Source organism: Legionella longbeachae (assembly GCF_004283175.1).
Lineage (GTDB): Bacteria > Pseudomonadota > Gammaproteobacteria > Legionellales > Legionellaceae > Legionella > Legionella longbeachae.
In genome coordinates this window covers 1-115,343 of record NZ_RXNW01000014.1, presented here as the reverse complement: position 1 = coordinate 115,343, position 115,343 = coordinate 1, and the positions used below count along the sequence as shown (strand labels likewise).

The window sequence follows — 115,343 nt, the reverse complement described above, 5'->3', positions numbered from 1 at the left end:
CGAGCTTAAGCCAAAATGTATTGTCTTTAAACCACATTCATGAGGTATGTAGGCACTGGGATTCACAAAATATAATCATATAGGCATTGAGCAATAGAATTAGGATGATAAATGAACGTTGATAAGCTATATCAAGATAAATTACGGTCTGCAGATGATGCAGTTAACCTAATTCCGCAAACAGCAGTCATTTCCATGGGCATGCGCGTTGCTACACCACCCGCGTTATGCCGTGCTTTAGCTGCTCGAGCAAAAGCAGGTGATCTTAAGGAGGTGAAAGTTTATTATCTTCGCTGTGGTGAGATTGCCTTGCGCACAATTTTTCAAGAAGATTTACTACATTTAATTAAGCCCTACTCCTCAATGATGTCCAAAGGAGAAGTTGCCTTGGCGGAACGAGGATATGCTCTGGGCAAGAAATACATTAACTTCGTGCCTATCAGTTTCAGTCGCTATCCTAGCACCATTAAGGCAATCACTAAGCTCGACACGTTCATTGTCACTGTCTCTCCCATGGATAAATTTGGTTTTTTTAATCTAGGTACTAATGGTGATTATGCTATTGAATTGGCACGCTATGCGGACAAATTAATTGTTGAGGTTAATGAGAACATGCCAAGAACTGCAGGTTCTACTTTAATCCACGTAAGTGAAGTAGACGCCATTGTAGAAAATACTGCAGATTTATTAGAAGAGCCTTCAAAGCCCTCAAGTGAATTAGATCGCCAAATTGGTCAACATATTACTTCTTTAATTCCAGATGGAGCAACCATCCAAATGGGAATAGGGGGTGTACCCAATGCAGTTTGTGAACAATTAATTCATCATAAAAATCTTGGGATCCATACCGAGGTAATTACTTCCGGAATGATTGAATTGATTCAAAGAGGTGTAGTCACTAATACGCACAAAACGTTACATCCTTGTGTTAACGTATTTACTTTTGCAATTGGCGACAAGCATCTTTATGATTTTATTAATAATAATCCCTCCATGGTTTGTCTTCCTGTTTCTTATGTTAATGAGCCAAATATTATCGGGAAAAATAATTATATGACTTCCGTCAATGCGTTCATTGAGATCGACTTCAGCGGCCAAGTAAATGCAGAGTTTATTGGTCACCAATTCTCAGGTGTAGGCGGACAATTAGATTTTATTCGCGGAGTTCATTATTCTGAAGGAGGTAAAACAATTATTGCCAGCACTTCAACTGCTAAAAATGGAACCTTGTCCCGAATTGTGCCTAGGCTCTCTACAATTGCCACAGATACACGCCTTGATATCGATTATGTGGTTACTGAGTATGGAGTAGCCCAGCTAAAAGGCCGCTCCACTACGGAAAGAACCCATCAATTAATTAAAATTTCCCATCCAGCATTCCGTGAACAATTACAACAACAAGCAAAACAACAGGGATTTATTTAACATGGATTTATTCGTTTCACCGGCTCTTTTATTTACCCCTGGAAACAAGCCTGAGCGGTTTGCCAAAGCATTATCCTCTGGGGCAAATGCCCTCATTTTAGAACTTGAAGATGCTGTACCTCCTGATGAGAAAAGTCAGGCGAGAGATAATGTAATTCAGTTTTTAGAAAAAAATCAACACTCCAGTATGGGTATTATAGTTCGTATCAATCATATTACTAGCGATGCAGGATTGGCAGATTTGTTTGCCTTCCAAAAGCATGACATCCACTGCGATGCTATTTTATATCCTAAGTCTGAGAGCGCGGAAGAATTAAAAATTATTTATGAGGCCCTTCATTTAGAGGCCAGAAAAATTAAGCTCCTTGCATTAATCGAAACAGCCAAAGGTTTGCAGAACATAAACTCCATTGTTACTCGTTCTCCAGTTAATGGGCTTGTATTTGGCGCCGCCGATTTTGCGGCCGATGTTGGTTGTGGGATGGGCTGGGAAGCACTCCTATATCCACGATGCCAACTCATACAAGCTGCCGCATTGAACCATATTGCGGCTATTGATTCACCCTTTTTCGATTTTGCTAATGAAAAACAATTAATTTCTGAAGTACTCAAGGTAAAAGAATTGGGCTTTAAAGGAAAATTAGCAATTCATCCAAAACAAATCGATCCTATAAAACAAAATTTTGCCCCGAGCAGCGAACAAATTGCAAGAGCTCGAAAGATTATTGCAATTTACCAACAGGCTGGAGGGAAAGCGTGTCAGTATGAAGGACAAATGATTGATATTCCTGTCTACAAACATGCCCAACAAATACTCCAATTATCCAAAAATCTAAAAGGGAATGAACATGTCTAATCAGAGTAGTTATATGTCCGTAGGTAATAACCGCATACGGGAAGATTTTGGGTTTTATTTCGAAGATTTTGAAATAGGACAAATTATTGAACATAGACCAGGGAGAACCATTACCCAAAATGACAATATTTGGTTTACCTTACTTACAATGAACACAGCACAACTGCATTTTGATGCACATTACGCAGAACATACCGAATGGAAAAAACCTTTAGTTAATAGTACTTTTACCCTGGCCATTATTACAGGAATGACCGTCAATACAATCTCCAAAAAAGTAGTGGCTAATCTTGAATGGGATAAGGTTAAATTGCTTAAACCTGTATTTGAAGGGGATACTATTTACGCTGAAAGCGAAATAAAAGCGAAACGGGAATCTAACTCAAGACCCACCCAAGGCATAATCACTGTAGAAACCAGGGGTATTAACCAACATAATGAACTTTTTATGTCCTTTGAACGAACCGTATTAGTGTATAAGAGAAGTGGAGCACCTGATTATAACATATAATACTTACTCGATTCGTGTAAATTATTTTAATCGGGAAATATCTTAAAAGAAAATCCGTAAAGAAAGGTATCGACTTAACCCTATGTGAAACAAAAAAATAGAGTATAAAGAAAAGATTATATTATCCCCCAAAAATCATGAGAAAGATCTTTCCTTTCAGACTCTAATCTCTTTGCTCATGTTTTAACGTAAGTTCAATATCATATTGTTCTTTGCTTAATTCATCCCCAGGTACTGCAACATGACTATGAGTGGCGCTCTTTGTAAGAATAAGGATAAATTTCTGGTGTATCGCATTAAATGAACTCTCTAAATAAACAGGTATTCCCTTTTAGATAAGCTAAGTTTTTCTTAACAATTGTGATGCATAATTATCACTCGTTTATTTTTTAGGTCCAGATATGTTTGCAAAAAAAGATACCATTAATTTGAAAGCAAAAGCAGAGAGTCTTTGGGATAATATATGTGTCTATCGAAAAGACTCCGCCAAGCAGATTAGTAAAAGTTATGGATATAACTTGACCGAAATTATTAGTAATTTACTCACTTTTTCTGGTGTAAAATCTTATAGTGGCCATCAACGTGGTAAAAAAGGGGATGGTGAAAACAAGTCTGCTATGACAGTTCTAGATAATGCTATTCTTCATCTAAAAAATTGTCTTGCCAATAAAGATGAAGTACGTTTCACAATGAGATAAAAAAGATTAACGCGAGTTCGATATAAAAAAAAGGTTCATTTTTTATATCGAACTGATTTTATTTGGAACGGGATCCTATATAAATACTGTACCTTTTCATCTTCTCAAGGAACAACCTTTACGGGATAAAGTTCTTTGAAGGAATTTACTTAGGTTTATAAACAACCAAACCACAATGTTGATCATAAGCTTCCTGAGAATCCTCGGATAAATCACGAACCTTAGTTAATACCTCTTTAGGTAACTGTTTAAAAAATCCTATACCTTTTCCAATCCCGCCCCCATGACGAATTTTATCAACCATCATGCTATGACATGCCTCAGTTGCCAACCTATCTTCTTCAAGCAAATGAACCGTAAATGTTTCGGTAGGTATTTGAGTAACTTTTTGTATATCACGAGTCGGTGTGTCTTGCTTTAAAAGAACGGAGTCAGCCAATTCAGTTTCAGTTAATGCGATTGCATAAGGTCCAACAAAGAATGAATCACCATGAATCACATTACTGCCAATTTTCATAGTATAGCCAAATGGTATTTCAAAAGCAGCAAAATCAAATGAGCCATCCCGATTTTCAACTCCCAATATCAATGCACCTCTGCACTCAGGAGAGAGCGGTGTAAAAACATGAGGAAAAGGATGGGTTTCTACAAATAACCCGCCACCGCCACGTTGATTCATCACATAGTCTTGAATATAATCTGCGTCCCATTGATATTCAACCAAGTAAAGATTTTCTAAAGATCTGTCTTGTACAGCATCAAGAGTAAATGATTTTCCCAGGGGAATGAGCTCCGCACCGTATTTGTCTAAAAATGCTGGGGGCACAGTAAGTGCATTCATTTTGGGAATATTCATCACTGTAACATCACATGGAATAGTCAATACTCCCAAACCGCCAAAAACGCTGGCATCGCGGCCACTTACGCCTTTTTCCTGGCTTTTATTTTTCCAAGTAGCTTTTATAGTTATTTCTTTCGGAGGAGTAATCTGAATCGAACATTTAGAAGGTAACTCAAATTCACCTATTCCTGTAGCATCCAACATATTGATTTTTGTACCTGCTTTAAGAATAGCATGAGCTTTTGCTGCTTTCATTAATGGTTTGCTTCCTGGAAGATCAGGATTTCGTCGATCGACCATAGTAGATTGTAAAGCAGGAAGATGTTCTCTCACTTCATCAATTGATAATTTACTTTTCATACATAAGTGACTGCTACAAATATCCGTATTTTGTGAAGAATTAGATGTGTCATTATTTTGGGCATTTTTTTCGAAAAGTTCTCTCATAATTATTTATACTCACTTTGCGGCACAATATTAGATCTTTGTGATCAATATAAAATCATGTGGGCAAATTATATGCTAAAAAAATTAACTAACTATTAAGTGAATGTAATAAAATTGGGAATGATTAAGTAATGTGCTCGCAATATGTTTATAATTATGCTTCTTATTGTGAACTGTAAGTGGGTATTATTAGATCTAAATTAACTATTACTCCTTAAGATCTGGCAGTCTAGGAAATCACTCTAAAATCTGTTTCATAATTTTCTACTAACATAATGTGATTGACAGGCACATCAAACCATTCGGAATTAAATGCCGATAATCGCTCTGATGCAACCAGAAACATAGGAGAGTCTTTAATTTTTTTTAACCCAGGACGTTGAACATGGCGTATTAAGGAACTCTCTGTGAGGTAATGAAGGCTTTCTGGTTTATGGCGTTTTGAATTACAATAGCGAGAAACAAGCATGCTCGTACCATTCGTTAAGCAAACATTAAAATAAGATGGTCCTGCATCACTACTATATCGTTTGCTTAAATCATTAATTATTTTTAGGGTCTCCATAAATACAGCCGCTACTTCGTTTATTTGAGAGAGATCCCTATTCCTGGCTAATTGCAAAAACAAGGCAAAAAGATGTTCAGAATCCGTTTCTCCTTGTATCCAGTGATAAATATCATCATCTAATAGATGCCGCAGATGTCGTTTAAGTGAAATAAAATCATGGATAGTCCCGTTATGCATGAACATCCACTCCCCATGAGTAAATGGATGGCAATTATAGGTTGTTACTCCACCAGCACTTGCAGCCCTAACGTGCGCAAAAAAACATGGGGATTCAATTTTACGACATAGATGAAGGAGATTTCTGTCATTCCACGCCGGAGAAATTGAAGTAAAAAGACCTGGAATTTTCTCCAAATGTGGCACATACCACCCCAAACCAAAGCCATCCCCATTAGTTCTAACATGAGATTCCTTTGCATGTAAGCTTTGCATAATCAGTGAATTTGAAGGTTTTACCAAGACATCTTCAAGCAGTACTTTATGTCCCATGTATGCTACCAAACGACACATATTTAATCCTTGGTTAATTAGAGGTATTCATTACTAAAATTATAGAACCTAATATTTTAAAAAACAGACCACAAATAGTAAGGAAACATTCCCAAACTTATTTAATGTGATAAGAATTAAAGTTGACAAATATAAAGAACAAATTATTCTCATAGTGGGTAATGAATAAATCATATTACTTCCATTTGCACTATAAATACCAAGAATGAAGTTTGGTATTCCAATAAAAAGGAATTTAAATATGCTAAAAAGCGTTCTCAATACTGCAAAAGCAAAACAACCAATCGCGACTACGGGCATGTTCGCTCATACCTACTATTGGCTAACGTCCCCCTCAGGAGACCAAATCTACCAGAACCCTTCCTATAATAAGGATCAAAATAGTGAAACTGCTGTTTACTTTATTCATGGTACAGCAGATCAATCCTCTGCCTTTCAACTTGTTGCAGATCGCTTGATTCAAGCTGGACTTCCTAATGCAATTTCTACCTTAAATCTGCTTTCTTTTGATAGACGGTATCAGGGAAAAAGTATCGAGTTTTTTGCAGAGCAACTTAGAGAAAAAATAAGGGCAAACCAGCATAAACGAGTCATGTTGATTGCTCACTCACGAGGAGGGTTGGTTGCTTCTTATTTTGGAGAGTTTTTGGCGAAACAAGCAGGCATTGAAGTACCGCTTATCATTACAGTAGGTACACCATTTAATGGTTCTTATCTTGCAATTAAACCATTGTCCTGGTTTTCAGATTCAATAAGGGAAATGGAAATTGACAGTGATTTTTTGACCCAATTAAAGAAAAAAATAATAGACGATACTTTAAGTAACTATCATTTTTTCATCGCGGCAGAAGATGCCATTGTACCCGGAGAATCCGGATATATTCAGGAATATGTTAACAAGCACCCAAATTCGTTAACTATTTTAGATAGACACGGCCACCTTTCGGTGATGTCTTCTCATCGATTAGTATCCCATATTGGGTCTTTGCTGAGCGCACATCTTCACTCCCAGATTAATTCAGAAATAGTCATTTCCAAATTGGCAGAATACACTTTAATTGAAAATTATTTCCCCTAACAAGACATGTTGACAATTTACTCAAAGTTGCCTATTTTATGCACTGATTCTAAGTCATTAGTTTGAAAATTTTTAGGAAAATCTGAGGTAAGTATAGGCTGCATGAAAATGCCCTCTATAGAACTCTATTGAATCATACTAATAATGGATATAGATATTAAAACTTAAGTAATTTTTTAACAATTTTATTATTCTATTGTCGACCACAACAAGTCCACAGTGTATAATTATTGTTCTTGTTATCTTAATGGGATAACTTATTTCGAGTTATCCAAAAATGGAGAGTGATATGCCCGAGTTTTTCAAAAAGTCAAAAACACCTAATCCTAAAAAGAATTTTTTCCAAAATTATGCAGACCATCTTAATTATCTAGAGGATGAGGTTAAAAAAGCATGGGAAAAAATGCAAGCAACGAAGACGTGGGACGAGCAATTAAATTTAATTGGTGATGAAGCTTTAAAACGTTTAAACATCTTTGAAAAACTACGCGATGGGCATGATTATATGGACGAAGTGGTTGGTGCAACTGCACTACCTGCAATGGGAATGATTCTTTCTATTGCTTCATTTGCTGCTGCAGCATGGGAAGGTGCTCACGCATTAGCGATTCATTTTAACTTAGCAAAAAAAGATGGCGAAGATCACAAAGAAAATGCAGGAAACTTATTATTACTCTCCGCTGCAAGTTTTGTTCTTTCCATCGCAAGCTTCCTCAAATCAGCGATAAGCATGATCACCAGACCCATTATTACCGCAATTTCGGGTTATGCAAAACAAGATACTGTTCGTTTCCATAACGATGAATCTGTTGAAGGCCTTGTTGCTAGAATTTAAATAAAAACAAAGGATGGTACAAAACTTAAGTACTACCTCACGTAATGCTGTTAACTTAAGAAAAACTGATTCCTGTTCCTCTGAAGCCCGGATTACGGCTACTTGTAATCCAGGCTACTCCTACTTAAGCTACTACCATGATGCGTTCACGTAATTAACGTATTGCCGTAGATCAATTTTTTCAATAACGATGCAAAAGAGAACAAAAAATATTTTGTGGGTCATATTGTTTTTTTAAGCCAATCCAATCTTCATATCGTTCTTCAAAATGGTTTTTCCAAAATTGTGTTTTTAGGGATTTCCCTAAATACCCGGACAGATAACGTTTCCCTCCATTAGGTAAAAGGATTGAATCCAAATATTTGATGGTTTGCAAACAGCTGGGAATGAATGCCGTGGGTAGACCAGGATTTAAGATCATTAAAGCAACAATATCATTACTTTTAGGAAGTTGTAAAAAACCTGCCGGATAAACCGGAGCGACAGAGGCAATGTGGACTACAGAAGCATAGTGTATGGGTAAACTATCCAGCAATTCATCTAAACTCTCTAATTGCGAACCAGGTATAAAACACTCATACCAGGGATGTTGTAAGTCCCATTGTCCAGTGACTTTCATCGCGTTAAAGCGTGAATCATGGCGATGTAAATACGAATGAATCGACTCATCTTGGGTATGTATTAAGCGCCAGGGGCGTAATCCTAAATTGCTGAAATCCGGTGCAGAATCATTATATTCTATGGATATATGAATCGCATAAAGCCATTGGGCAAAAGGTAGACGACCTTTTTCTGAGAGTCTTGCACCCTGTATTGCGGGTGTGCAAAAGGACTCAACAAAATCCGCTTTCGTTCTGCATAAATGTAAATCATTAAGCCAGCTTTCCTTATCGAGATAGACCAAAAAAAAGGTCCTGATGAATTTGCAACATGGTCTTAACGCAATGCATGCTTGAGTGATGAGGCCAAAACGTCCTTGTCCACCTAAGCAGGCTTGCATTAGTGAAGATTGGCTGTCTACCTGGATCAGCTCTCCATTTGCCTGGATAATTTTTAATGCGTTTACGTGTGCAGTCACACTTCCATATTTAAATGAAGAAGCGCCTATACCCCCTGCAGAAATCACACCGCCAACAGATAAATTGCAATTATTAGGTACTACATAAGGAATTAAGGATTGTTGCAATGTTTTTTCTAATAGGGTACTCCAGGAAGCATTTGCTTCAACCCATATGGAATGGGAATCTACATCTGCTACGGAGTCAAAGTGTTTCATATTAAGAATTACCCCCCCGGGTACAGCAAGAGATTGTCCAGATTGACTCATTCCATACCCACGCAAAGTCACAGGTAATTTATTTGCATGAGCATGTTGTATTAATAATTGAGCAGACTCCGTTGTTTCCGGTTCAAAGATGGCTACTGGATGAGAGTGAGTGAGCTTACCAAAATCTTCACAAAATGAAGCAAGCGCCTGCTCATCATGGAGCAGCGCTTGCCCTAGTTTTACATTACACTGCTTGATCTGGAATAAATTCCACTTGCTCTTTGTTTGCGGCATCTTGATAATTCCTTTGTTTGGCCAATTCCAGTCTTCGGTTACAAGCTATGATCAACCCATCAAACATAGTATTAAATGCATCATAACAACGATCAATCATTTTTAATGCTTCACGTCGTGTATGGATAGGTACTTGTCTTGAAAACAATGAGCGTTCCCTTTCTTCCTCAAACAAGGCATGTGCCATTTCTACTTCTAGATGTGACGTAGAGAAGTATTTGAGGTTCTTGTCATGCCCTGTTTTTTTCATTTGTTTTGATACTTTTTCAAAGAAAACGTGACCAGATGATTCAATTGTTAATAGAAGGACAATATTTAAAATTTCATCATTTGCTTTATAAACTTCAGCTAAAATAGCGTAAGCAGCATCGCGAGTTAATTGACTTTCTTTGCTATAAAGCCAACTGACATCATTAGTATCACATGTTGGTTCTATATTGACTGCTCCCATATATTTTTTGTCATGCAAAAACCACTTTTCATGGCCAGCATCTTCGAGTCTGTGGTGGCGAGCCACTTTTTTCAAATAAGGATCTCTAACCCGCTCTTCATTTATTCTTAAAATATCTTGGAAAGTCATTGCCCAAAAAGTAAGTTCAGGGACAAAATAGCTTAACTCTTCTAAACTTTTCAATTGTTCCAGTAGTGCAAAAAATGGATGATCCATGAATTCTTGTTGTTTGGAATCAATATAATCTTGTATGATTTTCATAATACATCTCCATGCGAAATAAATTTGTTGGACACTATTACTAATGCATCTTGCATACCAACTTTTTTGTTCTTTATTTCCAAAAAATCATTCAAAAAGGGCTGTTTATATATTATTTTTTACAAATTTTAGCCTGATAAATTGATAAAATGACAAAAAAACACCTCTCCATGTCAAAATTTTGACAAAGAAATCCCCTTGAATTTTCTATTTAATTTAAAAAAATCAACTCATATTTGTCAATTTTTTGTCATATTGTTTCAATTCATTCTCCACTCGACTCCAGTTAATATCTTCAATCTTCTCCACGTTATCACATATTGAATTTAAAAATTGCGTTTGTAATTCTCCACGAGCTTGGGCTTCTGCATAAGGCGTATTAGTAAACATGACCAATACATGTTTTGAAACATAATGCGTTGGATAGCGATGCATCAGTTCCTGCTCCAATTGCTTTTTTAAGTTAAATCGCTTATCTCTAATGTCTGTTTGAATTTCATGGAAATTATCCATAGACATTTGAGCAACCGCATCGGTATTTACTTTTCTGGCTTGATAAAATGCAGGCATTACTTTTTTCCAATCATCTTTATATTGATCTAAAAGATTATTTAAGATACGACAATCTTCAAAGGCACTATTCATACCTTGACCAAAAAAAGGAACGACTCCATGCGCGGCATCTCCTATGAGCAAACATTGATCTTCATAATACCAAGGATCACATTTAATAGTACTCATGTTTCCAGTGGGATGTCTTGTGAACTCTTCCAGCAATTTGGGCATTTCAGGAAATGCATCAGGGAATGATTTTTTAAAAAAAGTATTAATTTTTAATTCACTATCCAATTTGGCGAAACTATTTTTACCCTCACAAGGTAAAAACAAAGAGCCGGTGATTGATTGATTTAGATTTGGATTACCTAATAATAAGAAGGCATCTCTAGGCCATAAATGTAAATGCTCATGAATTAAATGAGTTTGTCTTGGCTCCCCAATAGAGAGCTCTTTATAACCATAAGGTAAATAAGTACGTGATGCTTTAATAACGCCTTTTGCCTTCAATTGTTCGCGAACAGCAGAGTTTGCTCCATCTGCTCCAATTAAACAGGAATAACTTTGCTTTAGGATGGTATCATTTTTTAATTCAAAAATAGCAACTTTTCGTTTTACATCTAATTCAGTTAGCTTCGTATCAAAATGAAAATGAACCGAAGGGAATTTTTCAGCTTCGTTAAGTAATAATTTATTTAATTCATTTCTTTGTATGGCATTGATGTATTCGTCTTGATGTCTGCCAAAGGACTGAAATTTAATTTCACCATTAAGTTCATGAATTGCTCTTGCATGCATTGGAACCATAAGCTTTTCTACTTTAGGTAGGATGCCAACCCCTGCCAGGCCAGTAATGCCACGGCATGAAAGAGCAAGATTAATCGAGCGTCCATCATCCGTTTTCATTGAGCGTATATCGGGTCTTGAATCAAATATTTCAAGCTTGCACCCTCTTTTTGCCAAATATATAGCCAGTAAAGTTCCAGCCAAACCTGAACCAATAATAGTAACTTCCCTCATGCCAATCTCCTTGGGCTAAGCGTAGCCTGGGTATAGTGCAACAAGCCCCAAAATAATATACAGCACAGAACACAGGGGTTGCTGCATTGCTCCTAGGATATGGTTTTATTACAGTTATTTATTTCTATCTCTATAGAAAATACTCACAATAAGTTGTATCTTCATTTTTATAAGCAAAAATCATACCTACTTTGAAAAAAGTAAGAAAATGGGGGAATAATCAAATATGTTGAATAATAAAATTTTTTAGTTCTTCTGCTTTTTGAGGTGTAGTGAAGTAATATCCTTGCGCATAATCGCATCCATGATTGGTGATGAATTCAAGTTGTAACTCTGTTTCCACTCCTTCAGCCAATACTTCCAAGTTCAAACTATGACCCAAGTTGATAATTGCTCGCGTAATTGCGGCATCATTTTCACGATTTACTAATTCATTAATGAAAGATCGATCAATTTTTAATCTATCAACAGGAAATTGTTTTAGGTAAGATAAACTGGAATATCCCGTTCCAAAGTCGTCAATAACAAGCTTTGTCCCCATATCTTTCAGTTCATACATGGTTTCAACAGCATGTTTGACGTTATCAACAAGCAAGCTTTCAGTAAGCTCCAATTCAAGGTACTTGGCAGACAGGCCCGTTTCAAGAAGTGTTTTTTCAATGATTTCAGATAAATGGGATTGACGAAATTGACGACCAGAAATATTTACCGCCATCGTTAAATTGCTATATCCTTGCTGATGCCAACTGACCAATTGTTTGCAAGCCTCTCTTAAAGCCCATAAACCTATCTCCAGAATTAGACCGTTTTCTTCAGCCATACTAATAAACTCAGTTGGAGAAACATCACCTAATATATGGCTATGCCATCGCAGTAATGCTTCAAAACCAATAATTTTATTGGTTGCCAGATTAATAAGGGGTTGGTAAACCAGATGAAATTCATTTCTTTTTAAGGAATCGCGTAAAGCATTATCGAGCTGCATGCGATTAATGATACGCATATTCATTTCTTTATCATAACTACGATAGGTATTGCGACCACTATCTTTTGCATGATACATAGAGAGATCAGCATTTTTCATTAAAGATTCATAATCATCACCATCTTTAGGATAATAACTGATTCCTATACTGCCCGTTATTTTTAAATTGTGTTGATCAATACGAATGGGGTTTGCGATCGATTTTAAAATTTCTTCCGCTTTTTGTTCCGCTTGCTGCTCGGTAGCAATATCGTGTAATAGAATAACAAATTCGTCTCCACCCAAGCGACATACTGTATCAAAATCATTAGTGGCAATGAGTAAACGATTTGAGACCGCTTGTAAGAGTCTATCCCCAAGGCTATGGCCTAAGGTATCATTTGTCATTTTAAAGTGATCTAAATCCAGGAATAAAAAAGCCAGGATAGAGCCTTTTTTTTTGGCTTGTAAAATTGCTTGATCCACACGGTCTATTAATAAAACGCGATTGGGTAATTCCGTAAGCGAGTCATGTGTGGCCTGTTGAATCAATTGTTGTTCCATTTCACGGCGCTGGGTAACATCGTTAAGAATACAGATATAATGTTTGACGTTATCGAAGGAATCTCTAACTGGCGCGACGCTTACTTCAGCCCAAAATACTTCCCCGTTTCGCTTAAAACACTCAATCTCTACGGTTTCCTCACGTAATTCTTTTATGGCAAAATTAAGTCGTTTATGACTTACATGTTCTACCTGGCTACTATGAAGAAAAGAGAGATTTTGTCCTAATATTTGTCTTTCACTATATCCAGTAATCCGTTCAAAAGCCTTATTTACATAAATAATGGGCATATTGGATTTGGATATATCAATGATCGCGACTCCAAGTGTACTGGCCTCAATAGCCCGTTCTCTTATTCGCAGCTCATCTTCTTCCAGCAATTTCTGCGTTATGTCTCTAAAGCTGTACACTCGCCCTACAATTTCAGAACCAATTCGCTGTGGTTTAGTAAATCGCTCAAAAATTCGCCCATCTTTAAAGTGTAAAACTGGAAGTTCTCCTTGCCATTCTGGGTTTTCATAAAGGTACTTTACATCAGCAATGACAGTTTCTGGATTACTTAACTGCTGTAAAATATACTCAAAGCCAATACTTTCTGTTCCTGACTCCAGCATATGAGAAGGAATTCGCCACATTTCTACAAATTTTTGATTCCAGTCCACAACTTGCCCTTGCCCATTGACCATCATGATGCCATCAGCAGTAGACTCAAGAGTAGCTCGCAGCAGAGATAAGGACTTTTCTAATTCTAAATTTTTTTCAAGAATGTCATGGGCTTTAATAGTAATATTTTCTGAAAGTGGCATATTAATAGATCGTTGAAACTCAGGTTGAGTGTGATACCATTTTTCAAGTAACGAAGAAAGGTTGGATGTTGGCGAAATAATTCCTAACTCTTCACATACATTAATAAGTGAAGGGTCTCGACCTTGCTTTTTAACTTTTTCTGCGGCTTTGGCAACTTTTTTATAGTCTATTTCCTGTCTTGCCATAATCCCTCATTCCCTTTACACCATACAAATAAATTGGACGCGGCTTTGTAAGCCCATTCTTTAATAAGTATATACCCTGAATTTAATTTTTGCTGAAGGTAGATTAGGAAAATGCGGAGCCCACAATTCCCGCATTTTGCGGGAATGAAGGAATACGTATTACTTTATTTTTTTTGTAATTGTTGTACCTGGTTGTTTACAGTTTGAATTTGTGTTTGTAATTGGCTTTGGCTTGTTTTTATTTGATTTTGTAATTGGGTGTTCATTGTTTGTATTTGTTGTTGTAAGTCAGCTTGAACTTTTTTAATTTGCGCTTGTAGTTGCGCGTTGAGTTGTTGCATTTGCTGTTGTTGTTGGGTTTGCATTTGTTTCATCTGGTTTTGAATTTGGGTATTAAATTGTGATAGCTCATCAGCAAAAGCGGTATTAATCAAAAAGACAGTACAAAGAAGTGATTTTATTAGAATTTTCATCGTCTTATTCCTTTAGGTGAAAAATTAACAGAGAATCCTACTTTAACCTAATCATCTATGATTGGCTAGATTGATTGCTTAAACTTTTAATGAAATCCACCCAGAAATAAGTATTATTTCAAATACAGTTAGCGATACATTGCTAAATATTGATCAATCATTTGTCTTGAGAGGCTTATGGGCTTTGGTAGTTTAGGTAGTTTTTTTATAGAAAACCATTGCGCATCCTCAATTTCAACCGCATCTATTTGGATCTCACCATAACTGTATTCAGCAATAAACCCCAGCATCAAATTACTTTGAAAAGGCCAAGGTTGCGAGGAAAAATAGCGCAAGTTTTTAATTGTGAGTCCTACCTCTTCCTGTACTTCACGTACAACCGTATGCTCAAGCATTTCTCCTGGCTCCACAAAGCCAGCTAAAACACTGTAAACTCCGGGTAAAAAATGGGGTGATCGTGCAAGTAAGATTTCATCATTTCGCCAAATTAATACCAACATAACCGGAGCAATTTGGGGAAAAATTAATGAATTGCACGCAGGACATATTTTAGCTCGTTCTGTACTGCTTAATTGGGTTTTATGACCACAATATCCACAAAATTGAGTACTTTTGTCCCAATGTAATAATTGTTTTGCACGCGTTATCAATCGAAACAACTCATCATCTTCTAGAATTTCTTGAGATTGGCGAACATGTTGAAATTCCATACCAGGAGGTAAAACTATGGGTTTTTGATTAATCTCTACACAAAAGCAAGGTATAGTACCATAAAGTCCTAAATAAATTTCGCGCTCACTGATGAGATTAAGTTCATTAATAGCAAACAAACGCGGGATAGAGTTATTTTTTAACAGAAGCTCATCCCCATGGAAAATGAACCAAAATGCAGTCTCAGTACATGAAGTGGGAGGATGAAGTTGTGAAGTGAATCGTGTCGTCATAATCAGGGTTTCTACTTTGTACTCTCATGTTAAGTGTATCTACGACTATAAAGGTGGTCAAATCCATTTTTGTCAAAAGATACCCACTATGCATTCTTATTATGTCGAAAAAAGGAGATAAACAATGACATTTAGCAACAATTAGCGATAGAATAATAAGTTAATTTTAAAACTCAGAGAAAAACATGAAAATGTCAAAATCATGCGTCATCTTGAGCTGTTGCATTATTTTATTTTCTATTTCTGCATATAGTACTACTGGGACCGTACCTCAATCAGAATCAGACATAGCACGAATTGCCATGTTGGAAAAGGCATTAGCCCCCCAAAAAGTAGATGAAGTTGCAACTTTATTTGCAAAAGCCAATAAAGATCGCAATGGTGCTGTACAATTTATGTTGTTTTCTAATCCATTAAAAAACAAATATAAGGATCGATGGCCGTATTGGGTTTCTGGTGTTTCCAGTCCATGGATTACTTCTTATACAATAAAAAAAGAAGCACAAAGCAAAAATACCTGGAAATTTAAAATAACCTATCAATGGGCAACTGCCTCTGGTCCATTTCAGCCCTCTTTAGTACAGACCATTGTAGTGGCTCCCGTTCCTAAAAATGCAAGTTCGTCGCAAAAATATTGGATTACTCAATTTAATGAACTTTAAAAAATCTCTTGATCGAAAAATTTTTAGTAACGCTCAATTGGTGTAGAGATACTATAATTATTTCAAGTACTCATTTAAGGAATAAATAATGTTTAGCGGAGAGGATTTAATAAAAGAAGATTTTCAAAGCATTTTATATCGGAACGGACTTTCTGCTAATGAGTTTAAAATCACAATACAGAATGGCTCAAGTTACGATCCAAACCAAATAGTTGGCACACAAGTTTGGATAACTATAGAAAAAAATTCTATAAAAAAAAGATATGGATTATACCGAACTAATTGGCCAGATGATTTTGAAACAGATTTAAAAAATGGTTACTTTAATATTTAGGAAGCAAAACCACATGGCGTGTTATATATTGAAGAAAACCTTGGCATAATAAATACCGTGAAAGAATTAAAGATAAAATTGAGAAATTAACTGTCGTTGCTGTTAACCTATATTCTGTTTCGACTTACATATGTTTTAAACCGGGATACAATAGAGAGATTTCATGGATATTATGAGGGGAGCCTATACTACTTATATCCCGGAGAAACCACCTCTGTGGCGAGTTTTCCTGCCACCTATTTTTTTATCTTTGGTTTGTATTTTAATTAGATACCAAACAAATTTACTTCTTTTCCATACGCTTGTTGAGTTGGTTACTGTATTTATTGGACTGACTGCAATGCTCCTGGCGTCCACAACCACCCAATTCATAAAAAATCAATTCGTGATTTTAATTGCTCTTGCGGCAGGTTGGACCTCTGTCTTGGATGTAGGCCATATTTTAGCTTACAAAGGGATGAATTTGTTACCTCATGGAGGCAATAATCTAAGTACTCAGTTTTGGATATCTGCACGTTTTATTCAAGCGATTACCTTTCTTCTGGCGCTCTATTTTTTTAGACACACTGTAAAAATTTGGATTATTAATCTTTGCTTCTTATTCATCATTTTATTATTTTTTACAGTCATATTTTCAGGTCATTTTCCTACAGTTTATATTGAATATTTTGGTCCCACATGGTTTCAAGCTTATTGCGAATGGGGCGTTATCATTATATTTATAACAGCTTTGATGCTGCTTTGGCACGAAAAAATGATGATGACAAAAGAAACATTATATTATATGTCCTTATGCATCCTAGCATTGATTGTGTCATTATTCATGTTGTCCTATTATAAAAACTCCGAAGATGCGGCATTTTTAATCGGTCATTTGCTAAGGATATTTTCATTCTGGTTTATCTATATTGCTTTGGTAGTGGAATCTGTACGTCGGCCTTTTGCAGCGCTTATACGCACAGCTACTACTTATAACAATATCCCTGATCCTGCTTTTACGGTACAATCGGAAGGTATTATCCTCCAAGCGAACAATGCTGCAGAGAAATCTGCTCATAAAAAAGCTGAAGAATTAGTAGGATCATCATCTCACCTGCTTTTTCATAATAAATCTATAGACCCAAAAGATTGTCCTGTTTGTTGCAAACTTTCTACATCGAGAAATAAATATACCGTAGAGTTTGAGACGGAAAAGGGAGTTTGGTTAGAATGTAGTTTATCGCCTATAAATTCTGATTTATTTCCTAACTCATGGGTACAAGTAGTTAGAAATATTACTTTTCGTAAGGTACTTGAAAAGGAACGAAAAAAATTAATGCATGATTTAGGCGAGCGTGTTAAAGAACTTAGATGTCTATACACCATTTCAAATTTAATTGCTTTAGGTAAATCGAGTAAAGAAGAATTACTAAGAGGCGTCGTTAATGCACTGCCTAAAGCATTTCAATTTCCAGAGTATATGGTTGCAACAATAGAAAGTAACTGGGGTAATTTTAGTTCGGAGCCTAATGCAAAAAAGTTACCCTACCAGCTGGAAAAAGAATTGATAATCGATAATAAGGTGGTTTTAAAAATAAGGGTATTTTATTGTGTGCAGCCCCCAATATTAAGAACTATTTTTTTACCTGAAGAATCTGCTCTTTTAGATTCAGTAACAACACTTTTACAAAATACCCTTAATCGATTTTGTTCAGAACAATAACAACCCGAATACGAAAAATTATTTTAGGTAACGTTTGCTTAATATAGCCTTAATATTTTTGTAGTATTATATTTGATCAGGTGGATGAAATTATAAATTACTTAGAGATATATCAATTATGATTATTGCCCTAGCACTCTTGAAGATACTTATTATGCCTGCATTTTTAAAACTAATAAAAAACTACCGTAATCCCAAAAAAGATAATTATATTCAAAAAGAAGCAAGACCACAGACTATAAATATTTAATTTATAGACGAGCTCATTCTTTATTTAATGAGAGTGAGTCCGATATAAAAAGTAAGAAATTTTTTATATCGGATTCTTTTAAAAAATACCTAATCTTGCTTTATAAGGGATTAACCGTTCAGGCAATCACGCCTCGTTATTGAGGTTCCTTGAGCTTAAACTCCATCAACGTAAACAAACTGTTTGTTTCGTAACTGTTTTTATACGTAAAACCTGCTGGTTCAATTGATTTTTGCCATTCGCCCAAAGTCCGCTGACGCCCCCCCAACAATACCATCATAACGATATCCATTGTTTTATTGGGATGAGGTTGATTGTCATCAGGCATGACTTGTTCCGCAATAAATAAGGTTGCGTGCCTTGGTATTTGTTGTGCACAATTTGTTAATATTTGATTCATTATCCTATCATTAAAATCATGTAAAACACCTTTAAAAATATAAGCATCTGCGCTCGGTATCATCGCAAAAAAGTCCCCTTCTTGGAGGCTGATATTATTGGAAAAATCTGCAGGATTGAGCTGGCCAATAACAGATGGTGTATCAAATAGAGTAACCCTAACATGAGGATGTTTGTTACTGATCGCTTTCACTAAACCACCACGCCCTCCTCCCATATCAATTAGAGTCGAAAAAGCAGAAAAATTAAATACATCCGCAATTGATGCATCATCATAAGTTGAAAGTTTAGCCATTCCTCTATCAAAATTAGCTTGTTTCTCAGGATTTTTACTCAGGTAATGGAAAAAATTATCGCCGTGTTGGATTTCAAATGCCGGCTTTCCTGTTTTAAGACTTGTCCCCAATTGAGAAAAAGCTTGCCACCAACTGTCATCAACCATGCACAATACATCACGGATGGAATGCGGATTGTCATCGCAAAGTACCTTGGATAACTCAGTTAGAGAATAAAGATCATCCTTGTAATGAAACAAATCATAACAACAGAGATACTTTAATACTCTATCCAATAATTCAGGTTTACTTTCCGTTGCTTTTGCAAGTTCATCAATGGTTTTAGGTCCAGATAATAAATAATTCGCAACCCCTAACTGAGCCACTGCATGTAATGCCCGGGACGTTACATACCATCGCGACATAATCGCTAATTGAAGATGAGGTTTTTCCATTTGATAGTGCATTTATCATTCCCTGTTAACAAACCTTATCTATTATTTGTTAATGAACACAAAAAGTTAAGTATTTTCTTTATCAATTAAAATAAAATTTAGTGCGCATGCGCCATTTTGACATAATAAAAAGCGAAACCAGAAAAATATCTTTAGAATAAAATATCAATTTTTCTAATATCATTTATAAAAAAATCAAATTGGCAATAAAATAATCTTGATGGTTAAATATAAGAACAACAAATTATCCGATAATGGGATCACTTAATGATGGTATCTTCAATTGATGACTGGAAAAATAATCCAACTTCATTTTATAAAGAATTAATCACAATAAAAACCAAATTTATATTTGATGGTTTTCCTCATAACCAATTTCCCGTAGGAAATCCTCTGGTAGAAGAGGCATTTAAAACTATTCATAGTCATTTAGATAAACAAAATAAGTTTTATATTCTAAAAAATTTGGAAGAACTTGGCCCCGAAGTATCCGCAGAAATAAAAGAAATCTTAACAACCGTAGATAAACTTAGAAAAGGAAAAAGAGTTCAAAGTGTCAATATCAATGAAAACAAGCATCGTATCGTAAAATTCCCCTATGCAGATACAATAGAATGTGCCTTAAAATACGCAGATCTTTCTGAAAAAATAAATCGTTATAAATTTTATAAAGATCTCTCTAATCAGTATAAAGAAAATGGGAATACCTCATCAGAAGATATTAATAAACTCGATGCGATATTAACAAACCCAAAGTCTTTAACAGAAAAAGTAGATGACTTAATTACATGGGATAAAGCGTATACAAAAGCGAAATTACAACAAGAAAACAAACCTCATGATACATATCATATTAACACGTCAATGAACTTACCTGGATATTTTCAACGGCAATATACCCAATTGGTTAAAGATGACTTAGTAAATAGCGACTCTCCTATAGATGTATTCATTATTCCTTCCTTTGCGCCTTTAGATATAGCATTTTTTGTTAAAACAAGAGTAGCTCCTATTCATGTTATGGGATTAATTGATTTTCCATTTCTATTTGCCGATGGATATAAGCATACTGTTCATGAGTTTGCACTCCACGATTTAAAGCATGCTTGGGATATGGAACTATTTCGAATTAAAAGTATTGCGGAAAAAAATCAAAACCCACAAGATAATCTCAAAGAACAAGAACGAATTGCAAATTATATTTTTTCACGTGTAGAACAACTGCCTAATAAAACGATGCAGGATTGCCTGGAGTTTTTGCTTTTTGAATTAGTACATGAAGAGGGGCATAGTTATAACCTCAAGGATTTAAAAGAAGGCTTAGAAGAGCCGAGCATTTATTGTAATGATTTTCTTGCTCGATTAACCACTCAAAAGTTGAATAGCACTTTTTTTGGTCCATCAGAGACAATAAAATATAGAGATATGACCCCATTTTTTCAACAGGGAAAAAAACTATTACTTGAATTTATAAACGATGCACAAAAAGAATTAAATCTTAATTTACCAACTGTGTCTTATGAAACAAATCATCATGGGTTTTGTGAAATACGTTCGGGTGAAAAGGTAAAAAAGCACGCTGATCGTCAAGACAACACAACAGGACAACGGCTAGTTACTCCTAACATCAGCTTACGTTTAGAAAATACAAAAAAGCCTACAGCATCACCAGAAATTTTGACATCTCAAAAACAGTTAAAAGTGCAACTTCAAATAAAAATAGAGGAACATAAAGACCATATAAATGATAAGCAAGCCAATAAACTACTTGTATAATCACCCAATTTTTTTGGGAGTAAATAAAGAAATTTTGAGGAGCAAGATAGACAAGTATGCCTATCATTGTTTCCTCTCACCTGCATACGATTAATAAAAAATGATTGAATGCTGAAAAAATTTTAGGAATTACATTGTTTAATGGGTAAAAATCGAAAACGAAACCTATGTGGAAAATAGGGAGTATCGCTAATATTATCTGATATCACCGCAAAAGCACCGCAGCATGACTCAAACTTGCAATTCTAACCCCAAATGCCACCAACACCCCACCCATGATTTTTACAATGTAAAATTGCATACGATTTAAATTTGCTTTGATATATTGATGCGTCAGCATATAAGAAAGACTGGAAAACCAAATCATATGAATTAATGCAATTTCAATTCCATACGCGAGCTCACTTAGAATAGAATGTCCTGGTTTTACTACTAAAGTAAAAAATGCCAATAAAAACATGATCGCTTTAGGATTTAAAAGATTACAAAAAAATCCTTGATTAAATGCTTGCGAATTCGTAATCCCATGGACTGCGTGCCCCGAATCCAGTTTCATCATTTCTCGTTTTGCTAATAAGCCCTTAATGCCAATATATATCAAATACGCAGCGCCTAAGTATTTGATAATACTAAAAGCAAGAAGTGATTGCGCAATAACAATTGCTAAGCCCAAAATACAGTAACTTGCATGAATTAACAGGCTGGTAGAAATACCAAGGGCGGTATAAATTCCTGCTTTTCTGGAGTAAAACAAAGCATTCTTTGCCACAAGAGCAAAATCAGGACCAGGAGAAATTGCCGCCAACATGATGAGCAGGCTTATTGATAAAAATTCTTGCACAATATTTCTCCATAACAAACAATCAATAATTGTAACATAGATAGTATAAAGTAAAATCTTGTAGAAATTGGACACAGGTTTATAGTAATCTCGAAAAACAAAAAGTGTATAAGAATTCCAGACTTAAATGATAAAATTCATAATCAAAGCAATTTCGAAAATACAAGAAGCCACCGCCTATTCTCTATGTGGATTAAAAGCAGCCTTTCAAAATGAATTTGCTTTTCGCCTTGAATTACTGGCTGCTACCATTGCGTTACCGTGCGCATTTTTTTTAGGGAGCACTGCCATTGAACGCGCTTTATTAATCGGTACGCTCTTCATTATTTTAATTGCTGAACTTTTAAACTCCGCAATAGAAACGACGTTGAACCGAATTGATCTTGCCTGGAATCCTCTGACTAAAAGAGCAAAAGACATGGGTTCGGCTGCTATTCTGATTGCAATCATTAATGCAATTATTATTTGGACGATTATTATCTTTTCTCATTGAACATTGGATTTTAATGCATACCCTTGTCTCACTTATAAACTTAGATAAACATTTATGCCAAGGATATTCGCAAGGAAATCAGGTACTCCGAAACGTCGAATGTATTGATTCATATAACCCATTTCAGCAATTGTAAAGGAATTCACTTCATAACCTAAACCAATAAAAAACCGATTTTGATCAAAACCTTGACTATTGGTACCTACAAAATTATTTTTATGAAAAAAAATCTCGTCGCTGGTGACAAATGCTAATCGGCCATTATTTTTAATCGGGGCAAAAACCTTTACAAGTTCTCGGATTCGATAAGCAGTTTTGGGATTATTTTCTAGAAAACGTTGCTCCGTACGCGTTCTGCTTGTAAGCGTCAAATAGGGATAGGTTTTAACCCATAAGAGTTGCTGCCAAATTCGATTTTCTTCAAATGGGCTTGAAGAATTCGGAGGTCCTGTATAAATCCAGGCATATCCGAGCCATATACTTGTATTTTGCGTTAAGGCATAACCAAGTCCTGGCCGCAATAAAATTTGAGAATAACGACTTGAATTTGCACCTAAACGTTGTTGTCCTTCCAGCCAATATCGTAAGTGACTAAATACCTTATCGTCACTATAAAACTTACCAATTGTTGTAAGATTAAGCCAATTTTGAAAATCGCGTTCGAGGGCACATGCACTTTTAGACCAACCTACAATAACGATTAATCCTAAAAACACCATAAGTACATTGCTTCTCACCCTCATCTAGTCCCTTAACTTTGTAAAAGAAATACATTCTAATACGCGTCGCCAATATTTAAAAGATCAGTGCAAAACGTCGATAGTGAAAAACCAAGATTACCCCTAAAACCCCATTTGGTATTCTTCATCATACCCACCATCCTGCGTCATTGCTAAAAACGCTCTCACTTTATTACAAGCGTGTTCCAATTGTTCTGATTTGGCTTTTAGATGTTCCATATGAACATTATTTAATGATTTCCCAGACCACAAAGTACTTAATGAATTTCCCATATCGCATTTATTTGAAATTACAGGATCGAAATAAAGTGGGGAAAAAATGCTCATGAAAAATAATTTTAATATGCTGCTTATCACTTCCATGATATTTAGAAAATGCTGATCTTTTAAGTGCTCCATATTCGTATGTAAAAAGACATCGCTTAATTCTTTGGTTTGTTTGCACTTAAATTGAATTGCCTCCTCAACCGTATCACCTGTGAATTTTTTACTTCGAATTGCATCCAACCGACGCACAAAATTTCGACGTAGCTCTACATCATTCTTTTCTGTTGAAACATCATTTGATTTAAGCCAATTTGTCTGTCTAAAAATTTGTTCATCAAGCACGGCAAAATAATAAGCAAGAATCTCATTAAACAGTTATTTTTCATTGAGTATTTTTTTCCATTCTGATTCTGAGAGTTCTTTATAAGCATCAATGTTATTCTTTTTCAGTATTGACTGCACTGCAAAGCTTAAAATTTCATCACCAAAACGATGAGGATATTTTGACAGCATTTTTTTTGCTTTGTTGGTTATTTGTTTTGCTCTTTTATCAAAATCTATTGCCACTTCTACATAGACTTCCCACAATGGCGTTTCACTCTCCAATATTTAAATCTCACTTAGGATACATTTGTTGCAAATTTAACACAATTAAATCTTTTAAAGTTCAATATGATAATATAACTCCATATTACTCTACTCAATGTGCTGTAGCCCAAATAAATGGAACAGCATATAATTATTGTAAAAATAATTCACAAATATGAACCTTATGAGATTCATCTATTTTTTATTGATTTTTTTTCTATCATCATGGGTTTTTGCTAAAACAGAAAAAAATACTTCATTTACAAGCAGTATTCGTCCTATTCCCAAAAAGATTCAACGCCAAATGCGCCAATTTACTTGGAGGCCAGGTTGCCCAGTCACAATGAAGGACTTAGCCTATATCCGACTTTCTTATTGAGGTTTTGATAATAAAAAGCATATGGGTTCTTTAATTGTAAACAAAGAGTTAGCTTATGAAGTGGTTGCGATTTTTGAAGCTCTATTTAATCATAAATTCCCTATCCAAAGCATGCAACTCATGGATGTATTTCAAGGAGATGATAATGCTTCGATGAGGGCGAATAACACTTCTGCATTTAATTGCCGACCAGTCACCGATCGCCCTGGGGAATATTCCCAACACAGTTATGGGCGGGCAATTGATATTAATCCATTGATTAATCCTTATATAAAAGGCAAAACAATTATCCCCCCTCAAGGCGCACTTTATGCAGAACGCACCCAACCTGCCCCAGGAAAAATCACTAAAGAAAGTTTAGTATATCAGGAATTTATAAAGCACGGATGGGATTGGGCGGGTGATTGGCATGATCTTCAAGATTATCAGCACTTTGAAAAAAGAGCTCATGGTGAAAAACGTAATCCATACGGATATAAGTCATTTCAAAGGAAATAAAAAACATTGGGGATATAAAAAATTAATGAATAAAGTGTATTGCCAACAACCCCTAATAAGTAAAAGAATGAGTCTTCTGAATAAACTGGGTAATTTCTTCGAGTTGCGTTTTTGCCAGATATTCTTCTTGTTCTTTTTCGGGATCAATATTGGCAAGTTTTTGGTAAAGCTTCTCTATATTTTCATGTCGGCCTTTTCCAATAATCCTGGAGTGGCTAAAAAAATAAAATAATCCTTTTTCTGTTTTTTCTTGTCCTAATTGTTGCAATTGTTGTAATTTTTCTAAAGGTGAATTGGATTCACTTAAAATTCTAGCAATTTTTCTCATTCCAGTACTGTTCGTATTGGTAAATTTTTTTGTTAACGTTTTTCCATCGTAAATTTCTTTGGTATAAGAATGAAAACTGCCCAGCGCGTTTTTAATTTTTAAATTCTCTTGTTCTAACAAGTAAAGCACTTTTTCCAGATTGGGATAAGGGCGATCTACATCATTAATATCCACGCCACGATTTTCTTTAATTAAACGTGCAGATAAATCATAATGGGAGGCAGGCAAAGTAAATTTGGCAATTTCCTTATAAATGGCCATTCTTTTTAAGAGTATTCTTCGATTAAAGACATCGCTCCGTAAGTTTGTTTCACTGAAGAGATTATCCATAAACTTAGTTAAATTATGTTTTTTATTCAATAAATTCAGGTACTTATGATAAATCTCAAACTCATCAAAACGCCTCACTAACACGCCCCATTGATCATTAAAAATCTTATATGCATCCAATCTGGCTGGGAGGGTTATAAGAAATTTATTGACTTGATTAATAGTTGGGCGATCTCCTGGTTTAGTACTCTGTAAACGCAGCAATAGATTTTTAATATCCTTCAAAAGAAAAGGATCTACCTCAGAAACGTCGTAACCAGTGAATATGCCATCAAAACAAAACGGGGCATGGGCTAATTCTACTTGAGTCCTGGCTGAATCTTTATATTTCATGATATGTGTAGCACCAAATATCTCACCCAGTATTGCTGCTAAAGCATACATATCGGATTGATAAGTGCTTCCTTCATGCATGAGAACTTCCGGGGCCATATAACAGGGTGTTCCAGAAGATTTAAAATTATTTTGCGAATCTACATCTTCAGCCAAACCAAAATCTATAAAAATTATAAGAAAGTGATTTTTTCCGAGATTTTTATAACAAATATTTGCTGGCTTGAGATCGCGATGCACTACTCCCTTCTGTTGCAATAATAGCATCTCGCTCGCAATTCGAGCTGCAACTTCCAATCGATGGAGAAATGAATATTTATTGCTGGGGTTAAAAGGCAACAAGTTATCAAGACTGGTACCGCAATCTTCAACAACAGTAATAACTTTGTCTCCAGTACCGACAATCGCAATTACTTTTACGCCATGATTCTTTTGTTTCATTGCTTCTTTTATAGTTCTTTGCCAAAGCTGTTCATACGGAAGAATTTCATTTGCTTTTTGTATTTTAACTACATCGTTAACGGGAATAACTTGTGCTTGATAATGTTTTTTATTGGGATCGTAAGTAACGATGATTTTATGTTTTGAGCCATTAACGGAGCCAAATCCTCCTTTAGCTTTAGTTGAGTTATCAATGATGTGCCACTGATTTTTACCTGATAAAATTAGATTATGACTGAATGAAAATTTTGGGGAATGGAATGGGCTAAATTTTGATGATTTTTTTGAATGAAGAAACTTTATCCCTTCTTTTTGCTTAAATAAAAATTTAGCAACTTCTTCAGTTAGAAATAATCCACCCTTTTGATCACGCAACACTATATCAAAATCAACATACTTCATACGATTTCCACAAAACTGAAATCAAAATTGGCGCTATAGTATCAGTTTCCATCATTTAAATTCATTAAGGATGAAAAAAAACTTAAATCCACTTACGAGAACACTTGATTCAGGTTAATATAGATACTTTTCACAGTAGTTGTTCCTTAAACCGAACATGGCAAAATCAAGAGATTATACAAAACGTATTTCCTGTGTAGTTCCAGTTTTTAATGAAGAAGCAGGAATTGCTGAGTTTATTACTGCCCTGGCTGAAACCCTGAAAAACTTAAATTATGCTTATGAAATACTTCTTGTAGACGATGGGAGTAAAGACAACACCCCAGCAATTATTCAGCAGTTAAGATCTCATTTTGTTTTACGCTGTATTCGTTTTAGCCGTAATTTTGGTAAAGAAAATGCCATAAGTGCAGGCCTTGACCATGCACAAGGAGATGCTGTTATTTTGCTCGATGCCGATTTCCAACATCCCCTTGAACTTTTAAGTCAGTTCATTGCAAAATGGGAAGATGGTTATGATATGGTGTATGCTGTTCGCCAAAATCGCACAAACGAGTCATGGATAAAGAGAACTTGCGCCAAAGCATTTTACCAATTTACTTCACGAATCAACCGAATTAATATTCCTGCAAATGCTGGCGACTTTAGACTTCTTGATCGAAAAATAGTTAATGCGTTGCAAAAACTACCTGAGCGCAATCGCTTTATGAAAGGTTTATACAGTTGGGTTGGGTTTAAGCAAATCGCGATTCCTTTTGAAGTGCAACCACGTAAAACAGGTAACTCGCAATGGAACTTCTATTCTCTGCTGGATTTAGCGATTACCGGAATTACCTCATTTACTGCATTTCCCCTGCGTATGATTGCTATAGGTGGGATTAGCGTTGCCACAATCGCAATACTTTATGGCATCTGGATTATACTCAGCACCTTAATTTTCGGTAAGGAAACACCGGGATGGGCAACTATTGTTACTACTATTAGTTTCTTTGGTGGTTTGCAACTTTTTGCTTTAGGTGTGGTAGGTGAATATATAGGGCGCGTCTTTGACGAGGTCAAACACAGGCCTCACTATATTATTGATGAGGAATCAAGTTTTGACGACAATATCTCTTAGTTTGGGGCTTAGGCTAATTTATTTTTTGGGAGTTGGTGGAACAGCTGCATTAGTTCATCTTTCTGCCGTATTTATTTTGGTTAATTTCTTGTACCTACCAGCACTAATTGCCAATATATTTGCCTTTTTAATAGCATTTAATGTCAGTTATTTAGGACATAAATATTTCACCTTTTCCCAGTTACATGATGAGAAAAGATTAAGTTTACCTCATTTTTTTCTAGTCGCGGCTTCTGCAGGAGTCATAAATGAACTACTTTTCTTTTTACTTTTAGAGTATACCACACTTAATTATCTATTTGCTTTAATCCTGGTTTTGGGATTTGTTTCTATTTATAGCTTTATTATTTCACGTACTTGGGCATGTCGTTAAGGTAATGTTGAGTGGCGTGTTACCCTCGATTTAAGCATAAATCTGTCAAATACAGCCTTATGTGAATGAAGCAAGGACGTTTGCAAAATCGGTGCTATCTACTCTTTTATATCAAAATGTGCACCACTAATCACTTCAACAATTTCACGAGTAATAAGTCGACCTTTAGCCATTTCTTTGATTTTAGGTAATACCAATTCTGCTTTTTCGATTGAATCTACGAAATGCACTACTAAAGGGAGCTTGCTTCCAATATCAACTAACGATGTAGATACAATAGGAGCCTTAAACGTAAATCCAGCTACCCCACGCAATACCGTTCCACCTGCAATTCCATTTTCATCAAGCATATTTAATAATTCAAGATGTAAGGGGCGATGCTGCCATTTATCCCTTTCATTAATGTAGACAGAAATTTTTACATGGTTCATATCAAATTGCCCGAGCGAGCACTATGCCCGCAATTACTGCAAGTAGAGAAAAAAGATTATTGCAAATAAAATTTAGCGCAGCAAGAGCATAATCACTTTGCTCTATAAGTCGATACGTTTCATAACTGAAACTCGAAAACGTTGTATAAGCACCACAAAAGCCAACAGCAACAAATGATCTCCATCTGGGATCAACTTCTACACGCTCTAAAGTCCAAACAAGAAAAAAACCAAGAATGAAACTGCCTGTAATATTAACGAGAAAAGTTCCATAGGGGATATCTGCTGATAAATATTTAATAGAAAAGCGATTCACTAAATAACGTAAGTTCGCTCCAATAATCGCTCCGCATGAGATCCAAAAAATATCATTCAAGGACTTCTCCTTTTATTAATCCAGATAGCACACCCAAGATAATAATATATAAAAAAAGTGGAAGCTAATCTTCTTGATATTGGTGGGCAAGACGCACATGATATTCATGACAATCGTTTAAAAACTCATCGCTTAAAAAATAATTCAACTCCTTGCAACGGGCCGGAGCGATAACGTCTGCGGAATTAACTCCTTCTCCTGGATGACACATAATTAACGTATCTTCTTTTGCGGAACACAGCCATTTCCTGAATAAACTCCGATAATCTACATGCTCTGAAAAATCATAAATACCTGAAAAATAACGATTATGTGGTATATTGAAATTGATTAATTGCTGAGCTAAAGCTTTACCCCCAGTTAAGCGGAGCACTTTTGCTTTTAATTGATATTGAGGCAAATTAATTGATGGCCATACGGAACGAATGGCGATCCCATTGTTTTTTAACCGTTGCTCATAAAGATCTAAAATAACGTTCCTGATAACAGGAAATTGATGTACATGTTGATGGCCATCAATAAAGTCAGGTAACCGCTGCATCGTTTTCGTAAATTGCTCCAGTTGTGCTAAAAACTCTTGGGCAATAAAAGATAATTTCAATGAGTGCATATGTGATTTAATCAATAACTCACTAAGGCGCAAACATTTCCTTAGCGGATGAGCAATTAAATTGCCTTCGGTGAGATTAAAATGCAAACCAATCTTAACCTGATTCTTTAAAGATAGTAAATGTTGACCATAAGCAACAAAATCAGGCATATTGGTCATACAACTTACTGCTGATAGGCGTTTTTTGTGAACTAATTTTAAGATCCCTTCTGAAACCTCAGAATTCAAACCAAAATCATCCGCACACAACGCCACGGTTTTCAATTCTATCACGATGAATAACCAAATTATTGCAATAAAGTCATATCATATCTCATTTTTGCCCTAAAAGAGCGAATAGGTTGATTTGAATCACGCTATTCCAGATTGCTGCTTAGGGACTATTAAACGAGATCCAAGTATACTGATGCACAAACCACCAATAACCAACAATCCGGCAGCTAACTTCCAAAGTTGAAATGGCTCACCCAGTACCACAACAGAACTTACAATCGCAACAATAGGGACCAACAAAGTAAAAGGTGCAACCACTCCTACTGGATATCGGGCAATTAACCAATTCCATACCCCATAACCTATCCATGTTGAAGCAAAGACGATATAAAACAATGAAACTGTTCCTCGCCAACTCAAATTTTCGTAGGTATAGAGGAAACTGGAGGGCCCTTCAAATACCCAAGAGAGAAGAAACATCGGGATGCAAGCAATAAAACTACCCCATGCGATAATAGCCATCATATAATTACCGTTCCCTTTAATTTTTTTAGTAATGAAATTACCAAACCCCCATGTTGCTGCAGCGGCAATAATACAAAGAAATCCGACTACAGAGATATCACTATCAAAATGCATGGCTACCAAACCAATGCCAGTAAAAGCAACCAATGCGCCTATAATTTGCGCTATATTCGGTTGTTCACCTAAAAAAATTATCGCAAAAAACATACTGAAAAAAACCTGAGTTTGCATGAGTAAAGACGCCATACCTGCTGGCATCCCTGCATTCATCCCAATAAACAGAAATGCAAATTGTAAAGCAAACATTATAAAACCATACAAGGCAATAATTTTAAAAGAAGAACTAGGTAATTTGACAAAAAATATAGCAGGTACACTCGACAATAAAAAACGCAAGGCACACAACAGCAATGGTGAAATTTCTTCAAGGCTAAAGGAAACAAAAAGAAAATTTACACCCCAAATTAAAACGACTAAGAGAGCTAATAACAGATGTGTAAGAGGCATCATCATGCTCCTTAATAAAATCAATATCTTAGTCTATAAGATACAATAAAGCCATTAACATAGATTAATTTTTGATCATAATTGTGTTCAAAAAAAGTAAATATAGCACATTTAAAAAAATCAATCCTGAAGGAAATAATAAGACATCCCTAACCGTTCCATCTCCATCAATAATTCTTGGAAATTTAATTTATATTTTCATTTTGGCACGTTAAAATTGACTTTTAACTGATAAAAATAGCTCGGAGGTGTAAAGTTGCACGAACCTTAGCGCTTCAAAATCCTCCTTTTATTTTCAGCTATGTCTTGATACTTTAACGGCGAAAAATAATGAAAAAAATTGTTCTTGCAACCAGTAACGCTGGTAAAATTAAAGAGTTAAATACTTTATTAACCCCTATTGAATGCATTCCTCAGGCCACTTTGGGGATTTCAGATGCTGTAGAAAATGGCTTAAGCTTCATAGAAAATGCGCTAATCAAAGCTCGTCATGCGAGTTTGTATGCAAACGAACCTGCTTTAGCAGATGATTCAGGTTTAGTAGTACCTGCTTTAAATGGAGATCCAGGTATTTATTCTGCGCGTTATGCCGGCAGCCATGCAACCGATGTTGAAAACATCAATCTTTTATTAGAAAACATGAGTCATCTGACCAGTGAACATCGAGAAGCATGGTTTTATTGTGCGATTGCTTTAGTCCAACATGCAAAAGATCCCACACCAATCATCACAACTGGAATTTGTAAAGGATTTATTCATGATAATCCAGCGGGTGAAGGGGGTTTTGGCTATGACCCAATATTTTATCTCCCTGAATATCAATGCACGATGGCTCAATTACCTGCTAAACTTAAAAATAATATCAGTCATCGTGCACAAGCTTTAAAACAACTGCGTAACTATATTCAAAACTTATAATGAACACGTATCGGTTCAGCAGTTATATTTGAATTTTGATGAAAGGTTGATTAAGCTCAGATTCGTGAAAATATTGCAGATTGAAATCAACAAAAGATCCAATGGCTATTTTCATACAAGATGTGCGCATACAACTTTTCGAAGAATGGGGCGTGAACATATATGAATATAGAAGCACTTTTTGCGCAAGCATACAAATTCCAATATGAAGGCCAACTCCCACAAGCCATTAGCATTTATGAGCAAATATTGACCAAAGAACCCGGACATTTGAATAGCTTGCATTTTTTAGGGCTTATTTACGCTCAATTAGGGGATATGGATAATGCGATTCTATACTTATTACAAGCCCTTTCAATCAGTCCCAATGATGTCAGTTTGCTTAACAATTTAGCTAATGCCTATAAAAAAACACATCTACTGGATAAGGCTATTGAATATTATCAGCGTGCAATACAACTTGATCCAGAGTATGCACAAGCACAGAACAATCTTGCAACGGTTTATGCTATGCAAAATAATTATTCAAAAGCATTATTCCATTATACCAAAGCAGTTCATGCTGAACCCGATTTTAGTGCTGCACACTTTAATTTAGGTTTATTATTACTCCAAAACAATCAATTAGAAGCAGCAAAAACTCAATTCAATAATGTGATCTCTTTAAATCCGTTACACACAGAATCTCTTTTCTATTTAGGTGTCTTGCATTTAGAAAAAAATGATCTTTTTGAAGCTGAAAATGCTTTTCAAAATGTTTTGAAACAGGATGATAAACAAATAGAAGCCCTTTCGAATTTAGGCGTAATTGCATTAAAAAGGCATCAAAATCAATTAGCAGTTGATTTTTTCACGAGAGCATTGGCTCTAGACAACGACAATACCGAAGCGCGTAATAATCTGGCTGCAACATTCATGCATCACGACCGTTTTGAAAATGCTCTCATGCATTATGATGTTTTACTACAAAAAGATCCTGATAACCTTGAATATTTATACAATTCAGGTGTGGCTCAAATGGCATTAGGACATTTGAATGAAGCAATTCTTCATTTTGAGCATATTACGCGGTTAGAAAGCAAGCATACTTCCACATTAAATAATTTGGCCGCAATTTATATTAAAATGGACCAGAAAGAAAAGGCACAAGAATATTTGGAACGCGCTTTAGAGATTAATCCTAAAGATACAATCAGCGCTCATATGCTCCATGCCATAAAAGGGGATAGACATGCACAAACTACCCCTGAATATGCTCATAACTTATTTAATAATTACGCACTGTATTACGATCAACATATGAAAGGCGCCCTTCATTACTCGGTGCCTCAACATATTGCACGTACAATCCACCAGCTGGAATTACCAATCAATATTCATACCCTGGACCTCGGATGCGGAACGGGGTTAACTGGCATTGTGCTCCGCGAAGTGAGCAAATATTTAGTAGGGGTCGATATTGCAGCAAAAATGTTGGCTCAGGCTAAGGAAAAAGAAATTTATGATAATTTATTCGAGTCAGAAATAAATCAATTTCTTTTGCAAAACAAAAATTTTTATGATTTGATTGTGGCTGCTGACGTCCTTCCCTATTTCGGAGAACTTGAGGCCTTATTTCATTCCATTCATTTACACCTAAAACGCCAAGGTTATTTTATTTTTACTGCAGAAATAAGCACTTCTACTCATTGGCACCTCGAAACAAGCGCTCGTTTTAGCCATCATCCTGATTATATAGCTCAGTTAGCTAAGCAAAATAACTTTCATTTACTAAAACAGGAAAAAATTCCAGCACGAAAACAAAATAATCAACCTCTTGAAGTCATGCTGTACGTATTAAAAAATGCTACTTGGCTCAATTGAACAATTCGCCAGCTAACCATCTCTTCCAAAGACTTCTAGTTGCAAAACAGACACACACCGTGATTAATACGGTATCAATAATTATGAATTAATTGCAAAATAATAAAAATGCTGTAACAAATTTAAAAACTGGCCACATGAATGAATATCAAATTAAATGGTATGTTTTTATGGGAATTTTCTTATTGTTTCTAGGGCGTTGCCTAGACTTCGTCACGGTAAATTTGGCCCTTATCACGCATAAATCTGATGCCATTTTAGTGGCTATTCCAATATACGTTATTTTATTAGCTTTTTTTGTAGGCAAACCAATTGAGCGCCTAGGGCTTTTGCACATCTCTTTATTTGGCGTGGTATTAACCTGTTTTTCAGTGTTCGTGCAGATATTTTATTTCGGTAATATGTCCATCACTCAAATAGCATTTTCATTTATCTGCCTTAGCTGTATGTGGAGCTTAGGAAGTACATTGTCCATGATCGTCAATAATTTTGAGAAATCGCGAGTAAGTTTGCTTTAATAGCAGCAAGTTTATGTACACAATTTAATCATTGCTTTATAATAAAAAGCTACTCTTTATTGTCGAGGTAGTATGATAACTCGCAATCTTGCCCGATTTTTGTGTACAGATGATGCTGTAACCACTAAAGTTGATGACATTCTGGATACTACATTAGCAAATGTATATGTAAAAGATAAAAAAGGACTCTATTTGGACTGCAACCATAACATGTCCTCTGCTATTAAGATGCAAATAGATGATGTCAAAGGTAAAATAGACACCGACTTGATGTGGAGGGAACAAGGTCCCTTACTTATGAGAAATGATGCACAGATTATCGAACAAAACAAAGTGAAAACATTCATAGAGCCAGTCCAACTCGATACAGGCCCACTCTACTACCTAAGTCGTAAAGCACCGTTACGCTCGCGAGATGGAAAGCTCATAGGCATTGTAGGAATCTCCTTTCAAATTGATAGTGATATTTCATTGCTTACTGCTTTACAAGAGACCATTCCATTTATGACACCAAGCACTATTGAAAATGTACCATTACCAATTCGAAACTTAAACAATCAACTTACTGCGAAACAAATTGATTGCCTCTATCATTTGGTAAAAGGGTTAACCATAAAACAAATTGGTCAAAAATTGAATTTATCGCCAAGAACAGTTGAAGATCATCTTAATGCCGCCAAGAATAAACTTCATTGCCATAATCGAGCAGAATTAATTGCAGCTGCATTACAGATACCTCTTATTCGCAACCAGTTGTAACACATAACATCTCACTAATCCCAAATCGAGCATGAACCAAAAGGATTTGGATTCAAATCGCGTAAAAAGTTCATTTTCTATAGAATCAAACTCACTTCCCATTAATAAATGGATACTTGGGAATGCCCCTTTTTATTACGTTGTTTCAATAGACTTTCTTACTAATTTGCAAAAATTATAAACATTAATATAAAAGATGTGCCTATAATTCAACAATGTGGAACAAATTATAACTATCACTTAAAAGGGATACTTGATAGATGAACCATAGTCTACCTTTAGTTACAACTCTGGCAACGGCTCTGGGTTTAGCTTTGGTGATGGGACTCATTGCTATAAAACTTAAGCTTCCAGCATTAGTAGGATATTTATTAGCGGGTATAATAATTGGTCCATTTACTCCAGGATTTGTAGCAAATCCACACATCGCCGCAGAACTTGCTGAAATAGGCATAATCTTATTAATGTTTGGTGTTGGTCTTCACTTTTCTTTAGATAACTTGCTTGAAACCCGAAAAATTGCTTTGCCTGGTGCATTACTCCAGATTATTGTTACAACCTTTCTTGGGGTAGGTGTTGCTACCTGCTGGGGCTGGAATCTAATAAGTTCCATCGTTTTTGGTCTTGCCTTATCTGTTGCCAGTACTGTGGTATTAATAAGAGCGTTGGAAGATCAAAAAATGTTACATTCTATTAATGGGCAAATTGCAGTTGGATGGTTAATTGTTGAAGACATTGCAATGATAATTGCACTTTTACTTTTGCCCCTTATGGCGTATTGGTTAGATAACACAGTTGCAGGAAATGAAAGTAACAATTTATGGTTTATCTTGGGAGGTGTACTATTTAAATTCTCATCTTTTATTGTTGTCATGCTCCTTATTGGCCGTTGGATACTCCCTAAATTACTTTGGCAAATTGCACGTACGGGCTCAAGAGAACTCTTTACTTTGTGTGTCATTGCGGCTGCAGTTAGTATTGCTTTTGGAGCATCAAAATTATTTGGGCTCTCCTTATCTCTGGGTGCATTTTTCTCGGGAATGATTATCCAAGAATCAAAATTTAGCCGCAGGGCTGCAGAAGAATCCCTCCCATTGCGGGATGCTTTTGCCGTTTTATTTTTTGTGTCGGTAGGAATGTTATTTAATCCATACATTTTTATTGAACATCCGGTGCGAGTGCTTATTATTGTCAGCATTATTATTGTTGGAAAATCTCTTTCCGCAATGTTATTGGTACTTGTTTTTCGTTATCCATTAAATACTGCCCTAACGGTTGCAGCAAGCTTGGCCCAAATCGGGGAGTTTTCATTTATTCTCTCTGCCTACGCTGTACAATTAAACTTACTATCCATAGAGGGACAAGATCTAATTCTTGCCGGCGCTTTAATTTCTATTGCTCTAAATCCTTTCTTATTTAAAGCTATCAAACCATTGCAATCCTGGATATGCGCCAAGTCCCCCGGGGCTCGTAGTTTTGAACTTGTTGAAGATCCTTTAATGGAGCTATCGAGCACTGAAGATGAAAAATATCTATCAGGCCATGTAGTTCTGGTTGGATATAATCAGCTTGGAAAGCTTATTGGAACTTTATTAACCAATCAAGAGATACACTATGTAGTCATTGATCAAAATCGTGAGCTAATAGAACAATTGAGAGAGTATAAAATAGCTGCAGTATTTGGAAATAGCACCGATCCTTCTGTACTGATTCAAGCACATATTGCACAAGCAGGAATGCTCATTGTGACAACCTTTGATGTTTTTGATATCAGGAAGACATTAAAGGAAGCCCAACAATTAAATCCAGCAATTGAACTAGTCATTAGGGCACAAAATGAAGAAGAAAAAAACCTTTTAAATCAAGACATTAAAGGAACATTTTTTTTCAGTGAAGTGGAATTAGCTCAAAGTATTAGCCAACATGTATTAGATCGATATGGAATAGAGGAATCAAAAACTGATTGATACTCTTGCAAATCCAAAGATATATTGAAGCGTATTATGACTCCTAAGAAGTTTACTACGTTCATTGACGAGAAAAGACTAAAATTTGGATGTAATGGCGTCAACTTAAGTAAAACTGCTCCCTGTTCGGGCTAAACGTACTTAAGTTGGCGTCATTAATCAAACATCCTTGGCAAAAGGACTACAGCATCATTAAAATGGTAACTCCAATGTAGCATCCAACCGTTTCATTTGTGCCCTAAATAACCGTTTTATTTGCTCCAAATAATTTTCATCATCTGCTTCAAAACGGGCAACAAGACAAGGAGTAGTATTCGATGCTCGTAACAATCCCCATCCATTTTCAAATTCAACGCGTAAGCCATCGATTGAAATAATGCGTGCTGTTGAGAAATCTGCCATTCCACTAAATCGTTCCATAAACTGAAACTTCTCTTCATCAGCAATAGCAATCTTTAATTCCGGAGTATTTATACTATTAGGAATTGATGCAAACTGATCGCTCACGCTCATATCTGATGCACTTATAATCTCTAACAAACGACAAGCACTATACAACGCGTCATCAAATCCATACCAGCGATCTTTAAAGAACAAATGACCACTCATCTCACCCGCTAGAACAGCTTGTTCCTTCTTCATTACATGTTTAACTATAGAATGACCCGTAGGGCACATTTTAGGTATACCGCCTGCTTCCTTGATTACTGATTCTAAATGGCTGGAGCATTTAACATCAAAAACTATCGTAGCACCTGGAAGTCTATCTAACAATTCACGTGAATAAAGCATCATGAGACGATCAGGCCAGATCATTTCCCCTTTATTGGTCACTAAACCCAATCGATCGGCATCACCGTCAAATGCTAAACCTACATCAGCCTGATGACTTGCCACTGCAGCTTTTAAATCCTCTAAATTTGCCTCAATGGTGGGATCAGGGTGATGATTAGGGAAACGACCATCCACATCACAGTATAAAGCAATAACATCACATCCTAATTCTCGAAGTACTTGCGGAATTACGGGACCCGCAACCCCATTCCCACAATCAACCACAACTTTTAATGGGCGGTTAATTTTTATATCACTCATTATTCGTTGTTTATAGGCAGGTAGAATATCAAACGCACTCTCGTGACCATGCCCCAAAACGCGTTCACCCTTCGCCACTAAACGATACAAAATATCGATGTCTTCCTGCATTAAGGTTTTTCCAGATAAAACCATTTTAATGCCATTATAATTGGCTGGATTATGGCTGCCCGTCACCATCAACCCACAATCAATTTCTTGAGTAGATACGGCAAAATACATCACCGGAGTAGCAACTTCGCCCAAATCAAATACGTCAATGCCACTATCCAGTAACCCTTGTTTCAAGGCCGAAGCCATTGCTAAACTGGTAAGGCGTCCATCACGTGCCAGGAAAATTTGTTGTTTTTTTAAATCATGTAAATAACAGGCTATTGCCAATCCAATACTATAAAAAGAATGTTCATCCAATTCCTCTCCGATAATGCCTCTAATATCATAAGCACGAAACACCGACCGAGAAATTGGCTTTTGCTGATAGTTCATCTTAATGCCTCCCTGAGCTTCCAAATCCACCTTCACCTCTATCACTTTCCGTAAAATCATCCACTATTTCAAAAGAAGCTTGCACAACAGGTATAAAAACTAATTGCGCAATACGCTCCCCAGGATTTATTGTAAAATGTTCGACACCTCTATTCCAACAGGAGATCTTAAGTTCACCTTGGTAGTCTGAATCAATTAATCCCACCAAATTTCCTAAAACAATGCCATTTTTATGGCCTAAACCCGAACGAGGTAAAATAACCGCCGCAAGTTTAGGATCAGCAATATAAATCGAAATGCCTGTAGGCAGTAATACTGTTTCTTGAGGAGCAATTTGGATAGGTTCGTTAATGCAAACCCGCAAATCCAAACCTGCCGAACCCTGGGTTGCATACGCAGGTAAAGGAATAGTATCACCTATTCTTGAATCAAGAATCTTTAATTGAATCGCTTGTGTCATCATTTTTCCCATTAATTTTGATGCGCCTCATTTTGCAGAGTTGCGGCAAGGATTGCAATAATTTGACCTGCTAACCGTGTTTTATGGGTTAACGATAATTCGATTTGTTTGCTTTTTGTAATGACAGTTACTTGATTCACTTCACTATCAAATCCAATTCCTTTTCCGACTGAATTTGCTACTATCATATCCAGTTTCTTACGTTGCAATTTTTCTAAAGCATAGGGTATAACATTTGTAGTCTCTGCTGCAAATCCCACAACGAAAGATGCTTTAGCCGATTCAGCAACTTGACTTAAAATATCAGGGTTTTTCATTAACTTAAGCATTAACTCATCCTGATTTTTTTTCTTAATTTTTTCAAGTGCTGGTGACTCAACCCTGTAATCAGCAACAGCTGCTGTTCCTATAAATATTCCCCCCTGCGGCATTTCTTGCATTACTGCATTCAACATTTCTTGAGCAGATTCAACAGAAATCTTTTGAATGTTAGTCGAGACATTTAATGTACTTGGCCCACTAATTAAAGTAACTTGAGCTCCAGCCATTGCTGCAGCTTCTGCCATGGCATATCCCATTTTACCCGAACTATAATTACTTATATAACGTACTGGATCTATAGATTCACGTGTAGGTCCTGCAGTAATTACTACTTTTTTACCGGAGAGTAATCGATGCACTTCATGTAAACGTATGGCATTGATAATTTGTTCTGCCTCACTGACACGCCCCATACCATACTCACCACAAGCCTGGGAACCTTCTTCGGGCCCAACAAAAATAACCCCTCTGTCTTGCAAGATCTTACAGTTTGCCTGAGTCGCCGGATGAGCCCACATGCTCCGATTCATAGCAGGACAAACGATAATAGGGGTTTCTGCAACAAGATACAAAGTAGAAAGCAAATCATCTGCGATTCCTTGTGTTAATTTAGCCAGGCAATTTGCAGAAGCAGGAGCTATAACCAGACATTCAGCCCAACGCGCTAATTCAATATGCCCCATGGCACGCTCAGCCTGAGCATCAAATAAATCAGTGCGCACTTCATTACCCGATAATGCCTGCATCAATAAAGGACTCACAAATTCATGTGCCGAGCGAGTCATCACGACTTTAACATCGGCACCCACTCGAGTTAGCTCTCTCACGAGAAACGCCGATTTATATGCACCGACACCGCCACAAACCCCGAGAAGAATTTTTCTACCAATAAAATCTTGCATAACGAACCTTTTTTGATAAGAATAGCACCGATCAAAGCATAAACTTCGCAATAAAGGAATAGAAAATGACAGTCGTCCAAACAGGGTAGTTCGATCTACGTGAAAAATTACTTACTCATGGCTCGCAGAGCCTTTCAGATATAGAGTTACTTGCTATTTTTATCAATGCAGACAATAAAAAAAACTCCTGCATGCAGTTAGCATGCGACCTTCTCGCTCATTTAGGTGATTTACGTGCCATCCTTAATGCAGACACACAAAGTTTCAAACAGGTAAAAGGATTAGGAGAAGCTCAGTATGTCCAGTTACAAGCGGTAAAAGAAATATGCCGACGTAGTGATTTTATTCAAATCCAAAAGGAAAACCAAATTACTAATAGCAAACAAACATATGTCTATTTAAAAAAACGTTTACGTGATTATAAAAATGAAACATTTGTTGCATTGTTTCTAGATAATCAACACCGCATTATTGCTTATGATGAACTTTTCTCCGGAACCATTAATACCGCAACGATTCACCCAAGGCCAATCATAGAGCGAGTTCTTAGACTTAATGCTGCGGCATTAATACTTGCGCACAATCACCCATCAGGTGTATCTGATCCCAGCCCCCAAGATATAGCAGTAACGGAGCGCATGCGTGAAGCGTTAGAGTTAGTTGATGTGCGATTGTTGGATCATATCATTATTGGAGATAATGAAGTTTATTCCATCATTGCGGAAGCTAAATGGATTTGTCATGAGCAATTAGCTCTTTATAACTGAAAAAGATAGATAGAATGAAACAGCAATTTTGAATAACCCACTCTTGCTATTTCATGATCAAAAATTTTATACTTCGGGCAATTAATAGAACCAATGAGTTGACCACAATGCCTTTTTCCACAAAATTAATCGCAGATTACGTTGAAATGATTAACGGTGAACTAGAGCGTATTCCTGTAGAACAACCCGCTGAATTTAAATTCATTACTGAAGAATTACAAGATATGATCAGCTGGTCGTTCTTGAAGGGATTACGAAACTGTTTTTTTACATCCCCTTCAAAACCAGATCTTCCTCATGCAACTCAAGAACAACTTAATTATATAAGCTACTGTTTGAACACCCCGCAAGACTTTGTAAAATCAAGTGCAGATTATGCTGAATATAAAAAAATTCTTACCCAGAGAATTACTGCCAAAATAAATGAATTTCAATCCATGGATAGAAAGGCAAAATGGGAATACATCCAATATCGAAAGGAATGCGATATTGAACTGTCACACAATATACCCTTATAAAAGACTGTCTCTCAGGCACAAGTTAAAAAACTTGGGGAAAAGTCTGGTTTCAGTCTAATTGCCCTATGCTCTTAAAAAATCAAACGAAATAACTTGTGCTATTTCAGATTTTTTTAGAGCCAAAGCCAAGAGCCTATCGACTCCTAAAGCCACACCACTGCACGAAGGTAACCCATGCTCCAAAGCGTTTAAAAGGTATTGATCCGCTTCAGCGGCGCGAAGCCCTTTTTGATTGCGCAGGTGCTGATCCAGGACAAAACGCTTTTTCTGAGCAGCAGCATCGGTTAACTCATGAAACCCATTCGCTAATTCCACCCCTTGATAATACACTTCAAAACGTTCAGCAACGCCATTATTAATTTTGGCTAAAGCAGCTTGTGAGCTCGGAAAATCATATAAAGCAACAGGAACACTCTCCTTAGCTAAAAAAGGCTCGACTACATGGCTCATCAGTAAAAATAAATACTGATCTTTATCTTCTTCATTCGCAGGCAGCACTTTGTCTAAATTAAAATAGACTAATACTTGGCGAAGTTCATCCACTGTTGCACAAAAAGGATCAATATGACACGCCTCAAGAAAAGCGTGCTGATAGGTTTTCTTAAGCATAGGCCTAGATTCCAAGATCATTTGTAAGAATAAATCCATTTCTCCAATCAAAGTATGGTGATCAATTCCCAATTGATACCACTCTAATAAAGTAAACTCTGGATTATGCCAACGACCTAATTCATCATCGCGAAATACGCGTGCAATTTGAAAAATGGGACCGCTACCCGCTGCAAGAAGACGTTTCATATGGTATTCAGGAGAGGTTTGTAAGTAATAGGTTTCACCTCGAAATAGCGCTTCGATATTACTTAAGTAAACATCTGTTGTACCGTAACGCGCCATTATAGGAGTCTCTACCTCCCAATAACCACGCTCCGTGAAAAAATAACGTATTTTTTTTAATAATTCAGCACGTTGACGTAACAATTCAATGGATGCAGAGGGTTTCCACATTAGTAAAAAATTCCCAATTCAAGACGCGCTGCTTCAGTCATCCGTTCTTGGGACCAAGGTGGCTCCCAAACTAATTCAACCGTACAATCGCTAACCCCTTCCACTTGATTGACTGCTTGCTCTACAGTTCCTGGAAAAGTTTGCGCAACCGGACATCCAGGAGTAGTTAACGTCATTTGAATTAAGACATGGGCATTATCGTCTATAGATACATCATAAATTAGGCCCAAATCATATATATTAACAGGGATTTCTGGATCATAAACACCTCGAAGGGCATTGATAATGGCCTCTTTCAATAACTCAGAATCCTGTTTTTTCTTAAAACCAAACATAAACGTACCTATTTTTGTAGCCTGGATGAAGGCTAATTCGTAACCAGTATCCTAAATAACGCCATTCACTATTTCTATTCTGTTTTTACCACATTGCTTTCTTTATTTAATGCGGCTTCCAACGTATGCCAAGCCAAAGTAGCGCACTTTACGCGTGCCGGATAAGCTTTAACTCCAGCAAGCACCGTCAATTTATCCATATACTGTAACTGGCTTTCTTCATTTTGAGTCAGCATATGGTGAAAGCGATGAAACATTTCATGGGCTTCTGTCACTGTTTTTCCCTTCAAAGAATCAGTCATCAAAGAAGCGGAGGCTTGTGATATCGCACAACCACATCCTAAAAAGCTCAATTCAGCAATCGAATCATTTTCAATCTTGACATAAACGGTTAATTTATCGCCACACAAAGGATTAAAGCCATTGGCTTGATGCGTTGCATCCTGCATTGTATAGTGATGGCGAGGATTACGATTATGATCGATAATAATTTCCTGATATAACTCTCGCAATTCAGCACTCATGCAAATACCTCTTTAACGCGATGCAATGCCTGTACACATGAATCAATTTCATTGATTGTATTATAAAATGATAAAGAAATACGTGAGGTAGCAGCAACATTGTAAAAGTCCATCAATGGCATAGCGCAATGATGGCCACTGCGTAAAGCAATCCCTTCACTATCTAAAATAGTACCAATATCATGGGCATGAATTGTTCCATGCACAAAAGAAATAATGGGCACCTTATGTTGCGCTGTACCAATGATATTAAATCCACTTACTGACTCAACAGCAGCAGTTGCGTAGTTCAATAACTGTGCTTCATAAGCAGCAATTGCATCTAAATCTAACGATCCTAAATAATCAATAGCAGCACCCAAGCCTATTACGCCAGCTATATTAGGGGTGCCTGCCTCAAACTTCTGCGGGAGTGGCGCATATTCTGTTGCCTCGAAAGTGACATAATTAATCATCTCCCCTCCCCCTTGATAGGGTGACATTGCATCCAGAATTTCTTCTTTACCCCACAATATGCCTATGCCTGTTGGACCATACATTTTATGGCCTGAAAAGGCATAAAAATCACAACCCAAATCTTGCACATCAACAGGTAAATGAGCCGTGGCTTGGGCACCATCTAATAAAACCTTTGCACCATACTCATGAGCCATCTCAATCATTTTTTTCACTGGGTTAATCGTGCCTAATGCATTGGAAGCATAATTGATTGCCACAAGCTTAGTATTCTTATTTAATTTTTTAGCAAACTCATCCAATAAGATTTCACCCTCAAGCGAAATAGGTGCTACCTGTAATTTTGCACCCGTTTTTTTGCATACCATTTGCCAAGGTACAATATTTGAATGATGCTCCATATGTGTGATTAATATTTCCTCATCAGGCAAAATACGTGGTGCAACCAAACTTTGGGCAACAAGGTTAATTGCCTCTGTTGTCCCACGGACAAAAATACACTCTCGTGGTGAATAAGCATTAATAAAACGCTTCACTTTTGAACGAACAGCTTCATAAAGTTCAGTAGCTCTGACACTTAAAGCATGAACACCACGATGTACGTTGGCATTATCCTGTTCGTAATAACGAGACATGGCCTCGATTACAACCTTAGGCTTTTGTGTTGTTGCTGCATTATCAAAATAAATTAAATCAAAATCATTCACTTTTTGATTAAGTATAGGGAAATCTCTACGAATTGCCTCAATATCCAAAGCGTCCATTAGCCTTACCCCAACTGTTTCGTTAATAAATGCCCCATATAGGCCGCCAACTCACGGTGCGGAACAAGCCGTAAATTATCACTAGCAAAGGCATGGATTAAATAATGTGATGCTTCAAGTCGATCAATGCCACGGGTTGCTAAATAAAACAATGCTTCTTCATCAAGTTGTCCAACTGTAGCGCCATGGGAACATAATACATCATCAGCAAAAATTTCCAACTGTGGCTTGGTATCCACCTCTGCATTTACGGAAAGTAACAGGTTTTTATTTTGTTGTATGGCATCAGTATGTTGGGCATCTTTGGCAACGAATACCTTACCATTAAATACAGCACGTGAGCGTCCCGTTAAAATACCCTTATAATCTTGTTCACTTCTGCAATTAGGCACTAAATGTTGTACTGTAGTGTGGTGATCTACATGTTGTCCTTCTGTAGGCGCATAAATGCCATTCATCAAGGAGTATGTCTTTTCTTCCTGTAAATCCAGACTGACATCTGAACGAACCCATTGCCCGCCTAAGCTTAATGAATGATTAGCAAATTCACTGCCTGCTAATTGTTTTACTGCCACATGCCCCACGTGATACGCAGATTTACTTTCGCGTTGTATCTTATAGTGGGTTAATTGAGCATTAGCGCCAACTAAAATTTCAGTAACTGTATTCGTTAAATAACTTCCATCAGGTAAGCCTTGATAATCTTCGATTACAGTAGCTCGGCTGTTTGCCTCAGCAATAATAACATGGCGCAAATAAACCGCTTGATTCATGCGTGTTTGTACATGAGTTAATGCAATAGGCTCTTCAAGAACTACTCCCTTGGGGATATAAATCATCACGCCACAATGAATCATTGCAGTATTCAAATAATGAAAGCCATGCTCTTGTTTTAAAATATTTCCCAGGTAAGGCTCAAGTAATTCAGGATGCTGAATGATTGCAGCTGATAATGGAAGAACGATGACTCCCTTGGGTAAAACGCTTGTAAGCCTATCGTCACTGAAATAAGACCCATTTTGGAGCAATATTTTTTGCGTGATTGGCAAATCAAACTCCAGGTCATAATGCGAAGGCTTCGCTACTGATTCCAAATTGCTTACAGGCAAAAAAGATTGGTTTAATAAACCATCAACACTGGTGTATTTCCAATCCTCATCATGGCGGGTCGGAAAACCACGACGATGTAAATCCCTCAATGCTTTAGTTTGCAAATGTGCAAGCCAAGGCAAAGAGGATAAACTTGTTTTTGCTTGTTGTTGGTAAAAATCCAAAATCTCGCTCATCACTGCACCGTTTCCTCAAGCCAGCTGTACCCTTTTTTCTCTAATTCAAGAGCAAGGGATTTATCGCCTGAAAGAATAATACGCCCATTAACCAACACATGAATAAAGTCCGGTTCAATGTAATCAAGTAAGCGTTGATAATGGGTCACTAAAATAATGGAGCGCTCAGGAGATCGCATCGCATTAACACCATGAGAAATAATACGCAATGCATCAATATCTAAACCTGAATCTGTTTCATCGAGAATTGCAAGCTTAGGCTCTAGGGCTGCCATCTGTAAAATTTCATTACGCTTTTTTTCTCCTCCTGAGAATCCTTCATTGATACTACGGTATAAAAAACTCTCATCCATTTCGAGCAACTGGCATTTTTCACGAATGAACGTTAAAAATTCAATAGCATCAAGTGTATTTTTCCCTTGGCCTTTACGCACCGCATTCACAGAAGCTTTAAGAAAATTAATGTTGGTCACTCCAGGTATTTCTACCGGATATTGAAAAGATAGAAAAACTCCGGCACGCGCTCTTTCTTCTGGAGACAAAGGATTCAGGTCTTGTTCCAAATAGGAAATCTCACCATCAGTGACTTGATAAGAAGGATGACCAGCTAAAACTTTAGATAAGGTACTTTTACCAGAACCATTCGGGCCCATAATTGCATGAACTTCACCAGCATTCACTTGAAGATCAATACCCTTTAAAATGGCTTGTCCATTCACCGAAACATTTAAGTCTTTAATTTTTAACATACTAACCTACTGCCCCTTCTAAACTTAAGCCCAATAATTTAGTTGCTTCCACCGCAAACTCCATAGGCAATTCTTTTAACACCTGCTTACAAAAGCCATTAACAATCATTGACACGGCATCCTCTGTATCAATCCCGCGTTGTTGACAATAAAACAATTGTTCTTCACTGATTTTTGAAGTTGTGGCCTCATGTTCTACTTGCGCCGTCGGATTTTTAACTTCTATATAAGGGAACGTGTGCGCGGAACATTCAGATCCCATAAGCATTGAATCACATTGAGTATAATTACGTGCATTAATTGCCGTGGGCGCAATACGTACCAGGCCACGATAAGCATTATGTGCTTTGCCCGCACTAATTCCTTTGGAAATAATCGTTGACCGCGTGTTTTTACCGATATGAATCATTTTAGTACCGGTATCTGCTTGTTGATAATTATTTGTCAAAGCAACTGAATAAAACTCACCAACGGAATCATCACCTTGCAAAATCACACTTGGATATTTCCAGGTAATTGCTGAGCCAGTTTCTATTTGCGTCCAAGAAATTTTAGAACGTTTACCACGACACGCCCCTCTTTTAGTCACAAAATTATAAATACCACCTTTACCTTCTTTATCCCCAGGGTACCAATTTTGTACGGTTGAATATTTAATTTGAGCACCATCTAAAGCGACCAATTCAACCACAGCCGCATGCAATTGATTTTCGTCACGCATGGGTGCAGTACATCCCTCTAGGTAAGACACATAACTATCGACATCTGCAACAATTAATGTGCGCTCAAACTGTCCCGTAGAGGCCGCATTAATGCGAAAATAGGTGGATAATTCCATAGGACAACGTACTCCTTTTGGAATATAAACAAAGGAGCCGTCACTGAAAACAGCCGAATTTAAAGCAGCATAAAAATTATCTCGATAAGAAACAACTGACCCTAAATATTGCATGAGCAATTCAGGGTATTGATGCACTGCTTCAGAGATTGGGCAAAAAATTACGCCTTTTTCAGCTAATTTTGCTTTAAAGGTGGTCGCTACAGAAACACTATCAAAAACAGCATCTACAGCAACACCAGCAAGCATTTCTTGTTCTCTCAAAGGAATACCAAGTTTTTCATAAGTTCTTAGTAATTCAGGATCAACCTCATCAAGACTTTTAGGAGCGTCTTTCTTCATTTTTGGCGCTGAATAATAAGAAATACTCTGAAAATCCACTGGTGGATAATGCACACTAGACCATTGGGGGGGGGACATAGTTAACCAATGTTGGTAGGCTTTTAAACGCCACTCCAGTAAAAATTCTGGCTCACCTTTAACTGCTGATAATCGCCGAATAACCTCTTCGTCCAGTCCTGGTGCAAAAGTATCTACCTCAATGTCGGTCGTAAAACCATGTTGATATTCTCTATCGAGCAGAGAATTAATTTGCTCACTGCTTTTAGCCACGATTAACTCCACTTGCTAATTGTCGAACCCGCTCCACATCACGTGCACGCAAAGTGGGTTTAGCTAATGTAGCTAAACTCACACTATCCAAAGCTGTTTCAATTGCTTGACTAATTAATCGCCAATTACCCTGAATAGTACAAACATCTTGTAATGAACAGCCATTAGGGTGCGCACTGCACTCTGTGAATCCACGATGTTCTTCCAATGCAAAAATTATTTGCGACACAGAAATTTCAGTAGCAGGACGTCGCAATTGATATCCTCCAGTTACTCCGCGCACTGAGGTTAACAAGCCTGCACTGGTCAAACGTTTTAAAATTTTACTTACCGTAGGTACAGTCAAATGAGTATGCAAAGCAATATCACGAGCATTACATAATTCTTGCGCGTGCCTGGCAAGATACACCATCACTACTGTTCCATAATCGGCCAATTTGCTGATGCGCAGCATAACACCTCAAAATCGAATAATCTAGTACTAATTAAGTCTTAATTAACGTGTACCCTATATATTTAGCCATATATATACCTTTTAGTCGCCAAACAAATGTTACCCCATAAAGCTTGTCCAGAGCTAAAGCGGGAATGAACAGCTTTTACACAGGTCCAAACTCCAATAAAATCAGGCCAATATAAAAAATCACTTTATTTATTAGGCGGAACTCACATTAATTACAGATAAAATCCAGACTTATTAATTTACCACATACTATAAATATAGTACTAAATCGGTTCTATATCTAACGAACATGAATAGTACCTTATTGTTAAGGAATGATGCAAATAAAATAATTGAAAGATTCCAATTTTCATCTCTCAACGGACCCGTTTCGATTACCTCCCTGACATTAACTGAAAGGACGGTCATTTTCGCGACAGTGGGATTTCATTTCTACACAAGCAACATGGATCCCCCTTGCATATGATGTAATCTTAAGAACAACTGGGGATGCCAAAAGACAGCTACAAGTGTCTAAGTCCCTGGGTGTGCCCCCGCTCGCATTCATTCACTAAAATAAACAGAATGGATAGATATCAAATCATTTGTGGTTTCAAAAGTAAGCCAAGCTTCATTTTGGCCAGATTATAAATCTTAGCCTACTTGAACTATAGGTAGTACATAACGTATTATCGTCTTTATTGGCTTAAGAAAATTAGCACTTTGACTTCATGGAACAAAGATTCATTAGGAGCAAGACCATGACAGCCGAGCATTATCCGGTCTCGCTGGTCAACAATCGCCTCGACTCGGGAACTTCACTTATCCCGCAGGGGTACTATCGTTCTAAATTATTTATTGCCCCTTTTTCTACTAACGCCCTGGTTGCAGCAGCTGGCCCTCTTTTATCGTTATTGGAAAGGCTTTGTTTAAGCCCTTCACTGCCTCCTATTGAAAATATTAGAGATAACATTGAGCACGAACTGCTTGCATTTCAAAGTAAGATGGATGCGTCCAAGTACCCTATGGATTTCATTATCATTGCCCACTACTTAATGACCGCGACCATAGATGAACTCATTGGTAAAAATTACATGCGTGTCTATCAAATAAATGCCGAATTTAAGGCTTTTACACCACTAACCAATGGGGATACTCAACCTCAATATCGTTTTTTTGAAATTCTAAATTACATTAAAGAGCGCCCCAACCAATATCTCGATCTCATTGAATTGGTTTATTTTTTTCTAATCGTAGGTTTTGAGGGTCACTATCACCTTAAACCCGATGGACGACAAGCTTTAGACAACTACATTGATGACCTCTATCAGATAATTCAGCAAAACCGCTTTCATCAACCACGGCGTTTATTTAATGAAAACCCGTTGCCTAAAACTACTAAAAAAAGTTATAAGACAGTAATAATCACCATGGTTACTGCGGTTACCTTAGTAGTCTTTGCTTTTTTTACCAGCCAATATTTATTGGAAAATAAAGCAAAATCAGTTTTATTTGGTCACTCACAACTCGCTCTTTTGGAGAGCTAATGGACAACTCTTTACGCGCATTGTGTGATGCTATAAAAAAAATACTTTCCCAATTAAAACCCCAAAACCATCCACTCTCTTTTATAGTGATTACGGGAAAAAATGCACAAGGGAAATCTGCCTTGTTAAAACAAAGCAACATGGAGGAAATACCTGTCTTTAGCGAACAACATGCAAAAGTCTATTTTAATCAGCAAGGAATCATGATTGAGTTAGGTGAAAATTGGTTAACGAACAGCAAAAGCCTCTTATTCAATACCCTAAAACAGTTAAATCGTTGTAACTCATATCTAAAAATTACTGGCATAGTGTTATGTATTGATGTAAACGACTTACTGATTGCCGATCCCGCACAATTTGCTGAACAAAAGAAAGCACACCTGCAGTTGATAGAACGATTTGGTATTAATTTAGGTTATCCCGTTGAGTTTGCTCTGATATTTACTAAAATGGATACTTTAGCCGGCTTTACTGAGTTTTATCAATCAGAGCATGCGACCGATTTAGCGAAACCTCTTGGATTTTCTCTGGATTGCATGAATGATCCCAAGAAAAAGAAGGAAGCTTACGCCTTACAATTTAATCAACTGATTGAACAACTAAATCAACAAGTCATTCATAAGATGCACCCTGCACGCTCCACGATGAGACGTAGTTTAATTCGTGAGTTTCCATTGCAGGTGGCTAGCCTGGGTACCCCGATTCATGCATTAATACATGGAATTTCAACAAAACTGTTTCATTTGCATTCCATTTATTTTACGAGCGCGGAACAAGGCGGTATCAGTATTGATCGCCTCAATAAAAAAATTCAGCACGAATATGCATTAGTCGTTCAAGATACTTTTCCTCAAGCAACCAATTTCAGAGCCTATTTTGTTGAGGGAGCCTTAAAAACAATCCAGGAACATTGCAGCCAAATTCCACAACTACGTAAGTTTTCGCAAAAAACCATTATCTCATCAACAGCGAGTATTGTTGGAATTGCCCTGCTTATATTAAGTTACAATTATTATAAAACAGCGCACTTACTGGATGAAGCGAGCAAAGAATTACTTGCCTATGATGTACTTATTAATCAACAAGATAAACAAAATCAGGCTCTTTATCATTTATCGAATGCTGCACAGACAATGAGCCATATTCCAAGTAACTCTTTATCCCTGCCAACTGTGCACCAGCTAAAAAATAATTTGCAAAACACTAGCGATAACCGACTCTACGGTGATTTTTTATACTCGCTAACGAATGAGCTCGAAGAAGTGATTAATAATCCGAGTAATACACCAATTATTCGGTATAATGCATTGAAAATTTACCTAATGCTTAGCCAGCCAGAACATTTTTCTACAATACAAGTCCATGATTGGTTTGCTTCGAATTGGAAAGATCAACCAGAAATCACCTTAAAAAAACATTTGACCCTGTTAAAAAGGGTCTTAAATAAACCACCAAAAAATATAACAATCAAACAGCAAGTCATTACTGATGCACGCAATTATCTTAATGCTTTGCCTACAAGTTATCTATTTTACTCTATTGCCAAAGAGTCTTTTCCTGCAACGAAACAACAAATATCAATTAATGGATTTGTTTTAGCTACAAATGAATTGCCTGTTTATTTTACTCGAGCAGGTTTTGATGATGTAATAAAAATAATTCCAGAAATAAACCATACATTGCAAAAAGAAAACTGGGTCCTTGCACGTAATGATTTAGGGCAATTACAAGATATGCTTATTCAAGCCTATTGCTTTGATTATGTCACCTGGTGGCAAACATTTATGCGTAAATCACAACCGTTTCATTATCAAGATTATCAAGCTGGACGCCAAGTCGTTAAGACTTTAGAACAATCGCACGCATTAAGTAAAATCATAGGACTAATTCAACAAGAAACTAAGGCAGATTTGACCAATAACTCTTCGCCTTTTAATCAGTTTATTGCCAGCCAATTTACTGACTTGAATTTGATGAGCCATTCCAGTACCCAAGAACTCAGCTTAAAAATCGTTGATTTGGAACGCTTTATTTCTACTTTATCCATGATAAATGATAATGGAAAAACTGCATTTAATATCACGAGAACACGGTTCGCTAGTGACAATGCATCAGATCCGGTAAGCCTACTCTATAATCAGGCAAAACTTTTACCTGCACCTTTAAGTATTTGGTCCAAACAATTAGCAAGTGATGCCTGGAGTATTTTAATCAAAGACAGTCGCCAATATATTAACCAACAATGGCAACAAACTGTCTTTCGAGATTTTCAAACCACCATCGCCCAACGTTATCCGTTTGACTCGTCTCAAAAGGAAGAAATATCGATTCATGATTTTAATCGATTCTTCTCCACTCATGGAACGTTAAACACGTTTACTGAAAACTACGTAAAACCTTTCCTGGATATTTCAAGTGCAGAATGGAAGCCAAAAGCGATTAACGATACCGTGATACCAATCACCTCGGAAACATTAGATGCATTGATACGAGCCAATATCATTACAAATATGTTTTTCCCCGATCGCGGTGAAGAAAGCAAAATTAACTTCAGTTTGCAAAAAATCAGCCTTGATCCGATAGTTGCAAACTTGGAACTACAAATCGGCCAAACTAAATTAACAGATAATCAAGGAAGTGACTCGATGACTCACTTTACCTGGCCCCAAGCAAATGCCAAACTTGCTCTTGACTCTATTGAAGGGAACCATTACGAACTCGCTGAACAAGGAGTATGGGCTTTATTCAAACTTCTAGAAAAGGTAAATGTTCTTATTGATGAACAAGATAGCTCCAATTTACAAATTCTTTTCGAAGTGAACAGCAATTCTGGGCGCTATTTATTAAAAACAAATAATCAGGTGAATCCCTTCACTCCCGGTATTTTAAATGGCTTTAACCTGGAAGAATATATTGTTTAATCGGCAAGGTTCAGCAAATAAGATAAGGTCCGCTGTACCTCGACCTCCTGATTATGTTTATACATCCCAAAATTAAAAAACGAATAATTTTCTAAAAAGTAGTATATATTTAAAACACAAAGAGACAGATTCCCTCTGATTCATATATACTAAGAGTTCTTAAATAAAAAAGGTTAGTTCTATGCGTACGTTTATTTCATATTTACTTATTGCATTATTAAGTTTCGGGCTACTAGTGCACGAAGCATCTGCAAAACGCTTTGGCGGAGGTAGAAGCTTTGGTGTCCAACGCTCACAAAGCAGTCTATTTTCAACCAATAAAACACAAAAATCCAGCGTTATGGGGCAAAGCACTAAAAACCCGAGTAGATGGGGTGGTTTATTAAGTGGATTATTAATCGGTGGTCTTTTAACCAGTTTATTTATGGGACATGGCGTTACCAGTGGTATTTTGTCTTGGTTAATTTTAGGTGCAGTTCTTTTCTTTGTCGTTGGATTCTTTCGCAGGAAAATGCAACCAGGTTATCAAACAGGACAATCCAGCCCTTTTAATCAAAATCCTTTAAATAATTTTACTCAATCATTTAGTAATAGTTCCATGGGGGGTAACAGTAATACTTCCGAATACCCCATTGGTTTTGTCCCTGAAACTTTTTTGCGTGAAGCTAAAGTAACCTTTAATCGATTACAAGCCGCTTACGATCAAAAAAACCTTCAGGACTTAAGTGAGTTTACCGCACCCGAAGTATTTGCAGAAATTAAAATGCAACTCGATGAACGAGGCGATGCACCCAACAAAACAGAAGTGATTAGTTTGGACGCCGAATTACTGGATATTTCAAAACAATCTAATTCATTTATTGCAAGTGTCCGCTTTACCGGATCTATTAAAGAAAATGATGAACAACCAAGCCAACTCGATGAGATTTGGCATTTTCGCCAGTTTCCGAACAGTCCTCAATGGCTTGTAGGAGGAGTTCAACAAGAAGTATTTCAACCTTAATAGTTGGAGTGATCTAAAAATATGGGGATTTCTAGTGATCCCCATTTTAGAATCAAAGACACTTACTTTGCCTAGGCATTAGTAATACACTTTACGTGACTTATCCATAAACTCAATGTCTTCTTGAAGATCTTCTGTTAACTCTGCTTTAGTTTTCTTATACTTATCTTGATTTTTAGAAAAAAATAAAATCCCTAAATCCTTTAATTTTAATTGTTTTTGCAATGATACATAATTTTCATAAGAAAAATTCTCAATCAAATAAGCATCCCCATGTTTATGATGTTCCATTCTAATTTCGAATCCAGGGTAAAGTTTTTCTAGATAGGTATTAAATTTTTGAATTACATCCAAGGCTTGTAACCGTATTTTAGGATCCAACTTATCACTCTGATACAGTGAGGCTATATTGGTTTTATACCCAATGACTGTGCTGCAAGGATTATTCCAAAAGTGTGTCATACCAAAACGTTGTGGATCACTTGGAATTGGATGAAACAAATTAAGCATATCCACCATTTGCTTAACATATACCCCAAAAACCTCTTCACTATTAATAATTACAGCACGACATTGCCCTGGGGCTTTTAAGGAGTTCACTATCCTTACTATAGCTGACGCAGGTAAGAGTTTTTTAAGATGAGTCACAATCTGTTGCGCATCATGTTCACTCAAGGCAGGTGATACAATTCGAAGTTCTTTATTTCCAATATGATTTAATAGGGTTCGACATTCAAGTTGCAACTGGCTATTCGTGTTTTTATTATATAAAGTTTGGAAAAATATTCTTATCTTATCTTCATTTTTAAGATATGCTTCAAAAACTTTTATAGGATTAAAAATGATGGCACGAAATTGGTTTATCATATTCCTGGATGCAACCACATCGATCGCAGCGAATGGGAGAAACATTTTAATATGCTGAGCCACCTGTTCCGCATCATTTTTACTTAAAGCAGATGAAACAATTTGCAACGCATCCCCCCTTTCTTGATTCCTAGATTCAAATAACATGGCATTATTAAAGTGATTAGTATAAAAGGTTTGAAAAAATAGTCTTATGTCATCTGCGTTCATATTAGTTACTCATAAATAAATTTATAACTCACCCAATTACTCGGCTCGTCACCATCTTCAAATTCATTATTTCTACAAGCTTCAGAAGAATGGATATTCTCCTTAGAAAATCCCATTAACCTTAGTTATCGTTATCTCTCTGACATTCTCATTGAAACAAACTCAAAGGTCATTATTTAACCAGAAAACTCAAATTCAATCCAATTGATTATTTTTATAACACATATGAAAATTACAAATAGTATATTTGTTTGCTTTTTGATCATCCGATTTAAAGATGCAGGGCATTGATTGATTTAATATTTAAAATTTATGACAGAATAGTTATCCATTGACCATTGATTGAGAAACAAGGAGTTGATCTGCACCTCGACCCAATTCGTTATTTTAGCTATCTGCTGCTAACTCGTTATTGAAACGATGTACCAATTCTAGATTTTGCATAAAGGCGGTGCCAATAAGCACCGCTCTAAATTGCGTGATCTTTCTTATCCGTTTCAAATCATCGAGTGATCTAACTCCAGAAGCATAAACAAGAATGATATCGTTCAGGTAGCGATTATCAACGCCTTGTAGTATTGATTCGGTTACGTCATTGTTAATTTCCCATGTTATTGGATCTACGTTATGGATGGCAATTATTTTTGTTGCTATTTCTAATGCTGTCTGAAACTCCCTAAAATCATGGACCTCAACGAATGGCTCCGTTCTAAGCAGACCTCATTAAAACTCTATAACAAATCAGCATAAGCCTCATAATTAAAATTGATTTTTGAAACGGTTCTTCCTTCACGAAAGTGCCAGACTAACTTTCGTATTTATTGTAAAAGCTCCATCATAGTGGAAAATGACTTACAGCCATATACTCTCTGCTTTAGCCATTGCCAAAATCGTTCAATTGGGTTGTATTCAGGTGAATAGGCAGGAAGAAAAAATAATTTCACCCAATCATTTTTTCTAACCAATTTCTGAACTTCCTTACTCTTATGTATAAGGTCATTGTCGAGAATAATCATGAGCTTTTTATTGGGATTTGCTTTATGAAGTTGATGCAAGAACATGTTGAATTGCTGGCTATTGCCTGTATCATCCTGCTTCCTGATAGCCATATTCCTGAGGTGATTTACCGAGTAAATCACTAAGTTGAGACCAATAATAGGTGCTTTCCTGGCCGGGCGACCGGTTGACTGCGACTCTTAAGTCCTGTAATACCATATATTATATAGCGCTTGAGCCATAATCTGATGGTATGTTCAGTGCGAACAGTAATCTTAGCCATTTCCGATACCGAGTGTCCTTCTCCGCATAATAATACGTAATAGGCTCGTTACCCTATATTGGATTTTTGACTTCGCCTTAATCGAATTAAATCTATTTTTGCTTCTTCGTTGAGATATATCCTTATCATTTTTCAAAACCAATCTATAAGTACACTAACCCCTTTGTTTGTTATAGATATTTAATGAGGTCTGCTTAAATAAATTATAAAGATAAGAGTGACCTTCTGGTTTCTTGATTTAATAGACGAATACATTCAGCCTCAATATTTTCTGGAGATCGCTCTTTTAGAAGCGTTGCTAAACAATTCATCAAGCGCTGATTTTTATTATAGTAATGCTCCGCAACACCTTCTAATATCGATAAGTGCGTTAAGGAGGGATCAATAGGGTCTAGTTGATTATCCGAGAGGTGGGGATTAATTCTGATAAATATTACTTTTGAAAGTTTATCTCCAGTATCTTTACTATTCATTAAGGCTGCAAATTCAGCCATTATTTGGTTAGCAGTAGTCGTTTCTCCTTCAATTGCTATTTTAGGCAGATCGGGAAGCCACTGAAAAAAACCCCAATTTTTAGGTTGAGTGGTTACTGCAGAATATTTCCCCGTTCCCAGAGACAAAACTAAATAGTGATTGGCGTTTGAGCATTCCTTTTGAGCATAGATATAGGTCATAACGGTTGGGTTATTGAGTGCAATACCCGCATCAATAATTTCAAAATTTTCATTCTCAAGACTATTGAGGACTTTAACAGGTAAAATAGATGCCATCGCAGTAGTTCCTTCGATAATATCTTTTACTTTATAACGGGTGCTATAACCACATTCCTGCCAATTACAAAAGGTGGCTATTTCTTTAGATTTTGTATTATATCCAAAAAGTATAATATGTGATAATAGCTTAAAAAGAGGCATATCTCCATAATACTTATCTCCTACTTTGCGAATACCAGTTGATTCAAATTTAGGAGCAATTAATCCATTCATAGATAGTATTTGATGTAGCGGATTAATTAAAAAAACTTCTTGAGCGCTCACTTTATAGGCCATGATTACTTGTTTAGCAGTGTACTTGGGAAGTCCATCTGAATTTGGTATGGCCAGCATTGAGACCAATATAGATCCTGTTGATACCCCACTCATAAAATCAAATAACTTTTCAATACTTAATTGAGTTTTTATTTCAAGCTTATCAAGAAAAGTCGCGGGAATAATTCCTCTTACTCCTCCGCCATCAATGCTAAGTATTGTAGTTAGTGACGGATTACATTGAACCTTCGTAACCGCATTAGCTTTTTGTTCAGGAAAAAAAGCATTTAAAAGTATAAAAATGGTTATCAATAATATTTTTTTACATTGTATCATTAGAGGCTATCCATAAAAGACTATTGCTGCACAAGCTTCTTATCAGTTGTATAATAGCCCTAATTTCCTGGAAGAGCTAATTGCATCTCCATTTTTTCTTCTTTTTTAACCACTTCTAAACCTCAAAAATAGTAATTGATAAGCGTCGCTGCTTTTTCCTCATCATTTATTGAAGGCTCAATTTTTTTTGATCGATTTATTTTTGTCAAAAAAGCTCATGCTTGCCCCTTAGTGAGCAGTAATAAATTTATAGGATATTTATTTATGTAATAATAATTATGAGTCAACCAATACCAAAATAAACATTAATTTTATTAGGGACTGTTGACAGCCCCTACTCTCGATAAATATCACAGCTAATATAAAAAAAACGCTTTAAATCTATTTCAGATTATGTGCTGTTATCAATAATGGTAAAGATTGCCCCAAAAATACCCCCGTGGCACATCACATCTTCTGCGCCATATCTAGAATCATATAAGCGCCAGCCGTAGATAATGATTTATGTACTAACCGACAATGAAATCCTCTAAAAAAAGCATTGGTACCATGATTTTTATAAATTTGAGAAGCAAGCTGCCCTAATGATTGTTGTACTTTATTACCTGCTTGTTGCTGACTTTTCAATACATCAAGAGGGGTAGTTGCAAAAGCAACAGGGGCAGAGGCAAAGGTTGCCCACAAAATGGTTGATAAAAATGTTTGTTTTTCGCGTTTGGTTTTAATTGCATTGTACGTCATAAATAAATAAAACCAGCTAGGAAAAGCTTTTCCTATTGTAGGAACACTTCCTGAAAAAAAACCAGTCAGACCTCTTTGTTGATAAATAGCATTCATTGCCTGGAAAGGTGTTATAGGTTTAGTATGACTTGTAATAGTCCTCATTTGCACTGTTTTGATGTTTTCAATTGGGCTAACAACTACAGTATCAAAAACACTTGCGATAGCTCCTTTTAGCGCACCACCAGATAACATAGGAAGCTGTAGCTTATCTATTTCTTTTGGCATATGGGAAATCAATAACGGCCTATATGCTACTTTACCAAGCTGACGAATGACGCATGATAAAAATCCTGTAGAAAAATGCTTTAAGTTCAAGCCGGCAAATTGTTTTATAACCGAATAAGAACTTTGAGCAAGATTTGTTTGAATTGCAACTTTTAATCTTTCTGCCGGATGGCCTATACATGTTGTAAAAATTGTATACCCTATGCCAAAAGCATAAGCATCCCAAAGAGTCTTTTGCGCTCTTTTCTCTTGACCCATGATACCCTCTTGTTAACAAAAGGATAAATAATATCATGATGCTCATTTATAATTCATTTTTTATCTACTGTGTGAAAAATCAAATCTATTTCCACTTACCTGCAAGAACTCATACTGTAATGCGTTTAAATTTGATTATTCTGATGATTTGTCAATAGATTACACGTAGAGGGGAATACTCATAAAAAAAATTTAATTCCATATTAAACGTTCAGAATAGACAACGACCTGATTTTTCCCATTTTGCTTTGCTTTATATAATGCTTGATCTGCATAATTTACAATATCATTAAAATCATAACTATGAGTCAAACTCGAAATTCCAATACTAATCGTTACATGTACTTGGTGATCATTTACTGTAAAAGTATGATTAGAAAATTGAAGGCGCAAGTTATTACAAATTTTTTGGCTGTTTTCAAGATTAGCACCTGGCAATATTAGTACAAATTCCTCCCCACCATATCGCCCAATAATATCTTGATTACGTAAACTCATCATCAGCATAGAAGCAAGTTTTTTAATCACCACATCCCCAAAAGGATGGCCATAAGTGTCATTAATTAATTTAAAATTATCAATGTCGATCATTACAAAAGAAAGCGGCGAGTCCTGTTGCTTTGCTCGGGTAATTTCAATATTTAAACGATTTAAAACACTCGAATGATTTAATAAACCAGTCAAACTATCCGTAGTCATATAATAATTTAAAATACTCGCACGATTTGACCGTGATCTTACAGCAGAAACTAAATCTTGTGGTGAAACAGGTTTGGTAAGAAAGTCATCCCCACCTAAGCTAATAGCAGCTAATTTCTTGTTCTTATCATCCTCTGTAGACAGAAAAATAATAGGAATTTTCGTGTATCGCCTATCTTTTCGTAGTAAAGTTGCAAGTTCCAAACCAGAACATTCTGGCATATATATATCCATCAAAATTAAATCAGGCTGGAAGGTTTCAAGTTCTTTTAATAAGTCCAAGGGTTTTGTGATGGCTCGAGTAATCATATTCGCTTGTCTTAAAATTAATGAATAAAACTCCGCTAATGATTGTGAATCATCCAAAATTAAAATTCGATATGTTTCATTAACAGGCGAAGTACAATTTAGATTTATTTCCTGAATCATGTAAGAAACATCAAGCGGCTTTTGAAAAAAAGCCACACAACCGGCACGAATCGCTGTGAGTCGAGGTAATAAATCAGCATTAGGAACAATACAAAATAATTGAATGAGCCCCTTCTGTTTTTTTTCCAAAGAAACCAGATATTCAAGAAAGGATTTATCTAAATAATCAGTATCAATAATTAGAGCGATCGGTTGCTGTTTCTGAATTAAGTCCTGTAATGATGTCATATCTTTAATATGCTTTGCATCATACCCAGCCTGTTGCAAACTAGCTCTTAGTTCATGAACCAATGGTAATTCCTGTTCCAGAATATAGACTAATTTATTGTCAGCAGATCTTTTTTCAGCGATAAACTCTAGTGATTTTGGAGAGTCTTCATGAGCCAACACGCCTTTTAATTGATTAAAATATGAATTAATTTTTTCTCGATCTTCCTCTGCCAATTTCCCCCTGGCAAGTATATTTTTTAATAATATTTCCATCTGCCGAGCTGTCTTGCCCAACTCCAAGTATCCATAGGTTCCAGCAGAACCACATAAGCTATGTATATTGCGATGAAACTCTTGAAAACCGGCTAAATCCCATTGTTTGAGTTGGGCTTGCCATTGCAGCTCTAAACTATAAATTCGCTCAGGAAGCTGCTTACTGTAGCGTATAAAGAGATTATGTAATTTTTTCCGTATCTTCTCATCCATTATATTTTAACCAGGCATTGTTTATTGACATCGCAAGAGTCAAAGGATCAAAAGGCTTTTTAATTACATCAATTGCTCCTATAGACTTATATTCTGCTATTTCATCACTTTGTATTTTAGCAGTCATAAATATAGCAGGTATTTCCATAAACTCAGGATTCTTCCTTAATTCACATAAAGTGGTTGGTCCATCCTGTTCAGGCATCATTACATCTAATAAAAGTAAATCGGGAATAAACTCCTTTGCTGCATCTATAACCTCTTTACCATTAGAACAATACCTTACCGTAAAATCGCCGATATCTTCCAAAGCGATTTGAGCAATAGCTCTTATGTCCTCTTCGTCTTCAGCATATAAAATCTTTTTAAGTTCTTTAGGCATTTTCTATTCCTTTAATGAGAAGTTAAAGAAGTTTTTTTATTGTATTAAGTAAATTTTCATTCGAAGAACTAGATTTGAGCAACGCTTGACTCACAAACTTGGAATAATCTTTATTTAAATTGGTATCAGAAAATACAAGAACAGGTGCATGGTATTTCGATATCATCGGCAAAATTTCTATTCCATTTCCATCTGGTAACAATAAGTCTAAGATAATCAAATTATATTTATCTTTTTTCAGCATTTCTTTAGCTTCTTTTAAATTATTTGCTGTAGTTACCTTCGCGTGTTTTTCAAGTAGCACTTCTACAATTTCCTGAGTATCCTTATTATCTTCAATATGTAATATATGGGGTAATCCTTTAGAATTATTTTTCTGTATTTTATTTATTGCCGTCAGTAACTTATTAAAATCAATTGGTTTTTCTAACCAATCTACTATTGAAACAGCATCTCCATTAGATAACTCCTTTCCTGCCTGAGCAAAAACTGAAAGAACTATAATCGGCAAATACATTGTCTTTTGATTTATACGCAGCTCCCTGATGAATGAAATACCATCTTGATCGGGCAATATTAAATCCAACAATAGCGCATGATACTCATGGTCTTCTAATAATTTTCGTGCATCTGCAGCAGTTATAGCAACATCAACAATAAAATCAGCGGACTCTAAAAGCAATTTTAGATAATTGGCCTGATCGCTATCATCTTCACAAATCAGCAATCTTTTGTTTGTATTTGAAGTTAATGATTTATATTCCTCCTGGGAAACATGTGGTTGCCGTACTAGCGGCAAGTCAAAATAGAAAGTCGTCAAATCATTAGGTTTGCTCTCAAAATGTAATGCCCCACCCAGTTTTTCAATAATTGTCTTACTAATATTCAACCCTAATCCTGTCCCACCTTTTCCACGGGTGGTTGAAGAGTCGCCTTGAGAAAATTTTTGGAAAATACGAGATTGAAACTCGGGTGATATCCCAACCCCCCTATTGGTAATGGATACTCGAACTGATGAACCTATCTGCTTCACACTAACAGTAACATTCTCATTTTCATGAGAAAATTTACATGCATTAGAGAGTAAATTTGCTAAAACTTGCATCAGCCGGCCAGAATCTACTGAAACTAAATACTCTTCATCATTTGGGGCTAAATCAATGTTTACGCCAAACTTTTCCGCGTACATTTTATTGATATCGATTGATTCTTTAACTACCTGATTTAATTCAACTACTTTTAATTCAAAATCCATTTTCCCTGCTTCAATTTTTTCAATATCCAAGATATCATTAATTAATAAAAGTAAACGATCACAATTGGTATTAGCTATATCAAGCAATTTTTTTACTTTTTCAGGAAACGCTCCCATAATCCCACTCACTAACAATCCCAAAGAACCACGTATGGAAGTAAGGGGCGTACGTAACTCGTGACTTACTGTTGAAACAAATTCATCTTTTAATTTCTCAGTTTGTTTGAGCTCGGTTATGTCATGAATAACAATGACAGCGCCTAAATTGTTCGCTTGTGAGTTAATGATTTTTTGACCATCAATCACTACATGGCGCACCCCATTATTTTTAGTATGCATCATTAATTCAATACCACGGATAAGCTCGCCATTTAAAGCCCGCTTTAGAGGGAACTCATCTGGACTAATTGGTGTATTATTCATAGTAAAAAGATTTAAATAACCCAATATGTTATCGATATTTTTATCACTCTTGTTTGAGTTAATATACTTTTGAATCGTATGGTTTAATACTGTGATTCGACCTGCTGCATTACACGCGATAATTCCATCTTCCAAATTATCAAGCATTGCATTAAGAAATTCTTTCTCATTTTCTATGGCAAGAACCATTTTCTTATAATAACCAGATGCTGTCAGTGCAATTATAAAAATAAAGAGACTGATCCCCGTTATAAAATAAGCCATGTAACGTGGTTCTATTGTCGCATTTTCAGGTGCCATGACATGTAATAAATTGGGTGTAAATACAGCGGCGGCCATCCCTGTATAATGCATGCCACAAATAGCCAATCCCATAAGAAGAGAGCTTATGATTTTTAAATTAAATTGTTTTTCCCTTGAGCCATAATTGCTTTGCAAAGCCAACCAAAACGCAGTTTCTGCGGCAGCAACTCCGATAGCAATGGAAAGAAAAAACAAGCCGGGTAAATAGTGAATGTTCACATGAATCTTCATTCCCTCCATGCCCATATAATGCATGCTGGAAATGGCAAGACCCACAATTAATCCCCCTAACGCAAAATGCGGCATGGAGTAATCTTTTTTCTGTAACATATACAAAGCTAATGCAGAGGCAAGCACGGCAACAATTAATGAAGCTGCTGTCCAACTTACATCATACTCCATAGGCATAGGCATGATAAAAGCCAGCATACCAACAAAATGCATAGCCCAAATTCCTGAACCCATAGCAAAAGCACCACCAGTAAGCCAATAAATCCAAATATGGCTACTTCTTTCAGAACGAAGGCGCCCTACAAGATTTAACGCAACGTAAGAAGCAAAAACAGCAATGACATAAGACAAAGCGACTAACTTCACATCATAACGGCCGTTTAAGGCATCAACTGGAACTGGAGTCGTTTGGAACCATTCAGAAACTATGCTCATTATTACTTCCTGTAATCGCAATCGCTGGAGTTTAATTTATTGGAAGCATCCCCTCAGATACTTTATTAAATTATATAAGATAGAACCAATTTAGGATAGTTATTAACGCTTGGGATAAGATGGTATCGATATTTCTTCTACTGAATCCATTAGTTTTTTAACTTTTTCAGATTCTTTGCGATAGTCAGATAGCACATCTTTTATTCGATGTTGGTTTTTTATTAACTCTTCTCGGTCTAGCACTTGCTCCAGCTCCTTCATTGCGGTAGTGACTCTTTTTGTTGCCATTTCATGCATGAGCGCAGTATTTTGCAAATTTTTGTAAACAGCACTCGCATTTTGGTTAACTTTGTTTAACTGATGGGTCATTTTCCTTATATCACTTCCCAAGCTCTCATAACTTAAGAGGCGGCCTTCAAGATCTTTGATTTTTTTGTCCTTATCAACGTCGTTACTTGATTTTATTTGTTTCAGCAATACCTTTATTTTAGGAATGTTTTTACCCATTTGACTGTATTTAGCAAACTCCCTTGAAAGAATTTTATGCTGCGTAGCAAGTTCATCCCTTATATTTCTGAAATAATTTGTCGCATCGTTTAATTTTCCCATTGAGAAACCTAATTGCGCTTGAGTGATATTAAGTTTTTCAGTGGCTTCTGGCAAAGAAATACTCTTATTACCTAATTTTTTTATAAAATATCCCGCTGATTGTATGAGTGCTTTGAACTGATTAATAAAAACAGCAAAGATATTCATTTTATCAACTTTTGGGATAACTGTTATTTGAACGGGAGCCGTTGGTAAATTAATGCTGTTTCGAGGTACATACGGCGTATCGTCTTTATCCAAACCACTGACATTTAAAGGGTCAGACGGTTCCACTTGATGACTTTTCTCATCTGGAGCCTCAAATAAGCTTAGCTTTTTTTCCAGTGTTTTAATAGGCACATTCAAAACGTTCGGCTTTCTTTCATGACTTTCAACTTTAAATTGATGTAAACTGTGAAGCCTTCTTTCAAGATCATCCATGGAAAAGTCATGTAAATCTTGGAGTCTACGTTCCAGATCTTTAATTTCAGTATCGATTTTTTCTGACGAAGAGCTTGTGTTATCCTTTTTTTCCCGACGTATCGTCTCTCCCTCGTGCTGTATTAGTTGATTCACTTCATCATCGACATCTTCAAAACCATTTGTAAAAACAGACATCGTTTCTTCAAATTGCGACCACTGTTGTTCAAACGCAGAAAAACTGGCTTCAAAATCTACCTCGTCTTCTAAAGCCGGGGTATTAATTTCACTTTCCAATTTTTTGAGCGCAAAACTACGCTCTTTGATAGAGTTTTTTTCATCACGAATTATGGCAAGTAAACTATTAATTTGCTTTGCATTGGTCATTATTATCTCAGTATTGTCAACTACAAACCCAATACAAAATATTTAACCATAGGGATCAAAATCAATCCAATTGATTTTATGAATATGTCATATCAACAGGTTATATATCTGTTTTTCCAAATTTAAGAAAAATGGGAATCGCTTACTCCATATAAGACTATCTTGAGCAAAAAAATATTTTTCGTAACCTTAAATTTTGGACTCATACCTCGAACAGGCATCAAAGGTCAAGAAATTTTCTGCCCCAGAGTCTTCGTGGAGCTGCGTAGTAGGAAACCGAAACTAAGCTTCAATCCGTTGGCTCTTCACCTATGGTAGGATTCGTTAGAAAGGTATTTTTTATTTAATAAGACTTCGATATAAAAAATAAATGTCATTTTTTATATTGAACTGATTTTTTTGAACTTGACCCCATAAAATGCAACGCATTTTATGGGATAACGTCCGTTCAGCGACATAATGGCAGCACAGAAGTGCTGCTCTCTCGAACTCACGTTATTTAGATATATTGAACATCGATAATTTCGTATTCTACCAACCCTCCGGGGGTATTTACTGTTACAGAATCATCTAATTCCTTGCCAATTAATCCACGCCCAATAGGTGAACTGTAAGAAATTTTATTTTGTTTTATATCTGCTTCGTCTTCACCAACAATTTGATAAGTTAATTGGGTCTCGTTAGCTACATTACAAATAGTAACGGTACAGCCAAATACTACTTTGCCATTGTTGGGCAATTTGCTGATATCAATAATTTGAGCATGAGATAATTTTGCCTCTAACTCCTGAATACGGCCTTCATTAAAACTCTGCTGTTCACGAGCGGCATGGTATTCCGCATTTTCTTTTAGATCACCGTGTGCTCGGGCCGTGGCAATCGCATCCACGATGCGAGGTCTATCAACAAATTTTAATCGGTGTAATTCTTCTTTTAATGCTTCTGCACCATGTACTGTCATAGGATATTTGCTCATATCTACCTCTATATAATTCCTTTCTTAATGTAAGTCCTGTAATCGTGTTACAGTTTCTCTGTCTTCATATTTCATTGCAAGACAAGCAGCCTCAGCACCTGACAAGGTGGTAGTGTAGCTCACCTTATGTTGCAATGCATTGCGCCTAATTGCAAAGGAATCTGCAATAGCTTGTTTACCTTCAGTTGTATTAACAATGAAATCGATTTCATTATTCTTTATAAAGTCTAAAACATGTGGTCTTCCTTCATTGACCTTAAACACTCTTCGACAGTCAACTCCTGCTGCTTGCAAAGCCAAGGCCGTACCTCGCGTCGCTATGATTTCAAACCCTAACTCAATCAAGCGTTTAGAAATTTCTCCTACTCGCGTTTTATCCGCATCGCGAACAGAAACAAAAGCGCGACGACGTTTAGCAATATTACTGCCCGCGCCCAATTGTGCTTTAGCATAAGCCTGTCCAAACCGTCTGGCAATACCCATTACCTCGCCAGTAGATTTCATTTCTGGGCCAAGAATAGAATCTACTCCAGAAAACTTAATAAACGGAAAAACCGGCAACTTAATTGAATAAAACGATGGCATATGATGATTCTGACTCAACCCTTGCTCTTTAAGACTAACACCTAATTTGCAAAGAGCTGCAATTTTGGCTAAAGGGAACCCTGTAGCTTTAGATACAAAAGGGACCGTCCGTGATGCTCTTGGATTAACTTCTAAAACATAAATATCATCGGCCTGAATTGCAAATTGGGCATTGATCAAACCCACCACACCCAATTTTAATGCCATTTGGCGCATTTGCTCCATTAAGTCCTGTTGCACAACAACACTAAGACTAAAAGGAGGTAAAGTGCAAGCAGAATCCCCTGAATGAATACCCGCCTGTTCTATATGCTCCATTACAGCACCAATTAACACTTCCTTGCCATCACAAACTGCATCAATATCCACTTCAATTGCATCATTTAAAAACTTATCTAACAATACTGGCGAATCATTTGAAACAGCGACGGCATGGGATAAATAATGGCGTAAATCCTCTTCCTGATAAACAACTTCCATTGCGCGCCCGCCAAGCACATAAGATGGCCTAACAACCAGGGGATATCCAATCTTGTTTGCCAAAGCAATCGCCTCTTCTTCACTCCGTACTGTACCATTGTCAGGTTGGTGTAATTTCAACTCAGTAACTAACTTTTGGAAACGATCCCTATCTTCTGCCCTATCAATTGCATCCGGGGATGTTCCTATAATTTTCACGCCATTAGCTTCTAAAGCGCGAGCTAATTTTAAAGGAGTTTGGCCACCATAATGAACAATCACTCCATCAGGTTTTTCTACTTCGACAATAGCTAATACATCCTCTAACGTCACAGGTTCAAAATACAGGCGATCTGATGTATCAAAATCAGTAGAGACTGTCTCCGGGTTACAATTAACCATAATCGTCTGACAACCTGCGTCCCTAAGTGCCATAGCCGCATGTACACAGCAATAATCAAATTCAATTCCTTGACCAATTCGATTGGGGCCTCCGCCAAGGATCATAATCTTTTTCTTGTCTAAATCAGGATTAGCCTCACAACTACTTTCATAACACGAATACATATATGCTGTGGCGCTGGGAAATTCACCCGCACAAGAATCAATGCGCTTATAGACAGGAAAGACACCTAACTCCTTGCGTCTTTTGCGAACCTCTTCTTCAGTACAAGACCAAAGCTTGGCTAAATAAGCATCTGCAAAACCACGCTTTTTCAATAAGCGCAACATTGTTGCATCAATATTGCTTAATGCCCTACCAGTAACAGAACGCTCTAAGGTTATCAATTCTTCAATTTGTGCTAAAAACCATGGATCAACCCGGCTTTCCTGGTGAATTTCCTCAAGGGACATATTTTTCCGGAAAGCATCGGCAATATACCAGAGTCTATCTGGAGTGGGCTCACGCAAATTCCCCCTTAAACGAGCAAAATCATCTTTTAAAAACAAAGGATGCAAGCCACAACGGCCTATCTCTAACCCACGAATCGCTTTTTGTAAGGACTCCTGGAAATTTGAGCCTATAGCCATAACCTCACCAACAGATTTCATTTGGGTCGTTAAAGTATCCGAAGTTTGAGGAAATTTATCGAAGTTAAATCTAGGTATTTTAGTGACTACATAATCAATGCTTGGTTCAAATGCAGCAGGAGTTTTACCTCCAGTAATTTCATTTTTTAATTCATCAAGAGTATATCCTACAGCAAGTTTCGCTGCGATTTTTGCAATTGGAAAACCTGTTGCCTTGGATGCTAATGCGGAACTTCGAGAAACCCTGGGGTTCATTTCTACAACAAGCATGCGCCCATCTTCAGGATTAATGGCGAATTGTACATTGGAACCTCCAGTATCAACGCCAACAGCCCTTAGCACCTTGATTGCAGCATCACGCATACGTTGGTATTCTTTATCAGTGAGGGTTTGTGCTGGGGCAACCGTAATTGAATCGCCTGTATGTACTCCCATAGGATCAAAGTTTTCAATAGTACAGACAATAATACAGTTATCATTTTTGTCGCGCACTACTTCCATTTCAAATTCTTTCCATCCCAGTACTGATTCATCGATTAATAATTCATGGGTTGGTGACAGCTCCAAACCGCGCATACAAATTTCTTCAAACTCTTCACGATTATAGGCAATTCCACCACCGCTGCCCCCCATAGTAAATGAAGGTCGGATGATCGCAGGATAACCCAGGCGTGCTTGCACCTGTATCGCTTCTTCCATGCTGTGCGCAATGGCTGATCTGGGCATGTCCAAACCAATTTTAAGCATCAGCTGCCTAAATTTCTCCCTATCTTCAGCACGATCAATTGCTTCTCGTGTAGCGCCTATCATTTCAACATGATATTTTGCCAAAATCCCTTCACGCACCAGATCTAATGCACAATTCAACGCGGTCTGCCCTCCCATGGTGGGCAAAAGAGCATCGGGACGTTCTATTTCAATAATTCGTGCCACTTCTTTCCAGGAAACAGGCTCAATATAGGTCGCATCTGCAAGCTCTGGATCAGTCATTATAGTGGCAGGATTAGAGTTCACGAGGATAACTCTATATCCTTCTTCCTTTAGAGCTCGTACTGCCTGGGTGCCAGAATAGTCAAACTCACAAGCTTGTCCTATGACTATAGGACCAGCCCCAAGGATTAGAATGGATTTAATATCGGTTCGTTTTGGCATGGTAACAACAAAAAAAGATAAAGTGACATATTTTACCGAGTTTTGATTAAAGTTTATACCCTTAACGTGCAATTATGTGTATAGATTCGCTAAAACAACTTGAAGTCCTGCTTCAGTTAACGATAAATATTTATAATTTGGATCTGCAGTTGTTCGTTCCAACCATTCATTAGCAATGCAGACATCAGTTAACTTTTGCAATTGCTGCAACGAAACCTGCTCTTTTAATTTTTGAGAAAGCATTGCGGCAGATTCATCTTCCATATTCAAAAATACTTGATCTCGAGTGACACCCTGAGCTTTCATTACATCATAAAATAAACCTAAAATATCAATTTCATTCATGATGGCTGTCCTTAAAATGATTTAATAACGTATCTTTCAGATAAACCAATGGCATCATTATTATGACTCTTTCCGGTTGAAGCTTATTTATAGTATAAGCTTAAATTATCCTATGGAAAAATAAAGTTAAGGTCTCAAATGATCGATACTTTCAAAGCTGTAGCCTGTTTTTCTGCTCCATTTGCACTACCTGAGAAGGTTCATTATTTTTAGTTCCTGATCCAAAAAATGCCGGAGAAAAAGGCTCTATGCTGAAATTCATTCTTTGTATTACATTTAATTGAGACAACAATGCATTCATTAAAACACGGATTTCGACAACAGCATCACTCAATTCCTGGGAAGAGCAGTAATTTTCGGTAAGTTCATACCAAAGATATCTTGTTTCCATTTGTTTGTAAGGCTTCGGTTTTTTAAAGAGATCTCTATTTAAAGGATGCTTGGAACTTTTTTTCAATAAATGCAGGAAGCTTTCTCTATCCGTAACATAACTTGCAGCAGGGACATGATGCCAGTGCCCCCCCTTTTTATATTGTTTCACTAATAAAATAGGTATTCTTACTTTATTGTAGGCAATAAGCTCATCCTTAATTTGACTTTTTTTATTACTCAACAATGCCAAATGTACTTCTGACAATTTGGAAAAAAGATCTTTATATTGAATATATAAAATTTTTAAAGTGGTCAATTGTTCTCTTATTTGTTGCGTTAAATACGCTTCCAAGTGTGTTAAGTGAACAATGAGTTCTTCAATTTTTTTTAATTCAGTTTTTTCAAATAAAATTGGCGGCTCTAATGGGTCTTTATTTTGCAAATCGGGGATATCTAAATCTTCATGCACAATTTCAAAATTTTGCAATCCATCAATAATTCGTTGATCTTCACCATCACTATTTAATTGATTCGTAAGGACAAGCCCTACAAAAGCTTTAATTGGACTCCAGATAGACCGACTAAAGAGTTGTTGCGCGCTTAGGGTATTCCAAAAACCATCCATCCCATAAAGAAAACTATTTATAAAACCAAGTCCTAATACCCCAACCATATCAACCAGAGCATTGCCCAATATAAATACCGTTAAAAGAACAAGGGCCACTGTTGTTATCAATGCGATTACTGGAAAAACCAAAAAAAGTGTCAGGAATATATTAGCGGCTTTAGAAATACCTTCATGATTCAGGGTCAATGCAAGTGATAACGGCAAGCCAATACCGACAACAATTCCAACTAAGAGTGCAACTATGGCGCACAATACATGATATACGAACACACGCAATGGCAACACAACGATGCCTAAGAAAATAGCTAAAAGGCGTTCTAAAACATACATAAAAATATGCTGCATCTGAGTTTATTTAAAAAATATCGTAATTTTCATTATCAAACTAGCTTTTTGGCAGCTTACTGCTCTTGATATTTGAATTTATTTGAACTAATTTTTTTGCAAAGCCTGGCAGTGCAGTGCTTAAAGTAGTTGGGGGATTAATGGTCAAGAGTAAATTAAGAAGTGGCAACCCTGTTTTTATTTTGAATTAGGGATTACACATGATACCCTATATTTGATTTTATTTAAAACATGTTGCTCCTATTATGGAAGAAGTTGATGTTATTATTATTGGCGCAGGTGCCGCCGGACTAATGTGTGCCATTGAAGCAAGCAAACGCGGCCGTAAAGTTTTAGTGCTTGATCATGCCAATAAAGCAGGAAAAAAAATTTTGATGTCTGGTGGAGGACGTTGTAATTTCACCAATTACTATATAGAACCCGAAAAATACAAATCCAATAATCCTCATTTTTTTAAATCGGCTTTAACCCGATATACCCAATGGGATTTTATCGAACTGGTAAAAAAGCATAGGATTCCTTTCCATGAGAAAACTCTGGGACAACTCTTTTGTGATAATAAATCAATAGATATTGTTACTATGCTGCTTAAGGAATGTGACAATGCAGGAGTTACAATACGGTTAAACACAACCATTGAAAAAATTCATAAAACACTGAGTTTTAAAATCCAAACCACCAAGGGTAATTTTCATTGTCAATCCGCAGTTATTGCCAGTGGTGGATTATCCATACCTACCATGGGAGCGAGTCCTTTTGCCTATAAGATTGCCGAACAATTTGGGATTAAAGTATGGCCAACAAGGGCGGGACTTGTTCCTTTAACCCTGGATGTAGCTGAAAAAGAGAAAATCGCATTGCTTTCAGGAATTGGAGTTGATAGTTTGGTTAAAAATGCTTGTATTGAATTTCGTGAGCATACCTTATTTACCCACCGAGGTCTGAGTGGACCTGCAATCTTACAGTTATCTTCCTATTGGAACGTTGGTCAAACAATCTGTATCAATTTATTACCTGAGATTAATCTTTTAGAACATTTAAAAGCCGCTCGCGTCAATAAACCACAAAAACAATTAAATTCGATACTATCCACACTCTTACCCAAGCGCGTCATCGACGTCTTTATTAAACCAGATCTTGCAGAAAAAAAATTAGCTGAACTTTCAAACCGGGACTTGGAATCTGTTGCAAAACAACTTAATTCATGGATCGTAAAACCCAATGGCACAGAAGGATATAGAACTGCAGAAGTAACGATTGGGGGGATAGATTGTAATTCCATTTCATCAAAAACCATGGAGTCTCATGATGTATCTGGCCTTTATTTCATTGGCGAGGCCCTTGATGTAACGGGTTGGTTAGGAGGATATAATTTTCAATGGGCATGGTCATCAGGCTGGGCTGCAGGCCAGGTAGTATAACCCCAACATTAAACCGCTACTGTATAGGACAATGATTTATATCTAAAAACACCGTGCATAAACTACTAACAAACTTCAATTTTTAAAGACAATGACTCAACTTAACGTTAACTTAATTAACTTGAGTTATAATTACACACAACGCCGATTTTTACGGCACAGCATAAGTTAATTACTCGTATCCTGTGAGGAGAATCAAAATGCCAAAATACATAAAAGGGGTAGAATTAACCCAAGATGGCATGCGCGCCATTTTTGAACGTATGGGAAAAGATATTACCAGCGGTATTATTTACAATGGAAATCCTGACATACGAGTAGATGTGCTGAATCAGCAAGGATTTATGCCTATATTAACCGGGGTAAGTCCAACACAGGAATCTGGCCACTGGATCATGTTAATTAAAGGCCAAGGCAATAACTACTACCTTTTTGACCCTTTGGGTGAAGGTTCCGGAAACGGATATAAAAACATCCTGTCTCGAAAACTCCCTCAAGACGCGACTCTATCTGTAATCCCCAATGGCTCTGGATACAACATGGGCTTATGCGGCTACTGGGTTGCTTCTGCAGGAGTAAGAGCGCATACAGCTTTAACAGGTGATAATCCCCCAACTTTAGAAAATTTAGGTCAAACCATCACCCAGGAAATGCAACAGGAACTCGATGGCAATGGTTATAATGAAATTGCTGGATGGTTACAGGCAGTTGCCAATGAATTTCCAGCAGGTGATGCTCAAACCGATGCAACTGCGTTAAGGCGTGCTACTGAAAAAGACTTACATATAGAAACTCCAACTCTTACTTTTACTGGAAAAACGACCACATTTAAAGAAGTACCCACTCAACCAACGGCCCCCCAAACAGCACCATCCACTATTCTAAACAGCAACATTTTGGAAAATGACGTTGATGTTCAAGCTGTTGTAGATTATATCCATAAAGAATATTTAAGACACCCTTATCCCGGACCATTAAAAAATCCCAAAGATCCCACTGAAGGAAGGCTACCTCCTAACGAAGGACCTGATAGAACTACCCATGGACTTGCGCATACAGTACGAACTATGGCGTGTGCTGAAGTTATGGTGGAAGAAGCGCGTAAAGCAAAATTCAGGGGAGAAAAACTGGGAACAGCACAAGATGGACGAACATTGGCCGATGTTACCCCTGAAGAACTGAAAAAAATCCTCATCGCCCAAGCGTTTTTTGTGGTAGGAAGAGATGATGAACGCTCAGGATATGATGAAACATATGACCGAGATTTTTATGAGGAATATCATAAGAAAAGCGAACAGGCATTTAGGAAATATGTTGAAGATAATAAGCTCATTGGTAAAATCTTCAAGGATCAAAAAGAAGTCGACCATTATGCTGCGATTGTTTTGGACGAAAGACATAGTTGGGATCAAACTCCTGCACATATCCTGATAAATCAAGGGCATATGGTCGATTTGATGAGAGTCAAATCCCCTTCCGAAGTAGTGGTAGAACGCGCCTATAATACGCTTACAAGTTCGGTAGGCCCTCTAGGAGCCGAGGTTGTTCTCAGAACTCATCGAGAATTTTTCCTGGCCACTGGATCTGCAGTCCCTTCATTTAATCCTCAAGCAAAAGAGAATCTCAGAGCAGAAGAACCTTACGAGAATATGGTTTCTCAAAAATACGTTATAGAAAAAGGTAAAACGATTAATTCGATAGGGGAGGCACAACGAGTCCCTTCCGATTATCGCCTAAAGGATAACGAGCGTTTTGTAACGATAAGAGAACATTCTACTATAGAGGAAAATAATATTCATTCTGAGGAAGCTAAAAAATTATTTAAGGAAGGGGGAGCTTATGAAAATCCTTATAGCGGTGAAAAATATGCTATAAAAAAAGGCAAGGAGCTAAAATCTATAAATGATATTCGGGTTATCAATTCTAAGAGCCCTATTACAGAAGATGAGCGGCTCATAACTATAAAAGAATATTACAGCCTTCCCGAAATACAAAATAAATTTCCTGGTTATAATACTCAGTTAGCAGAAAGTCCCGCAACTGATTTTTCAAGAACTTGTGAACTGCAACCATTAGTATGTCTAGGTGCCATTAAAGAAGCCCGCCAGCAAATAAATATAGGCGCAATTAAAGAAGTTTTACAAGCGTCTACAGATAAAAAAAGAAAACAACCGAATATAGATGAAATTGCCGCTGCTCGGATTATCCATCAAATCATGTCTAATCCGGAAGTGATTCAAAACGATCATGTCCTTTTAAATGGCAAAAAACTGGAAGAACAATTTTTCCGTGACTTGTTGGCTAAATGCGATATGGCCGTTGTAGGGTCACTATTAAATGAAGCCGATATTAATAATATCGATAGGTTAATGCAACATGAAAAAGATACGGAATTCCATTCGACTGATCCTAAAGCAGTCCCGGTTAAAATTGGGGAAACCTGGGATGAAGAAATTAGAAAAAAGGGTGGTGAATATAGGGATAAGATTAAGCATGATTTAATTTTCCTTATGCAAAATGATGCCTGGTACTTTAGCCGCGTCAACGCAATTGCCCAAAATAGAGACAAAGGATCAACATTTAAAGAAGTAATGTTTACTGCATTACTTACCCCTCTGACCAGTAAAGCACTTGTGGATACACATGGGAGAGCTTCTTCACCGAAATTACTCTATCGAGGATTAAGTTTTTCAGAAGACTTTCAAAATAAACTCATTAATCAAGCCAATACTATAATTGCAAATTCGGCAAAGCATCTCTTTACTGATCTCTCGGCGCAAGATTTTATGCAAATCAAGTTAAATGACTTAAGTAAGATATCCGCCAAAACGAATGCAAGTAATTCTGTAAACATTGAAGTTCCAAGAACAATCTTTGATTCGAATACCATCTTTGAAATTAATGATCCTGAAGGATTACTGCAAGCAAAACAGGTAGGCACTCATGTACAAGACTCGGAAGATGAATTTTCATTTTATTTACCCGATGATGTCGCTTTAGTTCCAACCAAAGTGACTCTTGATGGTAAAACTTCTACTGGAGCCGATCGATATATTTTCACATTTATGACGATTAAAAGTCCTGATTTTATTCACAGACATGAAAGCGGTTTTGCCGTTACCCCTTTTATTAACATCCAGAATGCAAAAGTATTGGAAACAATAAACGCAGTAAAAGCAGAAGTTCCTGTAGACTTAGAGGAAAAACTATTTGCATTACAGCTTAAAATGGTAGAGCAATTTCATTTGCCTATTAGAGGGGGATTTTTAGATAAAGTACTCCACTACTTTTCGGGAAAAGACGATAAAAAGATATCACTGGAACGAAAAATTTTTCTTAATGAAAAAGTGATTCCTAAATTAAGGGAATGTCATAATGCTCTTAGGTTAAACAATATGGATATGTTGCAACGAGCCTTAGCCACTTTTCCCTCAGATAAAGAATGGTCTAAATTTAAATCAGATGCAGCAAAAGCCGCTAAAATGGAAATGGATAACCTAAGACCGCTAATTGAAAAGAAAATAGCACTGCAACGTCAACTTACACCATTAATGAAGTGCCAGGATGCTCTGGAAAAACAACAAGTCACTGAAGCCTTGACAGCACTAGAAAATATACCTTCCGATAATGAGATGAGCAACATTCCATCGATAAGCAGCACGTTAAGAGAACAAATTCAAAGCACCAAGCGAGATGTAGTTGAAAACTTAACACCGCTTCAACATGCCGCCATCACTCCCGTGCTGATTAATATCGAGCAAGTAAGGAAACGTTATGAATCTCTTAAAACGAGCATAACCCAGCGGATTACATCCTTGGGCACAGCCAACCTTGATGATGTGACCAGCATTAAGAAAGAGTTAGTTAATTTCAATGCCCTACAAGAAGAAGTAAAAGTACTGCGCAATGAAAAAGCCCGTCTAGATTCACAAGCCCAATCAGTTGATTTTACTGATGCCGAAAAACTGGAGGAGCAATTACGAACCATCCATACTAAGTTATACGATGCATATGTAGTCGAAGTAGCAGAGGAGATTAACATACTTGAAGAGGACAAACCTAAGAATCTGACTGCTGTAAAAAAAATGATTTCCAGTTTTAATGAACGACTTGCTGAAGTAGAACAGTTACGTCAAGAAAAGACAAAAATACACGGGGCATCAACAGATCCGCTGAACCTATCCGATGTGGATGCACTAAAGGAGCGATTACAAAAGGTAAATCAATTCTTAACTAAGGTGTTGATAAGCAATATAAGAGTTTCCCTCAATCAAATGGAAGTAAAAACATTTGAAGCGCAAGCTAAAGAGGCACAACTCAATTTACAGCTCCTGGACAAGCTCGCAACAACATTAGATGATTCTGATACCGCGAAAAAACACAAAGCGGAGATCGTAAAATTAAACGAGTTTTTTGTGGAGAAACAAAAAGCTTATCCTGCGATGGTGCAATTGCAATTCAAGAGCGAAGCCTTAATTATACAATTGCGTGAGTTATGTGAAATTCACCAGATTAATTCGGCAAAATCAAGAAAAACAAGGACTGAAGAGCTCACTAAAAATCGTTGGATGCTCCAAGGACTTACGGATCTTGTAGGATTAACTAAAGATGAACGGATTACCCTGGCTAAGAAAGGAACGTTATTAGATAAGTTCAAAAAAGATTTAAATAATGATAAGTATGATATACAAGAACTTATTAATATCCTGGCCAAGAGAAGTCCTGATCAATTAGAAGAAGCGACTGGGATCTCTTCTGAAGGCGCGGTGAAACTCCATGCGCTCTTAAAGAATCTAAGCCATAGTACAACGTTTGTTGCTAAAATAGAGGAACGTGCAAAATTAAGCGATGAGGTATTCGTGGAGCTTAATAAGGCTGCCATACAAAATGTTGTTAAAGAAGAACTTCAAAAAACTCTGGAGTTGTAATTCAATTTATTTTTTATATCCGTGAAAACTACTCCTCTAAATATACTGCGGGTCGACCCGCAAAATATTTAGAGGACATTTCTGGATTCATTACCGAAAAGTACGAAATGTCCTAACCTAAGCTCACCTACAACACTTCTTAGAGTGAATCACTAATTTACATCATCCTCTAACTCCGATGTATTCAGCTGAATTAGTTCAGCCATAAAGCCTGACCAGGTTCCTATTATTTTCTTTTAAATGTTGCTGATGTTTTACGACTTCGTCGATGCATTCTATTGAATTGTATCTAAAACTATCGAGCTCTGCTGCGGTTTGATTTTTGTGATTGACAATAGTGCTATCAACACGTTTATCTGCAAGTAATCGTTTAACGCAGTTTAAATGACCCCGTTCCACTGCATCATGTAAAGCAGTATATCCCACGTTATCCTGTTGATTAGGATCAAGCTTGTGATCGGCAAGAAATAAATCAAGAACAGCAACATCACCAATCGATGTAGCCCAGAAGAGGATAGGTTCTGAACTTGCTTGTATCGCATTGATATCAATTGCGGGAGTTTTCAGAAGCATTTCTATTATTTTAAATGCTTGTTTATACTCTTCCCCTTTTGTCCCTGCCAATCTGTGTATCGCCTCTCCTATAGGAGTTGTACAATAGTGATCACTGGTATCAACTACTTTAATATTAGGATAAGCCAGTAAACATCCACGAATAGCGCGCACGTCATTAATTCGGATAGCAACAATGAGATAATCTATATTTTCATTGATGATACCTGGGTTGCTGTTTTTAAACGTCGTTTGAAAATACTCAAGATCTTCTTTTCTTTCTTGCCCTTTAAGTTCAATCGCTTTTTGAATCTCCTCATCTTGAATCATCTTAATTATGGACTCTCCACGATGGGGACCTGTAAATAAGGTACCTGGATATTCAATCAATAGTTTAGCCGTATTTTTATGTCCATTTTTGAGTGCTAATTGTAAAGGCGTAATACCATTTACATTACTGCTATCTGGATTAGCGCCACCATAGTAGATTAATGTACGAATATTTTCATCGTTTCCTGCTCGGGCTGCAGCATGAATACTAGTACTGTAGTCGTGAGTCGTTTTTGTCACTGTTTCTGGATAATGCTCCATTAAGGACTGTAAAATCTTGGAATCTTTAGAGGCAGCATAATAGGCACTGTACTCACTGGGTTTGGCTCCATGTTTAAGTAAAGATCTTACCAAATCTACTCTATTCGCACGGATAGCATAATCTAATGCATGATCACTATCTGTCCTAGTAGCGTTGGCACCGGCGTTGATTAACACGTCAATCATTTCAACAGAGCTCACCAAACATAATGGTTCCTCACCATACCAATTAGTTTGATTCACAGCATTAGGAAACATCTGTACAAGTGATGAAGCAAGAGCTAGATTGTTATTCATCACCGCAAAATGTAATAGATGATAGCCTTGCAAGGCTTCTTTCGATAATGGCGAGAATTTTAGTTCATCTAAATCATGAGTAGTCACCTCATCATTTAGGAAGCGTTGCAAAAGTTTCAGGCGCTCATTTGTGGGTTCAAGACGCACACCTAAAGTTTGCAGTTGTCTGTCAAATTGTTCTGTAGATTTTCCAGAAGCGATTAGCCTCCACCGTTTTAGCATCAATGCAGTTTGCACTATTTCCTGATTTGCTTCCGTATTAAAATGCTCCGTTAACAATCGTTTTATTAACTCAAGTTGTCCTTCTGGCATTAGTTTTTGAATAATTAATCGCATGAGCAGGTGTGGTGCAGTTGGATTATTTGCATGAAGAGCAAGATATTCTTCCAAATAAAACTGCTCAAAAAATTTTACAGTATCAGCAAGTAATTGTTCAGCTATATTTGCAGGAAAAAACAATTGATATTTAGTTTTTAAAGCGATGAGCAGGCTGTAAAGACTGCAATTACCTACAGTTTGAAAATCACCCGGAATACTGTCAATAAATACCAAACCGAGGAGGCTGTGCAAATCTCGTTGAATAAATGCTTTATTTGATTCCCACTCATCGTTACAGAGTGTAGAAAACATATCTTTGGTAATATTTTCGGGCTTGGATATTTTGTAATGTTCTATCGTGGCATCAGTACTGCATCCACCACCATTATTACGGTACAGATCATTTTGTTTAATCACAAGATCTATCGTATGCTCAGGCCAACCCGTGATAATTTCGACACCCGAATTTTTACTGTCTTCTATCATAGAAAGCAGCATTTTTTCATTAGCGGTATTTTTAGATTGATAATACGAATGGGATATAGAATAAAAGCGCATGGCTTTTACTGCCATATTTCTTACTTCGCGAATAGTATCCAGATATTCTTTATTTTTATTATTTGTTTGGCAATGAGCAATATATGCATTCATTAAATATATCATAAAAGGGGCTGTATCCTGTGGAGAACTTCCGGTGAGTTTGATAAGACGGTCCTTTTTAGGGATCGAACCACTTAATGAAAATAAATGACCGAACATTTTACTTGCTTTCTCAATATCTTGTCTTGATTTAGCGTGGCATTCATCCTCTAATGCAAGCGTGCCTTCATCTAAATTATCTAGCGAAAAACCAAATTCGTTTAAATAAGTTAGGGCACGTAAACGTTCCTCACTGTTATCCGGGGTCAAATTTTTTAAATGATGAATAACTGCTTTTAAATCAAGCTGAGGTTTGAGCATTTTGAAATTGCTGTTAAGAACGGTGTTTGTATATCCAGAAGCGTTATGAATCGCGCACTGAGCAAAGCAATATTCGACATCAATATCAACCTGGGCATCAATAAGCGCCGAGGTTAAAGCTATTATTGCTTCCTCAGAGACCAACCCCTGACGAAAATCATTAAAAAATTCTGCTACTGTCTTTTTAACAATTTCCCCACCTTCACTTTGATCTTTACATAGGCTAAGAAGTGTAGAGAGTTTGGATTGAAGCGTATAGTCTTCGCTTTTGAGGAGTTCACTTAATATAGACTTACCATCCTTATATTTTTCAAGAAGCGATGCTGGATGAAGTTTCAGGATCTGTATTAATAATGCATTACTTGCATAGTCGGATCTACCCGCCCTGTTCTCAACAATTAAATCAAATACGGATTGACCTTGATTATTTTTATGATCAACATCAATAGCCTTATTAATAAGGAGTTGTGCTATCTCTTCTGCCTGAAATTTGCAAGAAATAATTGCCAGTTGCAGATAGTTATTGCCTTCTTTATCCAAGAGATCAATGTCACATTGCTCGTGGTTGATTAAAGCAGAAACCAATTCCATATTCTTATATGCTGTATCACTTAAAATTAAATCTAATGCACTCTGTCCATGATTATTTTTAATGTTTGGATTCGTTTTTGGATGGTTTGCAACCTCCTGCAAGTACTCTTTATGGGCAAACACATTCTCAGAAATCATATGCAGCAATATGGAATTATATTTAGAGGTTTTAAGATTAGGATTGAATTTTTTGTGCCTTATAAACATCTCCATGGAGTCACGAGCGTTCCAATCATGAGAATCATAAATAAACTCGAAAAATGTTTTATCGCTTGTAATTATTTCATTGATGTCAAAGTCTTCATATTTAAGAAAGAGCTTGAAGGTTTCATTTTCATCGTATCGCACCTCCTGTTTTAAATAGTAATTCAAGAAAACATGATGCTGATTATCGATTGCAATTGCATCCGCCCCAGCATTTACTAATTTTTGCAGGTAATCAAAAAAATATCGCGTTTGTATATGCTTTGAGTTAACCAAAATGTGTAAAACAGAATCACCTTCATCGCTTCTATCAGTAACTGCAAAATTTGCCTCTTTAAGTTTTTCTAATAGCTCATACGAACTATCTACTTCATTGACTAGCTTTAGAAGACTGGAACTATTCATGTATTTGGTCAGTTTGATTATTTAAAGTGCTGCCATTATGACTTGTGAATATTAATAAAATATTAAGATGAAGGATAATTATTAAGGGCTGCATTGTCTCAAATGACCCTTTGCCTATAAAGCGCTTCTTTTCCTTAATAGCGCTGATGAGGAAGGGAAAAATGCAGCGTGAATCCATAGAGGATAGATTTATTTTATCCACTGCTTTTCTGGATATTTATTGGGGTATATAATGACCAACAATTGAATTCTATTGTCTTTTATTTTAACATCATAACACCTGTAGACCCTATTGGCGCAGCTTCGAATTAAATAACCACGCTCATATAGGGTACATCTCCCCAGATTTTTAAACTAGAGATTACTTTTTTGATTCAAAATAAAATTTCAGCGCTGAAACTTCTTGCAGTTGCACATATTTTTTTTATAACTATCAGCAATATATTAGTACAATATCCTTTTGAGATCTTTGGTTTTCACACTACTTGGGGCGCTTTTACTTATCCCTTCATTTTTATTCTGACCGATCTAACTACTAGACTTTCTAACGCCAGGACTGCGCGACGCATCGTATTGCTTAGTATGCTTCCCGGATTACTCATCTCCTATTTCATAGCAAGCTCTATTGAAATTCTTGGAGCATTAAGCTGGAATAGTTTTTTTGCAATACACTACTTGCCTTTACGTATTGCATTAGGATGCTTCGTTGCCTATGTAATTGGCCAGTTTATGGATATCTTTATTTTTCAGCGCATTCGAACAAGTTCATCCTGGTGGGTGGCGCCAGCGCTTTCAACTACAATAGGAAATATAATAGATACCCTTTTGTTTTTTACTATTGCGTTTTATCACAGCACCCATCCCTTTTTGAGCCAACATTGGCCTGAAATAGCCCTTGTTGATGTCTGCTTTAAGATTACAATTAGCCTCATGGCCTTTGTTCCTATCTATGGCTGTGTGCTGCACTTGTTTAAAAGCAAATACAGGAATGCAGTTATAGATCAATTTCAATTTTAAATAGACAATTTTTATGCCTTCAAAAATACTCATATCAAGTGGTGATTTTTTAAATACTTTTTTGATGTTCAAATAATTTAATGATTCATCAAAATCACTTTTTAGCATACTATCACGCATAAATCGCACCGACCTATCTTAGTAGACCATCCATTCTTTTTCTCAACTAAATAGATGTTTTTAATCCGAACCGCGGCATCCAAAAAATAAATTCTATATGTTTTTTTACGATTTAACTTTTCCTTAACCATCCGGCATTATAATTTAAATACATAATGATCTACTTTAATTCAATATGAGGGCTAATCGCCAGCATTATTTGAGGAGAATAAAATGCCCGAGTTTGTGCAAGGGGTGGAATTAACACAAGATGGCATGCGTGCTATTTTTGAACGCATGGGACAAGATGTTACCAGTGGTATTATTTACAATGGAAATCCTGACATACGGATAGATGTACTAAATCAACAAGGATTCATGCCTATATTAACTGGAGTGAGTCCAACACAAGAATCTGGCCACTGGATCATGTTAATTAAAGGCCAAGATAATCAATACTTCCTCTTTGATCCACTAGGAGAAGGTTCTGGAAAAAGTTATCAAAATATCCTCGCCAGAAAACTCCCTCCAGGCGCAGCAATATCTGTAATTCCAAATGAAGCTGGCTTAAACAGAGGTTTATGTGGTTATTGGGTTGCTTCTGCAGGAGTAAGAGCACACAGAACATTAACAGGAGACAATCCTCCAACTCTAGAAAATATAGGTCAAGCCATCACACAAGAAATGCGGCATGAACTCGCCGGGAATGGCTATGGAGAAATTACCGGTTGGCTACGGGCGGTTACTCATGAGTTTCCAGTAGGGGACATACAAAATGATGCAACTGCTTTAAGACTCGCTACAGAAAAAGATTTGAACATACACATACCCGCACCTATTGTAGTGGGCACTACCGCCCCTAAAGAAATCCTAACTAATCCTACGGCATCACTAACACTACCTAAATCATCCCTAGACAGCGTTTTATTGGAGAATGATGAGGATGTCCGTGGTGTTGTAGATTATGTTCACAGAGAATATTTAAGACACCCCTACCCTGGACCATTAAAAAATCCAAGCGATCCTACTGAGGGCCGAATTCCTCCAAACGAAGGCCCTGATCGAGGAACTCATGGCCTAGCTCATACGGTGCGTACCATGGCTTGTGTTGAAGTAATGATCGAAGAGGCACGTAAAGCACAATTCAGGGGAGAAAAACTAGGAACAGCAAAAAATGGCCAATCTCTAGCTGAAGTTACCCCTGAAGAGCTGAAAAAGATACTCATTGCACAAGCATTTTTTGTAGTAGGAAGAGATGATGAACGCTCAGGATTTAATGAAGATCGTACAAGAAATTTCTATGAAGAATATCATGAAAAGAGTGAGGCGGCTTTCAGAAAGTATGTTGAAGATAATAAGCTTATAGGCAAAATATTCCAAAATCCAAAAGAAGTAGATTTCTATGCTGCGATTATACGGGACAAGCCCCATAATTGGGATGGCACCCCAGCGCATATCTTAATCCATCAAGGTCATATGGTGGACTTAATGAGAGTCAAAGCGCCTCAAGAAGTAGTATTGGAGTCTGTGTACGGGACACTGAAAAACGTCGTTGGTGCACGAGGAGCTGAAGCTGTTCTCAAAACCCATCGAGAGTTTTTCCTAGCCACTGGTGCCGTGCTTCCCCAATCTAACCCCGAAGCAATAAATGATCCCAGCAGAGGAGGAACTTATGAAAATCCTTACAATGGTGCAAAATACGTTATAAAAGAAGGTGAAGTGCCTAATTTTAAGAAAGATATGCAACGTGTAGATCGTGAATATCAATTAAAAGACAACGAAAGGTTCGTAACCATCAAAGAATATTATGCCATTCCTGAAGTACAACACGCCTTTCCCGGTTTTAAGACCTTTTTAGAACCATCGCCCTACATGATGCCAACAAATGTTGCAAGAAGATGCGAACAGCAACCGCTTTCTTGTCTGGGTTTCATTCAAGAAACCCGTTCAAGAATCAAAATGCAGGCAATACAGGAGCCTTTTCAATCTGCTTCAAATAAAGAAAGGAGATCAGCGAATTTAGATGATGTTGCCGCTGCATGTATTATTCAACAAATTATGGCAAACCCTAATCTAATTCAGGATGATCATGTTCTTTTAAATGGCCAACGTCTCGAAGAACCATTCTTTCGTGACTTGTTAGCCAAATGCGACATGGCTATTGTCGGATCTCTGTTAAATGATACAGATATGAATAATATTGACCGTTTAATGGAGCATGAAAAAAATACTGACTTTCACTCAACTGATCCCAAAGCACCTCTAGTCAAACTTGGAGACACATGGGAAAAAACAATTAGGCACCACAGTAGTGATCCAAACCAGATCAAGCATGATTTAGTTTATCTCATGCAAAATGATGCTTGGTACTACAGCCGTGTTAATGCGATTGCCCAAAATAGGGACAAAGGGTCAACATTTAAAGAAGTATTGATTACTTCATTAATGACTCCGCTGACAAGAAAAGCACTAGTAGATACGCATGGCAAAGCCTCTTCTCCAAAAACATTGTATCGAGGGTTAGGTTTTCCAGAAGACTTTAAAAATAAGCTTATCAGTCAAGCCAATACCATAATCGCAAATACAATAATGGATCTTTTTACAGATCGCTCGCCAGAAATCTTTATGCAAATTAAATTAAATGATTACAGTAAAATTTCGTCCAAAACAAATGCAAGTAATTCTACTAATATTGAAGTTCCAAGAATGTTTGGCGCTAATACCATTTTTGAAATACAAGATCCCGATGGACTACTGCAATCAAAACAAGTAGGAAGACACCAAGAAGGATCCGAAGATGAATTTTCATTTTATCTCCCCGAAGATGTGGCATTAATTCCCATGAAGGTAACCGCAGATGGCCAAGCAAGCGTGATGGTAGATGATAAAATTGTTCACCAGGATAGACACATCATTACCTTTGTCGCCATAAAAAGCCCCGATTTTTTGCCACGCAATGAACCTGGCTTTGCGGTTGAACCTCTTCTCAGGATGTATGCTACAGAGTTAACAGCCGTCAAAAATGAAGTTGAACTCGTTAGTAATGAACCTGATATATCCAATATATTTCATTTCCAGGAGCAAGTGGGAATAGTACAACATTCACACCTATCTGAAAAATATAAAAATTTTATGCTACAGAATATTGCCCCAGCATTGGAACAATGCCTGCATGCACTCTTGGAAGGTAAAGATGACGATCTAAATAATGCTTTAAAAGCAATCCCCGAAGAAAAACAATGGAGTGAATTTAACTTTGAAGAAGGAAGACAAGCAAAAATCCAGATGGATGCCATCAAAAAATCAGTGCTTGAAAAACAAACGCTCCTCTCTTTAATACAATGCGAAAATGCTTTAGCAAAAAAAAATATCGCCGGTACATTACTAGCACTTAACAGCATTCCCTCTGACAAGGAAATCAGTAGTGTCACATCAATTAACAAAGAGTTACGTGAACGAATCCATAACGTAAAGCAAGCATTAACTGGAAATCTAGAACTACTTCAACGAGCAGTAGTGACTCCAATAATTACAAATCCTGAAAAAGTGAGAGAGCGCTATGACTCATTGATAAATAGTGTAACTCAAAAGATTACTGCTCTTGAAAACGCAAAACATCCTGATGCAAACAGCATTAAGCATGCCATCACCAACATTGATAATCTTCAGGAAGAAATAAAATTACTGCGTAATGAAAAAGCAAGAATGCATGAAGGAACAGACAAAATCGATTTTGCAGACATTGAAAAACTAGAGGACCAGCTCGAACTGTTAACTAACACGTTACATAATGCCTACAGAGCAGAAATAATCAAACAAATTGCAGTACTTGAAACAGAACGCTCTAAAAAGCTGCCTGATATCTCAAAAATGATTTCAGGTTTACACGATCAACTCGCTGAAGTAGATCGGTTACACCAGACAAAATTAAAAAAACATGGCGCCTCAAAAGACCCACTGGATATATCAGATATTGAAGCATTAAAAGATCGATTACAGACTTTAAATCAATATTTAGTACACGCAATGTTAAATAAAACTCGAGTTTTAATAGCACAAATGAAAGTACAAAACTTTCATAAACAAGAAAATGAAATACAACAAAACTTGCAACAAATAGATGAGCTCGCCAAAACATTGGATAACTCTTCAGCAGCACAAAAACAAAAAGAACAGATTCTTCAAGTAACACAAAAACTAATAGAGAAACAGGAAGCCTATCCTTCGATGCTGCAATTACAATTTAGAAGCGAAGCATTAATTATACAATTACGTGAACTATGTGGAGCCCATTTTGATAAGTTAAATAAAGAAATAAGTACAAAAACTCAGGAAATCACCGCCAATCGCTGGATGATCCAGGGATTAACCGATTATTTTGGCTACACTCAGGATCAGCGCGCTCCAATTGCTAAAAAAAGAGAGGAATTAAATCAATTTAAAAATGAGTTAAATAATGATGTGCCTGATGTAAAACAGCTTATCAGTAAATTAGTTGAGAAAAGCCCATCTGAGTTGGAAGAGTTAATAGGATTACCTAAAGAAGATGCAGAAAAATTACATGCTCTGTTAACAAATTTATCTGAGAAAAACACATCTATGGAACAAATCGAACGTTGTTTGCAAAAGATTGATGAAGCTTTAATTAATTTCAGCAAACTGACTTCAGCTTCTGAATCCGCTAAATTTATTCCAGAAGAGCAAAATAATACCTTCAGAATTTGAGGTAATTTCAATCATCGTGCAATATCTTATAAAAATAAGGTCAGTGTAGCATTCCTGCAGTTTATCCGCAGGAATACTGCGCTTGATTGTGTTGTTACTTTAGGGGATTCACATATCTGCAAAAAATTATTACTTTTTACTGTTTACTTTCGCCTCTATGGGAGAGGCCAAGGGTTCAAATATAAAAATTGTCAACACAATCTTAATGGCCTCTTTTGTACCATAGATTCATCCTTGGAAGATGCAGGTTCTTCTGTCACTGATTTTTTATGCGCTAAATAATTTCGCCAAAAGCTTTGTATGGTTTGTACCGCGAAATGCTTTTCGACTTTTTCAAAGCGCTTATCAATATCTGTTTGTGATGAAGAAGGATATTTAAGTTTAATTTCATCATAATATGAAAGTGCGAGCCTCTTTTGGAAATGGCATCCAGGTCTAGCCATATCCAGTAATTTTGCTGCAGCTTGATAGCTATCTTCAGCACTACAACCACTCGCAATTAATTTCTCAGTTTGTTCTATCTGCTTGAAAAATTCATTATCAAGCTGCATCGTTCCTTCAATAAGCGTTACAGTAGCATACAAGAGTTTTTCTAATTCTCTTAAAGGAAGTTCTTGATTGTATCCACCTAAATCTTGATTCACCCCATCAACTGATAGTCCGATACCAGGAATTATTTCACCATTTATTTCATAACCTGCTTCACCAGGGTAAAGTACATACTGTTGCATTCTCATCTCTGACTCACCCAAATCCGCATAATCTGGAGTCATCCAAAATTGAGTTTGTTGTAAATGATTGTCTATTTTTGCACGCTGATTCAATAATGCACGTGCCCTGGAATGAGGAATCCCTGTCATTAAAGTAACCGCCTCAGCACAACTATCAAACATCAATTCCGTTAATTGCCGCCACATATATTGTTTCGTGTACAGATCTTCGATTTTTCGGGTCACCTTATCTCCATAAGCGCCAAGTACTAACTGTATCACTAATAAATACTCAGCAATGGTGTTAAGGTATAAGTAATTACCAAAGAGCTTTCGCTTGCCCGTATAAAGGGAGCTTGCCGTACCATTAGACGAATCAAAAAAAGTTTGATGATATCCACCAGTCAATAACTCTGAAAAGTATTTCCTGGTAAACTCGGAACTGGTGAGTAAACTCGTTATGGGAAGGCTATCACCAAGATCAGCAATTCCACTCGCGCGCAGATTGACAAACTCCACTGCTTTTTGCCATTTATCAAGTCGACCTAGTTGCGATTGAAATACGCTTAGGAGCTGCACTAATGCCTGATATCTTCCTTTATCCAGGCGCCCTTCCTCCTCAGAATGAGTATGAAATATATCTGCTAATTGAGAAAATACAATCCCCTCCCTAAGCAGTACAAAAAGATCATTAACATTTCTCTTTACTGATGCGGTAAAGTCTCTAAAAGATTGATGCTCATCATGTAAGTAAGTAAAATATGTGGCCGGTGCTTTATAGACATAAACCTCAAGATCTGCGGTTTCACCGATGAGATCCAAGAACTGTTTATAATAAGGTGATTCGATACATTTCTCTAAAATCTCTGTTCTTTTAACAGAATATTGTCCAAGTGGCGTTGGTAGCTGGCTTTGTAAATCAAGTCGGTTCTGGTGTTTTTGTAAGTAATCCGCCATTTGAAATTCTTCGGTGAGGTTATTTTTAGGCTCACCCTTTTTTTGTACTTTTACTGCAATCAACTCTCCTGACTCATCACTAAAAAGCAACGTTCTACCTTGGATCCGTAATAAATTATTTTGATGCATCGTATAACGAAAATCAGTGTCAACAATCCCTTTACCATTTTCATAGTAATGTTTGGGTGCAAAAGTTACTTGCTTAGGTTGAGTTCGCATCAGTAGATTATCAGTAATAGTCGCATGATAATAGTGTGTTTTTTTGCTGATATTATACATGGGATTTATATTGGAATCTTTTTCATAACCATGTGCAACCCATGACATATAAATCGGATTAGGGAAGAGAAAAGCAGGCGAATCTTTGAATTGTTGGATAAAAGCATTTTGATTGCGCGTTAATGTTCCCTTATTATTATCAATAATAAATGAAACCAAAAAGTTGGTATTCGACGATTGATTTTTTAACCACTGTACAATGGGAAATTCGCTGTCTCGAGTATAATCATTAACAATAGACCAGATACTTAATTCTTTACTCTTAAGATAATTACCAAAAGACTTCTCTAAAACAAGTAATTGACTTTTTTCTGTTGGACCTTGTGCAACGGCAGCTAAAGATTTAATTAAAAGGTAATGTCCAGCAAGTACTTGGGGAGGAATTTCTCTTAATTTGTTTTCCTTAATACATTTATTCAGGGATAGTAGATATATTTGGATTAATTCATTCCTTGTTGTTTCAAAAGGTATTTCTTTGAGAGGAATTGAGCGCCCACTTATAAACTTGGTTGCGGGCAGTAAAAACTTATCATGAGTATCGATTTCCCCCAAACTCGCAAATCGAAATTTTCTTACAGTATTATCCGGTGATTTGAATAGGTTCTTGTGGGGTTTTGGGGGTACGGGCTTCTCCAATATCTCCCTGCGCAGGTACTGCTCTTGTTTTGTAGTTTTTTCAGTTTCAACTATTACTTGTTCTTGTTTTACAGGAACGGGTTGCTCCTGCTTTTCAAAACCATCTATAAAGTCAACTTTTTCATTCTTCGCAACGCGTGACTCTTCAACCTGTAGGACAGGAACTTGAAAATAATCACTGAATAATTTTTTAAAAAACTCAAACATAACACATCCTTAATGATCTAGAAGATAAAGAAGTCCTCCGCTTCAGCCCCTCTAAAGAGTATTGGTATATTCAGAAACAACTTGCTTCTCAATATCTGTTTTGGGATTTGGAGCAGACCAAAACAATTGTTTCAAAAATCGTGCCAAACAACCATCATTATCTTTAGATGACTCTTCTCTTGTTATCGTAATTTCCTGCTCTTTTTCAACTCGAGTTTGCTGTTGCTGCGGAAAATTAATAACAACTTCATCTTTCATCTCTTTTACATCAACAGGCTCTTGGGCTTTATCATCCTTTATTGCTTTCTGGTGATACCAACTGGGCGTATCCACAGTTTTTAAAGCCTCGTAACAACCTTCTACTGAAAAGCCAGCCTGTGCCGTTTTCTTGGCATCAGCCTCCTGACCATCTACTTGAAGAAAACCAACTAGCATTTGCGCTCTTTCAACCCGACCTTTCTCAATACCCAGATGAGGCCATTCTGTAGAGTCGATATAAGGAACTCCTTCTCCTGTTGCAGCAAACAGGCCCCTGGCAAAGTGAAGAATATCCAAACCATCGTCGTGTCCAAACAAATCAATCAATGTGGGCACAATTCCTCTACTACCTTGTGAGTGGCCTATAAATACCTCTACAGGACTTTTGCAGCGCATTAAATCGATCATATGAGAAAGGTGGATAAGATAGCCCTCAGCCGTGGAGTCAAAATAATCTCCCTCTCGATCTTCAATGCAACGGGCATACAATTCAATTTCCTTCTCGGAGAATAAATGAGTCAGATGTTGACGAGCATATGATTCAAAATGTTTCGCGCCATAAAGATGATAACGATGATAAGCATCTCCATATGAGGCTTCACTTGCACGACCTGCTACAAAAAACAATTGCGCAATATTGAGCTTCTTAAGATCTAAAGGAGTGAGATCCGCTATACTACGCCCATCACGGCATATATGTGGCCCTGACTGTCTTTGTGTAGATTCATACATTAACTGACTGTACATCAGTGTACGCATCGTATGAGCAAGACCATGAATGGGGCGATGGAGTGTCTTGCCCTCTACTTGAATGGAGCGCTGTAAATTGTGTCCGTCTCCAAGTGCGTTAGTTGCTGTGGGATTCTTATAGTTGAATTCCCATTCTGGACCTACTTCTGTGTAAGGTTGTGATAAAAGGTTTTCATAAACGTATTCAGCTACTTTTAATACTTCGGGGTCAAGAGTTACAGGCACGATGGGCATCCTTATATTTAAGCATAACTTCAATATATTACAATAAGCTCAATTATTATTCAATATGAAAATACATTTATTATTTTTTAAAAAAAATAATTTATGTGAGTAAAATGACCTCATAAAATGGCAATTTATAAAGAACTTACCCTTAAAATAAACTCAATGCAATTGTTTTAATTTAAATGTCCAATTTTTATCGCACACTTCTTAATGTTTCTTTAATAATTGAAGTCTATAATTTGTACACAGAGGAAGTATTTATGACTTCGAGTATAAATATTTTGAAACTTGAATATAGAGAATGAGAGTCACTAAAATGCCTAAAGACTTAACTTTTAATGAACCAGACAGTTGTGATTATTTGTATATCGATGATAAAAATAAAGTACATATATTACTGCCAGCAGTGGCAGGAGGAGAAATCGCGACAGATAATACATGTAAGACAGTTTATGAACTAAAAGCTTTTTTCTTTGGACGCCCGAAAGTAAAAAACCAGCCAGCGATGCCGTCTGCTTCAGAACAATTGAAAAAGTATAAAGAAGCACTCGAACAAGACATAAGTGCTATAAAAGCTCAAAGAGAGATTTCTTCGTTAGCGTACCAAGATCTTCTTAAGGATAAAAGTGAACGTCTTGAACAAATTAATCAATACATTCAAATAATTGATAAACTAGCCAGTGAGGAAGAAATCAAAAGTATTGCATGGGAAAACTTCCCTGAAGTTCCGAAACCTTTGGCGGAAATCATTAAGGAATCGCAAAATGCTTTTGCAATCCGACTTGCCCCTAAATATGTAGATAATTTTCTGCGGTTTGATAACCCACTATTTAGTCTAAAAAGACATAGCTCTCACTACTCTCGAATTAGAGAAGGATTAGGTGTACGACTGCAAGCGGCCTTTGAGAAAAAATTTGAAACAGGCGAATTAATCCACAAGAAAAACCCACAAGAAGAGTATGTCGAAAAAATGCTCAAAATAGTAGGGGAAGATACTAAAATCTGGGTTAATAAGGCAAAGGTTAATAAAGATGATGCGGATGAGGTTGATGAAGAGGCCATAAAAGAAAATATTAACCAATTAATAAGAAAATTAGCAAAAGAAACAGTTAAAGTTGATCCATCAATGTCACTAGAAATGTCGAGGGATAAGGAGCCAATGCGCTTTGACGGCTCTTATATAATGGACATTGTATGCTTTGGCAGTGAAGAGTCAACGCTAAAAGAGTGGATCAATGCCGTGTTGGCTTCTGGAGTCGATGATCTTTTTTGGAAAAAACTAACAAGCAGTGTTTTTTATGACGTAGAAAAAATCACTGGAGATGAATCACAGCAAAAGGAAGCAAAAGAAGAACAAATAATAGCAACCATGATTAAAGTTGAATTTTTATTAGGTTTAACAAACTTTTACTGCAAAACAAATAACCTATCTGATATTAATTTTGGTACTGTAGTAGACTCTGAACCGCATGCTACTGACATAGCCAATCTGGTCATGGAGGCATTAGGTAAAGGAGATGATATAGAACCTGCTATTTTGAATTACATCAATGCTCATCAATCTGATTTTGGCTTAAGTAATCCACTATCTGAAATACAACAACTAGAAATAACGGAACGATTTAATAATCAGTACAAGCTTATTAATGGTTCGGACCATTATGATGAGTTCTTTTTGATGGATCCCAATAGAAAAGGAAATATTTATTCATTTAATAATAGAATTAGTTGCCACCTTTTAGATTTCTTAGCAAAGTATGATAGAGAACTTGTACCTAAAGAATTGGAGACTCATGCAAATGCACTGCAAGAAGGAGTTTCAATCTCTCGTTTGCATCATAAAAACGATCTTGTCCGTCAAGGACATGATAAAGTAAAGGCCTTTAGATTAGACGCAATGAAATTGCTTAAGAGCAAGCCTGAAGAATTGGTAGATTTTCTAGTTGCCAAAACACCCTCCGGTGTTCCTAACTATTCAATGCTTTCTTTAGAAATGCAAAATCAAATTGCATTTAGCGATAAATGGTCAATAATTGAACGCAAAATGGATGGCTTACAAAATATGGCAAGTGCAAAAAAGGATTTATGCAATTTACTTTCTCCAGCAAACGTGAATAGAGAAAATGCTGCTGTTATTTCCTGGGAAACACACTCGAAAAAACCACTTGTAGAAATTGAATTAGATAAAATTGCCCAAGGATTACAGGAGACTGTCGATAAGTACACTACTAAAAGAGGCTCAATGTTTTGGAAGGGATCAAAAAATAAAGCCCGCCATCAGCAGTGTGAGGACTTAAAAAATATTGCTCGAGAGATTAATGGTCTTCTTGAAAAATCAGATCTCTCTAAAGAAGAAATGCTTAAAGAATTGATGAAATCAGCAAAAACACTCGATCGCATTGATAGAGAAATATCTGGCGAATGGAATCTTTTTAAAAGCAGCCTACAACAGGAAGTTCATGCTTTCCGTAAACAGCTTCAGGCTCTGTGTCAGTCCGATCTTATATTTAAGTCCGATGTACATGAAGAAATTCAAAATGAAATGCGTAAGCAACTTGCTAAAATCAATAACCAAGAAGTAAGAGAAATAGTAACTCATTTACCTACTTATTGTCATAGTGATACAGCGCTTAACTTTTTCAATGAATTGTCTTTACATGAGGTGCTTAAAGTAGCTGATTATATCAATTTAACTTACCTCGATTTCAGTACTGTGAATAAAGATACTCTTTTATCACAAGACATTCCTAATCGCTTTAAAGAGAAAAATCAGGCACTTCTTGATCAATTAAAAATAAGTGAGCACATTACAGAGGAGTTTGCTGAAGAACTCAGTGGCTTAACGAGTAAAATTCGTCCGCAACTATTTACCGAAAATAATATCAAGGCATGGTCGACTGATCTTGAAGCAATCGAACCATCGAAACACAGTTTTCTACTTCTTGAAGTGAGTAATGTTATGGCTCTAATTAATAGCGGTGATCAAAACGCAATTAAAAGACTCGTAACTCAACTTGAAGAATTTTCTACTCGATTAGAAAAAACTAAAGATAGAGAAAGCTTACCTCAGAACGTACAATCCAAACTCACAGAGTTTGAAAGTACTTTAAAAGAAAGCATACGTAATGCAAAGACATCTCAAGTTGTAATAACACCAACAATAACTTCAACGCAACAAGAAACAGGACGTACTTTTAATTCACGTACTTAACTTTATTTCTTTAAAATCTGAATGAAGCAAAATTGTAATCCGGAACTCGGGTTACAATTTTGTTTTATCCAATAAAATGATGTTATTCGGTAACCGTAACTTTATTTAAGAACTAAACTTCCTAACAACCACATCAAGCTCTGATAATAATTGTTGTTTGCGCTGCTTTGTACAAAAACTCGCATCAATGCTGTTCTTAGCCAATTGAAATAATTCTCGATCCGTTAATTGTAAACTCTCAGCAACAGCATAATAATTCTCTTCAATATAACCCGAAAAATAAGCAGGATCATCCGAGTTTATTGTCACAGCCAACCCCATATCTAACATTTTTTTAAGGGGATGTTTTCGCATGTCATCAAAAACACAAAGTTTGAGGTTAGATAATGGACAAACCGTTAATGGTATTTGATGTTTTTGTAATCGAGCTATTAGATCCTTATCCTCTAAACAACGTACTCCGTGATCGATACGAGATACTTTGAGAAGATCCAGCGCCTCAGTGATATACGCTGCAGGCCCTTCTTCACCTGCGTGAGCAACAGTTAATAAGCCCTGCTCTCTTGCTTTAGTAAATACTGATATAAAGTCACGGGGGGGATGATTTCGTTCAGCAGAATCCAAACCAACTGCAATAAAATGCTCTTTATAGTTCAATGCCTTTTCTAATGTTTGTAATGCATCATCTACAGGCAAATCCCTTAAAAAACATAAGATCATTTCTGAACTGATATCCAATTGCCTTTCTGCATCTTCGAGTGCCTGAGCAATACCATGAATCACCACGCCCATGTCAACCCCACGAGATGTATGGCTTTGTGGATCAAAAAATAACTCTGTATGGCGTACATTTTGTTGGTGTATTTTTTTCATGTAGGCCCAGGTTAAATCATAAAAATCCTCTTCGGTATGTAAAACATGAGTACCTGCATAATACAGATTCAAAAATGATTGCAAGTCAGTAAATTGATATGCTTTCTGCAACTCCTCAGGATTTTTATAAGGAATCGCAATTTTATTACGCTCTGCTAATTGAAACATTAACTCCGGCTCAAGTGTACCTTCTATATGAATATGAAGCTCAATTTTTGGTAACGCTTTTATTAGATCGCTCATCCAAACGTCCTTTAAAATTTCATATTTATCTAATGTAAATCATAATGATTTATTATATGTCATATAATAATGAAATTACGAATTTTGCAGTGCTTATAGATAAAATATTTTTATATGTCTTCTTGGTTATCATATATAAAGTTATTCAAAAGCAGTGCCTCATGCACTATATGAATGACGCTTTACTACTAAAATAGCTGATTAAAATCAAGGTAAAATTTTATTTTTAGATACATGTTAAGGAATTAATTTTAAAATTAATTCCTTAACTCCAGTAAAAATATTTATCGTTGGTGCTGAAAAAATAGGTGCTCATCACCATAAGTTGAAGCGAATAACTGGCTTTCAAGCATTAATGTCCCTACATGGTATTCTGTTCCCTGGTATTCTCCAAATACTTCATAAATTGGTCCCATAGGCACTTGTAAAAGAGAAGTCCTGAAATCCTCGCGTGAATTTTCAGGAATCAGATCCTTGACCATGCTGGTAGGTCTGAAATAAATGCGTTCAGGGAAGACTGGAATACTATTTATTCGCCCCTCACTTGTCCAGGCAGCCAGATGCCATAAAGGAAGATTATTCGCAGGATCACGAGTCCATTCAAATATTTTCTCAATAGCCGACAATGTCCAACTTGTTGGATGTGGGATGTGATTCGAAAACTCCTTGGCAAAATAATTCCAGTTCTCTTTTTGTCCTTCAAGCAAATTCATCACATGTAAATTGAGCGAAGGATGATTCGAAACCAAGATTTTAATCGCCATGCCAGGAATGTAGTTATCATCAGAAGGAGGAGTAGCCAGAGAAAGACGTGCAACACCAATTCCCCCAGTTTGATAAATTCCAGTGAATGGGTGCCCCGTTGCGGGAACAAAAGCAATTTTTCCGACTGAACCATTGGCATGAATGATCTTTATTCGTCCCTCAGGCAACTCATCGCTCGTATAATCAAAAGTAGGCTTTAAATTAAATAGGCCTTTAAGTTTTGCAAGTACTTCACCGAAACTAGTCCCTGTAAATTGCGGTAATGGATCTTCTTCATGACTTTTGACAATTTCATCCCATAATAATTCTCTTTTCTCTTCAGAAGATAAGTCCTGATAATTACATGGTAACTGAGCATACATACCAAAACTCATAAGACAGAGAAACCCGCCTAAAATTACAGCCCAACAGCGTTGCATTAAAACTCTCCTTGTCATTAAAGATATTTTTGAAAGGGTATACGAAATAAATATGCATTTCCAGGGTTTGTGGACAATTCATCCCGCGTCCTGTTTCCCGAGCTTAAACAGTGTAAGTTTATTCGGATTCCTGCAAGGCCCGATAAAGTGCATCAGGCGCTATACTTGGCAGTAGATCAATCCACAGACTGTACTATTTTTTGAGGTCTTGTAAATCCCATAAAGTCAATATAAAGATGATCCTGCGCTAAATCATAAAATAGTAATCGTCCTTTTTAATCAGATTTATGCATTCGACGATTTCATATTCATAAAGTGATCATAAATAGCACGGCTCGCCAATGCTATTGCCCGACTTCGTGGATAATCACTGGCTGATTGAGATTTAACATAAACTGCAAGCGCGATATGTCCTTTATTATTGGGTAATGTAATAATCCCAACATCACTCACAAATCGATAAAGATTCTTAGAGCCTGGATACCTTAAATAATCTTGTTCATAAATAGACCAAGTTCCTGTTTTATGTGCAACTTTCACATGAGCAGGCAGTAATCCTTTAATTCTACTTCTTCCGGTTCGACATTTTTCCATGATATCAATAAGTAACTTAGTATTTGATTCTGAAAGAGCTTGCTTTTTGTATAGTTTTACAAGCAATTTTGCCATGTCCTCAGACGTAGTCGTATCACGTGTATCATTTTGGAAACGCTGCCAAGCCAATTTTTTTTCTTCCAGGGGAACATGATCAAATAATTTTTGCCATGAAAATACAGGTTGTGGTTTTTTCAAATAGGAATGATTCACATGATTAGTGTCCAAAAACATTTCCAGGATAGAGCGATTTACAAAAATATTTTTAAAGCCTAATGCGCTCATACGACTTGCAACATATTTAGGTCCATTAGTTACTTTCAATATAGTATCACTTGCACTGTTATCACTGTTTCTCATCATGTGAATGAGTACTTGTTTCAATGACATGTTCAGTTTTTTCTTTTCAAATATATGATGCAAAGATCCAGAACCCGGTACAGAATTTTTTGTATCCATTTTAATAACACGATCCAAAGACTCTTTATTTTCATCAACCCGGTGCAAAAAAGCTAATGCGATAGGTAACTTAACAGTACTAGCCATAAAGAAGCGTTGATTACTGTTGTGAGAGATTATTTTATTTTTCTCAATGTGAATCGCAGTGATTCCCATTACCGTACGTGAGTTTTTTTCAATAGCACTAATTCTTCTTGAAAGCTCAATATCATTATTATGAGCTGCAAAACAATCAAACGAAAAGATTAAACCTAAGAAAATCCACTGCAATCTACTTTTTATCTTCGAAGCATCTACAAATTGCGTTAAAAATTTTATCTTCATAAAATATTAATCCATTATTCATTATTATTTTTTAATATTATTTGAAATAACTATGTTCCATATAGTGCAATAATTCATCCTTATCTACAGGGTCTTGGGTTAAGCCCAAATATTTATCCGGGCGTATCAACACGGCAATACTCTGACTAATTGAAAAATGTTGGTGCATTTTTTTATTTTCATCAATAAACACTGATATATTATCAAAAGAAAGTAGTGTTTCAGATTGTGAAAGTACAATATGTGCTTTGAGCAATCCATTAAATCGTTGTTCTATTACTTTGGCGATTTCGATCAGAATGGTGGGTTGATTGCCAGTAGTTCCAGTAAACAACAGTAAATGATGCATTGTTCCTTGAGTAATTTGATGCAGTTCTTTCTTTTCTTGAGTCTGAACGTCAATTAAAGGGAAATTGTTAAGAAACTCACCTATTTTAAAATTTGTTTTTCTACCTAAGGTTTTTACTATAGAACTTTTGGAATAACTTACTGATAATTCAGCAAGATCATAAAGAATCGCCTTTTTAACAAAATCAAAGGAAGTAGCCATATGCATGATAAAATTACGTAAATAGATAAACATCGGATTTTTTATCATGATCATATAAGTCATTAATCCCGTCTTTTTTAATACGGCAGCAGCAATAGGATGGCGTTCGCTATGATAACTATCCAACAAGATATCTTTGGCAAACCCTTTATGGACTAGAGCCAATTTCCAAGACAAATTATAGATATCCTGCAACCCTGTATTTAGTCCTTGTCCACCCATGGGGCTATGGATATGAGCAGCATCTCCCGCAAAAAACACCCTCCCATAACGATATTTTTGGATTTGTTTGTGATCAATTCCAAATGGACTTATCCAAAGTGGATCTGATAAAGTTGCTTTATCAGAGCATCGTAGTTTAAAGGCTCGCTCTATATCCTCCATTGAGGGTGCTTCATGCATTATTCTCTCTGGTGCAGTCATAACAACGCGATAGCGTTTTTCACCCATTGGGAAACAAGCCAGAGGACCTTTATCACTGACATAAAGAATCAATTTATTTTCTGGTAATTCCCAATCAATCATTAAATCAGCAAGCCACCATGTTTGTTGAATAGAAGCACCTATGAATTCAGCATGAACAAGCTTTCTTAATGTGCTGTGTGAACCATCGCAAGCGATGACCCAGCTTGACTGAATAGTTTCGTTTTGCCCGTTTGCAAGTTTTAAAGTAGACACTACATGGTTAGATGTTTCCTCAACTGCAGTAAGCTCTGTCTGCCACTCTACATTAAGTCCTTTATCAATTAATCCTTTATAAAAAACTCGCTCTGTTTTATCTTGGGGAAGATCGATAAGAAAATTATGATCAGCATCAAGATTGGCAAAAGTTGCATCAATTAAGTTTTTCCCTTTAGATTTAAATAAAACGCCATCAACTTTGAGTCCTTTATCGATAATTTCATCAAGAAAGCCACAATCATCAAGAAGATCGAGCGTTCGAATATGAAGAGCCAATGCCTTGGACTTATCACTAAGTTGTGCCTTTTTATCAATTATTCGACAACTTAATCCTTGACGAGTTAATTCATTAGCACAAAATAAACCAACCGGTCCAGCACCCACTATAAGCACATCGAATAACTGATCAGACATATTCACTCCATGTTCATTAAGATTTTAAGATCTACACTGTGATCTCAATATTTAACTATCGTTGTTATTTCCTTTTTTATTATCATCGATCAAGTTCATTACTTTTTGCAGAAAAAATGGGCCTGGATCTTCTTTATCCGTTTGATAATTTGGATCCTTTTCAAGCCACAAAGGCGTATTTTTAAACTGTAAGTAATCATTATGCCCAATAACATATTTTATCTGCGGATATTTTCTTTTTAAATAACACACTAAAAATGCATTTGCTCTGGCCTGGGCTTCTGTTAAATCATCCTTACCATTAATACCACCCACGTTTTCAATGCCAATTGCATAATGGTTTAAGCCTATAACATGTCTCGCCATCCATTTTTCTGGCATGAGTTGATATATACTTCCATCACGGTCAACTAAAAAATGGCTCGAGACATTTAAACTCCCGGGCAATTCTTTAATGCGAGGGGAATTTTTTGGAAAAGTAGGGGGATTAAAAACACGGAAAGTTGCTTTAAATGTAGGGATACAAGTCCAATGCAATACTATCATTTTCGGTTCAATTTCAATTGATTTTGAGTCGATCCCATAATGGATTAATTGATATTGGCGCGTTAAGGCAATGCGCTCCTCATTAAATTGGATCGGTGCTTGATGAATTTTCTGTGGCGTATAACAGGAAAACGCGTGCACCTGGGTGCTGATAAGAAATAAACAGAATAAAAGTAATTTCATTTTATTTTTTTAATACCATAAAATAGGCAGTCACATAATTGGGTAAATGGCGTGTCGCACGATAAAATGCATCTTTGCCCGCATAGGTTCCTGCCAAAAAATCAACTTGATAAAGATTATTGGCAAATGCCCCTCCAGTATCGGCGAAAATACCTGCGCGTGTCACTATTTTTCCCTGCTGATTAGGATATTGCACCATAAGCAGCTTACCCAAACCAAATTGTTCAAGATCAGCCGCAAAAGTAACTTCCGGATTAACCGTAATTTTATGATCCGCGTCCTTTCCATAGCCTTTGATGCCGTCCACTTGCTTAAAATACCAATAGCGTTCTTGCTGATATGGGTTTTGTGCTTTATTGTAGGGAATATTGTTGCAACGATGGACATTAAATGTTTTTTCCTGATGCGAAGAATCATCAAAATCTGCGACTACAGTACCCTGCATTAAAGCTGCTTCTAAGTCATCTCGACTCAAATAAGCTAAATTGGGGACTTTTTTCTGAGTGAGCGCCCCCTTCAATATTGCCTGTTTTCCATATTGAAAACGAATCAATCCAGGTTTTGAATCTGCTTCTTCCAGAGTCAAAGACTCTTCATCTTGTGGCAACGCATAAAGTGCAAAGGGATGTCCGGGGGTTGGTTTGCTTGAAACTCGAGCACGATGAACGTAATATTTTGTCATTAAAATCTCATCCCTGGGTAAATGTGCCACCAGCGATTTACTCGACTTAAATAATTTAGCCTGCTCCATATCCGGATACCAACGTACAAAATCAAAATGCTTTTTGATAAATGCCGGATCATTCAGTTCATTTTGATGTTGGCAAATAAATATTAAAGTTGCTTTAACTTGTGCAAGGGATATTGGAAACACTTTTCCCTCATGAATGACATGGGGATCATAATTGCTGCCTTTATTTAAATAAGCCAGGGTTTCTTTGGCTGTTGCACACAAGGCAGGGCCATTAATTTCATAATGACGTGCAGGTAATGGTTCAGCGGGAACAAAATGAGGTGCAGCAATCACCTGCATACTCACAAATAAGAAGCATAAGAAGCTTTTTCTTTTCATATAGGGATACAAGCTTTCGTTGAAAAGCAAATAATACCATATTTGCGCCATTAAATTATAAAAATTAAAACGACTGTATCTTGCTTCCTTGTTTGGACTCAAGGTGATCCTATCACTTCGGTTGCTCTCGAATTTCCTCACTATCATAACCTTTGTCTGCAATGGTGTAATGAGATTCAGGGAATTTTTCAATGAGATCAGGGGCTGCTTTAGCAGCATGTACTTCACCTCCAGTCCATTGAAATTCAACTGGAACGCCACACGCGCATCAACTGCCATATGGATTTTTGTTGTGTTGCCAGCAACGGATTTCTCAATCGCTTGATGTTCATCTCCAACAGCACCTGAGCTCTGTTGATGCGCCCCAACGATACGGCCTTCAATAAATTCCCATTCAAGTTAAGGAGCATGTATGAGAACTTTAAAAATCTTCATCAACTTGTTTTTTGAGAGCCAACGATTGAATTGTTGCCAGATAGAACTCCAGAATCCCAATTCTATGGGTAGAGCTCGACAGGGACAGCCAACACGCATACGCTATCGCATTGCCCCAACAATCATACGCAGATTAGGTTTGTCATAATTCTGATGTTGTAGCATGAACTTATTTAGGTTTGACCACAGCTCCTCACTGAGCCTCCGTATCGCCATTGAAAACCCATTTTATAGTTGATATGACAATCGTTATATTATGAGGCTGCTCTTATTAATCAATCGATTAGTGTAATCTATTGGGTTCATTTTTTAATAGGACTATCTCCGGGATGCCGCGAACAAGTCGGCACGTAGACGGAGGGAATGAATGGTCAACACGCCTTAATAGAATGGATAAAATAAACTCTGCAAATAAATCATATCTCATTGCAACCCATCTGGGATCGATTTATTGTGAACCGATACTTATTTAAGATATTTTATGTACTATGGCTTCTACAAAATCAGATAAAAATTCACTCTCTAATAATACAATGATTGTATTTAACTTTCCTAATAGAAGCTCCTATCGTCGCATTACTGTGATTAATAATTATCCTTGGTATCAATCTACCGGTAAAAATTCTGGTTATGAAGGAACCTGGTTCTTTTTTGGAGGAATTTTAGAAACAAAAACTGACCATCATGCACGGGGTTGGCTTATTAAACCAAAATCATTAGCTGAAGAACGTTATAATCAAACCCGTTTTTTTGGTTCCAATATTTATCATTATGTGCATAAACATTCTATACACAAGTTAGTTAGTTTTTCACGTTTTGGTGATATCGAGAAAGCATGTATTTCTGCCTCCATCGGTGGAGGATTTTGGCGAACATCTAAAGGAAAACACTTGAAGGGTTATCTAAAGAAAACGTATTCCAGGTATTTTCTACCCCCAGAAATAATAAAGGATATACGCCAATTAGCCATGAGCACTGATTTAACAATTTATTCTGATCCCGAACAGGTAAACTTTTGGCTAAGAGAACAAGGCGTAACTACTTTAGGGGTATTGCATAATGAATCATTACTCATACGCCCTTAACTAAATAAAAATAATCAGGGTAATTCATAATTTATCCATTAAGAAGCTATTTTTCATCCATAGAATTTTGATCTTGCCATTTATCAAAAACATGTAAAAAGTTAGTGATTGCACGCTCTTCCATTCTTTTTTTAAGGTAAAAGACATTAAAATTAAGAATTATCTCTTTTGTATCAACATTTAGGATTTTTAATTGATTAGAAATCAATTTACTTGGTAAGACACTCCAACCTAAATTAAATTCTACCAGACTTTTAATCGCATCTAGCGTACTTATCTCTAAACTCACATTTAAGTTTAATTCTTTCTCATTAAAAGCATTTTCTACCTTATCTCGAATTACCCCGCTTTTTTGAGTAAAAATAGACGGATAGTTTACAAAATCTGCAAGCGATAATACCCTATTGATTTGAGATAATTCATGTTTTTTGTTTGCCACATAATAATATTTTTCTTGCCATAGTTGAGTTGCAATAATTTTTGAAGGAAGATCACGTTCAGGGCTAATGACAAGATCAACTGTCCCTCTATTCAAATAATCTTCTATATCGTGTTCTGCCATTGTTCTTATGTGAATTATGAGCGAAGAATCTATTGTATTCAGATAACTAAGGAAACTCGGCAAGATATAATGGGAAACAAACACTGTAGCCCCAACAACTATATGGTGTTGCAACATTTGAGCATCGTCTTTAAACGATTTTATTGCGCTGTTATATGCCGCTAACATTTGTCTTGCATAGGGAACAAAATGACTTGCCGCTTCTGTCAATGTAATTTTTGAGCCCTCAACAATAAATAAACGTACGCCCAACTCATTTTCCATTTTTTGAATACGCTTACTCATTGCTGATTGAGTAATATGAACTCTCTTAGCCGCAAGCGTGAAGGAGCGGAATTCAATGACCGCAAGAAATGACTTTATTTCAACTATATCCATATTTTTATAACCATTTATTTTAAATTATAGCGTCAATTATTAAACTTTCTCTTCGAAGTTTATCACTACTAACCTTTTTTACTAAATATTAACTTAAGGAACCATGATTTAAATGAATACCCTATGCTAAACTGGAATTAAAATATCATAATAACTTTATTTTTAGATGCTATGATTTAAATATGAACAAACACTGAGAATAAATTATGTCTGTAAAACACGTGAATGAACCGAATCAATCTAGTGACTTACGTAGCAAAAAATCTTGCGGAGCAGCAATCCAAATACAAGGTATCCAAGAAATCCAAGTAATTGAGCAGTCAATTTCTTAAATAGTTTTGGGAGGGGATGTTGGTCATGGTGCCATTTAAATTGAAACCATCTGTTAACGACACAACATATCAATGGATTGAAGAATATAGTGGTAAATTAAATTGAGGAGAGAAAAGTGAAAAATAAAGTCATTAGTAAATCAAATTATAAACAATGGTTATCCAGTATTGTTTGTTTGGGGGTCTTGGCTTTAGTCAGTCAAAATGCAGCTGCAGGTGATATGAGTGTAGGTGCCATGGCATCACAAATTACCTCATCATTTACAAACCTGACTAAACTAATAACTGCTGGATCTTATCTAGCTGGTTTAGCGTTTTCTATTGGTGCGATTATGAAATTTAAACAGCACAAAGATAACCCGACCCAAATTCCAATTGGAACACCAATTGCTTTAGTTTTTATCTCCGCTGCTTTATTGTTCCTGCCTTCTATTTTAGGAATCACCGGAACAACCATGTTCGGCTCAAGTGGAGGTGAAACTGCCGGTCCTACTGGTACTGTTTATACTAGTGGCTAGAAATAACTTATATACATCCCTGGGGGCGAATTTCAAAAAACCTCGTTCAAACGAACGAGGTTTTTTAATAGATACAATAAGTTCGGCCTAACAAATAACGTAATTTTTTATTGTCAGCAAGGACCTTGGCACATAAAGATAAATCAACGAAACCGGGTGGCGCTAAAAGGTAATGGATCTACTATTAAATCTTCGCCAGTCATCATCTCAGCAAGCAAACGCCCAGTAACAGGCCCCAACGTTAAACCATGATGTCCATGTCCGAAGGCAAACCAAAGACCATTATGACGTGGCGCTTGACCGATAATTGGAAGCATGTCTGGGGTACATGGCCTGCATCCCATCCAAGGAAATTTATCAAGTCGTTCGGTGATGGGGAAAAGTGTTCGTGCAACAGGCTCTACTTGATTTAGTTGTACTGGAGTTTTTTGCGAATCTCGTCGTGCAAATTCAACCCCTGTAGTTAAGCGAACGCCACGCACCATGGGTGCGATAAGATAACCCCTTTCAAAATCAAGTACTGGATGAATAAGTCTTGCATTCTCTTTCACGCCATAATGCATATGATAGCCACGCTTAACTGCTAATGGAAAATGATATCCAAAGCGAGAACATAGAACGTCTGACCAAGGTCCTAAAGCGATTACCACAGAATTACTATTAATTTGTCCCCGCTCCGTTTTAATTGTCCATTGCCCCGATAAGGTAAGCGCATCCCCAAAGAAAAAATGACCGCCAAGGCGCTCAAAATAACGAGCATACGCAGTAACCAAGGCACCTGGATCATTGACTGCTTCAGACTCCGTATAATGAAGAGCTCCCAACAAAGAAGGATCAAGATCCGGTTCAGCATGGTGTAATAAAGCAGTATCCATCACTTTAAATTGGATACCAAATTCAGCCCGGCATTTTTCAGCAAAACTTATTTCTGCTTCTTGCTTTTTCACTGTCCTAAATACCTTAAGCCACCCCCCTGAACGCAATAAATGCCTGACTCCAGCTGCTTCAGCGAGAAAATGATGCTCCTTGACACTCTGTTGAATCAAAGTTGCATAAGAACGAGCTATTTCTGCGTGTCGTGATGAATGCGAATGAAACCAATATTTCCACAAAAAAGGAGTAAGTCTTAATATCGATGCAAAGTGATACCTTACCTCCGGCGAACAATTCAAAGCATATTTCATTAGGGAAGTGATATCCCTTGGAAATGCATAGGGATATACTCCTTCACGTTGAATTAATCCCGCATTACCAAATGACGTTTCACTTCCTGGTGAGGTCAAATCCACCAATGCTACCTCACGACCTCTCATTTGCAAATGAATTGCAATCGATATGCCAATAATTCCACCGCCAAGTACAACAGTATCAAATTTCATAAGACATAATCTCCCCTTTCAACGAAGGAAGTAGAAGAAGCATTTTTCTGTATTTTTAACCCATGAGCTTACCAATCAATAAATTATTTAATAAGACGAAAGTAATAGCTCCTTGTTTTTCATATATCTTAGGTTAAAACCATTTACGTTTATTATTTTGAGAACAAATTTGAATGAAATACTATACTGTCAAGAAAGTATATTCAAATTAGATTTGTTCCTTCTTTATTTTTTTCAGGAGTGGCTTTTATGGCGCATCGTACCTCCAGCGAAGAGTCAAATCCAGACGTTGAAGAATTCAGACAGCAAATATCTCGAATCCTCGATATCACGAACTTTTCACAACATTATTCTTTCTCTAACCTATGGCGCCCACCAACAGATGTCTATGAAACGGATGGGGCTGTAATTGTAAAAACTGAAATCACCGGGGTAAAACTTGATGATTTTAATATTTAATTTGTGGATCAGATTTTAACAATCCAAGGGACAAGATTAGATACTGGAGCCAAATTAAATTATCATTGTCTTGAGATTCCCTATGGTAATTTCCAGATACAAATATTCATAAAAGGATTATATGGCTTAGATTACATTACAGTAAATTATAAAGAGGGTTATTTATATGTAATTCTCCCTAAATCTAAAAAACAGGATGCCTCAATTAGCTCAATCGATTCATAATAAATACCCTGGTCGCTCATCAAGAACTTTTTTAGTTAATTTAAAATATAAAATAAAATAATATTAGCTAAAATTTGTCCAATAATTATCCTAAAATCCAATAATAGAGGAGAATAAATAAGGGGTCTCTATGGAGATTCAAGCAAACAAAGGAACAGAACAACATCCGAAGGAACTTAGCATCCCCTCCGAATTACCTATTTTAGCATTGCGTGGCGCCGTTATCTATCCTATGACAGTTATGCCACTTAATGTAGGGCAGTGGCGCTCCATTAAACTCGCCCACGACGTAACAATTAGTACTTCTCGGTTCATAGGAATTGTGGCTGTTAAAAATAATACATTCGATGAACCAAGCCCTGTCGATATCTATACGATTGGCACTGCCTCAGTAATACACCGACTCATCCACTTATCAGACAACTCCGTGCAATTGATCGTACGAGGAATAGAAAAAATTTGTATTAAAGAATTTACTTCCGTTGAACCTTATTTTAAAGCCCGTATTGAACTTGTAAGTGAACAATATACAAAAAACAAACAAATTGAGGCCTTGATGCGAAATACTATTGAATTATTGCGTCATTTAATTTCATTAACACCGCATTTATCCGAAGATTTGTTAACCCTCGCACTTAATACAAATGATCCTCGCCAACTTGTATATCTTGCTGCGGCGAGTTTTAGATTGGAATTAAAAGACGCTCAGGAATTATTGGAGTTGGACAAGGTCGAGGATAAGCTTATAAAACTCAATATGTTTTTAACCAGAGAGGTAGAAATTATTGAGTTAGGAAAAAAAATCCAATCCCAAGCACAAAATGAACTCGATAAAACAGAACGCTATTTCATGCTTAGGGAGCAACTCAAACAGATAAAAAAAGAACTGGGTGAAGAAGACGAACAGGTTCTTGAAATCAGGGAATATGAAAATAAAATTACCCAGGCACAAATGTCGGAGGAAGCCGAAAAAGTAGCAATACATGAACTCAATCGAATGAAGACTATGCCAACCTCTGCTGCCGAATATCAAGTAATTAAAACCTATTTGGATTGGTTCGTGGAATTACCCTGGAATAAAGCCACTGAAGATAATCTTGATATCGACAGTGCAAGAAGAATACTGGATGAAGATCATTATGATTTGAAAAAAGTGAAAGAGCGAATACTCGAATTTCTGGCGGTGCATAAACTTCGCCTTGAGCGTAACGATAAATCATATGCCGGCTCTATTCTTTGCTTTATTGGCCCCCCCGGCGTAGGTAAAACTTCTCTGGGACAATCTATTGCACGAGCACTTGGTCGGAAGTTTATCAGATTCTCATTAGGCGGAGTACATGATGAAGGAGAAATTCGCGGACATCGACGTACTTATATTGGGGCTTTACCTGGCAGGATTATTCAGTCCATTAAGCGGGTCGAATCATGTAATCCCGTAATGATCCTTGATGAAATAGATAAAGTTGGAGCTGATTTTCGTGGCGACCCTTCATCGGCCTTACTTGAAGTTCTGGATCCGGCACAAAATAAAACTTTTTCTGATCATTATCTCGATGTGGATTTTGATTTGTCCCAGGTCATTTTCATTTGTACAGCGAATCAAATTGATCCCATTCAGCCAGCGCTACGTGACCGTATGGAAATTATTACTCTTCCTGGTTATACCGATGATGAAAAGTTACATATCGCAATAAATTATCTTATCCCTCGCCAGATTAAGGAAAATGGTTTAATACCAGAAGAGATTCAATTTGAACATAATGCGATCCTTTTAATGTCTCATGATTATACACGTGAGGCAGGTGTCCGCAATCTGGAACGGGAAATTGGAGCCATTTGTCGCAAAGTGGCAACACTTATTGCAGAGAAGAAAGTCAAATCGACCACCATCACACAAGATAAGGTGATAGAGTTACTTGGTAAACCCAAGTATTATTCTGAAATTGCGGAACGCACCACGATTCCAGGTGTTGCAATCGGTCTTGCAGTAACAGTAGGCGGCGGCGATATTTTATTTATTGAAGCAACCAAAATGCCAGGCGCCAAAGTTTTTACAGTGACTGGCCAATTGGGTACCATGATGAAAGAATCTGCTCAAGCTGCCCTTTCTTATGTTCGAGCCAAAGCACATCAACTGGGAATAAAGGATAAGGTTTTTGAAAAATGCGATATCCATCTTCATATACCAGAAGGGGCGATCCCCAAGGATGGCCCTAGTGCAGGTGTTACGATGGCAACAGCACTGGCTTCCTTGATGACCAATCGTTTAATCAAAAGCGATGTTGGAATGACAGGAGAAATCACGTTAAGAGGACGAGTACTCCCTGTTGGCGGTATTAAAGAAAAAGTTCTTGCTGCTCATCGAGCTGGATTAAAAACAGTAATTCTTCCTAAACGTAATGATAAAGACTTGGAGGATTTACCTGATAAAGTCCATAAAGAAATGAAATTTATCTTTGCAAAAAATGTCAGCGAGGTATTTGATGCGGCATTATGTCCAGCAAACAAGAATGATGAATGTGCGCAACAGTAATATTTTTGCTATTTAATCCACTCATTCACTCATACCCCATTTGCTGTTGAGTCCTTTCATGGTAGAATAATAATTGTACATTAGGGGTGCCTGTTTCACTATTTTGGCTGAGAGGATCCACCAACCCTTTGAACCTGATCTCATTAGTCTGAGCGGAGGAAAATGTGTCTATTGTTATGCTTTCAGGTGTTGTTGCTTTTATTACTTCTTTTATTGGTTTATTGCCACAAATTGTAAAATCTTTAAAAACTCAATCAACTCAAGACCTTTCTATGATGATGTTGATTAATTACCTGGTCTGTTCTTTGGCATGGATTATTTATGGAAGCAGTACGAATTCCTTTTTTGTAATCAGTTCAAACGTAGTTGGCTTGCTTATCAGTTTGCTGCTCATTCTACTAAAACGACATTATGATGCCCGATGTAATTAACTTGAAAGGGTATCGCTCCATTTTATGCCTTAACGGTGATTTGCCTAAGCCCGATTTTTTTATCGCGAGGAATTTGCCCATCATTGCTGCTGACGGAGCAGCAAACCGTTTATTGGAGTTAAATGTTCATCCCCAATTAATTATTGGAGATTTAGATTCCATCCACACTCCTATTTTAGAAAGCTATCCTTACCTGCATTTGCCTGATCAAGCAAGTAGTGATTATCAAAAAGCCATGCAGTACTTAAGCGATAATAACTTACTACCCGCCATTATTGTTGGAGTAAACGGTGGCTTTTTGGATCATATACTAAATAACATTAATATCTTTATGGCAACAGATTGCCTTTTGTATTCACCACCGATCAGGGGCTTTGTGCTCAAAGAACAGTCCTCACAAAATTTTTTATTACCTGTGCACACAAAAATTTCGTTAATAGGGATGCCAACAGCCATTCTTTCTTCCCATGGTTTGCAATGGGAACTTCAAGACACACACCTTTCATTTCCAGGTACAACCTCATGTTTTAATCGCACACGATTGTCAGAAGTTATTTTAGAAGCACATCAAGGAGCAGTATTGGTCTTAATTTATGAGCAAATGATCAAAGATGCAGGGGTTTTGAAAGAATCCCTGCAATAAATCAACTCCAAGTGGATACTTAACTTTCTAACAGGCAAGCCCTTCAAGCTCTTCCTCAAGGTTTACTTTTCAAGCATTGTCTGATGTTCATGGAGCATAGCGATGTGTCGTAAGTCTAACCTGGCGATTATTTTCATCATGGTTGTATTATTAATTTTTCTTTGTTTTCTTAGAGTACGTAATTCTTGATGGGCTCCCTCTAAAGCCGCAAACCGTAATTGCCGCTCAAAAGTTAAAGCAGAAATGCTTTCCAACTTTTCACTTTCTGTTCCATGATTCGATATGATAAATTGATTAAAAGTATCCATGAGCTTATGTGCCACCTGGTGGCAAAGTTCCTTTTCTTTTTCGCTGACCTCATCGGATAATACTTTCATTTTGGCTTTAATCGCTTCCATTGCCGCAAGGGTTAATGCAATAACGGCTTCCTTTTCCTCGTCTTGACTTGGTTTATGGATGAGTTTTTTCAAACTAGGGGTAATTAAAGGCAAAATAATGCTACTTATTAATAGGGAACAAAGAACAACGCCTATAACAAGAATAATGAGTAAGTGCCGCGCTGGAAAAGCACTCCCATCATGCAGATAATGGGGTACTGATAAAATTGCAGCCAGGGCGATAGCACCTCGCACCCCTCCTAAGGAGATTGTACTGATTATTTTTAAACTCGGAAAATGCCAGGAAGTTTGATTACGCTTGGAAATTAAAGCCTCAAAAGGCAAGGTTAAATAAATCCATAGGGTACGCAACAATATTAATGTCATCGTGATAATCACTGCAATTATAATGCACTCTGATAGACTGTAGCCTGTGTCTGCAAGTAATTTGATGGACTTAGGTAAATACAATCCCAAAAGGATAAAAATAATCCCATTTAGGGTGATGTCCAAAACACCCCAGACAAAATGCCCTTCAATACGCATTGTGGCTAATGTCCTGTCCAAAAAACCAGCCCTATCAATAGTAAAACCTGCGGAAACAGCAGCTAATATTCCTGAAAATCCTAGTTTTTCAGCAGCAAGATAGACAGTAAAAGGGAGTAGTAACAATAATAAATTTTCAGTTGTCGTTTCATGCCCGCTGTTATGAGTTAATTTTCCAAGTATTGAAATAAACGCATAGGTAAGGACTGCCCCAACAGCCATACCACCTAAACCAACTAATATAAGGCTAAATATGGCGCTTTTGAATGAAAAAACACCAGTTAACATCGCAGCAACAGCTAATTTAAATGAGACCAAACCAGAAGCATCATTCAAGAGGGCTTCGCCCTGGAGTATATGCATAATTCGTTCAGGGATACGCACACCTTTAGTCATTGATCTAAGTGCCACAGCATCTGTTGGAGAAAGTGCCGCAGCCAATGCAAAAGCAGCAGGCAATGGTATAACAGGAACTAACCAATGTACTAAGTAGCCAACTCCCGCGACCGTAAAAAAAACTAATCCAATAGACAAGGTTACGATGGGTCTCGTATAAAGCAAAAACTCGCGTTTAGGAAAATGCCAGCTGTCATTAAATAGTAAAGGAGGAATAAACAACAGCATAAATAGTTCGGGATTCAATTTCACATGGATATTGGGCAATAAAAAGGCTATAACACTCCCCAACACTATTTGAAGTAATGGTAGTGGCAACTTAGGAACAATACGTGTAATGACCCCAGATAATACTGTTAAAAAAAGTAGAATTAAGCAAAATAAGGCACCTTCCATACTTCTCGTCGCTCCTAAAAGATCATTGAGCTTATAAAACCTAGGAATTCATAACCGCTATAATTACTTGATTACGTTACATAATATACAGCAGCCCTTTCTCCTTGGTTGAGTTAAGCTCATATTTTACATTATCTTAGCAAAGATTCTATTTAAACAGGCTGTAACCAGATTTTCAAGCAAATAGCAGAACAACATCCAGTGATTAGAAGATCTTCATTGAAATTATTTTAACCATACTTAAGGTTTTCTTAATAATATGTCTTTATATTACCCAAAAATCTTACCGTGGAGATGCCTAAATGAAATTCAAAAACTCAGTATTAGAAGAGAGCTACAATGAATATTGGAATAAGCATATTGTTGTATTAGATAACACCATTCGCACTATTTCATTAGGTTTTAGCCTATTTCACAATAATGATCATGTTCCTGGCTTAATTGAAAAATATTACCGGGGCATACAGAATATTTTATCGAAACTGGGGCATCAAACCAGCATATTTGAAGATATCGAGTATGTTCAAAATTATAAAAAAGATGTTATTAATCAATCAATTGAAGATTTAAGTTTATATGCATGCATCTTTCCTGAATATGCAAGCATTTGTGAAAAATATAAAGAAACCATAAACTCTTCGTTAGGCGATCAAGAAAAAGTAAATCATAGAACCCCCAATACGCCTTTCTGATTCAAAACGTTTTTTCCTATAAATAAACCCGCATTAATTGAAACTAATGCGGGTTTATTTACTTTAGATTTTAATGTTATAGTTAATATGAGTGAATCGATATAAAAGAAAACATGCAAAAAATTACAATTTATCATAATCCTCGTTGCTCTAAATCAAGAAAAGCGTTGGAATTACTTCAAAATAAGGGAATTTCACCTGTCATTATTGAATATCTTAAAACACCATTAGACATGGAACAATTGAAAGTGTTACGAGCCCACTTTGCCCTTAAAGACTTTGTACGCGTCAATGAATCCATTTTTAAAGAATTGGGACTCTCATTGGATAACGAAAAGGGTGTGCTACAAGCAATGTTGAAAGAACCCATTTTAATGCAACGACCCATTATCACCTTTAAAAACAAAGCAGTAATAGGCCGCCCCCCTGAAAAAGTTCTGGAACTCCTTGATTAAGGATCATTAACGATTTCAAATTTAATTCCACAGCGATTGTAATTACCCGTATATTGTTTCTATCTACAAACGCTTATCAAAACTAACATAAGGCCACTTCATCCATCGAACTTGATGTATTATGGTTGACCCAATGAATAAATAAAAATGACTCTCTTGCCTACAGAGTAACGCACAAAAGAAATTAAATAACGAATATATATTTGCAAAAACCACAAAATGATCATAAAATATACAACTCTGTAGCTTAACAACGCAAAGCGTGAATCAAAAATACGCTTTGAATTGTAATTTCATAGTTTAGTTTAAGGAAATTTTATGCGACTAAATATATCAATTTTGTCATTAAGTGAAATGCTTACCGCCATAACATCCATCCCAAGAAATGAGCGTTTTCTTGATTTAGGTGGAAATGAACTCAATTTAGCATCACCAAAAGATCTTTCTTTGGCAATCTCGAAAATACCCGACGGCATCATATCACTTGATTTAAGCAACAATGATTTTGGACATCAACACTACAAATCGCTAACTAAAGTACTTCAAAGCATTCCAGAAACAGTAGATGAACTTCATTTGCATATGAATAAGCTTAAACTTCATAAAAATGGAGGCTTGGTACAAGTGCTCCATTCATTACATGCACACTTGTCAGCCTTGAACTTAAGCCATAATGACCTGGGCCTATGTGCAACCCTCGAACTTATTAATGCACTTAAAGCGTTAAAATCCCCACTTACTTCAATGCAATTGTCCTGGAATAAATTAGGCGACAAAACAACAGATGAATTATCAGAAATTTTCAAGGCGTTACCAACAACATTAACTACTCTGGATTTAAGTTATAATGGCCTTGATAAGTTAAGTCTGTTTGAATTGTCATCAGTATTAAAAAATATACCTGAAACAGTTACTTGCCTTGATTTAAGCGGTCATGGTTTTGAGACAAAAACAGATATGAAAAAAACCGAATTCCTAGAGAGCCTTCCCATAAATGTAAAACGATTAAAATTGAGTAGAGACATAACCATTGAGCTTGAATCTGAAAAATTAAAAGAACCAAAGGCTCGCGTACACAGTTTTTTCTCTCAATTTAGTGATTCGCCAACAGATCCCAAGCAAGACCAATCGCTGGGGTTTGCCGCTACAGAACCATTTGCTGGTCTATGTCGCTAAAAATAACGCCATCCTGATTAGGAATATAATATGTCCTAACTATATGCCTCGTTTCCGAGATTAAAGGCTCGGAAACGAGCTCCCGCTGGCAATTCGCTCTATTGAGCCTAAGCAGTAAACCGCTGCATACTCAAGCATTTTGGCCTGATGTTATAAATACGTAATTTAACTTGTTCATTTTGCATATCCATTCATTTTTCAAAAATTTTTATCCATATAGAATTAATAAAGAGCACTTAATATTTAATTAACATTTGTTGGTTATAATGGCTACACATAGTTCAATTTTTGAGTTTATGATTATGCAGACTAAATACGACACACAAATTAAACCGATAGAATACCTGGGTGGGGTAATGGATGAAGAAACAAGACCACTTCTAAAATCCTACATCGACCAACTCGAGGAGGGGGAAGCAGCATTGGTGGTATTTCGTCTTTTAGAAGGTGATAGTCCTGATGCACTCCTGGAAT

At 36.7% G+C, this 115,343-nt stretch carries 91 protein-coding genes, 2 pseudogenes and 1 riboswitch; of the genes and pseudogenes, 38 read left to right on the top strand and 55 right to left on the bottom strand.

Annotated elements, in window-relative coordinates; all coding sequences use genetic code 11:
• Window positions 1-111: 111 nt before the first annotated feature.
• From EKG34_RS14365 to EKG34_RS14350, 4 genes are all read left to right on the top strand, one after another.
• Entirely contained in the window at window positions 112-1,425 is a 1,314-nt protein-coding gene (locus EKG34_RS14365; protein ID WP_003634754.1) for an acetyl-CoA hydrolase/transferase family protein, read from the top strand.
• Window position 1,426: 1 nt separating this feature from the next.
• A complete protein-coding gene (locus tag EKG34_RS14360; protein ID WP_003634753.1) occupies window positions 1,427-2,281 on the top strand; it encodes an HpcH/HpaI aldolase/citrate lyase family protein in 855 nt (284 codons plus the stop codon).
• The gene (locus EKG34_RS14355) at window positions 2,274-2,792 is read left to right on the top strand and encodes a MaoC/PaaZ C-terminal domain-containing protein (RefSeq protein ID WP_003634751.1); all 519 of its coding nucleotides are present in this window, start codon (window positions 2,274-2,276) and stop codon (window positions 2,790-2,792) included. The genes EKG34_RS14360 and EKG34_RS14355 overlap by 8 nt, the downstream gene beginning before the upstream one ends.
• A gap of 401 nt (window positions 2,793-3,193) precedes the next feature.
• A complete protein-coding gene (locus EKG34_RS14350) occupies window positions 3,194-3,490 on the top strand; it encodes a hypothetical protein (protein WP_003634749.1) in 297 nt (98 codons plus the stop codon).
• Between the two features lie 145 nt (window positions 3,491-3,635).
• On the opposite strand, the gene EKG34_RS14345 is transcribed toward EKG34_RS14350, so the two are convergent.
• Window positions 3,636-4,778: a hypothetical protein gene (locus tag EKG34_RS14345; RefSeq protein ID WP_003634747.1), complete on the bottom strand. Its 1,143-nt coding sequence runs from the start codon at window positions 4,776-4,778 to the stop codon at window positions 3,636-3,638.
• Between the two features lie 229 nt (window positions 4,779-5,007).
• A complete protein-coding gene (locus EKG34_RS14340) occupies window positions 5,008-5,856 on the bottom strand; it encodes a class II glutamine amidotransferase (protein WP_003634745.1) in 849 nt (282 codons plus the stop codon).
• A 241-nt stretch (window positions 5,857-6,097) separates the two neighbouring features.
• On the opposite strand from EKG34_RS14340, the gene EKG34_RS14335 reads away from it, so the two are divergent.
• Together EKG34_RS14335 and EKG34_RS14330 are read left to right on the top strand one after the other, a co-directional pair.
• Entirely contained in the window at window positions 6,098-6,934 is an 837-nt protein-coding gene (locus EKG34_RS14335; RefSeq protein ID WP_003634743.1) for an alpha/beta hydrolase, read from the top strand.
• A gap of 289 nt (window positions 6,935-7,223) precedes the next feature.
• Window positions 7,224-7,769, top strand: coding sequence for a hypothetical protein (locus EKG34_RS14330; RefSeq protein WP_003634741.1), 546 nt, complete (start codon window positions 7,224-7,226; stop codon window positions 7,767-7,769).
• Window positions 7,770-7,950: 181 nt separating this feature from the next.
• Here the strand turns inward: EKG34_RS14330 and EKG34_RS14325 are convergent, their stop codons facing one another.
• The 6 genes from EKG34_RS14325 to nudC all read right to left on the bottom strand — a co-directional run bounded on the left by EKG34_RS14325 (window position 7,951) and on the right by nudC (window position 15,555).
• Complete coding sequence (locus EKG34_RS14325) at window positions 7,951-9,330, bottom strand: FAD-binding oxidoreductase (protein WP_003634739.1); 1,380 nt, start codon at window positions 9,328-9,330, stop codon at window positions 7,951-7,953.
• Window positions 9,281-10,042, bottom strand: a complete 762-nt coding sequence (locus EKG34_RS14320) for a hypothetical protein (protein ID WP_080619942.1) — start codon at window positions 10,040-10,042, stop codon at window positions 9,281-9,283. The genes EKG34_RS14325 and EKG34_RS14320 overlap by 50 nt, the downstream gene beginning before the upstream one ends.
• A 225-nt stretch (window positions 10,043-10,267) precedes the next feature.
• Window positions 10,268-11,617, bottom strand: a complete 1,350-nt coding sequence (locus EKG34_RS14315; protein WP_003634734.1) for an FAD-dependent oxidoreductase — start codon at window positions 11,615-11,617, stop codon at window positions 10,268-10,270.
• A 220-nt stretch (window positions 11,618-11,837) separates the two neighbouring features.
• A complete protein-coding gene (locus tag EKG34_RS14310; protein ID WP_012979465.1) occupies window positions 11,838-14,138 on the bottom strand; it encodes a bifunctional diguanylate cyclase/phosphodiesterase in 2,301 nt (766 codons plus the stop codon).
• Between the two features lie 164 nt (window positions 14,139-14,302).
• Entirely contained in the window at window positions 14,303-14,611 is a 309-nt protein-coding gene (locus EKG34_RS14305) for a hypothetical protein (RefSeq protein WP_003634730.1), read from the bottom strand.
• A 128-nt stretch (window positions 14,612-14,739) separates the two neighbouring features.
• Window positions 14,740-15,555: an NAD(+) diphosphatase gene (gene nudC, locus EKG34_RS14300; RefSeq protein WP_003634728.1), complete on the bottom strand. Its 816-nt coding sequence runs from the start codon at window positions 15,553-15,555 to the stop codon at window positions 14,740-14,742.
• 185 nt (window positions 15,556-15,740) lie between these two features.
• Between nudC and EKG34_RS14295 the strand changes: the two genes are divergently transcribed.
• The 3 genes from EKG34_RS14295 to EKG34_RS14285 all read left to right on the top strand — a co-directional run bounded on the left by EKG34_RS14295 (window position 15,741) and on the right by EKG34_RS14285 (window position 18,253).
• Window positions 15,741-16,217 carry a hypothetical protein gene (locus EKG34_RS14295; protein ID WP_012979466.1) on the top strand — a complete coding sequence of 159 codons (477 nt, stop codon included), beginning with the start codon at window positions 15,741-15,743 and terminating at the stop codon, window positions 16,215-16,217.
• Window positions 16,218-16,305: 88 nt separating this feature from the next.
• Entirely contained in the window at window positions 16,306-16,551 is a 246-nt protein-coding gene (locus EKG34_RS14290; RefSeq protein WP_003634725.1) for a hypothetical protein, read from the top strand.
• Between the two features lie 163 nt (window positions 16,552-16,714).
• A complete protein-coding gene (locus EKG34_RS14285; protein ID WP_003634722.1) occupies window positions 16,715-18,253 on the top strand; it encodes an MASE3 domain-containing protein in 1,539 nt (512 codons plus the stop codon).
• Window positions 18,254-18,639: 386 nt separating this feature from the next.
• Here the strand turns inward: EKG34_RS14285 and EKG34_RS14280 are convergent, their stop codons facing one another.
• Window positions 18,640-19,644: a methyltransferase gene (locus EKG34_RS14280; RefSeq protein ID WP_003634719.1), complete on the bottom strand. Its 1,005-nt coding sequence runs from the start codon at window positions 19,642-19,644 to the stop codon at window positions 18,640-18,642.
• A 255-nt stretch (window positions 19,645-19,899) separates the two neighbouring features.
• Here EKG34_RS14280 and EKG34_RS14275 point away from each other — a divergent pair, with 255 nt between their 5' ends.
• A complete protein-coding gene (locus EKG34_RS14275) occupies window positions 19,900-21,408 on the top strand; it encodes a hypothetical protein (protein ID WP_012979467.1) in 1,509 nt (502 codons plus the stop codon).
• A gap of 205 nt (window positions 21,409-21,613) precedes the next feature.
• Here EKG34_RS14275 and EKG34_RS14270 read toward each other — a convergent pair whose 3' ends face one another.
• Window positions 21,614-22,249, bottom strand: a complete 636-nt coding sequence (locus tag EKG34_RS14270) for a LysE family transporter (RefSeq protein ID WP_003634715.1) — start codon at window positions 22,247-22,249, stop codon at window positions 21,614-21,616.
• Between the two features lie 127 nt (window positions 22,250-22,376).
• Between EKG34_RS14270 and EKG34_RS14265 the strand changes: the two genes are divergently transcribed.
• Window positions 22,377-22,742: a diacylglycerol kinase gene (locus EKG34_RS14265; protein ID WP_003634712.1), complete on the top strand. Its 366-nt coding sequence runs from the start codon at window positions 22,377-22,379 to the stop codon at window positions 22,740-22,742.
• 32 nt (window positions 22,743-22,774) lie between these two features.
• Here EKG34_RS14265 and EKG34_RS14260 read toward each other — a convergent pair whose 3' ends face one another.
• The 3 genes from EKG34_RS14260 to EKG34_RS14250 form a co-directional block, all read right to left on the bottom strand.
• Entirely contained in the window at window positions 22,775-23,485 is a 711-nt protein-coding gene (locus EKG34_RS14260; protein ID WP_012979468.1) for a DUF2490 domain-containing protein, read from the bottom strand.
• Between the two features lie 99 nt (window positions 23,486-23,584).
• On the bottom strand, window positions 23,585-24,091 hold the full coding sequence (locus tag EKG34_RS14255) for a hypothetical protein (protein WP_003634708.1): 507 nt from the start codon (window positions 24,089-24,091) through the stop codon (window positions 23,585-23,587).
• 33 nt (window positions 24,092-24,124) lie between these two features.
• Window positions 24,125-24,337 (bottom strand): hypothetical protein, encoded by a 213-nt coding sequence (locus EKG34_RS14250; protein ID WP_105223251.1) that lies wholly within the window; start codon window positions 24,335-24,337, stop codon window positions 24,125-24,127.
• Window positions 24,338-24,737: 400 nt separating this feature from the next.
• On the opposite strand from EKG34_RS14250, the gene EKG34_RS14245 reads away from it, so the two are divergent.
• The gene (locus tag EKG34_RS14245; protein WP_003634701.1) at window positions 24,738-25,214 is read left to right on the top strand and encodes a M15 family metallopeptidase; all 477 of its coding nucleotides are present in this window, start codon (window positions 24,738-24,740) and stop codon (window positions 25,212-25,214) included.
• 52 nt (window positions 25,215-25,266) lie between these two features.
• Here EKG34_RS14245 and EKG34_RS14240 read toward each other — a convergent pair whose 3' ends face one another.
• The gene (locus EKG34_RS14240) at window positions 25,267-27,048 is read right to left on the bottom strand and encodes a protein kinase domain-containing protein (RefSeq protein ID WP_003634699.1); all 1,782 of its coding nucleotides are present in this window, start codon (window positions 27,046-27,048) and stop codon (window positions 25,267-25,269) included.
• Window positions 27,049-27,205: 157 nt separating this feature from the next.
• Between EKG34_RS14240 and EKG34_RS14235 the strand changes: the two genes are divergently transcribed.
• Entirely contained in the window at window positions 27,206-28,165 is a 960-nt protein-coding gene (locus EKG34_RS14235; protein WP_003634698.1) for a glycosyltransferase family 2 protein, read from the top strand.
• Window positions 28,131-28,538, top strand: coding sequence for a GtrA family protein (locus EKG34_RS14230; RefSeq protein ID WP_012979469.1), 408 nt, complete (start codon window positions 28,131-28,133; stop codon window positions 28,536-28,538). The genes EKG34_RS14235 and EKG34_RS14230 overlap by 35 nt, the downstream gene beginning before the upstream one ends.
• 98 nt (window positions 28,539-28,636) lie before the next feature.
• On the opposite strand, the gene EKG34_RS14225 is transcribed toward EKG34_RS14230, so the two are convergent.
• The 4 genes from EKG34_RS14225 to EKG34_RS14210 form a co-directional block, all read right to left on the bottom strand.
• Complete coding sequence (locus tag EKG34_RS14225; protein ID WP_003634694.1) at window positions 28,637-28,969, bottom strand: DUF190 domain-containing protein; 333 nt, start codon at window positions 28,967-28,969, stop codon at window positions 28,637-28,639.
• 1 nt (window position 28,970) lies between these two features.
• Complete coding sequence (crcB, locus tag EKG34_RS14220; protein ID WP_003634692.1) at window positions 28,971-29,345, bottom strand: fluoride efflux transporter CrcB; 375 nt, start codon at window positions 29,343-29,345, stop codon at window positions 28,971-28,973.
• A gap of 64 nt (window positions 29,346-29,409) precedes the next feature.
• Complete coding sequence (locus EKG34_RS14215) at window positions 29,410-30,228, bottom strand: ChbG/HpnK family deacetylase (RefSeq protein WP_012979470.1); 819 nt, start codon at window positions 30,226-30,228, stop codon at window positions 29,410-29,412.
• A 78-nt stretch (window positions 30,229-30,306) separates the two neighbouring features.
• Window positions 30,307-31,200: an EamA family transporter gene (locus tag EKG34_RS14210; protein WP_012979471.1), complete on the bottom strand. Its 894-nt coding sequence runs from the start codon at window positions 31,198-31,200 to the stop codon at window positions 30,307-30,309.
• 330 nt (window positions 31,201-31,530) lie between these two features.
• Between EKG34_RS14210 and rdgB the strand changes: the two genes are divergently transcribed.
• The 4 genes from rdgB to EKG34_RS14190 all read left to right on the top strand — a co-directional run bounded on the left by rdgB (window position 31,531) and on the right by EKG34_RS14190 (window position 37,225).
• Window positions 31,531-32,118 carry an RdgB/HAM1 family non-canonical purine NTP pyrophosphatase gene (rdgB, locus tag EKG34_RS14205; RefSeq protein ID WP_003634685.1) on the top strand — a complete coding sequence of 196 codons (588 nt, stop codon included), beginning with the start codon at window positions 31,531-31,533 and terminating at the stop codon, window positions 32,116-32,118.
• Window positions 32,119-32,280: 162 nt separating this feature from the next.
• A complete protein-coding gene (locus EKG34_RS14200; protein ID WP_003634682.1) occupies window positions 32,281-33,981 on the top strand; it encodes a tetratricopeptide repeat protein in 1,701 nt (566 codons plus the stop codon).
• Window positions 33,982-34,571: 590 nt separating this feature from the next.
• Window positions 34,572-35,258 carry a helix-turn-helix transcriptional regulator gene (locus EKG34_RS14195; protein WP_003634678.1) on the top strand — a complete coding sequence of 229 codons (687 nt, stop codon included), beginning with the start codon at window positions 34,572-34,574 and terminating at the stop codon, window positions 35,256-35,258.
• 260 nt (window positions 35,259-35,518) lie between these two features.
• Window positions 35,519-37,225 (top strand): cation:proton antiporter, encoded by a 1,707-nt coding sequence (locus tag EKG34_RS14190; protein ID WP_003634674.1) that lies wholly within the window; start codon window positions 35,519-35,521, stop codon window positions 37,223-37,225.
• A gap of 192 nt (window positions 37,226-37,417) precedes the next feature.
• On the opposite strand, the gene EKG34_RS14185 is transcribed toward EKG34_RS14190, so the two are convergent.
• Genes EKG34_RS14185 through coaBC form a run of 3 tightly spaced genes read right to left on the bottom strand, consistent with a single transcriptional unit; the run spans window position 37,418 to window position 40,489 of the window.
• Window positions 37,418-38,806: a phosphomannomutase/phosphoglucomutase gene (locus EKG34_RS14185; RefSeq protein ID WP_003634672.1), complete on the bottom strand. Its 1,389-nt coding sequence runs from the start codon at window positions 38,804-38,806 to the stop codon at window positions 37,418-37,420.
• A 1-nt stretch (window position 38,807) separates the two neighbouring features.
• The gene (gene dut, locus EKG34_RS14180; RefSeq protein ID WP_012979473.1) at window positions 38,808-39,266 is read right to left on the bottom strand and encodes a dUTP diphosphatase; all 459 of its coding nucleotides are present in this window, start codon (window positions 39,264-39,266) and stop codon (window positions 38,808-38,810) included.
• A gap of 11 nt (window positions 39,267-39,277) precedes the next feature.
• Window positions 39,278-40,489, bottom strand: a complete 1,212-nt coding sequence (coaBC, locus tag EKG34_RS14175) for a bifunctional phosphopantothenoylcysteine decarboxylase/phosphopantothenate--cysteine ligase CoaBC (RefSeq protein ID WP_003634669.1) — start codon at window positions 40,487-40,489, stop codon at window positions 39,278-39,280.
• Window positions 40,490-40,581: 92 nt separating this feature from the next.
• On the opposite strand from coaBC, the pseudogene radC reads away from it, so the two are divergent.
• Window positions 40,582-41,256 (top strand): annotated as a pseudogene (gene radC / locus EKG34_RS14170) (RadC family protein); the annotation flags it as partial.
• A 107-nt stretch (window positions 41,257-41,363) separates the two neighbouring features.
• A complete protein-coding gene (locus EKG34_RS14165) occupies window positions 41,364-41,774 on the top strand; it encodes a hypothetical protein (RefSeq protein WP_003634665.1) in 411 nt (136 codons plus the stop codon).
• Between the two features lie 63 nt (window positions 41,775-41,837).
• On the opposite strand, the gene epmA is transcribed toward EKG34_RS14165, so the two are convergent.
• The 8 genes from epmA to EKG34_RS14125 all read right to left on the bottom strand — a co-directional run bounded on the left by epmA (window position 41,838) and on the right by EKG34_RS14125 (window position 48,797).
• Window positions 41,838-42,779, bottom strand: a complete 942-nt coding sequence (gene epmA / locus EKG34_RS14160; RefSeq protein ID WP_003634663.1) for an elongation factor P--(R)-beta-lysine ligase — start codon at window positions 42,777-42,779, stop codon at window positions 41,838-41,840.
• On the bottom strand, window positions 42,779-43,114 hold the full coding sequence (locus EKG34_RS14155; protein WP_003634662.1) for an SUF system Fe-S cluster assembly protein: 336 nt from the start codon (window positions 43,112-43,114) through the stop codon (window positions 42,779-42,781). The genes epmA and EKG34_RS14155 overlap by 1 nt, the downstream gene beginning before the upstream one ends.
• A 74-nt stretch (window positions 43,115-43,188) precedes the next feature.
• On the bottom strand, window positions 43,189-43,638 hold the full coding sequence (gene sufU, locus EKG34_RS14150; protein ID WP_003634660.1) for a Fe-S cluster assembly sulfur transfer protein SufU: 450 nt from the start codon (window positions 43,636-43,638) through the stop codon (window positions 43,189-43,191).
• Window positions 43,635-44,858, bottom strand: coding sequence for an aminotransferase class V-fold PLP-dependent enzyme (locus tag EKG34_RS14145; protein WP_003634658.1), 1,224 nt, complete (start codon window positions 44,856-44,858; stop codon window positions 43,635-43,637). The genes sufU and EKG34_RS14145 overlap by 4 nt, the downstream gene beginning before the upstream one ends.
• Window positions 44,859-44,863: 5 nt before the next feature.
• Complete coding sequence (gene sufD, locus EKG34_RS14140) at window positions 44,864-46,144, bottom strand: Fe-S cluster assembly protein SufD (RefSeq protein ID WP_003634656.1); 1,281 nt, start codon at window positions 46,142-46,144, stop codon at window positions 44,864-44,866.
• Window positions 46,144-46,893, bottom strand: coding sequence for a Fe-S cluster assembly ATPase SufC (gene sufC, locus EKG34_RS14135; protein WP_003634654.1), 750 nt, complete (start codon window positions 46,891-46,893; stop codon window positions 46,144-46,146). The genes sufD and sufC overlap by 1 nt, the downstream gene beginning before the upstream one ends.
• Window position 46,894: 1 nt before the next feature.
• On the bottom strand, window positions 46,895-48,343 hold the full coding sequence (gene sufB, locus EKG34_RS14130; protein ID WP_003634653.1) for a Fe-S cluster assembly protein SufB: 1,449 nt from the start codon (window positions 48,341-48,343) through the stop codon (window positions 46,895-46,897).
• Window positions 48,336-48,797 (bottom strand): SUF system Fe-S cluster assembly regulator, encoded by a 462-nt coding sequence (locus EKG34_RS14125; RefSeq protein WP_003634651.1) that lies wholly within the window; start codon window positions 48,795-48,797, stop codon window positions 48,336-48,338. The genes sufB and EKG34_RS14125 overlap by 8 nt, the downstream gene beginning before the upstream one ends.
• Before the next feature lie 749 nt (window positions 48,798-49,546).
• Between EKG34_RS14125 and icmH the strand changes: the two genes are divergently transcribed.
• The 3 genes from icmH (at window position 49,547) to EKG34_RS14110 (ending at window position 54,256) form a co-directional block, all read left to right on the top strand.
• Window positions 49,547-50,332 (top strand): type IVB secretion system protein IcmH/DotU, encoded by a 786-nt coding sequence (icmH, locus tag EKG34_RS14120; protein ID WP_003634649.1) that lies wholly within the window; start codon window positions 49,547-49,549, stop codon window positions 50,330-50,332.
• A complete protein-coding gene (icmF, locus tag EKG34_RS14115; RefSeq protein ID WP_003634648.1) occupies window positions 50,332-53,253 on the top strand; it encodes a type IVB secretion system protein IcmF in 2,922 nt (973 codons plus the stop codon). Before icmH ends, icmF begins: the two co-directional genes overlap by 1 nt.
• Before the next feature lie 181 nt (window positions 53,254-53,434).
• On the top strand, window positions 53,435-54,256 hold the full coding sequence (locus tag EKG34_RS14110; protein ID WP_003634646.1) for a Tim44 domain-containing protein: 822 nt from the start codon (window positions 53,435-53,437) through the stop codon (window positions 54,254-54,256).
• Window positions 54,257-54,334: 78 nt separating this feature from the next.
• On the opposite strand, the gene EKG34_RS14105 is transcribed toward EKG34_RS14110, so the two are convergent.
• The 13 genes from EKG34_RS14105 to EKG34_RS14045 form a co-directional block, all read right to left on the bottom strand.
• Window positions 54,335-55,333 carry a hypothetical protein gene (locus tag EKG34_RS14105; RefSeq protein WP_080619940.1) on the bottom strand — a complete coding sequence of 333 codons (999 nt, stop codon included), beginning with the start codon at window positions 55,331-55,333 and terminating at the stop codon, window positions 54,335-54,337.
• Between the two features lie 387 nt (window positions 55,334-55,720).
• Complete coding sequence (locus tag EKG34_RS19010) at window positions 55,721-56,050, bottom strand: beta/alpha barrel domain-containing protein (RefSeq protein ID WP_080619939.1); 330 nt, start codon at window positions 56,048-56,050, stop codon at window positions 55,721-55,723.
• Between the two features lie 101 nt (window positions 56,051-56,151).
• Window positions 56,152-56,472: a transposase gene (locus EKG34_RS14095; protein ID WP_223800059.1), complete on the bottom strand. Its 321-nt coding sequence runs from the start codon at window positions 56,470-56,472 to the stop codon at window positions 56,152-56,154.
• A 343-nt stretch (window positions 56,473-56,815) separates the two neighbouring features.
• Window positions 56,816-57,976: a patatin-like phospholipase family protein gene (locus tag EKG34_RS14090; RefSeq protein WP_003634641.1), complete on the bottom strand. Its 1,161-nt coding sequence runs from the start codon at window positions 57,974-57,976 to the stop codon at window positions 56,816-56,818.
• A 447-nt stretch (window positions 57,977-58,423) separates the two neighbouring features.
• Window positions 58,424-59,242 carry an MC/SLC25 family protein gene (locus EKG34_RS14085; protein WP_003634637.1) on the bottom strand — a complete coding sequence of 273 codons (819 nt, stop codon included), beginning with the start codon at window positions 59,240-59,242 and terminating at the stop codon, window positions 58,424-58,426.
• A 192-nt stretch (window positions 59,243-59,434) separates the two neighbouring features.
• Window positions 59,435-61,066, bottom strand: a complete 1,632-nt coding sequence (locus EKG34_RS14080) for a diguanylate cyclase (protein WP_012979477.1) — start codon at window positions 61,064-61,066, stop codon at window positions 59,435-59,437.
• On the bottom strand, window positions 61,059-61,448 hold the full coding sequence (locus tag EKG34_RS14075; RefSeq protein ID WP_003634633.1) for a response regulator: 390 nt from the start codon (window positions 61,446-61,448) through the stop codon (window positions 61,059-61,061). Before EKG34_RS14075 ends, EKG34_RS14080 begins: the two co-directional genes overlap by 8 nt.
• A gap of 22 nt (window positions 61,449-61,470) precedes the next feature.
• Window positions 61,471-64,095, bottom strand: a complete 2,625-nt coding sequence (locus EKG34_RS14070; protein ID WP_003634631.1) for an MHYT domain-containing protein — start codon at window positions 64,093-64,095, stop codon at window positions 61,471-61,473.
• Between the two features lie 102 nt (window positions 64,096-64,197).
• Window positions 64,198-65,490, bottom strand: coding sequence for a hypothetical protein (locus EKG34_RS14065; RefSeq protein ID WP_003634629.1), 1,293 nt, complete (start codon window positions 65,488-65,490; stop codon window positions 64,198-64,200).
• Between the two features lie 499 nt (window positions 65,491-65,989).
• Window positions 65,990-66,466, bottom strand: a complete 477-nt coding sequence (gene greA / locus EKG34_RS14060) for a transcription elongation factor GreA (RefSeq protein WP_003634628.1) — start codon at window positions 66,464-66,466, stop codon at window positions 65,990-65,992.
• 24 nt (window positions 66,467-66,490) lie between these two features.
• The gene (carB, locus tag EKG34_RS14055; protein ID WP_003634626.1) at window positions 66,491-69,694 is read right to left on the bottom strand and encodes a carbamoyl-phosphate synthase large subunit; all 3,204 of its coding nucleotides are present in this window, start codon (window positions 69,692-69,694) and stop codon (window positions 66,491-66,493) included.
• A 72-nt stretch (window positions 69,695-69,766) separates the two neighbouring features.
• Window positions 69,767-70,039 carry a hypothetical protein gene (locus EKG34_RS14050; RefSeq protein WP_003634625.1) on the bottom strand — a complete coding sequence of 91 codons (273 nt, stop codon included), beginning with the start codon at window positions 70,037-70,039 and terminating at the stop codon, window positions 69,767-69,769.
• A 151-nt stretch (window positions 70,040-70,190) separates the two neighbouring features.
• Window positions 70,191-71,369: an ABC transporter permease family protein gene (locus EKG34_RS14045; RefSeq protein ID WP_003634623.1), complete on the bottom strand. Its 1,179-nt coding sequence runs from the start codon at window positions 71,367-71,369 to the stop codon at window positions 70,191-70,193.
• A 260-nt stretch (window positions 71,370-71,629) separates the two neighbouring features.
• On the opposite strand from EKG34_RS14045, the gene EKG34_RS14040 reads away from it, so the two are divergent.
• Window positions 71,630-72,805, top strand: a complete 1,176-nt coding sequence (locus EKG34_RS14040; protein ID WP_003634622.1) for a BaiN/RdsA family NAD(P)/FAD-dependent oxidoreductase — start codon at window positions 71,630-71,632, stop codon at window positions 72,803-72,805.
• 200 nt (window positions 72,806-73,005) lie between these two features.
• Window positions 73,006-77,733 carry a SidE phosphodiesterase domain-containing protein gene (locus EKG34_RS14035; RefSeq protein WP_003634620.1) on the top strand — a complete coding sequence of 1,576 codons (4,728 nt, stop codon included), beginning with the start codon at window positions 73,006-73,008 and terminating at the stop codon, window positions 77,731-77,733.
• Between the two features lie 198 nt (window positions 77,734-77,931).
• Here EKG34_RS14035 and EKG34_RS14030 read toward each other — a convergent pair whose 3' ends face one another.
• Window positions 77,932-81,651, bottom strand: a complete 3,720-nt coding sequence (locus EKG34_RS14030) for an ankyrin repeat domain-containing protein (protein WP_003634618.1) — start codon at window positions 81,649-81,651, stop codon at window positions 77,932-77,934.
• Window positions 81,652-82,020: 369 nt separating this feature from the next.
• Between EKG34_RS14030 and EKG34_RS14025 the strand changes: the two genes are divergently transcribed.
• Both EKG34_RS14025 and EKG34_RS14020 read left to right on the top strand, forming a co-directional pair.
• Window positions 82,021-82,668, top strand: coding sequence for a 7-cyano-7-deazaguanine/7-aminomethyl-7-deazaguanine transporter (locus EKG34_RS14025; protein ID WP_003634613.1), 648 nt, complete (start codon window positions 82,021-82,023; stop codon window positions 82,666-82,668).
• A gap of 333 nt (window positions 82,669-83,001) precedes the next feature.
• Window positions 83,002-87,492 carry a SidE phosphodiesterase domain-containing protein gene (locus EKG34_RS14020; protein WP_003634611.1) on the top strand — a complete coding sequence of 1,497 codons (4,491 nt, stop codon included), beginning with the start codon at window positions 83,002-83,004 and terminating at the stop codon, window positions 87,490-87,492.
• 191 nt (window positions 87,493-87,683) lie between these two features.
• Here EKG34_RS14020 and EKG34_RS14015 read toward each other — a convergent pair whose 3' ends face one another.
• On the bottom strand, window positions 87,684-90,281 hold the full coding sequence (locus tag EKG34_RS14015; RefSeq protein ID WP_003634608.1) for a SidJ family T4SS effector polyglutamylation protein: 2,598 nt from the start codon (window positions 90,279-90,281) through the stop codon (window positions 87,684-87,686).
• A gap of 51 nt (window positions 90,282-90,332) precedes the next feature.
• Entirely contained in the window at window positions 90,333-91,523 is a 1,191-nt protein-coding gene (locus EKG34_RS14010; protein WP_012979479.1) for a SidE phosphodiesterase domain-containing protein, read from the bottom strand.
• Window positions 91,524-91,833: 310 nt separating this feature from the next.
• On the opposite strand from EKG34_RS14010, the gene EKG34_RS14005 reads away from it, so the two are divergent.
• On the top strand, window positions 91,834-94,728 hold the full coding sequence (locus tag EKG34_RS14005; protein WP_003634602.1) for a hypothetical protein: 2,895 nt from the start codon (window positions 91,834-91,836) through the stop codon (window positions 94,726-94,728).
• 105 nt (window positions 94,729-94,833) lie between these two features.
• Here the strand turns inward: EKG34_RS14005 and EKG34_RS14000 are convergent, their stop codons facing one another.
• From EKG34_RS14000 to EKG34_RS18665, 7 genes and pseudogenes are all read right to left on the bottom strand, one after another.
• Entirely contained in the window at window positions 94,834-95,844 is a 1,011-nt protein-coding gene (locus EKG34_RS14000; RefSeq protein WP_003634600.1) for an adenosine deaminase, read from the bottom strand.
• Between the two features lie 284 nt (window positions 95,845-96,128).
• Window positions 96,129-97,028, bottom strand: coding sequence for a hypothetical protein (locus EKG34_RS13995; protein WP_003634598.1), 900 nt, complete (start codon window positions 97,026-97,028; stop codon window positions 96,129-96,131).
• A 285-nt stretch (window positions 97,029-97,313) separates the two neighbouring features.
• Window positions 97,314-98,405, bottom strand: coding sequence for a class A beta-lactamase (gene bla, locus EKG34_RS13990; RefSeq protein WP_003634596.1), 1,092 nt, complete (start codon window positions 98,403-98,405; stop codon window positions 97,314-97,316).
• Between the two features lie 37 nt (window positions 98,406-98,442).
• The gene (locus tag EKG34_RS13985) at window positions 98,443-100,050 is read right to left on the bottom strand and encodes an FAD-dependent monooxygenase (RefSeq protein ID WP_003634594.1); all 1,608 of its coding nucleotides are present in this window, start codon (window positions 100,048-100,050) and stop codon (window positions 98,443-98,445) included.
• Between the two features lie 51 nt (window positions 100,051-100,101).
• Window positions 100,102-100,779: an N-acetylmuramoyl-L-alanine amidase gene (locus tag EKG34_RS13980; protein WP_003634592.1), complete on the bottom strand. Its 678-nt coding sequence runs from the start codon at window positions 100,777-100,779 to the stop codon at window positions 100,102-100,104.
• A gap of 1 nt (window position 100,780) precedes the next feature.
• Window positions 100,781-101,851: a hypothetical protein gene (locus EKG34_RS13975; RefSeq protein WP_012979481.1), complete on the bottom strand. Its 1,071-nt coding sequence runs from the start codon at window positions 101,849-101,851 to the stop codon at window positions 100,781-100,783.
• A gap of 121 nt (window positions 101,852-101,972) precedes the next feature.
• A pseudogene (locus EKG34_RS18665) lies at window positions 101,973-102,502 on the bottom strand (IS5 family transposase); the annotation flags it as partial.
• Between the two features lie 272 nt (window positions 102,503-102,774).
• Here EKG34_RS18665 and EKG34_RS13960 point away from each other — a divergent pair.
• A complete protein-coding gene (locus tag EKG34_RS13960) occupies window positions 102,775-103,371 on the top strand; it encodes a hypothetical protein (protein WP_003634587.1) in 597 nt (198 codons plus the stop codon).
• 46 nt (window positions 103,372-103,417) lie between these two features.
• Here EKG34_RS13960 and EKG34_RS13955 read toward each other — a convergent pair whose 3' ends face one another.
• The gene (locus EKG34_RS13955; RefSeq protein ID WP_003634585.1) at window positions 103,418-104,311 is read right to left on the bottom strand and encodes a LysR family transcriptional regulator; all 894 of its coding nucleotides are present in this window, start codon (window positions 104,309-104,311) and stop codon (window positions 103,418-103,420) included.
• A gap of 206 nt (window positions 104,312-104,517) precedes the next feature.
• On the opposite strand from EKG34_RS13955, the gene EKG34_RS18865 reads away from it, so the two are divergent.
• Window positions 104,518-104,643: a hypothetical protein gene (locus EKG34_RS18865; protein ID WP_003634583.1), complete on the top strand. Its 126-nt coding sequence runs from the start codon at window positions 104,518-104,520 to the stop codon at window positions 104,641-104,643.
• Between the two features lie 116 nt (window positions 104,644-104,759).
• Entirely contained in the window at window positions 104,760-105,161 is a 402-nt protein-coding gene (locus tag EKG34_RS13950) for a hypothetical protein (protein ID WP_003634582.1), read from the top strand.
• Window positions 105,162-105,304: 143 nt separating this feature from the next.
• On the opposite strand, the gene EKG34_RS13945 is transcribed toward EKG34_RS13950, so the two are convergent.
• A complete protein-coding gene (locus EKG34_RS13945) occupies window positions 105,305-106,540 on the bottom strand; it encodes an NAD(P)/FAD-dependent oxidoreductase (RefSeq protein WP_003634580.1) in 1,236 nt (411 codons plus the stop codon).
• Window positions 106,541-106,789: 249 nt separating this feature from the next.
• Here EKG34_RS13945 and EKG34_RS13940 point away from each other — a divergent pair, with 249 nt between their 5' ends.
• The 4 genes from EKG34_RS13940 to EKG34_RS13925 all read left to right on the top strand — a co-directional run bounded on the left by EKG34_RS13940 (window position 106,790) and on the right by EKG34_RS13925 (window position 110,831).
• Window positions 106,790-106,999 (top strand): hypothetical protein, encoded by a 210-nt coding sequence (locus EKG34_RS13940; protein ID WP_003634578.1) that lies wholly within the window; start codon window positions 106,790-106,792, stop codon window positions 106,997-106,999.
• 355 nt (window positions 107,000-107,354) lie between these two features.
• The gene (gene lon, locus EKG34_RS13935) at window positions 107,355-109,757 is read left to right on the top strand and encodes an endopeptidase La (protein ID WP_003634576.1); all 2,403 of its coding nucleotides are present in this window, start codon (window positions 107,355-107,357) and stop codon (window positions 109,755-109,757) included.
• Between the two features lie 72 nt (window positions 109,758-109,829).
• Window positions 109,830-109,935: riboswitch (TPP riboswitch) on the top strand.
• Window positions 109,922-110,188: a SemiSWEET family sugar transporter gene (locus tag EKG34_RS13930; RefSeq protein ID WP_012979482.1), complete on the top strand. Its 267-nt coding sequence runs from the start codon at window positions 109,922-109,924 to the stop codon at window positions 110,186-110,188. Its footprint overlaps the riboswitch before it by 14 nt.
• Entirely contained in the window at window positions 110,172-110,831 is a 660-nt protein-coding gene (locus EKG34_RS13925; protein WP_003634573.1) for a thiamine diphosphokinase, read from the top strand. Before EKG34_RS13930 ends, EKG34_RS13925 begins: the two co-directional genes overlap by 17 nt.
• A 62-nt stretch (window positions 110,832-110,893) precedes the next feature.
• On the opposite strand, the gene EKG34_RS13920 is transcribed toward EKG34_RS13925, so the two are convergent.
• A complete protein-coding gene (locus EKG34_RS13920; protein WP_003634572.1) occupies window positions 110,894-112,546 on the bottom strand; it encodes a Na+/H+ antiporter in 1,653 nt (550 codons plus the stop codon).
• A 302-nt stretch (window positions 112,547-112,848) separates the two neighbouring features.
• On the opposite strand from EKG34_RS13920, the gene EKG34_RS13915 reads away from it, so the two are divergent.
• The 3 genes from EKG34_RS13915 to EKG34_RS13905 all read left to right on the top strand — a co-directional run bounded on the left by EKG34_RS13915 (window position 112,849) and on the right by EKG34_RS13905 (window position 114,869).
• Window positions 112,849-113,238 carry a hypothetical protein gene (locus tag EKG34_RS13915; RefSeq protein WP_003634570.1) on the top strand — a complete coding sequence of 130 codons (390 nt, stop codon included), beginning with the start codon at window positions 112,849-112,851 and terminating at the stop codon, window positions 113,236-113,238.
• 113 nt (window positions 113,239-113,351) lie between these two features.
• The gene (gene arsC, locus EKG34_RS13910; RefSeq protein ID WP_003634568.1) at window positions 113,352-113,693 is read left to right on the top strand and encodes an arsenate reductase (glutaredoxin); all 342 of its coding nucleotides are present in this window, start codon (window positions 113,352-113,354) and stop codon (window positions 113,691-113,693) included.
• A 318-nt stretch (window positions 113,694-114,011) separates the two neighbouring features.
• On the top strand, window positions 114,012-114,869 hold the full coding sequence (locus tag EKG34_RS13905; RefSeq protein ID WP_003634565.1) for a leucine-rich repeat domain-containing protein: 858 nt from the start codon (window positions 114,012-114,014) through the stop codon (window positions 114,867-114,869).
• Window positions 114,870-115,343 lie beyond the last annotated feature (474 nt).

Coding starts and splice junctions, on each gene's coding strand:
- EKG34_RS14365 (WP_003634754.1), top strand. CDS start 112: ATGAACGTTGATAAGCTATATCAAGATAAATTACGGTCTGCAGATGAT.
- EKG34_RS14360 (WP_003634753.1), top strand. CDS start 1,427: ATGGATTTATTCGTTTCACCGGCTCTTTTATTTACCCCTGGAAACAAG.
- EKG34_RS14355 (WP_003634751.1), top strand. CDS start 2,274: ATGTCTAATCAGAGTAGTTATATGTCCGTAGGTAATAACCGCATACGG.
- EKG34_RS14350 (WP_003634749.1), top strand. CDS start 3,194: ATGTTTGCAAAAAAAGATACCATTAATTTGAAAGCAAAAGCAGAGAGT.
- EKG34_RS14345 (WP_003634747.1), bottom strand. CDS start 4,778: ATGAGAGAACTTTTCGAAAAAAATGCCCAAAATAATGACACATCTAAT.
- EKG34_RS14340 (WP_003634745.1), bottom strand. CDS start 5,856: ATGTGTCGTTTGGTAGCATACATGGGACATAAAGTACTGCTTGAAGAT.
- EKG34_RS14335 (WP_003634743.1), top strand. CDS start 6,098: ATGCTAAAAAGCGTTCTCAATACTGCAAAAGCAAAACAACCAATCGCG.
- EKG34_RS14330 (WP_003634741.1), top strand. CDS start 7,224: ATGCCCGAGTTTTTCAAAAAGTCAAAAACACCTAATCCTAAAAAGAAT.
- EKG34_RS14325 (WP_003634739.1), bottom strand. CDS start 9,330: ATGCCGCAAACAAAGAGCAAGTGGAATTTATTCCAGATCAAGCAGTGT.
- EKG34_RS14320 (WP_080619942.1), bottom strand. CDS start 10,042: ATGAAAATCATACAAGATTATATTGATTCCAAACAACAAGAATTCATG.
- EKG34_RS14315 (WP_003634734.1), bottom strand. CDS start 11,617: ATGAGGGAAGTTACTATTATTGGTTCAGGTTTGGCTGGAACTTTACTG.
- EKG34_RS14310 (WP_012979465.1), bottom strand. CDS start 14,138: ATGGCAAGACAGGAAATAGACTATAAAAAAGTTGCCAAAGCCGCAGAA.
- EKG34_RS14305 (WP_003634730.1), bottom strand. CDS start 14,611: ATGAAAATTCTAATAAAATCACTTCTTTGTACTGTCTTTTTGATTAAT.
- nudC (WP_003634728.1), bottom strand. CDS start 15,555: ATGACGACACGATTCACTTCACAACTTCATCCTCCCACTTCATGTACT.
- EKG34_RS14295 (WP_012979466.1), top strand. CDS start 15,741: ATGAAAATGTCAAAATCATGCGTCATCTTGAGCTGTTGCATTATTTTA.
- EKG34_RS14290 (WP_003634725.1), top strand. CDS start 16,306: ATGTTTAGCGGAGAGGATTTAATAAAAGAAGATTTTCAAAGCATTTTA.
- EKG34_RS14285 (WP_003634722.1), top strand. CDS start 16,715: ATGGATATTATGAGGGGAGCCTATACTACTTATATCCCGGAGAAACCA.
- EKG34_RS14280 (WP_003634719.1), bottom strand. CDS start 19,644: ATGCACTATCAAATGGAAAAACCTCATCTTCAATTAGCGATTATGTCG.
- EKG34_RS14275 (WP_012979467.1), top strand. CDS start 19,900: ATGATGGTATCTTCAATTGATGACTGGAAAAATAATCCAACTTCATTT.
- EKG34_RS14265 (WP_003634712.1), top strand. CDS start 22,377: ATGATAAAATTCATAATCAAAGCAATTTCGAAAATACAAGAAGCCACC.
- EKG34_RS14260 (WP_012979468.1), bottom strand. CDS start 23,485: ATGAGGGTGAGAAGCAATGTACTTATGGTGTTTTTAGGATTAATCGTT.
- EKG34_RS14245 (WP_003634701.1), top strand. CDS start 24,738: ATGGGTTCTTTAATTGTAAACAAAGAGTTAGCTTATGAAGTGGTTGCG.
- EKG34_RS14240 (WP_003634699.1), bottom strand. CDS start 27,048: ATGAAGTATGTTGATTTTGATATAGTGTTGCGTGATCAAAAGGGTGGA.
- EKG34_RS14235 (WP_003634698.1), top strand. CDS start 27,206: ATGGCAAAATCAAGAGATTATACAAAACGTATTTCCTGTGTAGTTCCA.
- EKG34_RS14230 (WP_012979469.1), top strand. CDS start 28,131: ATGAGGAATCAAGTTTTGACGACAATATCTCTTAGTTTGGGGCTTAGG.
- EKG34_RS14225 (WP_003634694.1), bottom strand. CDS start 28,969: ATGAACCATGTAAAAATTTCTGTCTACATTAATGAAAGGGATAAATGG.
- EKG34_RS14210 (WP_012979471.1), bottom strand. CDS start 31,200: ATGCCTCTTACACATCTGTTATTAGCTCTCTTAGTCGTTTTAATTTGG.
- rdgB (WP_003634685.1), top strand. CDS start 31,531: ATGAAAAAAATTGTTCTTGCAACCAGTAACGCTGGTAAAATTAAAGAG.
- EKG34_RS14200 (WP_003634682.1), top strand. CDS start 32,281: ATGAATATAGAAGCACTTTTTGCGCAAGCATACAAATTCCAATATGAA.
- EKG34_RS14195 (WP_003634678.1), top strand. CDS start 34,572: ATGATAACTCGCAATCTTGCCCGATTTTTGTGTACAGATGATGCTGTA.
- EKG34_RS14190 (WP_003634674.1), top strand. CDS start 35,519: ATGAACCATAGTCTACCTTTAGTTACAACTCTGGCAACGGCTCTGGGT.
- EKG34_RS14185 (WP_003634672.1), bottom strand. CDS start 38,806: ATGAACTATCAGCAAAAGCCAATTTCTCGGTCGGTGTTTCGTGCTTAT.
- dut (WP_012979473.1), bottom strand. CDS start 39,266: ATGACACAAGCGATTCAATTAAAGATTCTTGATTCAAGAATAGGTGAT.
- coaBC (WP_003634669.1), bottom strand. CDS start 40,489: ATGCAAGATTTTATTGGTAGAAAAATTCTTCTCGGGGTTTGTGGCGGT.
- EKG34_RS14165 (WP_003634665.1), top strand. CDS start 41,364: ATGCCTTTTTCCACAAAATTAATCGCAGATTACGTTGAAATGATTAAC.
- epmA (WP_003634663.1), bottom strand. CDS start 42,779: ATGTGGAAACCCTCTGCATCCATTGAATTGTTACGTCAACGTGCTGAA.
- EKG34_RS14155 (WP_003634662.1), bottom strand. CDS start 43,114: ATGTTTGGTTTTAAGAAAAAACAGGATTCTGAGTTATTGAAAGAGGCC.
- sufU (WP_003634660.1), bottom strand. CDS start 43,638: ATGAGTGCTGAATTGCGAGAGTTATATCAGGAAATTATTATCGATCAT.
- EKG34_RS14145 (WP_003634658.1), bottom strand. CDS start 44,858: ATGGACGCTTTGGATATTGAGGCAATTCGTAGAGATTTCCCTATACTT.
- sufD (WP_003634656.1), bottom strand. CDS start 46,144: ATGAGCGAGATTTTGGATTTTTACCAACAACAAGCAAAAACAAGTTTA.
- sufC (WP_003634654.1), bottom strand. CDS start 46,893: ATGTTAAAAATTAAAGACTTAAATGTTTCGGTGAATGGACAAGCCATT.
- EKG34_RS14125 (WP_003634651.1), bottom strand. CDS start 48,797: ATGCTGCGCATCAGCAAATTGGCCGATTATGGAACAGTAGTGATGGTG.
- icmH (WP_003634649.1), top strand. CDS start 49,547: ATGACAGCCGAGCATTATCCGGTCTCGCTGGTCAACAATCGCCTCGAC.
- icmF (WP_003634648.1), top strand. CDS start 50,332: ATGGACAACTCTTTACGCGCATTGTGTGATGCTATAAAAAAAATACTT.
- EKG34_RS14110 (WP_003634646.1), top strand. CDS start 53,435: ATGCGTACGTTTATTTCATATTTACTTATTGCATTATTAAGTTTCGGG.
- EKG34_RS14105 (WP_080619940.1), bottom strand. CDS start 55,333: ATGAACGCAGATGACATAAGACTATTTTTTCAAACCTTTTATACTAAT.
- EKG34_RS14090 (WP_003634641.1), bottom strand. CDS start 57,976: ATGATACAATGTAAAAAAATATTATTGATAACCATTTTTATACTTTTA.
- EKG34_RS14085 (WP_003634637.1), bottom strand. CDS start 59,242: ATGGGTCAAGAGAAAAGAGCGCAAAAGACTCTTTGGGATGCTTATGCT.
- EKG34_RS14080 (WP_012979477.1), bottom strand. CDS start 61,066: ATGGATGAGAAGATACGGAAAAAATTACATAATCTCTTTATACGCTAC.
- EKG34_RS14075 (WP_003634633.1), bottom strand. CDS start 61,448: ATGCCTAAAGAACTTAAAAAGATTTTATATGCTGAAGACGAAGAGGAC.
- EKG34_RS14070 (WP_003634631.1), bottom strand. CDS start 64,095: ATGAGCATAGTTTCTGAATGGTTCCAAACGACTCCAGTTCCAGTTGAT.
- EKG34_RS14065 (WP_003634629.1), bottom strand. CDS start 65,490: ATGACCAATGCAAAGCAAATTAATAGTTTACTTGCCATAATTCGTGAT.
- greA (WP_003634628.1), bottom strand. CDS start 66,466: ATGAGCAAATATCCTATGACAGTACATGGTGCAGAAGCATTAAAAGAA.
- carB (WP_003634626.1), bottom strand. CDS start 69,694: ATGCCAAAACGAACCGATATTAAATCCATTCTAATCCTTGGGGCTGGT.
- EKG34_RS14050 (WP_003634625.1), bottom strand. CDS start 70,039: ATGAATGAAATTGATATTTTAGGTTTATTTTATGATGTAATGAAAGCT.
- EKG34_RS14045 (WP_003634623.1), bottom strand. CDS start 71,369: ATGTATGTTTTAGAACGCCTTTTAGCTATTTTCTTAGGCATCGTTGTG.
- EKG34_RS14040 (WP_003634622.1), top strand. CDS start 71,630: ATGGAAGAAGTTGATGTTATTATTATTGGCGCAGGTGCCGCCGGACTA.
- EKG34_RS14035 (WP_003634620.1), top strand. CDS start 73,006: ATGCCAAAATACATAAAAGGGGTAGAATTAACCCAAGATGGCATGCGC.
- EKG34_RS14030 (WP_003634618.1), bottom strand. CDS start 81,651: ATGAATAGTTCCAGTCTTCTAAAGCTAGTCAATGAAGTAGATAGTTCG.
- EKG34_RS14020 (WP_003634611.1), top strand. CDS start 83,002: ATGCCCGAGTTTGTGCAAGGGGTGGAATTAACACAAGATGGCATGCGT.
- EKG34_RS14015 (WP_003634608.1), bottom strand. CDS start 90,281: ATGTTTGAGTTTTTTAAAAAATTATTCAGTGATTATTTTCAAGTTCCT.
- EKG34_RS14010 (WP_012979479.1), bottom strand. CDS start 91,523: ATGCCCATCGTGCCTGTAACTCTTGACCCCGAAGTATTAAAAGTAGCT.
- EKG34_RS14005 (WP_003634602.1), top strand. CDS start 91,834: ATGCCTAAAGACTTAACTTTTAATGAACCAGACAGTTGTGATTATTTG.
- EKG34_RS14000 (WP_003634600.1), bottom strand. CDS start 95,844: ATGAGCGATCTAATAAAAGCGTTACCAAAAATTGAGCTTCATATTCAT.
- EKG34_RS13995 (WP_003634598.1), bottom strand. CDS start 97,028: ATGCAACGCTGTTGGGCTGTAATTTTAGGCGGGTTTCTCTGTCTTATG.
- bla (WP_003634596.1), bottom strand. CDS start 98,405: ATGAAGATAAAATTTTTAACGCAATTTGTAGATGCTTCGAAGATAAAA.
- EKG34_RS13985 (WP_003634594.1), bottom strand. CDS start 100,050: ATGTCTGATCAGTTATTCGATGTGCTTATAGTGGGTGCTGGACCGGTT.
- EKG34_RS13980 (WP_003634592.1), bottom strand. CDS start 100,779: ATGAAATTACTTTTATTCTGTTTATTTCTTATCAGCACCCAGGTGCAC.
- EKG34_RS13975 (WP_012979481.1), bottom strand. CDS start 101,851: ATGAAAAGAAAAAGCTTCTTATGCTTCTTATTTGTGAGTATGCAGGTG.
- EKG34_RS13960 (WP_003634587.1), top strand. CDS start 102,775: ATGGCTTCTACAAAATCAGATAAAAATTCACTCTCTAATAATACAATG.
- EKG34_RS13955 (WP_003634585.1), bottom strand. CDS start 104,311: ATGGATATAGTTGAAATAAAGTCATTTCTTGCGGTCATTGAATTCCGC.
- EKG34_RS18865 (WP_003634583.1), top strand. CDS start 104,518: ATGTCTGTAAAACACGTGAATGAACCGAATCAATCTAGTGACTTACGT.
- EKG34_RS13945 (WP_003634580.1), bottom strand. CDS start 106,540: ATGAAATTTGATACTGTTGTACTTGGCGGTGGAATTATTGGCATATCG.
- EKG34_RS13940 (WP_003634578.1), top strand. CDS start 106,790: ATGGCGCATCGTACCTCCAGCGAAGAGTCAAATCCAGACGTTGAAGAA.
- lon (WP_003634576.1), top strand. CDS start 107,355: ATGGAGATTCAAGCAAACAAAGGAACAGAACAACATCCGAAGGAACTT.
- EKG34_RS13925 (WP_003634573.1), top strand. CDS start 110,172: ATGCCCGATGTAATTAACTTGAAAGGGTATCGCTCCATTTTATGCCTT.
- EKG34_RS13920 (WP_003634572.1), bottom strand. CDS start 112,546: ATGGAAGGTGCCTTATTTTGCTTAATTCTACTTTTTTTAACAGTATTA.
- EKG34_RS13915 (WP_003634570.1), top strand. CDS start 112,849: ATGAAATTCAAAAACTCAGTATTAGAAGAGAGCTACAATGAATATTGG.
- arsC (WP_003634568.1), top strand. CDS start 113,352: ATGCAAAAAATTACAATTTATCATAATCCTCGTTGCTCTAAATCAAGA.
- EKG34_RS13905 (WP_003634565.1), top strand. CDS start 114,012: ATGCGACTAAATATATCAATTTTGTCATTAAGTGAAATGCTTACCGCC.